The organism is Pedobacter alluvionis, from assembly GCF_003664035.1.
Taxonomy (GTDB): Bacteria; Bacteroidota; Bacteroidia; order Sphingobacteriales; family Sphingobacteriaceae; genus Pedobacter; species Pedobacter alluvionis.
Map to the genome: position 1 here is coordinate 346,029 of NZ_RCCK01000010.1, position 115,343 is coordinate 461,371.

General features: G+C 38.6%; 100 protein-coding genes and 1 tRNA gene (2 of these 101 cut by a window edge). 38 read left to right on the plus strand and 63 right to left on the minus strand.

The features are described 5' to 3' along the window. The 3 genes from BCL90_RS01530 to BCL90_RS01540 all read left to right on the plus strand — a co-directional run. Positions 1 to 219, plus strand: the final stretch of a protein-coding gene (locus BCL90_RS01530) for a glycoside hydrolase domain-containing protein (RefSeq protein WP_121282199.1). 1,866 nt of this gene lie to the left of the window's left edge; only the last 219 of its 2,085 coding nucleotides appear in the window; its start codon lies off the left edge, out of view; it ends in the stop codon at positions 217 to 219. Positions 220 to 290: 71 nt separating this feature from the next. Next, the gene (locus BCL90_RS01535; RefSeq protein ID WP_113947856.1) at positions 291 to 482 is read left to right on the plus strand and encodes a hypothetical protein; all 192 of its coding nucleotides are present in this window, start codon (positions 291 to 293) and stop codon (positions 480 to 482) included. A gap of 141 nt (positions 483 to 623) precedes the next feature. Beyond that, positions 624 to 1,082 (plus strand): NUDIX domain-containing protein, encoded by a 459-nt coding sequence (locus BCL90_RS01540; protein WP_121282200.1) that lies wholly within the window; start codon positions 624 to 626, stop codon positions 1,080 to 1,082. Here the strand turns inward: BCL90_RS01540 and BCL90_RS01545 are convergent. Further along, positions 1,071 to 2,174 (minus strand): DNA alkylation repair protein, encoded by a 1,104-nt coding sequence (locus tag BCL90_RS01545; RefSeq protein ID WP_121282201.1) that lies wholly within the window; start codon positions 2,172 to 2,174, stop codon positions 1,071 to 1,073. The genes BCL90_RS01540 and BCL90_RS01545 overlap by 12 nt on opposite strands. A gap of 171 nt (positions 2,175 to 2,345) precedes the next feature. Here BCL90_RS01545 and BCL90_RS01550 point away from each other — a divergent pair, with 171 nt between their 5' ends. The 4 genes from BCL90_RS01550 (at position 2,346) to BCL90_RS01565 (ending at position 8,571) form a co-directional block, all read left to right on the plus strand. Continuing rightward, positions 2,346 to 3,200, plus strand: coding sequence for an NAD(P)-dependent oxidoreductase (locus BCL90_RS01550; RefSeq protein ID WP_121282202.1), 855 nt, complete (start codon positions 2,346 to 2,348; stop codon positions 3,198 to 3,200). 620 nt (positions 3,201 to 3,820) lie between these two features. Beyond that, positions 3,821 to 4,210, plus strand: a complete 390-nt coding sequence (locus tag BCL90_RS01555) for a BlaI/MecI/CopY family transcriptional regulator (protein ID WP_121282203.1) — start codon at positions 3,821 to 3,823, stop codon at positions 4,208 to 4,210. Positions 4,211 to 4,242: 32 nt separating this feature from the next. Further along, positions 4,243 to 6,093: a M56 family metallopeptidase gene (locus BCL90_RS01560; RefSeq protein ID WP_121282204.1), complete on the plus strand. Its 1,851-nt coding sequence runs from the start codon at positions 4,243 to 4,245 to the stop codon at positions 6,091 to 6,093. A gap of 30 nt (positions 6,094 to 6,123) precedes the next feature. Continuing rightward, positions 6,124 to 8,571 (plus strand): outer membrane beta-barrel protein, encoded by a 2,448-nt coding sequence (locus BCL90_RS01565; RefSeq protein WP_121282205.1) that lies wholly within the window; start codon positions 6,124 to 6,126, stop codon positions 8,569 to 8,571. Between the two features lie 600 nt (positions 8,572 to 9,171). On the opposite strand, the gene BCL90_RS01575 is transcribed toward BCL90_RS01565, so the two are convergent. From BCL90_RS01575 to BCL90_RS01590, 4 genes are all read right to left on the minus strand, one after another. Beyond that, positions 9,172 to 10,461 (minus strand): gluconate:H+ symporter, encoded by a 1,290-nt coding sequence (locus BCL90_RS01575; protein ID WP_121282207.1) that lies wholly within the window; start codon positions 10,459 to 10,461, stop codon positions 9,172 to 9,174. 135 nt (positions 10,462 to 10,596) lie between these two features. Beyond that, entirely contained in the window at positions 10,597 to 10,779 is a 183-nt protein-coding gene (locus tag BCL90_RS01580; RefSeq protein WP_121282208.1) for a hypothetical protein, read from the minus strand. Between the two features lie 320 nt (positions 10,780 to 11,099). Then, positions 11,100 to 13,634, minus strand: coding sequence for an ABC transporter permease (locus tag BCL90_RS01585; protein WP_121282209.1), 2,535 nt, complete (start codon positions 13,632 to 13,634; stop codon positions 11,100 to 11,102). After that, a complete protein-coding gene (locus BCL90_RS01590; RefSeq protein WP_121283415.1) occupies positions 13,627 to 14,316 on the minus strand; it encodes an ABC transporter ATP-binding protein in 690 nt (229 codons plus the stop codon). The genes BCL90_RS01585 and BCL90_RS01590 overlap by 8 nt, the downstream gene beginning before the upstream one ends. A 118-nt stretch (positions 14,317 to 14,434) precedes the next feature. Here BCL90_RS01590 and BCL90_RS01595 point away from each other — a divergent pair, with 118 nt between their 5' ends. Further along, complete coding sequence (locus BCL90_RS01595; RefSeq protein ID WP_121282210.1) at positions 14,435 to 15,118, plus strand: arylesterase; 684 nt, start codon at positions 14,435 to 14,437, stop codon at positions 15,116 to 15,118. A gap of 152 nt (positions 15,119 to 15,270) precedes the next feature. Here the strand turns inward: BCL90_RS01595 and BCL90_RS01600 are convergent, their stop codons facing one another. The 4 genes from BCL90_RS01600 to BCL90_RS01620 all read right to left on the minus strand — a co-directional run bounded on the left by BCL90_RS01600 (position 15,271) and on the right by BCL90_RS01620 (position 18,063). Continuing rightward, positions 15,271 to 15,600 carry a DUF4870 domain-containing protein gene (locus BCL90_RS01600; protein ID WP_121282211.1) on the minus strand — a complete coding sequence of 110 codons (330 nt, stop codon included), beginning with the start codon at positions 15,598 to 15,600 and terminating at the stop codon, positions 15,271 to 15,273. Positions 15,601 to 16,342: 742 nt separating this feature from the next. Further along, positions 16,343 to 16,867: a hypothetical protein gene (locus tag BCL90_RS01610; protein WP_121282213.1), complete on the minus strand. Its 525-nt coding sequence runs from the start codon at positions 16,865 to 16,867 to the stop codon at positions 16,343 to 16,345. Positions 16,868 to 16,932: 65 nt separating this feature from the next. Beyond that, positions 16,933 to 17,592, minus strand: coding sequence for a suppressor of fused domain protein (locus BCL90_RS01615; RefSeq protein ID WP_244095029.1), 660 nt, complete (start codon positions 17,590 to 17,592; stop codon positions 16,933 to 16,935). Between the two features lie 138 nt (positions 17,593 to 17,730). Continuing rightward, positions 17,731 to 18,063, minus strand: a complete 333-nt coding sequence (locus tag BCL90_RS01620) for a DUF4870 domain-containing protein (protein ID WP_121283416.1) — start codon at positions 18,061 to 18,063, stop codon at positions 17,731 to 17,733. 210 nt (positions 18,064 to 18,273) lie between these two features. On the opposite strand from BCL90_RS01620, the gene BCL90_RS01625 reads away from it, so the two are divergent. From BCL90_RS01625 to BCL90_RS01635, 3 genes are all read left to right on the plus strand, one after another. Continuing rightward, complete coding sequence (locus tag BCL90_RS01625) at positions 18,274 to 20,124, plus strand: LuxR C-terminal-related transcriptional regulator (RefSeq protein ID WP_121283417.1); 1,851 nt, start codon at positions 18,274 to 18,276, stop codon at positions 20,122 to 20,124. Between the two features lie 265 nt (positions 20,125 to 20,389). Beyond that, on the plus strand, positions 20,390 to 22,747 hold the full coding sequence (locus tag BCL90_RS01630) for a TonB-dependent receptor (RefSeq protein ID WP_208529828.1): 2,358 nt from the start codon (positions 20,390 to 20,392) through the stop codon (positions 22,745 to 22,747). 41 nt (positions 22,748 to 22,788) lie between these two features. Then, positions 22,789 to 24,018 (plus strand): PepSY-associated TM helix domain-containing protein, encoded by a 1,230-nt coding sequence (locus BCL90_RS01635; protein WP_121282216.1) that lies wholly within the window; start codon positions 22,789 to 22,791, stop codon positions 24,016 to 24,018. A 259-nt stretch (positions 24,019 to 24,277) separates the two neighbouring features. Here BCL90_RS01635 and BCL90_RS01640 read toward each other — a convergent pair whose 3' ends face one another. Then, positions 24,278 to 24,817 carry an AAA family ATPase gene (locus BCL90_RS01640; RefSeq protein WP_121282217.1) on the minus strand — a complete coding sequence of 180 codons (540 nt, stop codon included), beginning with the start codon at positions 24,815 to 24,817 and terminating at the stop codon, positions 24,278 to 24,280. A 363-nt stretch (positions 24,818 to 25,180) separates the two neighbouring features. Then, positions 25,181 to 25,657, minus strand: a complete 477-nt coding sequence (locus BCL90_RS01645; RefSeq protein ID WP_121282218.1) for a hypothetical protein — start codon at positions 25,655 to 25,657, stop codon at positions 25,181 to 25,183. A gap of 568 nt (positions 25,658 to 26,225) precedes the next feature. Here BCL90_RS01645 and BCL90_RS01650 point away from each other — a divergent pair. From BCL90_RS01650 to BCL90_RS01660, 3 genes are read left to right on the plus strand one after another with little or no spacing between them, the layout of a single operon-like run. Continuing rightward, positions 26,226 to 27,101 carry a universal stress protein gene (locus BCL90_RS01650; protein WP_121282219.1) on the plus strand — a complete coding sequence of 292 codons (876 nt, stop codon included), beginning with the start codon at positions 26,226 to 26,228 and terminating at the stop codon, positions 27,099 to 27,101. 57 nt (positions 27,102 to 27,158) lie between these two features. Continuing rightward, on the plus strand, positions 27,159 to 28,196 hold the full coding sequence (adhP, locus tag BCL90_RS01655; RefSeq protein ID WP_121282220.1) for an alcohol dehydrogenase AdhP: 1,038 nt from the start codon (positions 27,159 to 27,161) through the stop codon (positions 28,194 to 28,196). Between the two features lie 30 nt (positions 28,197 to 28,226). After that, positions 28,227 to 28,682 (plus strand): pyridoxamine 5'-phosphate oxidase family protein, encoded by a 456-nt coding sequence (locus tag BCL90_RS01660; RefSeq protein WP_121282221.1) that lies wholly within the window; start codon positions 28,227 to 28,229, stop codon positions 28,680 to 28,682. Positions 28,683 to 28,758: 76 nt separating this feature from the next. Here BCL90_RS01660 and BCL90_RS01665 read toward each other — a convergent pair whose 3' ends face one another. The 6 genes from BCL90_RS01665 to BCL90_RS01685 form a co-directional block, all read right to left on the minus strand. Continuing rightward, a complete protein-coding gene (locus tag BCL90_RS01665) occupies positions 28,759 to 29,067 on the minus strand; it encodes a hypothetical protein (protein WP_121282222.1) in 309 nt (102 codons plus the stop codon). Next, positions 29,051 to 29,200, minus strand: coding sequence for a hypothetical protein (locus BCL90_RS25540; protein ID WP_166792150.1), 150 nt, complete (start codon positions 29,198 to 29,200; stop codon positions 29,051 to 29,053). The genes BCL90_RS01665 and BCL90_RS25540 overlap by 17 nt, the downstream gene beginning before the upstream one ends. Then, a complete protein-coding gene (mgtA, locus tag BCL90_RS01670) occupies positions 29,191 to 31,896 on the minus strand; it encodes a magnesium-translocating P-type ATPase (protein ID WP_121282223.1) in 2,706 nt (901 codons plus the stop codon). Before mgtA ends, BCL90_RS25540 begins: the two co-directional genes overlap by 10 nt. Positions 31,897 to 31,930: 34 nt before the next feature. Further along, a complete protein-coding gene (locus tag BCL90_RS01675; protein WP_121282224.1) occupies positions 31,931 to 32,632 on the minus strand; it encodes an MgtC/SapB family protein in 702 nt (233 codons plus the stop codon). Between the two features lie 263 nt (positions 32,633 to 32,895). Next, positions 32,896 to 34,263 carry a sensor histidine kinase gene (locus BCL90_RS01680; RefSeq protein ID WP_121282225.1) on the minus strand — a complete coding sequence of 456 codons (1,368 nt, stop codon included), beginning with the start codon at positions 34,261 to 34,263 and terminating at the stop codon, positions 32,896 to 32,898. A gap of 26 nt (positions 34,264 to 34,289) precedes the next feature. Next, positions 34,290 to 34,973, minus strand: a complete 684-nt coding sequence (locus tag BCL90_RS01685; protein WP_121282226.1) for a response regulator transcription factor — start codon at positions 34,971 to 34,973, stop codon at positions 34,290 to 34,292. Positions 34,974 to 35,478: 505 nt separating this feature from the next. Between BCL90_RS01685 and BCL90_RS01690 the strand changes: the two genes are divergently transcribed. The 11 genes from BCL90_RS01690 (at position 35,479) to BCL90_RS01740 (ending at position 48,145) form a co-directional block, all read left to right on the plus strand. Further along, positions 35,479 to 36,090, plus strand: a complete 612-nt coding sequence (locus tag BCL90_RS01690; protein WP_121282227.1) for a DUF3575 domain-containing protein — start codon at positions 35,479 to 35,481, stop codon at positions 36,088 to 36,090. A gap of 175 nt (positions 36,091 to 36,265) precedes the next feature. Beyond that, entirely contained in the window at positions 36,266 to 37,591 is a 1,326-nt protein-coding gene (locus BCL90_RS01695) for an Mfa1 family fimbria major subunit (RefSeq protein ID WP_166792151.1), read from the plus strand. 127 nt (positions 37,592 to 37,718) lie between these two features. Beyond that, a complete protein-coding gene (locus tag BCL90_RS01700; RefSeq protein WP_121282229.1) occupies positions 37,719 to 38,609 on the plus strand; it encodes a FimB/Mfa2 family fimbrial subunit in 891 nt (296 codons plus the stop codon). A 163-nt stretch (positions 38,610 to 38,772) separates the two neighbouring features. Beyond that, complete coding sequence (locus tag BCL90_RS01705) at positions 38,773 to 40,584, plus strand: FimB/Mfa2 family fimbrial subunit (RefSeq protein ID WP_166792153.1); 1,812 nt, start codon at positions 38,773 to 38,775, stop codon at positions 40,582 to 40,584. 113 nt (positions 40,585 to 40,697) lie between these two features. Continuing rightward, positions 40,698 to 42,167 carry a FimB/Mfa2 family fimbrial subunit gene (locus BCL90_RS01710; protein WP_121282231.1) on the plus strand — a complete coding sequence of 490 codons (1,470 nt, stop codon included), beginning with the start codon at positions 40,698 to 40,700 and terminating at the stop codon, positions 42,165 to 42,167. A 34-nt stretch (positions 42,168 to 42,201) separates the two neighbouring features. Beyond that, positions 42,202 to 43,329 (plus strand): clostripain-related cysteine peptidase, encoded by a 1,128-nt coding sequence (locus BCL90_RS01715; RefSeq protein WP_244095030.1) that lies wholly within the window; start codon positions 42,202 to 42,204, stop codon positions 43,327 to 43,329. Between the two features lie 73 nt (positions 43,330 to 43,402). Further along, positions 43,403 to 44,311 (plus strand): DUF5106 domain-containing protein, encoded by a 909-nt coding sequence (locus tag BCL90_RS01720; protein ID WP_121282233.1) that lies wholly within the window; start codon positions 43,403 to 43,405, stop codon positions 44,309 to 44,311. Positions 44,312 to 44,350: 39 nt separating this feature from the next. Continuing rightward, positions 44,351 to 45,259 carry a class A beta-lactamase, subclass A2 gene (bla, locus tag BCL90_RS01725; protein ID WP_121282234.1) on the plus strand — a complete coding sequence of 303 codons (909 nt, stop codon included), beginning with the start codon at positions 44,351 to 44,353 and terminating at the stop codon, positions 45,257 to 45,259. Between the two features lie 120 nt (positions 45,260 to 45,379). Then, positions 45,380 to 46,360, plus strand: a complete 981-nt coding sequence (locus BCL90_RS01730) for a helix-turn-helix domain-containing protein (RefSeq protein ID WP_121282235.1) — start codon at positions 45,380 to 45,382, stop codon at positions 46,358 to 46,360. A gap of 3 nt (positions 46,361 to 46,363) precedes the next feature. Further along, positions 46,364 to 47,326 carry a helix-turn-helix transcriptional regulator gene (locus tag BCL90_RS01735; protein WP_121282236.1) on the plus strand — a complete coding sequence of 321 codons (963 nt, stop codon included), beginning with the start codon at positions 46,364 to 46,366 and terminating at the stop codon, positions 47,324 to 47,326. 441 nt (positions 47,327 to 47,767) lie between these two features. Further along, a complete protein-coding gene (locus BCL90_RS01740; RefSeq protein WP_244095031.1) occupies positions 47,768 to 48,145 on the plus strand; it encodes a hypothetical protein in 378 nt (125 codons plus the stop codon). A gap of 324 nt (positions 48,146 to 48,469) precedes the next feature. Here BCL90_RS01740 and BCL90_RS01745 read toward each other — a convergent pair whose 3' ends face one another. From BCL90_RS01745 to BCL90_RS01775, 7 genes are all read right to left on the minus strand, one after another. Beyond that, positions 48,470 to 48,886 (minus strand): hypothetical protein, encoded by a 417-nt coding sequence (locus BCL90_RS01745; RefSeq protein WP_121282237.1) that lies wholly within the window; start codon positions 48,884 to 48,886, stop codon positions 48,470 to 48,472. 10 nt (positions 48,887 to 48,896) lie between these two features. Beyond that, positions 48,897 to 49,613 carry a glycohydrolase toxin TNT-related protein gene (locus BCL90_RS01750; RefSeq protein WP_121282238.1) on the minus strand — a complete coding sequence of 239 codons (717 nt, stop codon included), beginning with the start codon at positions 49,611 to 49,613 and terminating at the stop codon, positions 48,897 to 48,899. Positions 49,614 to 49,973: 360 nt separating this feature from the next. After that, positions 49,974 to 50,756 (minus strand): hypothetical protein, encoded by a 783-nt coding sequence (locus BCL90_RS01755; protein WP_121282239.1) that lies wholly within the window; start codon positions 50,754 to 50,756, stop codon positions 49,974 to 49,976. Between the two features lie 324 nt (positions 50,757 to 51,080). Continuing rightward, positions 51,081 to 51,167 (minus strand) — tRNA-Ser (locus BCL90_RS01760). Between the two features lie 172 nt (positions 51,168 to 51,339). After that, a complete protein-coding gene (locus BCL90_RS01765) occupies positions 51,340 to 51,780 on the minus strand; it encodes a DoxX family protein (protein ID WP_244095032.1) in 441 nt (146 codons plus the stop codon). Between the two features lie 568 nt (positions 51,781 to 52,348). Further along, positions 52,349 to 53,173 carry a response regulator transcription factor gene (locus BCL90_RS01770; RefSeq protein ID WP_121282241.1) on the minus strand — a complete coding sequence of 275 codons (825 nt, stop codon included), beginning with the start codon at positions 53,171 to 53,173 and terminating at the stop codon, positions 52,349 to 52,351. Further along, positions 53,158 to 56,331 carry a ligand-binding sensor domain-containing protein gene (locus BCL90_RS01775; RefSeq protein ID WP_121282242.1) on the minus strand — a complete coding sequence of 1,058 codons (3,174 nt, stop codon included), beginning with the start codon at positions 56,329 to 56,331 and terminating at the stop codon, positions 53,158 to 53,160. Before BCL90_RS01775 ends, BCL90_RS01770 begins: the two co-directional genes overlap by 16 nt. A gap of 1,587 nt (positions 56,332 to 57,918) precedes the next feature. Between BCL90_RS01775 and BCL90_RS01780 the strand changes: the two genes are divergently transcribed. From BCL90_RS01780 to BCL90_RS01815, 8 genes are all read left to right on the plus strand, one after another. Next, positions 57,919 to 61,122 (plus strand): SusC/RagA family TonB-linked outer membrane protein, encoded by a 3,204-nt coding sequence (locus BCL90_RS01780; protein WP_244095033.1) that lies wholly within the window; start codon positions 57,919 to 57,921, stop codon positions 61,120 to 61,122. 19 nt (positions 61,123 to 61,141) lie between these two features. Continuing rightward, entirely contained in the window at positions 61,142 to 63,046 is a 1,905-nt protein-coding gene (locus BCL90_RS01785; RefSeq protein WP_121283419.1) for a RagB/SusD family nutrient uptake outer membrane protein, read from the plus strand. A gap of 12 nt (positions 63,047 to 63,058) precedes the next feature. Next, positions 63,059 to 63,760: a DUF3823 domain-containing protein gene (locus tag BCL90_RS01790; protein WP_121282243.1), complete on the plus strand. Its 702-nt coding sequence runs from the start codon at positions 63,059 to 63,061 to the stop codon at positions 63,758 to 63,760. Between the two features lie 156 nt (positions 63,761 to 63,916). Continuing rightward, positions 63,917 to 64,882, plus strand: coding sequence for a glycoside hydrolase family 43 protein (locus tag BCL90_RS01795; protein ID WP_121282244.1), 966 nt, complete (start codon positions 63,917 to 63,919; stop codon positions 64,880 to 64,882). A gap of 118 nt (positions 64,883 to 65,000) precedes the next feature. After that, positions 65,001 to 66,038 carry a glycoside hydrolase family 43 protein gene (locus tag BCL90_RS01800; protein WP_121283420.1) on the plus strand — a complete coding sequence of 346 codons (1,038 nt, stop codon included), beginning with the start codon at positions 65,001 to 65,003 and terminating at the stop codon, positions 66,036 to 66,038. Positions 66,039 to 66,054: 16 nt separating this feature from the next. Continuing rightward, positions 66,055 to 67,134: a glycoside hydrolase 5 family protein gene (locus BCL90_RS01805; RefSeq protein WP_121282245.1), complete on the plus strand. Its 1,080-nt coding sequence runs from the start codon at positions 66,055 to 66,057 to the stop codon at positions 67,132 to 67,134. Positions 67,135 to 67,424: 290 nt separating this feature from the next. Next, positions 67,425 to 69,278 (plus strand): glycoside hydrolase family 2 protein, encoded by a 1,854-nt coding sequence (locus BCL90_RS01810; RefSeq protein WP_121282246.1) that lies wholly within the window; start codon positions 67,425 to 67,427, stop codon positions 69,276 to 69,278. A gap of 79 nt (positions 69,279 to 69,357) precedes the next feature. After that, complete coding sequence (locus tag BCL90_RS01815) at positions 69,358 to 70,878, plus strand: glycoside hydrolase family 43 protein (RefSeq protein WP_166792154.1); 1,521 nt, start codon at positions 69,358 to 69,360, stop codon at positions 70,876 to 70,878. Between the two features lie 124 nt (positions 70,879 to 71,002). On the opposite strand, the gene BCL90_RS01820 is transcribed toward BCL90_RS01815, so the two are convergent. The 4 genes from BCL90_RS01820 to BCL90_RS01835 form a co-directional block, all read right to left on the minus strand. Then, positions 71,003 to 71,998: a hypothetical protein gene (locus tag BCL90_RS01820; protein WP_121282248.1), complete on the minus strand. Its 996-nt coding sequence runs from the start codon at positions 71,996 to 71,998 to the stop codon at positions 71,003 to 71,005. Between the two features lie 39 nt (positions 71,999 to 72,037). Further along, on the minus strand, positions 72,038 to 72,481 hold the full coding sequence (locus BCL90_RS01825) for a GNAT family N-acetyltransferase (protein ID WP_121282249.1): 444 nt from the start codon (positions 72,479 to 72,481) through the stop codon (positions 72,038 to 72,040). A 224-nt stretch (positions 72,482 to 72,705) separates the two neighbouring features. Beyond that, entirely contained in the window at positions 72,706 to 73,521 is an 816-nt protein-coding gene (locus tag BCL90_RS01830; RefSeq protein WP_121282250.1) for an MOSC domain-containing protein, read from the minus strand. 318 nt (positions 73,522 to 73,839) lie between these two features. Continuing rightward, positions 73,840 to 76,200 carry a mechanosensitive ion channel family protein gene (locus BCL90_RS01835; RefSeq protein WP_121282251.1) on the minus strand — a complete coding sequence of 787 codons (2,361 nt, stop codon included), beginning with the start codon at positions 76,198 to 76,200 and terminating at the stop codon, positions 73,840 to 73,842. A 242-nt stretch (positions 76,201 to 76,442) separates the two neighbouring features. Between BCL90_RS01835 and BCL90_RS01840 the strand changes: the two genes are divergently transcribed. Continuing rightward, complete coding sequence (locus BCL90_RS01840; RefSeq protein ID WP_121282252.1) at positions 76,443 to 77,036, plus strand: hypothetical protein; 594 nt, start codon at positions 76,443 to 76,445, stop codon at positions 77,034 to 77,036. A 477-nt stretch (positions 77,037 to 77,513) separates the two neighbouring features. On the opposite strand, the gene BCL90_RS01845 is transcribed toward BCL90_RS01840, so the two are convergent. Next, a complete protein-coding gene (locus BCL90_RS01845; RefSeq protein WP_121282253.1) occupies positions 77,514 to 78,023 on the minus strand; it encodes a PRC-barrel domain-containing protein in 510 nt (169 codons plus the stop codon). 283 nt (positions 78,024 to 78,306) lie between these two features. On the opposite strand from BCL90_RS01845, the gene BCL90_RS01850 reads away from it, so the two are divergent. After that, the gene (locus BCL90_RS01850; protein ID WP_121282254.1) at positions 78,307 to 78,597 is read left to right on the plus strand and encodes a hypothetical protein; all 291 of its coding nucleotides are present in this window, start codon (positions 78,307 to 78,309) and stop codon (positions 78,595 to 78,597) included. 63 nt (positions 78,598 to 78,660) lie between these two features. Beyond that, positions 78,661 to 78,888, plus strand: coding sequence for a hypothetical protein (locus BCL90_RS01855; protein WP_121282255.1), 228 nt, complete (start codon positions 78,661 to 78,663; stop codon positions 78,886 to 78,888). 67 nt (positions 78,889 to 78,955) lie between these two features. Here the strand turns inward: BCL90_RS01855 and BCL90_RS01860 are convergent, their stop codons facing one another. Together BCL90_RS01860 and BCL90_RS01865 are read right to left on the minus strand one after the other, a co-directional pair. After that, positions 78,956 to 79,555 carry a GIN domain-containing protein gene (locus BCL90_RS01860; protein ID WP_121282256.1) on the minus strand — a complete coding sequence of 200 codons (600 nt, stop codon included), beginning with the start codon at positions 79,553 to 79,555 and terminating at the stop codon, positions 78,956 to 78,958. Between the two features lie 553 nt (positions 79,556 to 80,108). Continuing rightward, positions 80,109 to 80,858, minus strand: coding sequence for a hypothetical protein (locus tag BCL90_RS01865; protein WP_121282257.1), 750 nt, complete (start codon positions 80,856 to 80,858; stop codon positions 80,109 to 80,111). Positions 80,859 to 81,229: 371 nt separating this feature from the next. Between BCL90_RS01865 and BCL90_RS01870 the strand changes: the two genes are divergently transcribed. Continuing rightward, positions 81,230 to 82,501, plus strand: a complete 1,272-nt coding sequence (locus BCL90_RS01870) for an MFS transporter (protein WP_121282258.1) — start codon at positions 81,230 to 81,232, stop codon at positions 82,499 to 82,501. 143 nt (positions 82,502 to 82,644) lie between these two features. Here the strand turns inward: BCL90_RS01870 and pepE are convergent, their stop codons facing one another. Then, the gene (pepE, locus tag BCL90_RS01875; RefSeq protein WP_121282259.1) at positions 82,645 to 83,340 is read right to left on the minus strand and encodes a dipeptidase PepE; all 696 of its coding nucleotides are present in this window, start codon (positions 83,338 to 83,340) and stop codon (positions 82,645 to 82,647) included. A 432-nt stretch (positions 83,341 to 83,772) separates the two neighbouring features. Between pepE and BCL90_RS01880 the strand changes: the two genes are divergently transcribed. After that, a complete protein-coding gene (locus tag BCL90_RS01880; RefSeq protein WP_121282260.1) occupies positions 83,773 to 84,852 on the plus strand; it encodes a sensor histidine kinase in 1,080 nt (359 codons plus the stop codon). Between the two features lie 131 nt (positions 84,853 to 84,983). Here the strand turns inward: BCL90_RS01880 and BCL90_RS01885 are convergent, their stop codons facing one another. The 31 genes from BCL90_RS01885 to BCL90_RS02040 form a co-directional block, all read right to left on the minus strand. Continuing rightward, positions 84,984 to 85,544 carry a WcaF family extracellular polysaccharide biosynthesis acetyltransferase gene (locus BCL90_RS01885; protein ID WP_121282261.1) on the minus strand — a complete coding sequence of 187 codons (561 nt, stop codon included), beginning with the start codon at positions 85,542 to 85,544 and terminating at the stop codon, positions 84,984 to 84,986. A 12-nt stretch (positions 85,545 to 85,556) separates the two neighbouring features. Then, positions 85,557 to 86,135 carry an exosortase Y gene (gene xrtY, locus BCL90_RS01890; RefSeq protein WP_121282262.1) on the minus strand — a complete coding sequence of 193 codons (579 nt, stop codon included), beginning with the start codon at positions 86,133 to 86,135 and terminating at the stop codon, positions 85,557 to 85,559. 7 nt (positions 86,136 to 86,142) lie between these two features. Beyond that, on the minus strand, positions 86,143 to 87,006 hold the full coding sequence (locus BCL90_RS01895) for a glycosyltransferase family 2 protein (protein WP_121282263.1): 864 nt from the start codon (positions 87,004 to 87,006) through the stop codon (positions 86,143 to 86,145). A gap of 7 nt (positions 87,007 to 87,013) precedes the next feature. Then, positions 87,014 to 88,234: an XrtY-associated glycosyltransferase XYAG1 gene (locus BCL90_RS01900; RefSeq protein ID WP_121282264.1), complete on the minus strand. Its 1,221-nt coding sequence runs from the start codon at positions 88,232 to 88,234 to the stop codon at positions 87,014 to 87,016. Positions 88,235 to 88,247: 13 nt separating this feature from the next. After that, on the minus strand, positions 88,248 to 89,657 hold the full coding sequence (locus BCL90_RS01905; protein WP_394341702.1) for an exosortase Y-associated Wzy-like protein: 1,410 nt from the start codon (positions 89,655 to 89,657) through the stop codon (positions 88,248 to 88,250). A 121-nt stretch (positions 89,658 to 89,778) separates the two neighbouring features. Beyond that, the gene (locus tag BCL90_RS01910; RefSeq protein ID WP_244095034.1) at positions 89,779 to 91,095 is read right to left on the minus strand and encodes a glycosyltransferase; all 1,317 of its coding nucleotides are present in this window, start codon (positions 91,093 to 91,095) and stop codon (positions 89,779 to 89,781) included. Continuing rightward, a complete protein-coding gene (locus BCL90_RS01915; RefSeq protein ID WP_134380520.1) occupies positions 91,085 to 92,251 on the minus strand; it encodes a glycosyltransferase family protein in 1,167 nt (388 codons plus the stop codon). The genes BCL90_RS01910 and BCL90_RS01915 overlap by 11 nt, the downstream gene beginning before the upstream one ends. 255 nt (positions 92,252 to 92,506) lie before the next feature. After that, positions 92,507 to 93,520, minus strand: coding sequence for a glycosyltransferase family 4 protein (locus BCL90_RS01925; protein WP_121282268.1), 1,014 nt, complete (start codon positions 93,518 to 93,520; stop codon positions 92,507 to 92,509). After that, positions 93,517 to 94,497: a glycosyltransferase family protein gene (locus BCL90_RS01930; protein ID WP_121282269.1), complete on the minus strand. Its 981-nt coding sequence runs from the start codon at positions 94,495 to 94,497 to the stop codon at positions 93,517 to 93,519. Before BCL90_RS01930 ends, BCL90_RS01925 begins: the two co-directional genes overlap by 4 nt. A gap of 59 nt (positions 94,498 to 94,556) precedes the next feature. After that, a complete protein-coding gene (locus BCL90_RS01935) occupies positions 94,557 to 95,720 on the minus strand; it encodes a glycosyltransferase family protein (RefSeq protein WP_121282270.1) in 1,164 nt (387 codons plus the stop codon). Continuing rightward, complete coding sequence (locus BCL90_RS01940; protein WP_121282271.1) at positions 95,717 to 96,664, minus strand: hypothetical protein; 948 nt, start codon at positions 96,662 to 96,664, stop codon at positions 95,717 to 95,719. The genes BCL90_RS01935 and BCL90_RS01940 overlap by 4 nt, the downstream gene beginning before the upstream one ends. Beyond that, positions 96,661 to 97,653 carry a glycosyltransferase family 2 protein gene (locus BCL90_RS01945; RefSeq protein WP_121282272.1) on the minus strand — a complete coding sequence of 331 codons (993 nt, stop codon included), beginning with the start codon at positions 97,651 to 97,653 and terminating at the stop codon, positions 96,661 to 96,663. The genes BCL90_RS01940 and BCL90_RS01945 overlap by 4 nt, the downstream gene beginning before the upstream one ends. After that, the gene (locus BCL90_RS01950; RefSeq protein ID WP_121282273.1) at positions 97,650 to 98,585 is read right to left on the minus strand and encodes a glycosyltransferase family 2 protein; all 936 of its coding nucleotides are present in this window, start codon (positions 98,583 to 98,585) and stop codon (positions 97,650 to 97,652) included. The genes BCL90_RS01945 and BCL90_RS01950 overlap by 4 nt, the downstream gene beginning before the upstream one ends. 36 nt (positions 98,586 to 98,621) lie before the next feature. After that, complete coding sequence (locus tag BCL90_RS01955; RefSeq protein ID WP_121282274.1) at positions 98,622 to 99,962, minus strand: glycosyltransferase family 4 protein; 1,341 nt, start codon at positions 99,960 to 99,962, stop codon at positions 98,622 to 98,624. Next, complete coding sequence (locus BCL90_RS01960; RefSeq protein ID WP_121282275.1) at positions 99,947 to 100,942, minus strand: class I SAM-dependent methyltransferase; 996 nt, start codon at positions 100,940 to 100,942, stop codon at positions 99,947 to 99,949. The genes BCL90_RS01955 and BCL90_RS01960 overlap by 16 nt, the downstream gene beginning before the upstream one ends. Before the next feature lie 38 nt (positions 100,943 to 100,980). Further along, complete coding sequence (locus BCL90_RS01965; protein ID WP_121282276.1) at positions 100,981 to 102,120, minus strand: glycosyltransferase; 1,140 nt, start codon at positions 102,118 to 102,120, stop codon at positions 100,981 to 100,983. Between the two features lie 3 nt (positions 102,121 to 102,123). Beyond that, on the minus strand, positions 102,124 to 103,326 hold the full coding sequence (locus BCL90_RS01970; protein WP_121282277.1) for a glycosyltransferase: 1,203 nt from the start codon (positions 103,324 to 103,326) through the stop codon (positions 102,124 to 102,126). Further along, positions 103,310 to 104,428 (minus strand): DegT/DnrJ/EryC1/StrS family aminotransferase, encoded by a 1,119-nt coding sequence (locus BCL90_RS01975; RefSeq protein WP_121282278.1) that lies wholly within the window; start codon positions 104,426 to 104,428, stop codon positions 103,310 to 103,312. The genes BCL90_RS01970 and BCL90_RS01975 overlap by 17 nt, the downstream gene beginning before the upstream one ends. Continuing rightward, entirely contained in the window at positions 104,425 to 105,183 is a 759-nt protein-coding gene (locus BCL90_RS01980) for a class I SAM-dependent DNA methyltransferase (RefSeq protein WP_121282279.1), read from the minus strand. Before BCL90_RS01980 ends, BCL90_RS01975 begins: the two co-directional genes overlap by 4 nt. Beyond that, entirely contained in the window at positions 105,183 to 105,602 is a 420-nt protein-coding gene (locus BCL90_RS01985; protein ID WP_121282280.1) for a cupin domain-containing protein, read from the minus strand. Before BCL90_RS01985 ends, BCL90_RS01980 begins: the two co-directional genes overlap by 1 nt. A gap of 2 nt (positions 105,603 to 105,604) precedes the next feature. Continuing rightward, a complete protein-coding gene (locus tag BCL90_RS01990) occupies positions 105,605 to 106,561 on the minus strand; it encodes a hypothetical protein (RefSeq protein ID WP_134380526.1) in 957 nt (318 codons plus the stop codon). Then, the gene (locus tag BCL90_RS01995) at positions 106,562 to 107,533 is read right to left on the minus strand and encodes a glycosyltransferase family 2 protein (protein WP_121282282.1); all 972 of its coding nucleotides are present in this window, start codon (positions 107,531 to 107,533) and stop codon (positions 106,562 to 106,564) included. A gap of 28 nt (positions 107,534 to 107,561) precedes the next feature. Further along, a complete protein-coding gene (locus tag BCL90_RS02000; RefSeq protein WP_121282283.1) occupies positions 107,562 to 108,410 on the minus strand; it encodes an alpha-1,2-fucosyltransferase in 849 nt (282 codons plus the stop codon). Then, positions 108,403 to 109,194, minus strand: a complete 792-nt coding sequence (locus tag BCL90_RS02005; protein WP_208529829.1) for a DUF268 domain-containing protein — start codon at positions 109,192 to 109,194, stop codon at positions 108,403 to 108,405. The genes BCL90_RS02000 and BCL90_RS02005 overlap by 8 nt, the downstream gene beginning before the upstream one ends. A gap of 30 nt (positions 109,195 to 109,224) precedes the next feature. Continuing rightward, positions 109,225 to 109,911: a class I SAM-dependent methyltransferase gene (locus tag BCL90_RS02010; protein ID WP_121282284.1), complete on the minus strand. Its 687-nt coding sequence runs from the start codon at positions 109,909 to 109,911 to the stop codon at positions 109,225 to 109,227. 1 nt (position 109,912) lies between these two features. Next, positions 109,913 to 111,184 (minus strand): ABC transporter ATP-binding protein, encoded by a 1,272-nt coding sequence (locus BCL90_RS25980; RefSeq protein ID WP_121282285.1) that lies wholly within the window; start codon positions 111,182 to 111,184, stop codon positions 109,913 to 109,915. A gap of 52 nt (positions 111,185 to 111,236) precedes the next feature. Beyond that, positions 111,237 to 112,109 carry an ABC transporter permease gene (locus BCL90_RS02020; protein ID WP_166792155.1) on the minus strand — a complete coding sequence of 291 codons (873 nt, stop codon included), beginning with the start codon at positions 112,107 to 112,109 and terminating at the stop codon, positions 111,237 to 111,239. 6 nt (positions 112,110 to 112,115) lie between these two features. Beyond that, positions 112,116 to 113,273: a glycosyltransferase family 4 protein gene (locus BCL90_RS02025; RefSeq protein ID WP_166792156.1), complete on the minus strand. Its 1,158-nt coding sequence runs from the start codon at positions 113,271 to 113,273 to the stop codon at positions 112,116 to 112,118. After that, a complete protein-coding gene (locus BCL90_RS25545) occupies positions 113,263 to 113,424 on the minus strand; it encodes a hypothetical protein (RefSeq protein ID WP_166792157.1) in 162 nt (53 codons plus the stop codon). The genes BCL90_RS02025 and BCL90_RS25545 overlap by 11 nt, the downstream gene beginning before the upstream one ends. Before the next feature lie 186 nt (positions 113,425 to 113,610). Beyond that, positions 113,611 to 114,114, minus strand: a complete 504-nt coding sequence (locus BCL90_RS02035; protein ID WP_121282288.1) for a UpxY family transcription antiterminator — start codon at positions 114,112 to 114,114, stop codon at positions 113,611 to 113,613. A 108-nt stretch (positions 114,115 to 114,222) separates the two neighbouring features. After that, on the minus strand, positions 114,223 to 115,343 hold the final stretch of the coding sequence (locus tag BCL90_RS02040; RefSeq protein ID WP_121282289.1) for a GumC family protein. 1,294 nt of this gene lie beyond the right edge of the window; only the last 1,121 of its 2,415 coding nucleotides appear in the window; the start codon falls outside the window, past its right edge — the gene reads right to left on this strand; its stop codon occupies positions 114,223 to 114,225.

Consider the following 115,343-nt stretch of genomic DNA (forward strand, 5'->3'; position numbering starts at 1 on the left):
TATAACCTGCCAAAAGGGAAAACTTTTACCATCGAAACTGAAAATTTTAGCTTGAAAAACAAATATATTAAGGCTGTTTTTCTTAACGGAAAGCCTTTTAAAAAGAACTTTATCACCCAGGAAGATATTAATTCAGGAGGGGTGTTGAAAATCGTTGCTTCGGCTGTTCCGGTTAAAATTTCGGATACCGAAAACTGGATTTCGGATCTTGAAAAATAATTTAAAAAATTAACACAAAACGACAAACTAATTCTGCATATTTCTGTTGTTAATAGTATAAATTCAAGATCATGGCACCTTTAAAATTAAGCGAAGAACAAAATGCAACACTAGGCAACAAAAGCACCTTAGAACAAGTTAATGAACAGCCTTTAGAACTTCATCCCGAAGCGTATAAAGTAAAAGGCCCATCACCTGACAAGATGAAGACGGTATCGTCATCATTAAGGAACTATGCTCACGGTTTGTACGGATTGTTGTAAAAAACGCCTCCCAAAAATCTCATCATACCAGATTATATAAAGCAGCCAGGATTTAATAAACCTGGCTGCTTTTTTATTGATTTGAAAGAAGTCAAGTTTTTAAAACTTGACTTCTTTGGATACAATTCCTACCTTACCCTTATGAAACAAAGCGCCGGAATATTGCTCTTCAGAAGAAAAGATCAACAGGTAGAATTTTTCCTGGTTCACCCTGGCGGACCGTTCTTTGCGAAAAAAGATCTTGGCTTTTGGACAGTGCCCAAAGGAGAATTAAATGAAGATGAAGAAGCTTTAACGGCTGCCATCCGTGAGTTTAAAGAGGAAACAGGCCAAAATTTAGCCGGCGACTTCATCGAACTAATGCCTATTGTACAAAAGGGAGGTAAAAAAGTATTGTGCTGGGCAGTAGAGGGAGAACTTGATCCCTCAACAATTGTCAGCAATACCTTCGAAATAGAATGGCCGCCAAGATCGGGTAAAAGGCAAAGTTTTGCCGAAATAGATAAAGCCCAGTGGTTTGCCTATTCCGATGCGGTTAAATACGTTAATGAAAAGCAAATTGCTTTACTTGATGAATTAAAATCCAAACTAAGCCGTTAATTCAAAATGTGAAATTTCCTTTTCGGCACCGTTAATGATCATCGAAATCTGGTGGTCGCCCAGATGAAATTTACGTGTGGTAATCAGCACAAATTTTTGTTTTCTGATGATATTTATTGTTGCACCAGCAGGGTAAACTCTCTCCGAAATTTTATACACTTTTTTGGTGTTGTGCCCATTTTGTTTTTTGTAGTAAATAGCGTATTCCAGTCTCACTTTTTGCTCAGTTGGATTCTCATTCAGAACAGAAAACGAAAATTCCAGGCTTTCGCCAATTTTGATCTGAGGCGTTAAGATTTTGAAATCTTTTAATAAAATTCCTGCATCATCTAAACCATAATGTTTAAGGATATCGGCATGGCCTTGTTTAAGTAATGTACGGCTGCCATGTTTAATAATGGCATCTGTTTCGACACTCAAACCCGACCAGTTTTTCGCAATGTTTAAAACAACCTGGGGATGATCTTTTGCAATATCATTTAAGCTATTGGCAACACTCCGTCTTACATATTCTGATGGATCTGTTTTAAGATTTTCTAGTATAGGTAAAATGGATGTAGGGTCTTTTTTCAGAAAGGGGATTCCCATAGCCCAGGGTAATCGCGGACGGCTGCCTTCGCTGGCTAATCTTCTCACTTTATGGCTTTCGTGCAGCGACCATTGCTGCATCCTTAAGATCATCTGATTTTCGTACTTTAATATAAAAGGACGCACCGCAAATTCGCAGCTTACAAACTGGGTTACAAATTCGAGGGCCTCCACAGAGACTTCGAAATCATCAATGCCATAGGTTTCGATATAATCAGGTAAAAACATATACGCCAGGCCATCCTCTCCGATTCCCTGGATCCTTAATTGTGTAATTGTTTTTTTGATCAGCCCGATACTTTGTGGATAATCTTCGGGTAAAAAACCATGCAAAACCTTCGAGGTATGTTTCATCCGCTCTTTAAGTTCCTTTGATTCAAATTCAGGAATAAAAATCACTTTGATAAATTTTCCCTTATCAAATTTTGGAATGCTAAACGCTAAGGCATTGCTTAAACGATCATAAAAAGTAGGAGAGTATAAATCTTTCAGTAGGCTGGCCATATTTGCGAATTGCTTTTATGCTATCAAATTTTATTTGCGACTAATTTACTAATTTTGTTAGTATTTTAATGCTCCGAACTCGAAATAAATCATTTGCAGTAGTATTTTTACCAACTGCTAAATAATTTCAGCTTTTTCTTTACCACATTTGTTTATCATAAAAACAACGATATGAACACAACAAAAATAGGTTGGATTGGCTTGGGCAATATGGGGATCCCAATGGCGGAACAATTGATAAAAGCTGATTATGCAGTTACCGTTTATAACAGAAGTAAGGATAAAGAAACTGCTTTGAAAGAAATCGGCGCATCAATTGCCGAAACACCTAAAAATCTGGTTAGCCAAACAGAGGTAGTTATATTAATGGTATCTGATGATGCTGCAATTAAACAGATTTTTAACGGACCGGAAGGCCTTTTTAGCGCAGAAATTTCAGGTAAAATCGTGATCAATATGAGTACTGTTTCTCCTGCTATTTCAAAAGAAATGGACACGCTGTGTAAAGAAAAAGGAGCACAATATTTAGATGCACCGGTTTCAGGAAGTGTAAAACAAGCAGAAACAGGACAATTGGTGATTATGGTGGGTGGAGATGAGACTGCTTTCGGACAGGTAAAACCCATACTCGAAAAAATGGGTAAAATGGCAGTACGCCTGGGCGATACAGGTGCAGGTAATGTGGCTAAACTGGCCATTAATTCACTATTGGCTTTGTATACCCAGGGTTTGGCTGAAACCGTAGTATTTGCCAATCAGCAAGGAATTGAAACTGAAGACCTGCTTAATCTGCTCAATAATGGCGCTATAGCCAACATCTTCACCAAAATTAAAGGTGATGCCATTATAGCCGATAATTATAAGCCTACTTTTGCCCTTAAACATATTGTAAAAGATTTAAACCTGGCCAAAGCAATCGGACTTGATTCACCTTTGGCCAAAACCGCATTAAATACTTTTGAGGCAGCAACCGCCAAATATGGAGAGGAAGATTTGATTGCCGTAATTAAGCAGGTTAAAGAGTAGAAAAGGTTTATAAATTTTGTCATCCTGAGCCTGTCGAAGGACAATTTTTTTGTTTTTGGAGTTGCTACATTTTTCGACAATTAAAGGTCTTCGACAGGCTCAGACTGACAACACTTCTGCTTAACTTAATGATATTATTCTATTGGTTGGTGTCACACCGACAGAAATAGATAGGTTATATGTAGTAAAAACTATTTACTCGTTATTAGCATTAGGAAATGAATGGTCTATTGTTTTTGGAGGATTTCAGCCCCGCTTTCGCTTATAGTCCTCGCTGCGCTCCGGGCTATCCGCTCCAATCGGGTTTAGAAACCAGGGTTTGTGCACCCTACAACCCAACAGTTGAAATGCTGCTGTGGACACCTAGCCCCGGTTGCAGCGTTACCCTGCAGCAACGAGGAACGAGGCAGCGAAGCGTAAAAGCGTAAAACGGGAAGAAACTTGATTTTTTGTACCGGTCTTGCGCTCAAAATAATAATATATTTCTTTTTAGAAAGAAAAACCTTACTATCTCTTTAATTTATTTTTATTTAAAGTGCTTTAAATGAGTTTTTAATAAAAAAAATAAAAATAAAAAACCTAATATTTGTATCGTACGAAAAATATCGTACCTTTAAAATATGAAAAGTAATCAAACTGAAAATAATCTGCCTGAACCTACCAAAGCTGAATTAGAAATTCTTCAGGTGTTATGGGAGTTTGGCCCATCTACAGTTCGGTTTGTAAACGATAAATTGAACGAGCAACGGGAGGTAAATTATACCTCAACCCTAAAACAGATGCAGATCTTAACCGAAAAGGGGATATTAAAACGTGATGAAAGCCAAATGAAACACATTTATATTCCTGTTGAGGCTGAAGAAAAAACAAAAGTGCAGTTGTTGGATCGTTTCGTAAATACATTGTACAAAGGTTCTGCGTCGCAGTTGATGATGCAGCTTTTGGGGAATGAGAAAACATCAAAAAAGGAAATCGAAGAGATTAAGCGGCTATTGGATAGCATGGAATAATTAATAGTTACAGATTCTAAAGAACCACAAAGATGGAATTTAAGTTAATTAACCTTTTACCTGAAAACTGGCTGCATGCCCTTGGTGCAACATTATTCCACTCGTTATGGCTAGGTGTAATATTGGCTTTGCTGGCCGGTTTAGTTATGTTTACTACCCGAAAGGCAAGTGCTTCAACACGCTATAACTTACTCACTATTTGTTTGATGTTTTTCGTTGTGGCAATTTTTTTCAGTTTTTACAAGGAACTGCAAAAGCCTGCAGGTACTACGGTTATAATTAATCTGTCCAATGGAACTGTTAATACGCCTATAATCGCAAACGTTCAGCTCGACATGTATTCGAGCCTCAACAAAATTCTTTTTTTATGGAATGCTTATGCTTATCAGATTGTATTGATATGGTTTTTAATTATATGTGCGAAAAGCATTCAGTTAATGGTGGGTTTAAATGGTGTATGCCATTTACGCAAACATAAAACCTATGCTGCTGGTAAAAAATGGGATGAAAAATTAGCTGTACTGGCCGAAAAACTGGGTTTAAGTCAACCTGTTAAAATCATGCAATCGGGTATTGCGCAAGCGCCAATGGTGGTAGGACACTTCAAGCCTTTAATTCTAATTCCATTAGGTTTACTTAACGGCTTATCAAACGCCGAGGTTGAGGCGATTCTTTCTCACGAACTGGCCCATATTAAACGTAAAGATTACCTGGTAAACATATTACAAAGTTTTATTGAAATCGTTTTCTTCTTTAACCCGGCGGTACTCTGGGTATCACAATTAATAAAAACAGAACGCGAACATTGCTGTGATGATTTGGCCATTGCCTGTGTAAGCGATCGCAAAAATTACGTTCAGGCCCTCATATTCTGTCAGGAGTTTAAGCAGCGTGCACCTGCTTACGCCATGGCGATAACGGGCAAGAAAGGTAGCCTGCTACATCGTGCAAGCAGGATGTTATTCAACACTAATTCAACTTTAAACAAAATGGAAAAAACAATATTAACCATCGCCCTGGTATCGGTAGTGGTTTGCAGTGCCGCCTTTAAAAGCGTTGGCCATGCAAAAACAGTTACCAGAAAAGAAATATCCACTTCAATACAGGTTTTACAGGATACAACGAAAAAATCTAAACCTGTTGAAGGGAAATCTGCCGATCAATTGGAAAAGGAGATCAATGCAAAATTGGACAGTCAACTGAAAAAGCTGAATGAAAAGCAACAACAAACGAAAGAAGATATAAAGGCAATACAAGCAGATGAAAAAGCCAGATTAGATGATGAAAAGGCAAGGCTGGACGATGTAAAACAGGCCAGGGAAGACGCTAAGCAAGCTGTTATTGATGCTAAGCAAGCCGAACTGGACCGTAAGCAGGCTATTGCCGATGCTAAACAAGCTGCTGAAGATGCAAAAGAATACAGGAAATGGGCAAAAGAATATAAATCGAAAGGTTATGGAATAATACAAACGGCACCTCGTCCACCAAAGGCGCCAAAAGCACCGAAAGCTGCAGTTGCTGTGCCGGCAGTTCCTGCTGTACCTGCTACACCTGCAAGCGCTCCAACTCCTCCGACGCCGCCAACTCCACCTGTTTATAGCGAAAACGGCAGTACCAGAACCAGTTCACAGCGTACCGTTACCTCAAAAACCGTAACCAATGGTGACGGACATGATTATACCAACGATATCAATCGGGAATTGATGAAAGACGGCATTATTACCAGTACCAGTAAGTTGTCGTACAAACTCAATAAAGATGAATTGATGGTAAACGGTGTAAAACAAAATACCGACGTTCAGAAAAAATACAGAAAGAGGTTTTTGAAAAATGATAACCATTCGCTGATGTATAACTTCCTGATCGAAAATAACAAAAACTAATTTTCTAAAAGCGCTAATCCAATTCACATCATGAAATTTACTCTCATGGCTTTGTTAGCCGTATGGATGAATATTGCCCTAACTTTTGCTCAAGCCCAAACCCCTCCATCCAGAATTTACGGCCGTGTATTGGATGCCGAAGGAAAAAATATAGAGTTTGCTACCGTCGCCGTGCTTAAAGATTCAGTATTGTTAAAAACTACCTTTACCGAAAAAGACGGGGGGTTTAGTTTCGATAAGTTGGCTTACGGAAAATACCTTATTAAAATATCGGTGGTTGGATCGCCCATATACCAAACTGATACATTGGTGCTGGCTGCCAGCCAGGAGATTATTGCATTGCCAGATATTAAGATCAAAGCTGGAGTAACTAATTTAAAGGAGGTGAATATTTCGGGACAAAAAGCTTTTGTAGAGCGGAAAATAGATCGTACTGTTGTTAATGTTGATGCTTTGATTTCAAATGCAGGCACAACTGCGCTGGATGTACTGAGCAAATCGCCTGGTGTAAATGTGGATCAGAACGGAACAATTTCGTTAAAAGGTAAAAACGGGGTAGCCATCTTTATTGATGATAAACCAACTTATTTATCAGGTGCCGATCTGGAGAGTTATTTGCGTTCTTTGCCTTCTTCTTCGCTTGATCAGATTGAACTGATGACTAATCCACCTGCCAAGTACGATGCGGCCGGGAACGGCGGCGTAATTAACATCAAAACCAAAAAAAACAAAACCGCCGGGTTTAACGGAGGCATTAATCTGAGTTTAAATCAAGGCGAGCTAACGCGGTCGAACAATAGTTTCAACTTTAATTACCGTAAGGATAAAATCAATGTTTTTGGAAATTTAAGTTATAACCTCAACAACAGTTTTACCGATCTCGACCTGAACCGGAAATATAAAAATGAGGATGGTAGTGCCAAATCCTACTTTAATCAGAATTCTTATTTCCGCAGGAATGGCAATACTTTTAATTTGAAAACCGGACTTGATTATTATGCAACAGACCGCACAACATGGGGGATAGTACTTACCGGCATGAACAGGATTTCGAAGCAGGTGAACAATAATACCAGTAATCTATCAAATGCATCAATGCAGTTGGATTCGGTAATCAGGGCTGAAAATATCGATCAGATTAAGTATCAAAATGCAGGTGTAAATTTAAATTACAGGCATAAATTTAAACAGGCAGGACGAGAATTAACCTTTGATGCGGACTATCTGCTCTACAAAAATAAAACCGATCAAACGTATTACAACTTCAGTTACCTGCCTGGTGGAGCCTTAAAATACCAGGATATTTTAACCGGTAATCTGCCTGCAAATATTGATATTTATACGGCTAAAATGGATTATTCGCATCCACTTAAAAATAAATGGAAACTGGATGCAGGTGCTAAAACCGCCTACACCAAAACCGATAACATTGCCGATTACTTTAATACGGCAAACGGAAAAACCAGTGCCGATTACGAAAAGAGCAATCACTTTTTGTATGAGGAGAATATCAATGCGGTTTACCTGAACATGAGCAGGGAAGGGAAGCGTTTTTCGCTCCAGGCCGGCTTAAGGTATGAAAACACGGTTTCTAACGGGCATCAATTAGGCAATCTGATCAAACCCGATTCGAGTTTTAAAAGAACCTATAACAGTTTATTTCCAACGGTTTATTTTTCTTATAAACTGGATACTGCCGGAAATAATGAGTTGGGCTTAAATTATGGACGAAGGATCGATCGTCCGTATTACCAGGATCTGAACCCATTTTTCTCTCCATTGGATAAATTTACTTATTATGTTGGAAATCCATTCCTAAAGCCATCATTTACACAAAGTTTAGAGCTTTCGCACACCTATAAAAATAAAATTACCACCACTTTAGGTTACGGCTGGGTGAGGGATGAGGTGAACGAGACCATAGAGATTGTAGATGGTACCTATTACAGCAGGCCAGCTAATGTGGGCAAAACCACGATAGCCAATATTTCGGTAAATGCAGAGATCGACCTTACTAAATGGGTTAAACTGAATGCCTATGTGGAGTATGCAAAAATAGTTTCGAAAACAGATTTTTATACCGGCTTTCTGGTTACCAATGGAAGTTATTTAAAGACAAGTCCAAATTTACAGTTCAAAATCACTCCAACATGGAATGCTGAGGTCAATATGCGTTATCAAAGTAAACTATCTAACGTACAGTTTTTTTTGGGCGAAGTACATGAGTTTGGTGCAGCGGTACAGAAAAAACTTTCATCAAAAAGCACGTTGAAATTAACCGCTAACGATATTTTCAGAACCCGTGTTTATAATGGTATAATCAATAACCTGGCAAATACAGAAGCAAACTGGGTTAACCGTCAGGATTCGAGATCGGTTGTGGTGAGTTATAGTTACCGTTTTGGTAAGACTTTTTCTACACCTGCTAAGCATGAGTCTTCTGGTGCGGATGCAGAAAAGAACAGGGTGAAGAATTAGTAAACGTGGTTCTTGTCTACAAGAACAATAGTGAGTAGAAAGCAGTTGGTTTAGTTTAGTCGTCATCCCAATCCGATAGCTAGCTATCGGATGGAGTGCAGCGTTATGGATCTGCTGCGATTTGTACCAGTTTCATATTGTTTTGACCACCTAAGCCACCTGAGGGCAGCTAAGTTTATTTCGGAAAATAAGACAAATCTAGGGCAATCAATTTCCGTGTTTTCGAGTCTCCGTGGCAAAAAAAGAATGGTTCGTGGGGATACGAAACATGGCTGCAGAGGATTGTAAAACCAATTTTTCATTGGTGTTTTTTGGAAAGCAATGTCTGTGGTGCTTAGGTTCCGCTAGTCCCGCCCTTTGCTTAATTCCGTAAAGGACAGAATAACGCTGTCGGTCGGGTTTATTTCACCCTGGACAGTAGTACTGTTCAAGCCATTTAAACCCGATCTGAGCGAGATGCCGATTTCTTCAATCGGCAGAAGCGGGAGCGGGACTGTTTTTGCCAAAGAACTTCTGTAATTGCTTTTCAAAAAGATTAAAATATTAGCTTGCATCGGTCAATAGCGGGTACAGGCTTCTCTAAATACCAGATCCAATTTTCTAAACAAACTGATTCAATACCAATACTCCAACAAGACCTAAAACAGAAACCAAACTTTCCATCATGGTCCAGGTGCTAAAAGTTTCTTTCAGGCTAAGGTTAAAGTACTCTTTAAACATCCAGAAACCTGTATCGTTTACGTGAGAAAACATTAAACTTCCGGCGCCGACTGATAATACCATTAATTCTGGCGATGCTCCCGGGCCAATTAGCGGGAGTACCATGCCCGAAGCAGTTAGTGCAGCCACTGTGGCCGAACCTAAAGTTACCCTGAGTGATGCGGTAATTAACCATGCGAGTAATAATGGCGATAAATTTAGGCTGCCGGTGAGTTGTTTCACCGTTTCGCCCATACCACTATCGATCAAAATCTGTTTAAAGGCACCGCCGGCTGCAATAATAAGGATTATCATGGCAATGCTTTTAACCCCTTCGGCACAAGATTCCATTGCTTTTGTAATGGAAGTTTTTTGAAGTGCCAGTGCAATAATAACCGAAATTAATAGAGCCGCGGTTGGATCGGCTAAAAATATAAAAAGTGGTTTACCGATATAATCTATCTTAATGCTGCTCCCAATGGTTCCGGCGATGATTAAAAATACCGGCAGCAATGCAGTAATAAAACTCCTTGAAGCAGATGGAAGGTTTTCTTCTTCACTAATTTTGAAGTTCTGGGTAGTTACCAATTGATTTTTTTTCAGAATCAATCGTGGAAAATAGATTCCGGCAATAACCGCAATGGGTACACTTAAAGTTAAGCCGTAAATTAGCGTTTTGCCAATATCGGCATGGAAAATACCTGCCAATGCAACAGGTCCCGGATGAGGAGGTAAAAAACCATGTGTTACCGAAAGGGCAGTAGCCATTGGGATGCCGATGTATAATTTTGATAGCCCTGTTGCGGCTGAAATGGCAAAAACCAAAGGGATTAACACCACGAAACCAGCATTGTAAAATAAAGGAATTCCCACCAATAAGCCGGTTAACAGCACCGCCCATTGAATGTTCTTTTTTCCGAAGGCTCCGATCAGTATGAAAACGATTTTTTTTGCCGATCCGCTGTCTTCAATCAGTTTACCCATCATCGCGCCGAGCGCCAAAACCATTACCATACTGCCTAGTGTGCTGCCTATACCATTGCTAATAGAGCTCATTACTTTTGTAGCAGGCATCCCCAATAAAAGACCAGTTATAATTGCCACCGCAATCAGGGCAATCATTGGGTTAATCTTTTTTAAGATCAGCACGAAAAGCAGCAGAATGCCGAAGAGTAGTATAAGTAATGACATTTGGTTAGGGCTTAGGTAATGTAATTAAATGTAGCTTTTACCACGGATAAACACTGATTTTATATTATCTATGTCTTCCTTTTTATCTCCCGAAATCGGGACAGGTCGTGGTTAATTTTTCATTTTTTAAGGTTTTTACTTTTTAACAGTAATTGTCCGTCCGGTAACGAGATGAAACTCGTAAACCCGGTACAGGCCATCGTCACTAATTTCTATATTTTCTACCAGGCCTGTTTTGCTAAAGGTATCGGTTACCATATCGCCGATTTTTACATCCTGGAGGATATCGTTAGGGGTATCGTTGTTTAATCTGATCATAAAGGTAAAAGTATCGATTATTAGTAAAACTTGTAGAATTGTTTCATTCGTTGTTGAACTCGTGCAGCTTGAAAGACAATGGGAATGACGGTATCCCGAGACTATTACCTGCTTGAGACGTCCCTGTTTTTACTTTTATTAATAAATCATTCTTCAGTTCCAACAAGCGCAGAGACAATCATCAAAGAGAAGCTGGTAGTGATGCGAAGCAGTATTCGTGAGGACACGAATCATGGAATCAGAACAATTACAGCTCTGTTTTCTCTGTGCCTTTCTCTGCCTTCTCTGTGGTTAACGCTTCGCACCAAACGCTGCCCATCCTAACTTTCAGTCCTTAAAATCTTCAACGGTGGTTGGTTCAGGATACTTCTTGTACTTAACACACCGGTAATTACCACAAGCAATACAATTGAGCCAAACAACAATAAGGTTGGTACAAACGGAGGCACGAAGGCGGCATCGAAAGTGAATTTGGCCAATGCCCAGCTTCCGCTTATGGCTAAAATCAATCCGGCGCCTGCTGCAAAGGCACCTAAAAAGAAATATTCAATCGCGTTTATGGCTAAAATCTGCTTTCTGCTCGCACCCATAGTTCGCAACAAAATACTTTCTTTTATCCGCTGGTTTTTACTGGTTAATACCGAAGATATTAAAACAATCCAGCCGGTTACCATACTAAAACCAGCCATAAACTGGATCACAAATCCGATTTTACTTAAAAGTTCATCCAGGAGTTTCAATACCAGATCTAAATCGATAACGGATACATTTGGGAATTTTTGTACTACTTCGCCCTGGAAACGAGCTGAAACTTCGCCCGATGGCACTCTGGTCATTAATACATGAAACTGTGGTGCTTCTTCTAATACTCCAGCCGGAAAAACGACTCTGAAATTGGTCTGCATCCGGCTCCAGTTTACTTCCCTTAAACTTCCAACAACAGTCGGGATCATCATGCCCTGAACATTAAAAAGGATCTTATCATTCAAACCAACGTTAATGGACTGGGCATAACGCTGATCCAGTGAAATATAAACCGTTTCATTGGGCTTTATTTTTCCGGTCCATTTACCAGATGTAATTTTCTCTGCTGCGGTTAAAGTATCCTGATAAGTAGCCCTGATTTCGTTGCGGTAAGCCCTTCTGTTATTGGTATCGGCACTGGCTTTCTTTCCATTAATTTCTTCAATCCGCATGGTAATTACGGGTACCTGGTTCATTAATGGTAGCTTGAAAGCTTTGGTTAAACTGTCTAATCCTTCTTTTTGGGTATTCTGGATATCGAACATTACCATGTTGGGCTGGTTAGCACCTGATGAAAGCGTAACGCGACTCATCAATATCCCCTGAACAAAAAATAGCGTACATATAAAAGCTGTTGATAAGCCGATGGAAACCGTAAGCATTAAAGTCTGGTTGTTTGGACGGTAAAGATTTGCAAATCCCTGTCGCCACAAATAGCTCGATGAGTTGGGCAAGAGTTTACGTACCAGGAACATCAATAATTTAGACAGTACAATGAGCAGTACAAAAGCAATGGCAATACTCAAGGTAAAGGCCAGTGTTTGTACCCAGGTTTTCATCTGCAAATGGGTAAAGCCGGTAATAAAGGCGGCCATAAGCAGGTACACCAACCAGGTGAGCGGATCTTTTCTGCCCCCTGCTTTTTCAAAAGATATCCTGATGGCGTTTAACGGTGAAATTTTCCGGACCGATAGGAGTGAAGGGAGCGCGAAAAGGATCGAAATAATCAGTCCTAATAAAATTCCCTGACCAACGGCTGGCCACGAAACCTGCATGGTAATTTCTATCGGCAGAAAATCTTTCAGCACCAATGGAAGCAAAAACTGTATGCCCGTACCTAATATTGCTCCTAAAACAGCAGCAGTTAAGCCAATAAAAAAGACCTGGATAAGGTAGATTAAAAAAGCATGACGTGATTTTAATCCTAAACACCTCAGCGTAGCAATCGCACCGAGTTTTTCCTGAATATACACATGAATCGCGCTACCTACACCAACACACCCTAGCAGTAAAGCGATAAAACCTGATAAAGCCAGAAAACGGTTTACATCTTTAAACGATCTTCCGGTCTGTTCTTTTCTCGATTCAACCGTATCGGCGTCAAATCCTTCTTTCTCTAATCTGCTGTCCTGCGTTTTTACCCATTCATCTATTTTCGACGGATCATTATACCTGAAATAGAATTTATTATTGATCCTACTTCCGGTTTTAATCAGATTTGTTTTATCGAGCGTTTGTAGTGGAATATAGACCGTAGGGGCGATACTTGCACCAATGCCGGTTTGGCCTGGAGCTTTGGTTAAAGTACCCAAAATGTTAAAATTGAGATCGCCTATTTTTACCGAATCACCAACTTTTGCATTAAACTGTAGCATCAGGGTTTGATCTACCAAGGCATTCCTTCCAGTTTGAAAATGTTTTGCTGCGCCTAGCGGAATGGTTTCTATTGTGCCATAATAAGGGTAATTCCCTTCAAGAGCTTTCATCTGTACCAAACGGCTGCCTCCACCTTTCTGAAAGTAAATCATCGAGGCAAAGGTTTTCTCCTGCGAGCGTTCATCGCCAAGGGTGTCGAGCATTTTTTGCATCGCTTTGCTTACACCTTTCCGGCTATCCAAAACCAGGTCTGCTCCGGTAAGTTCTTTTGCCTGAGCATTGATATCTTTTTGCAGGTTATCTTTAAAAGAATAAACGGCAACAAGGGCCGCGATGCCCAAAACAATAGATGAAATAAATAAAAATAAACGTACACGGTTTTTCCTGCTATCGCGCCAGGCCATTTTAAACAGCCACGAAAACTGAACAGACTGTTTCGGGAGGGTATTAGACATAAGTAGGGTTTTCGTCTGAAATAATTATGCCACCTTTAATTTTAATGCTTCTTGCCGTTCTGGCAGCTAGTTCAAGATCATGTGTTACGATGACCAATGTGGTTCCCGCATCTTTGTTTAAATCAAAAAGCAATTTGATTACTTTTTCGCTGGTTTCTGCATCAAGGTTTCCGGTAGGTTCATCTGCAAAAAGAATAGCAGGTTGATTCGAAAAGGCCCTTGCCAGCGAAACCCGTTGTTGCTCACCACCCGATAATTGTACCGGATAATGGTGTGAACGGTCGGCAAGGCCAACCTTGTCCAACAGCTCTAGTGCGTATGTGCGAATGTTTTTTGCTCCCCTTAATTCTAAAGGGACCATTACATTTTCGAGTGCAGTTAAAGTCGGTAGTAGTTGAAAATTCTGAAAAATGAAACCCACATATTGATTTCTAACCGCTGCCCTTTCATCTTCGTTCAGTTTCTCCAGGGCAATGCCATTCAGTTCGACTGTTCCGCTACTGGCCCGGTCCAAACCTGCACATAAACCAAGCAGGGTTGTTTTACCACTTCCCGAGGGACCTGTTATGGCCACAGTTGAGCCTGCAGCTATCGCAAAATTAATGTTATCCAAAACGGTGAGCTCCCGTCCGGCACTTTGATAAATTTTACTTACATTTCGGATGTTCAATATGCTTTCCAATAGCTGAATTTTTAGGGTTTGCGTATAGATTTTGGCCAAACATAACCAGGCATTGCCTGTTAAGGTAATGGTTAAATAATAATTAGATATAGATTAATTAGATATGTTACGAATAGATATGTTACGAAAACGATTAATGGGATTATTTGTTTTGAGTCTTGTACTGCTAAGCTGCGGAAATAAGGAAAGTAAAAGCAATAACGATAAAACTTTAGATTCGGCTGACCAAAAAACGGCAGTTGCAGCTACTAAGCAGAAGAATATCCTCTTTTTCGGTACCAGTTTAACAGCCGGTTATGGACTCGACCCAACGGAAGCTTACCCGGCACTGATTCAAAATAGGATTGATTCTCTGCAATTGCCTTATAAAGTAATTAATGGTGGATTAAGTGGAGAAACTTCTGCTGGCGGAAAAGGTCGTATTGATTGGCTACTTAAACAACGTGTGGATATTTTTGTGCTTGAACTCGGAGCGAATGATGGTTTACGTGGCTTACCTGTATCGCAGACGGTTAAAAACCTCCAGGCGATTATTGATCGTGTAAAAGCTAAATACCCGGATGCTAAAATGGTGTTGGCCGGTATGCAGGTTCCGCCAAATATGGGCGCAAAATATGCTTCAGATTTTAAAAATATGTTTCCAGATCTGGCGAAGAAAAACCAGATGGCCCTGATCCCTTTTTTATTGGATAAGGTAGGTGGTGTTCCGGAATTAAATCAGGCCGATGGTATACACCCAACTGCCGATGGAGATAAGATTTTGGCGGAAAATGTTTGGGTGGTGTTGAAAGGTTTGTTGTAAGCTTTCTCAGTTTTTAACCACAAAGATCACGGAGAAAAAGCACAGAGGGCGCTGAGCGGACTAAATTGATCAGGAACGAGTTGCATGCGGTGATGGTAAAAACCATCACCATTAGCATGACATTTTTAAAATTGAGGCGTATAAACTTCCTGTTAATATTTACCAACGAATGAAGACTTGTCCTCAAACCATTTACCAATAAGAGGAACAGGTTTTAGCGCACCATTAGCGGCATTGATAATCCCCATAATCCAAAGAATTACAAATGCATAACCCACAAAACCTAAAAAGGATAAAGCAGGTACTATACTGGCAATGATGGTAAAGGCTATATTGAAAATAATGCTGACAATAGCAATGCCTAGTGACTGTCTCAAGTGGTATTTAAGCAAAGTGTCGGCTTTATCTTTTCCAATAAAATAAGCTACTAACCAACCGATAATGGTAATGTAAGAAACGATTGAAAGGGTTTTGTTGTCCATGATTTCTGTTTTTTTTAGGTTGAAAATTATTTAGGTCAAATTTGGTGTTAATTACCACTACCTAAAAGAATCTGCCACCTACAGAGCGTCTACAGTATTTTTAAAAAACGTCTACAATACATCTACATCTGTTTTAAGTTGCTGTTTATCATGTATTTGTGTGTTTAGGTCGTTTCCGCTATTTGTCTACAATTTTATCCAGGTGCCAATCTTTATGTCATTTTTACAAGATGGAACATCAGGTTTTTTAAAAAAAAATATTATTCTTAATCGGCGTTGACATAAGTTTCTTTATCTCCTGTCTCAAACATTATGAAACAACACAGCAATGATCATTTAAGTGAGAAAGACAAACTTGCCCTGCTTATGCAATTGGTAGAAAGATATAGGTTTAATGCAACTGTGCAGCCGCAATTGTAAAGGCGCAATAACGCGAAAGCTTAGTAATAACCCCAAAAAGCTACCGAAGCGAAAAAAGCGTATGCTGGTTAATTGCCCAAAACATATACTTTATTTTTTGTTAATAATGAATCAAAAGGCACAACAAAACTCACCTTGACCGATTTAAACTTTGTGCTTACCTCCATAAAATGGACATCAAAAAAAATGCCCGGCGCATGCATATCGAAGCTTAATGCGTGCGTATAAGCCGCTACCGGATATAGCAAAAGTTGAGGGTTTGGTAAAGATGAAGACCTGAAGCTGTTATTGCAGGATATGGGGTAACATGCGCCTTGGAGCATTAATCCAAATTGTTGACTGAATTAAACTGTTTTTGTATTTCGGCGAATTGCTTTTCTTTTTTATTGATCACTGTACGCATTTCCAATTTGTGCTTTAATAATTGCCCCTGCTTTGCTATCACACTATCCCGCAACTGCTCTGTATTGGCTTTCTGGCTTTGTTGCTGTACTACAATTTCATGGCGATCAAAAACTTCCAGCTGTTTAACAGCTTCATAATAACTGATTGCTGCGCTTTTTAAAGCATTGCCATATTTGATATCATTTGTTTCTGCAGCATTTATCTTATTGATAATCTGATTAAAGGCTCTTTCTTCTTCGTTAACCACCTGAAGGGCACATTTAAAATCGCCATCAATTACACATTTTAGTTTCTTTTCGTTAAGGCCGTTTTTACCCACCATCATGTTAAATACAGCCCTATCAGCATGTTTAAGTACTGTATTTAGATGTGCTGCTTTTTTTGACTGACAAGAGATTAAACTTAAAATCAGCAGCGCTAAAAGGATATTTTTTTTTATCATGACAGTTTAAATGATTTGGTCTTCAAAATGTTTAGCTATTATTTACCTATCCTAAATTTTGAATGTTATTTCTGGTTCAGGTCGGTAATTAACAGGGGATTATCCTTTTTCAGTTTTTTGATCAGTTCTTCAACAGCCCCGATAGTGGGATTTTTTTTCAGTTCTTCTACCTCAGCATCGGTAATGCCCACCAATTGGAGAAAACTGAGTTCGCCATGAGGGGTGTCAATTTTTCCCAGTTCAGGATCCAATGCAAAAACAAAACCTGTTATTTGGGTATCAGTATTTAACCTTATTGGCCCATTGGCCGGGATGAAGTGGTTCTCCTCAAACCATTTGCCGCTCGAAAAAACATACCTGGCTAAATTATTCATCACCTGTATAGCCCAGACGGGATCATTTTCATCATCTTTAAATGGCGCTAACCTAAACGTAAATTCAAAACCCCACTTGCTAAACTCACCGCCAGCCTTTTCTTCATTATAATACAATTCGCTCATGCCGTAGCTGATGATGTGATGATGAAAGCTTTGGTGGTTGCTATCATAAATACTGGCACCATCTATCGGGTCGGTTCCGCCAGCCACATAATGGATGCCACACAAAGGCGGGTAATGGCGTGCTTCTGAAGTGCCATAAATTTTTTCCAGTTGATCATCTATTGCCTGCCATCCAGGTGTATCATCGGTTGTAAACTGTTGTCTGTATTCTTCAGTGGTCATCATAAGGTTGATTAAATTTAAAATGCTTTCAAAGATTTTGCCGTTTTACTTTAATATGGGTCTACCATAGTTAATTCCGCACAGCGATAGCAAAAAAACTAGTGCCTGACTGTTCACTTTTGTTTTAAAAGATGTTTAAGTTCAGGAAATGAAGTTGAATTTCCCTTCAAATACTTTTCCAATTAAAGGAACTGGCTTCTCTAAACTATTATTGGCGGTTACGATACCCAATAACATCAAAATAAAAGGAAGCAATAAAATAAGGTAAAAGATAAAACCCAGAGAAGGAATTATGGCCAGAATTACACTGCTTAGGACACTCAATAGGATGGAGGTAATAATAATCCCAAGCGACTGACCCAAATGATAATTAGCCAAAGAACTTTTTTCAGACGACTTTTTAAATTCCAGGTAAGAAATGATCCATCCGATGACTGTAATGTAGGCAACTATTGCAATTGTTTTCTGTTTCATAGGTTTAAATTTTAATGAATTGAACAATACAAAAATACCAGTGCCTATGTGCTCCATCAAGAAAAGGAAACCTACACTGCGACTACCAATTTTTGAAATAGTGTCTACAAGGAGACTACAAAAAACCTTTAAAACAGTTTAATTTCAATTATTTATTGTAATTCTGTTCCTGTAAAATGTTTCTTTTTATTTTTGATTATGCAGCTACCAATGAAAAAAATATCGAGTATCCTACTTTGTCTTTTATTTTTTTTTAAAAGTGCCGAAGCACAAAAGATCTATATCGATTCCTTAAATCATTTGTTGGCACAGAACAGCATTTCGAAAGAGGAAAAGGCAAATCTGCTCTGCAAACTGGCCAAGGCAAATTTTGAAAAAAACCTTCAGCTTTCTTTTCAGCAAGCCAATGAGGCCCTTAAGGTTGGAGAAGGGTTAAAGGACGGGAAGAGTAAAGCCATGGCCTACGCAACACTGGTTCATTTGTACGTGTGGAAAAAGGACTTGAAAAGTGCCTATGCAAGTTTAGACAGTGCCATGTACTATGCACATAAAACAAAAGACCGCGTTACATTGGGTTTTGTATGGTTCAGAAGTGGTTGGTTAGACCTGGTGAACGATGATAATGATAAATCAGCGGCAAAGTTGCTTAAGGCACTTGATTTTTTAAAGGGTCAGCATGCAGATGACTACGAAAGTACCATATATCATTATCTGGCCAGTTTTTATGGCTATGGCAATGATCCATCAAAACAGCAGAAATACGCCCGTTTATGTTATTTAAGTGCAATAAAAAGTAAACAGATTGACCTGTTAAATAATGCCTATCTTACTATCGGACAAACTTATTTTGACCGTTTTAAGCTTAATACGCTAAAACGTAATCTGCTCGACTCTGCATTGTTTACCTATAAAAAGTCACTTCAGCTTTCAAAAAAGCAGGAGGGCCGTATGCTTATTTACAGCAATACTGCTGCGGCAGCTTTAAATACCGCCAATGTTTATTTTCAATACTTTCCGCCTTCATATCGCGATAGTGCCGAAAAATATGTCGATATCGCAATGGGTATTGCTACAAAAACAAATTTATTGGAGGTTTTACTAAACTGCTATGGATTAAGAAGCGAATATGCGCTACGCGACGGAAATTATGATGAAGCAGAAAATCTATTGCTCACCGGATTGGGTAAAATTTCTGGCAGTATAATAAAAATGCCTTTAACTCAGGCACGGATATACCAGGGGCTTGCAACTATTGCCGAAAAAAAGGGTAACCAGCAGACTGCCTTAAACTATTTGAAGCAATATTTTAATTATTATAAAAAGGCTTTTGATGAAGAAAAAATTAACAGCACCATTAGAATAGAAGCTCAATATCAATCTGAAAAAAAAGCGCAGGAGATAGCCTATTTACACCAACAGACCAAGTATACAAAAAAACTGAATGCTTATTACATCATTTCAGGTTTGACGGGGATTGCCGCTTTGCTTTTACTGCTCATCTCTTATAATTATAAACTCAAGGCATCGATTAGAAAACAAGAGCTGATCGACCAGGGAAAAAAGGCCGCAGAATTAAAGGCACAGCTAAAAGAGGCGGAAGCTATGCAACTTCAAACGGAGCAGGTTTTACTTAAAGAGCGTCAGGAGCGATTGGAGAAAGAAGTATTGGCCAGTAATTTACAAATTGAAGAAAAAAATGAACTACTGGAGCTCATACCAGAAAAGGTAAATATTGGAAGCCATCTTTCGCTTGATGAGCAGATTAAACGGATTGTGAATCAGCAGAAAAGGATGGATAAAGAATTTGAGGAATATAAGACAGATTTTTTTGATACTAATCCTGTTTTTTTTGAACGCCTGCAAGAGAAAGCAAACCAGACACTTACGCGGCTTGATTTAAAATATTGTTCTTATATGCTAATGGGTTTAACCAATAAAGAGGTTTCCATCCGTTTAGGTATCGAACCGAAAAGTGTGCGCATGAGCCGTTACCGGATTAAACAAAAGCTGGGTTTGGGAAAAGAAGAGGATTTGAATCTGTTTCTGCAGCAGTTAGGGTAAATGCTCTTCCAATAGGCTCAGAATAACATCTTTTGCGATTTATCCCTTAGGGGATGCGTCAGTTAGTATCATTGCTTTTCTATTGGTACCGGACACCGATATCAGTTTACCTTTATCTGTATCAGGATAAAATTAATCTAAAATGGAAACAGGCCAGAAGTAAAATTTTTCTTTCGTTATACTCACGGATTTATTTATTTTTATTTAGTATGATTATAAATAAATAATTTAGATTTGCGCAATTATCAAATAAACCAATTTTTTTATGCTTAAAAATCTACAAAAGTGCCGTTTCGAGAGATTCTATTTCAGAAACAGAGGACTACTGTTTCTATTATTGCCCGTATTTTTATTATTATCATTTACTGCAGGCGCGCAGACTGCTATGCTAAGTGGTACCGTAAAAACGGCAGATGGGAAACCGGCAGATTTCATAACAGTATCCATTCCGGAATTAACTAAGAGTACAATGACCAATGAAAGGGGTGAGTTTTCATTCAGCCGTTTACCATTGGGAAGTTATAAAGTGGTTGCCAAAGCGCTAACTTCTTTGGCGCTGGAGCAGCAGGTGAATCTGGTTGCAGGCAACAGAAATAAGGTAAGTTTTATACTTTCTGAAACTTCAAAGCAATTGGAAGAGGTACATATCCTGTCGAGCAAAAGCAAGAAACTGGCCAGTAAGAAAACCGATTACGTAGCCAGGATGCCACTGGAAAATCTTGAAAATCCGCAGGTATATAGTGTGGTTAGCAAGGAACTTTTAAAAGAACAGCTTACCGTTGATATTAAAAGTGCCGTTCAGAATACTCCGGGCGCGGTGGCCTATAACTTTCCTGCGGGGGGCGTGGGCATTGCCTTTAGGGGTTTCATCAGCGGTGTTAATGCCAGAAATGGCATGGAGACATCTGCTACCCGCTCGTCACTTGATATTTCCAATGTGGAAAGGATCGAGGTACTGAAAGGACCTTCGGGCACTTTATTTGGTTCTTCTGTTTCTTCATTTGGCGGTGTGGTAAACCTGGTAACCAAGAAACCTTTTGATAGTGCTGGTGTGGAAATCTCTTACACAGGCGGAAGTTACAACCTGAACCGTCTTACTGCTGATGTGAATACCCCGCTTAACAAAGACAAATCTGTACTGTTCAGGATCAATGTGGCGGTAAACAAAGAAGCCAGCTTCCTGAGCTACGGTTTCAATAATACCTATGCCATTGCACCTACGCTGACCTATAAGGTATCTGACAAGCTTAGCTTTAACCTGGATGCAGAACTTTTTAATGCAAACAATACACGCCGTACCTACAACACTTATACCGCCAGTTCAGGGATAAAGACTCCTGGAGAGGTTTTATTGGATTACAAGACCTCTATGTTCCATGATGACAATAGTGGTAAAACTTCTGCTTCAAAAATCTTTGCACAGGCAGTATATGAAATTTCAGATAATTGGAAATCGACAACCTTATTCTCTTTTGTAGTTGAAGACGTTGATTATAGCTACCAGTCTTATGCAAACTGGACCTCACCAAGCCAGGTAACCAGACAGGTGGGTTTATGGGGGCCGATTTCGAATAACTATACCAATATCCAGCAGAATATAAACGGTCAGTTTTCAACCGGTGGAATAAAACATAAATTCCTGGGCGGTTTAAACTATAGATTCTATGACGGTAGTCGCCGTGCAGGAGGAAATGTACTTACCCTTGATAACATAGATGTAACCAAAACCTTTGCTCCGATAAGAAGAAAGGCAGTTGATGCAGGACTTATATATTATACCTCTGCCATAGCAGACCAGGAGACCTGGAGTGCCTATGCCTCTGATGTGGTTAACTTCACTGATAGGCTTTCGGCAATGTTAAGCCTGCGTTTGGACAGGTTCGAACGCAGAAAAGTGGCCGCTACAGAAGGATTTAAGCAAACGGCTTTATCTCCTAAATTGGGCTTGGTTTACCAGGTGGTTAAAAATAAGGTATCGCTATTTGGTAACTACATGAATGGCTTCCAGAATCTTGCCCCTGTAACACAACCCGATGGAAGTACATTAGTTCTCGATCCGGTTTATGCCGTTCAATATGAAGGCGGTATAAAAGCAGAGCTTTTCAATAAAAAATTAAGTGCTACAGCCAGCTATTATAATATTGCGATCGATAATGCGACCCGTGTAGAAGCCAATTTTACGTTCCAGGACGGAAAACAGAAAAGTAAAGGTATCGATCTTGAACTGATTGGGAATCCAGTTGCGGGCTTGAGTATTGTTGCAGGTTATGCGTACAATGATAACCGCATCGTAAAATCAAGCAATCCAGCCATAGAGGGTAACAAAGCAGTTTCTTCGCCAGAAAATGTGGCGAACTTTTGGGTAACCTATACCTTACAGAACAAGTTAAAGGGGCTGGGGCTGGGTTTCGGCGCCAATTATGTGGATGATAATTTCTTCACTACCGATAATACTTTCTACATGCCATCTTATACGGTTTATGATGCCACCTTATTTTATGAGCAGCCTAAGTGGAGGCTTGGTTTAAAGCTGAACAACATTAGCAATAGAAAATATTGGGACCTTGGCGGAAACTCGCAGGCACCAAGAAACGCAATGGCCAGCTTGTCATTTAAATTTTAAGTAACCAGGGAGAGGCGCTGAGCCTCTCCCGTTTTTATAATATGCTTACAGATAAACCGAAAAGCCCATCTAAACCGAGAAAATCTACGTTCCGGCGCGTCGTCGAATGGTTGCACCTTTGGCTTGGACTTAGCTCTGGAGTCATTGTCTTTGTGGTCTGTCTGACTGGTGGAATCTGGGTATGGCGCCATGAAGTCTGGCATTTTACCGAAAAGTATCAGCGTGTACCTGTTCAGGAAAAACCTTTTCTGGCTCCTTCGGTGCTGATTGCCAAATCAGGTAACTATCTCCGGGCAAAAGACCATACTGAAATTACTCTACAGGGTATCACCTATGGCCGGGCTGGTCGATCGGTGATGTGTTCCTATGGATTACCCGATGAAAAATCTGCTGAGATTTATCTCAATCCCTACACAGCCGAAATTATTAAAGACAAACGGGCATCTGCCGCATCAGAAAACTTCTTTATTTTCATCAGGGCCGGACACCGTTTTTTCTGGCTTCCCCGAAACATAGGAAGTCCACTCGTAGGTGCTGCCTGCATCGTGTTCCTGGTTATTCTCATTACCGGTCTGATCTGGTGGTATCCCAAAAAATGGACTAACAAAACCAGGGAAAAAAGTTTCAGAATAAAATGGGATGCCAAATGGAAGCGGCTGAACATTGACTTGCATAATGTGCTTGGATTTTATAGCTTCATCTTTGTGATCCTGCTTACTGTTACAGGGATTGTATTTACTTTTGAGTGGTTTGAAAAAGCGATTTACAGCGGGCTGACATGGAAAGAAAAAACGGCGTACGAAAAGCCGCCACTTTCGGATACCACCATTACCCAGATCAAGTATCAGCAGCCTGTAGATTTACTGTGGAGCAGGATGAATACCGTATACGATCGTCAGAAAATAGGTACCCTCTGGATCAGTGTACCAGAAAAAGCAGAGGAACCTTACCGTGTATCGGTCAATTTTGGAGACGGAACGATCCTGTATAATTCCCGCATTCATTATTATGATGGAAAAACATTGAAAAAACTGCATTGGAAGAGTGATAGGGCTGTTGATTATGAGAAACTCTCAGTAGGAGAGAAAATATTTCGTATGAATTTTGATATCCACACCGGTCAGATCCTGGGATTGCCAACCAAAATCCTGGCCTTCATTGCCTGTATTATTGGTGCGAGCCTGCCTGTTACCGGGGTAATTATCTGGTACAACCGCAAATGGGGAAAAAAGAAGAAAAAGAAATCGGGTTTAGAACAATCCATGGAGTAGCTGGCCAGGTAGCAACGGGGGGAGTTAGCATTAAGTTTACAAAGCTTGGCGCTATCCTGCTAAACATACTCCTTACTTCCGTAAGGAACGGAATATAGGTTTTTCATCAATTGAGTTTGCAGACATAACATTCGAAACTATTTATACCCGTTTTCCTTACAGAGTAAGAGATTGCTGCTGATGTTGAGAAATGTTCTGAAAGCTCTTTCATCGACCCGAAAATGGAACCTCGGGATAACAAATATTGATTGTAGGATTTTTAACCGCGATCAACAACTTCTAAAATACGTTTTAACCGTTCTGCTACCGTTGTATCACCCGCAATTTCTATTACAGGGCAGTTCAGGCTTCCCAGCCAATTTTCGTGGATCCCTATATTTCTGCCTGTAAAAGAACGGTCGTCGTATTTTGATGCCCAATCTATAAATTCCAGAAATAATTTGTGCCGTTGCGCATCGTCATAAATCTGATTTCCATAACGTTCTATTTCCCTTTGCACCAGGCGTTTCATCCTGATTTCTTTTGGCAGGTAAAGGAAAACCGCAAGGTCGAACATTTGTTTCCATTCCTCGCCCCAGCTTACCAGCGAGCCGCCAACAATATAGTTTTCCGATTTTCTTAATTCGTCTTTAAGCAACTGGCTCCGTAATTGGGCTTCTCTCTTTACGGTATACGGAACAGCAGATTTTTCCCAGAAAAAACTATCCGTATCAAAGTAGGGGATATTTAACCGGGCAGATAACGTTTCGCCCAAAGTGGTAGAGCCTGCACAGGATGCACCAAGAATATGGATTTTCATGGAATAAAGATATTGCAAATTGTTTTAACGGTTTGTTAAAACTTGTAATGTGGTGAGGTTAAAGGCATCTTCTTTTGGATAACTTCTCATTAAAAAGGTACATTTAATGGATTGTGGGTCATCAAGAGCACTTGTTCGCGACCCGCTTATGAGTATAAGTTTATCATCACTGCTTTCCATAATTCTCAACGTGTTAATATGCGATCCTGCTTCGATTTTAACAATAAGCCTATTGGTAGACGTTGGGCCTACTATCAAATTAAGGAACAGCCACTTTCACTGAAATACACAATAAATCACCAAAAGCAGGAAACAAACATTTTTAGTGACATTCCCAATAATTATACTCCGCCAGAGTGTTATTTATTTAAGAGTGCTATAAATCCTGTTCTGAAATGGATTTATCTTTTTATCTGAATAATAAGTTGCAGAGACAACGTGGCCAAGTATGGCATGCAATTCAAGTAAAATAGAGTTTTTCATTTTCGGATTAAAATAGATTACATAATAAAATTCCGGTGGCTGTTCAGGATCCAGATAAATCCCCTTTAAGCTAAATCCCAAAATCTTTTTATCAAGTTTTTGTAGCTCTTTGGAGCTAAAATTGGTTTCCTTTAAGTACTTGGTTGGAGCCTCATTTCTATTGTATGAAACAAGGATGTCACCAGACTTTAACCATTCCAAGGTGAAATCGCCAGCCGGCATTTTATGCATAGGCTGCCAACGGGCTCTATTGTCCTTAGTTTCCAAACTCATAGAGAGATATGGTGCCGAGACCTGTCCATATGTTCCCTGCCAAATCACAAAAAGAACGAATGTTGATAAGATATGCTTTATCATTTTAATTGGATTGAAGACCTGTACATGTGGCTGTACCGTTTAAACGGGTTCTTGGATCACCAGGATTTGAACTCTGCTCATAATCTGATTTTAACATCAGGTCATCTTTGTTAATCTCCTTCTTACAAGATGTAATGATTGAGAATTTTAAAAACATTGAGCTTAGAATTTAAAATAGATTTTTTCATTTAATTGATTTTATAATACGTTATGTACTCTGGTAGAATACTTTGATAGCACTACTTATTATGACAAGTTTGTCAACCCAATGTTGTATGTCGGCTACAAATAAATATTTAACAACTGGGGTTCCCAGTCTAGCGCAACTCTTGGTACTTAGCCGGAACAAGGCCTGACTTGTGCTTTCGTTAACTCATTAATTGTTCAAATTAAAAAATCTAAAACACCTGGAACCCTTTTGATCAGGCAAAGGAAATGACAACCCAATTATATCTTTGGAATTACTGTTCTTCTCAGTATTTGCTTGTAAATCATTTAAATAGCTGATACTGCTCATATTTTTAACATGGTTTTTTTACAAACTTTATGCTAATAAACAGAGCGCAATATGAAAAAGATCCTGGTACCTGTTGATTTCTCTCCGGCAGCAGAGAACGCAGCTAATTATGCAACTGATCTGGCCTACAACATTGGGGCGAGGATAGAACTATTCAATGTTTTTCAGGTTCCTGTGGTCTCTCCCGTTGCAGCATCGATGGTATGGCCTTATCAAGAGTACAGCCAGATGGAAGATGACGCTAAAAAAGCATTGGAGAAATTGCTTCATAAGGTCGAAAAGAAATATGAAGCTGCCTATCAAGATTATAGCCTTAAACCAGAAGTGTATGCGAGATCTGTTCGTGGAGAAGTGGATGATGAGGTTTATAAATATTTTACCGAATGTAAAATGAACCTTGTTGTAATGGGATTAAACAGTGCAAGCAAGTTCTCCAAAATTTTAATCGGCAGTAATGCCAGAAAAATGATTGAGCGCGAAATACCGCTTTTATTGATCCCCACAGGCTACCAGTTCAGGAAGCCTAAAAAAATTGCTTTCGCCACCGATTTTAGCCACAGTGACATTCCTGTTTTATGTGCGCTTGCCGAATTTGCAAAACCTTTTAATGCCGATATACTCATTATGCATACAGGTAATTCAACATCAGATCCGGCAGTTTACAAAGAAACAATGGAAGGTTTTTTGAATCGGGTTGCCGACAGAGTCAACTATAGAAATATCTACCACAGGCATGTAAACAGTAAGCGGGTTAAGGATGGCCTGGACTGGATAGTAGAAAATGGTCAGATCGATATGCTAGCGATGGTACACCGGAAACACGGCTTTTTTTATCGCTTGTTTAATGGTAGCTACACGCTGAACATGTCTGATCATATTCAGATCCCGCTTCTGGTTTTACCGCCTGAACATCGCATTCCGATGTAAAGCCGGACGATCATAGTATAAAACTTAATTGTACAAATCTATTCCTAAACCAAAAACATGTATCCTAAAACAATGAAAGCCGCTGTTATCCATCAATATGGAGAACCTCTGGCCATAGAAGAACTTAAGGTAAGACCGCTCAACCAATACGAGATTCTGGTGAAAGTAATTTCATGTGGTGTATGCCATACCGACCTGCACGCCTGTAATGGAGACTGGCCGGTAAAATCAAAAATGCCATTGGTACCTGGTCATGAAGCCATCGGTTTGGTAGCCGCTATGGGGCATGATGTTAAAAGTGTTAAAGAAGGCGATGTAGTTGGCGTTCCATGGTTGTATAGTGCCTGTGGCTGTTGCGAATTTTGTTTAACAGGTTGGGAAACATTATGCTATGAGCAGCAAAATGGCGGTTATAGTGTTGATGGCGGTTTCGCAGAATATGTAATTGCCGATTCCAGGTATGTTGCCCATTTTCCTTCACATGTAAATTTTGCAGAAATGGCACCGATTATTTGTGCCGGGGTTACTGTTTACAAAGGTTTAAAAGAAACCGAAGTAAAAACAGGCGAATGGGTTGCTATATCGGGCATTGGCGGACTAGGCCATCTGGGGGTTCAATATGCAAAAGCCATGGGTTTTCAGGTTGCTGCAATTGATGTTTCAAACGATAAATTGGAAATGGCCAGAAAATTGGGTGCCGACATTGTAGTTAATGCGCTCGAACAGGATCCCGGGGAATTTCTTAAAAAACAAACAGGGGGAATGCATGGCGTATTGGTAACTGCTGTATCGCCTATCGCTTTTAGTCAGGGGCTTTCCGCATTGCGCAGAAAAGGTACTTTATCGCTAAATGGATTACCTCCAGGTAGTTTCGACCTTCCCATATTCGATACTGTGTTGAACAGGATTACCATCAGGGGTTCTATTGTGGGTACGAGAAAAGATATGCAGGAGGCCATCGAATTTGCCGTAGATGGCAAGGTGAAGGCGCAGATTAAGTCTGCAAAACTGGAAGACATTAATGAAGTATTTGAACAGATGAAAATGGGGGAAATTGAGGGAAGGGTTGTTTTAGATATTTCGGGAACAGCTTAGTAATAAATATTCAACATTAATTTTTGAAAAATGTTAGGAAAATTAGAAGAAGAGGAAGTTGAAAAGCTCCTTAAAGAGCAATATATAGGTCGTTTAGGCTGCCACGCCCATGGGGTGAGTTACATTGTGCCCATTAATTATGTGTACCGCAGCGGTACAGTTTATGCCCATTCTGCTCCCGGACAAAAAATCAGGATGATGAGAAGCAACCCACAGGTTTGCTTCCAGATTGACCAGATCCGTGACACCTTTAACTGGAAAAGTGTAGTGTGCTGGGGCAAATTTGAAGAAATCACCGATACTTCAGAAAAACAAAACGTTTTGCAGGGCATTATCCACCGGATGATGCCCTTAACCAATACACCATCTGAGCAGCCATCGCATGGCACAGGCAAAACAGATGCGCATGATGAAGAAATTATCGTGTTCAAAATTGTACTGCACCTGAAAACGGGCAGATTTGAGGTTAATGATAGGAGTAATTGATCCGTTTAAAACAATATGCTCAGTATTTGAATTAGGACAGGATGTTTAAATGAATAAAACCTGAAATCGCATGATTTCAGGCTTTAGTTTTTTCAGGCGGAGAGAGTGGGAATTGAACCCAACCTTTAAATCTCGCTCTATATTGGGTAGGGATGGCTTTTACTGTTCTCGCTGTTGCGATTTGTACATGATAGGCTTCGGTATCTACCGTGATTTCCTTTAGCTTTGCCCTTAAAGGATCATGATCTGGAATGATAATGAAATCTCCATGTTGCATTGAGCTTGTAGTTTCTTCCGGTGCAGCCTGTTGTTTACAGGAACTGGCTATCGCCATAAGGATAATCAAAGCCGGAATGAAAAGGTTATAGTTACTTTTTATTTTCATATTGATCTGTTTGCTTTATTGAATGTTTATTGCTGTTGTGGAAATGATATTCCAGCCAGTCTGCCAGGGCAACCATTAGGATGAGGTATATAATGGCCATCATCCAAAGTTTATTGGAGCGGGTTAAAGCCATTGGTTAAATTTTTTGATATACAGGGTTTTAATGAATTGTGTGAGCACGCAGTACGCAGCCAATATGCCGATTAACCATGGGAAATAGGTAATTGGTAATGGTTCCATTTTTAGTGAAGCCGCAAATGGAGAAAAAGGAATAAAGATTCCGATAACCATAATGAGCGAGGTAAGCGCCACCACAGGCGTAGTTGCCCAGCTTTGTATAAAAGGGATCTTCCGTGTACGGATCATGTGTACAATCAGGGTCTGAGATAATAAACCTTCTATGAACCAGCCACTTTGAAACAGCTGTTGGTGCTGGGGGCTGTTGGCTTTAAACACGAAGAACATCACGGCAAACATGGCATAATCAAAGATGGAGCTGATTGGGCCGATGTACAGCATAAACCTCCTGATTCCTGAAGCATCCCATTTCTTAGGTTCTTTGATAAAATCATCATCCATTTTGTCCCAGGGAATCGAGATCTGTGATACATCATACAATAAGTTCTGGATCAGGATCTGCACCGGAAGCATAGGTAAGAAAGGCAGAAATGCACTTGCACCCAACATGCTGAACATATTGCCAAAATTGCTGCTGGCCGTCATTTTGATGTACTTAATAATGTTTCCGAAAGTTCTCCGTCCGTAGATTACTCCTTTACGTAAAACCATCAGGTCCTTTTCGAGCAGGATGATATCGGCACTTTCTTTTGCAATATCAACTGCTGTATCCACGCTGATACCCACATCGGCATCCCTTAAGGCTACAGCATCATTGATTCCATCGCCCATAAAACCCACGGTATGGCCTTTTGCCTGCAGTATTTTAACTACTCTTGATTTTTGGATGGGACTGAGTTTTGCCAGAATGGAAACATCAGCAATTTGTTCCTGTAGCTCCTGATCGCTCATTTTTTCCATTTCGGTACCCAGTAATATCCTGTTGTAAGGAATACCTACATCCCTACAGATTTTTTTGGTTACAATTTCATTGTCGCCTGTAAGTACCTTAATATTAACGCCCAGGTTCTGCAGGGCCTCAATCGCAGTTTTTGCAGAAGGTTTTGCAGGGTCAAGAAATCCGATAAAACCGGTCAGGATCATCTGATCTTCGTCTATTACAGAATAGTTCAAAGCCCTATCGTCAAACTCACGGATAGCAACCAGTAAAACCCTTAAGCCTTCTGCGTTTAATTTTTTTGAGGTGTTCAGAATCATCTGCCTTGTGTTTTCATCCATAGGCATTACTTTATCCGATTCGATATGCAATTGCTTATCATCGCCCGGGTTAAAAGTATGGCTGCATAGATCGAGCATTTCTTCAACCGCACCTTTGCAGATGAGCAGGTGCCTGCCATTGCGCTGTTTTAAAACCACCGACATTCTGCGTCTTTGGAAATCAAAAGGGATTTCATCAACTTTTAAAAAGCTTTCTTCAACTTTCAGGTAATCATGAAGTTCTACATGCTCCAGTACAGCAACATCAAGCAGGTTTTTTAAGCCCGTTTGGTGAAAACTATTCAGGTAGGCCCATTTTAAAACCTCTTCATCATCATCACCAAAAATATTCAGGTGCCGTTCCAGTACAATTTTATCCATGGTCAGTGTTCCGGTTTTGTCTGTGCAGAGCACATCCATTGCACCAATATTCTGTATGGCATTAAGGCGTTTAATAATCACTTTATGCTTGCTCATATTCACTGCGCCTTTTGCCAGGTTAGCAGTCACAATCATGGGCAGCATCTCTGGCGTTAAGCCTACAGCCACCGCAATGGCAAAAAGTAAAGCATCCCACCAGTTTCCTTTTACCAGCCCATTAATCAAGAAGATAAGGGGCACCATCACCACCATAAAGCTGATGAGCAGGTAGCTTACCTTGTTTACCCCTTTATCGAAACTGGTTTCGGCCCGTTTACCTACAATTTCTTTGCTTAATGAGCCGAAATAAGTTTGGTTTCCGGTATTTACCACTATGGCGGTAGCGAAGCCACTCACTACATTGGTACCCATAAAACAGATATTATCAAGCTCAAACAGCGGTTTTTTTTCCGCATTTCGTATAACCAGATTTCTTTTTTCAACAGGTAGGGCTTCTCCGGTAAGCATAGACTGGCTAACAAAAAGATCTTTTGATTGTATAATCCGGCAATCGGCGGGGATCATATCCCCTGCAGAAAGTATGATGATATCGCCTGGTACCAACTTTTTGATGTCCACTTCTTTTTTGCCTACAAGTTTTCTTAAAACAGTAGCGGTAGTTTTAACCATACTTTTAAGCTGCTCGGCAGCACGGTTGCTCCGGTACTCCTGAGAAAAGCGCAACAGGGAGCTGGCCAGTACCATAATACCCACCATGGTAACGGTTTTGTAGTCTTCCATTCCCGTAGGGGCCAGCCAAACATCGAGGATGAAAGATATGATGGCAATGATGAGCAGTATACCTATAAAAGGATTTATAAAAGCCTGTAAAAGCTGTTTAACCCATGTAGGCGCTTTCTCATGGTGTACCTCATTTAAGCCAAAGTGGTTTAACCTTTCCTTTGATTGAATGGCCGAAAGCCCCTCCTCGCTACTTTCGAGAATGGCAAAATAAAAGTTATGGTCTGCTCTTGAAATATTTTGTAGTTTGGTACCCGCCGCTTCCTGGTTGTTATTTAACCATGTTTTTCTGTGCTCGGGAAGGATTCTTTTGATTTCTTTTGCAACTGTCATCTGTGTTGTTTATTAAGGATGGTAATTCAATTGTTTATAAGTCATTTTCGTCGCCGGCCTTGTTCCAGCTGACCTCAGAAACCTGCTGTTCTATGGTTAAGCGGCCCGCGATTTTTTCCATCGACGCATCTTCATTGTTATTGGCAAATATTTCGGCCGTAATAATGGCGGTTACCGGGTTTTCACCATCGGTGCTTTTTAACGATCTGAGTAAAAGCTTACTGTCGTTGCCGGTAAACTGTAGCAGCAAAACGCGGACATGGTTTTCTACATCCTGTCTGCATTTAATAATAAGTACATAAGGCACTGGGACATGCGTGTTTTTTAAAGGCAGGCGGCTTAGTTTTACGCCAACAGGGCGCATAAATACATGGGTGAGAATAACGAAAGTGGTAAAAATGCCAGCTTCAGGAAGAAGTCCTATTCCACAGGATGCGCCAACGGCTGCAGAGCACCATAAAGTTGCTGCAGTATTTAACCCACGCACGTTAAGTCCATCTTTCATGATGACTCCCGCACCAAGAAAGCCAATGCCACTAACTACGTAAGAGATTACCCTACCGGCAGCGTCTCCACCTTCCTTTACGCCTAAGGAAACAAACATGCAGGCACCAAAGCAAACGAGCATATTGGTCCTTAATCCAGCCATCCTTTGGCGCCATTGGCGTTCTGTGCCGATAGCGGCACCCAACATAAAAGCTATTGTTATTCTGAGGGTGAATTCAAAAAGTGTCATAAATTTCTTTTCTATGCCCCAAACCGGGCATAAAAGAAATTTATGCCTGAGGGGCGGTTAAACCATTAATTGTTGTTGTTTTGAAATAGGGGCCTGCGTCCATTATTGTTCTTTTTTATTGTGCTGCAAAAGTAGAAAATGCCTTCTAAAGAGGCTGTTAGAAGAGAAACAGAAATTTATTAGAAATTCATTAGAAAAGATCGGGCAGTTAGCTTATCCGAGGCGGAAAACCAATAAGGATCAATACAAATAATGCAGGATTACTAAAGATGTGGGATATCAATCCTGAACGTGCTGCCCTTGTTTACAATTGAATTGAGCTGTATAGTTCCCTGATGCATAGAAATGATTTTTTGGCTGAGCGATAGCCCTATTCCATTTCCTGAGCTAAAGTCTTTGTTTTTACCCCTGTAAAAAGCGGTAAAAATGTTTGGTATATCTTCAGGAGGGATTCCTATTCCGGTATCTTTAAAACTTAAACTGATTCGTGTAGCATTAAAATCAATTTCTATGGTGCACAAGTGATTTGGAGAAAACTTGCAGGCATTTTCCATCACGTTAATAAACGCCACTTTCAATAAATACTCGTTCCCGTTAATTAAGATATCATCATCATCCTCAATTTCGCGGGCAAACTGAACATCAACTTTATAATTTTCACTGATTTTAAGTACGGTTTCCCTGGCTTCCATTAAGAGTTCGTCTGCACGGAATTTTTTCTTGCTTACGGTGTTCCGATCATAACTGGCTTTTGCAAGATCGAGCAGGCCATTTGAGAGCTTTGCCAAACTTTGAGCATCATTTAGTGAAAGTTTGATGATTTCTTTATACTCATCCGTATTGCGTTCTCTAATCAGCGCCAGTTGTAGTTCGCCTATAATTGTTGATAATGGTGTGCGGAGTTCGTGGGAGATATTGCTGACAAAACTTTTCTGACTATCGAAAGATTGCTCCAGACGATCGAGCATACCGTTAAAGGTATGTGCCAGTTCGCCAATCTCATCTTTTTGGTTTTTTACCTGAACGCGGTTATACAGATTGGTCGCCGTAATTTGAGCTACCTTATCTACAATTTCGGTTACAGGTTTTAATGCCCTGCTAACAAAGTAATAGCCAGCGGCAATAGTTAAACTGATGATGATGATAAAAGAAACAATTAAAGCATATTTAAGCGCTTGCAAACGGTTTAAGCCATACTGGTCGCTAGCAGCTGCTGTGATTACATAGGTTTTTTGATGGTGCTCATAGAGCAGGCCTACCACCTGTAACGAACCCTGATCGAAGGTAATTTCTTTTTCCTGCACAATCTGATCGATCATTTTTCGTGTTTCCTTAACCTTGTCTATCTGTACCGCATCATGGTAAAGGAGGTGAAACGAGGTGTCGTATATTGCTACCTCTTCTTCAAAAAGCGAATTGGGCGTAGTTTTATAAATGAGCTGTAATACTGCTGCAGGTACTTTTGCATCAAAAAGCAGGTTAGCTTTTGTAATTGCTTCTCTTTTTAGCTGTTTATAATACTGGTCTTTTCTGGTCTTTGCAGAGTAGATATAAATAAATATCGCAAAGGCGAGGAGCAGCGAGGCAAAAAGCGTGAGAAATAACAACAAAAGTTTTACCCTTATTTTCATATTTGAGTTTTAATGGTAACAATGTTTTATCCTTCTTTAAATATGAAGCCCATACCCGGCTTGGTATGGATCAGTTTAACACTATGGTTTTTATCTATTTTCTTTCTGAGGTAATTGATATAAACATCGATAAAATTTGTGCCCGAATCAAAAGTGTCCCAAACTTTTTCAGCTATTTCCGTTCTGGACAGTACCCTTTCTGAGTTTCCCATCATATACTCTAATAAGCGGAATTCTTTAGGTGTAAGGTTAACGGGCTCATTGTTCCTTTGTACCATTTTGGTTTCCAAATTCATTTCAAGATCGGCAAAGCGGAGGATAAAACCCTGGCTAAAAGTATTGTTTAAAGCCTGGTTCCGATTAATCAAAGCCCTGATCCGTGCATGAAGCTCTCTGAAATCAAATGGTTTTACCAGGTAATCGTTTGCACCGGCATCAAAGCCTTCAATCTTATCATCGGTGGTACCCAATGCGGTAAGCATAATAATAGGGATATTGGGAAGGCTAAGCCGGATCTCTTTACACAGGTCTATCCCGTTTATTTTTGGCAGGATCAAATCCATAAGGATCAGATCGAATGATTTTGATAAGGCCAGTTTCTTTCCCATTTCTCCATCATAAGCAAGGGTAACCTGGAAACCAAGTTCGGTCAGCCCCTTATCGATCAGCTCAGCTACCCTTTGTTCATCTTCTATTACCAGAATCTGCATATCGAAAATTTATAAGTGCAAACTTCAATATTATTTGCCTATAATTTATGTTTTTGTGTTTTAAAAATTTTGGAAAAGGGTTTTAATGGTTACAGGAGAAACATTGTTGAACAGCCGTTGAATTTGGATAGGATGCGAACGAAAGCTATTTCAAATTAATAAAACCAGAAAATGAACCCATAAATTTTACAATAGGTTTTAATTAGAGGATACTTCTGCATAGTATCATTAATGTATAATGGCTCCGTTGTAGACCTGTTTGTACATCTAAAGCTTTACCGATAAGTAAAGAATAGGGTATAGCAAATCATGTTATTTTGCCGCTGCCTGGGAGATATTTTAGTGAAAAACGTCTAAGCAGGCAAGAAACATATCTCCTTTTTTGTCTTAATCTGATAGTTTAATGGCTGAACATAGCCTCACTTAAAAGGCATAAAACCGAATTTTGCGGCGTGAAAAGGTTAAGCCATTTTAAATGATCCCGGATTAATTAAATAAATAAGTCATGAAAAAAAAGCTACTATCTATATGTTTCTTTATACTATTAATTTGCTGTGGCAGGGGGCTGGCGCAGGAACAGGAAAATACTTTCTTTAAAGAACATCATCTTGTTATAAAGACCAATCTGCCAGCCATTGCATTAAGAAATATCAATATCGCAGGTGAAATAAGCTTAAGCCCGGATAACACCGCACACCCGCTTACCCTGTATATACCGGTGTCCTATAATCCCTTTAACTATGGTGGAGATGCCAAGCTAAAACACATCGCTGTGCAACCCGAACTAAGGCTATGGAAGGGAGAAGCTTTCAGTAAATTCTTTGTAGGCCTGCATGCGCATTATGCTTACTATAATGTAGGAGGTATCTCGGGGATTAACAGGCAACTGAAAGAAAACCGCTACCAGGGAAATCTTTTCGGAATGGGGGTATCGGGAGGTTATACGCACATGATCAATGATAGGTTTGGTGTCGAATCAGTTTTAGGTTTAGGCTATGCATTTATGGATTATGACGTTTATGATTGCCAGCACTGTGGCGCTAAAACAGGAGAAGAAAGCAAAGTTTACTTTGGTCCCACAAAATTTTCAATCTCATTAGTATACAAGATTAGGTAATAACCCAAAAATTAGTGAAAACAACGGTTGAATGATGCTTAAAAAGTGTTGTAAGGCCTTTCTATACAATAGATAATAGGAATAATTAAACACAATTAAAATGAAACCATCATGGGCAAACCTTATAAACATGCGCATGATAGCTTCATCAGTAATAAAAATAAATGATATAACGATGAAAAAGTTTATTAAAAATTATGCCTTTGTGGCATTCGCTGCCTTATCAATAGCAGCCTGTAAAAAAGATCAAAAAAACGGAGTTAATTTTAGCGGAAGTAATGGAAAAGATGCCAGGCTTCAGCTCATGGTAGCAGCGCCAAAATCTGTATCTACTTATGCCGTGGCAGATGACAATGCAACTGATGCGGAGATGAAAATCAATACCATAGATGTATTTGTGTATGATGATGGGGCACCTTTCACGCTTACCTCTTATGTCCATATCGATGGAAGTGATGTTTATGAAGCCGATGGAAAAACGATCAAAGCGCAATCTCTTGATGTGAAAATCGGTGCCAAACAGGTTTTTGCGGGTGTAAACCTTCCTCAGGAAATTGTAAACAAATTAATGTCAAACTACGCCAACATGAATACCGCTATCAACGTAGATATGCCTGCTTTGGTAAACGGCGATGGTTCTGTTGCCATGTTTAACGAAAGTATCAACCGTATCACCATTTCTGAAGACGGTGTCAACAAAATAACAGTACCTGTTAGCCGTTTAGTTGCTAAAACCAGTGTAAAATCTGGACAATCTTTAATGCTTTCTAATATAGCAGGTGGTAATTTGTCTGAACTTAATTATACTATAGGTCAGGCAAATACCAAGCAAATTGTAGCTCCTTTAGTTAACTTTAGAGATGCTAACTGGTTGGCTGCAGCGCATAATGCTTCTGATTTAAAATTGGTAGACGTTGCCACTTTCCAACCGGTAAATGCTGCCTCGGCTACTGTCGGTAGCCAAAATGTGGTATATGTGCCAGAGAATACCTCTAAAGAACATCAACACAATCAGGTAACCTATGTTAGTGTAAGGGCCAAGTTTACGCCGTCTGTACTAACCGGTACCAACCCGCTTGCAGCCGATGGAACATTCTACGCCGTATTTACCAATTTTGGGGTGTACTACTTTGGTGCATTAGAAGAGGCACAGGAATATGCTACAGCAAACGGAGGTGCAGCACCAATTACTTACAATAACGGCCATTGCTACTACCGTTTATATTTAAATCCAGAAGGAAACGTAATGGGTGAAGGCAAATATGACTTACTGAGAAACGTATATTATAATGCAACTGTTACCAAAATTAACGGTTTAGGAACTCCGGGCGAAAACCAGATCAATGGCGACAACGGCACGCCTGCTAATCCCGGAAAACCATTAATATCACCAGACCCGATATCACCTACAGATCCAATCGCACCATCTAAAAAAGTAAGCATAGAGGCTACCATTACCATTGTACCATGGGCTATGCACGTTGCAGATTACGAAATTTAAAATTTGTCTGAAGCTTTTTAAAGATGAATAAGCAGATTTCTGAATTGCAGAAATCTGCTTATTCCCATAACAAAAACGGCTCTTTTAAACAGCTTTATTTAGAAAATGCAATTATACCATTTTGAATATGAGAAGGATATTTATAATTATACTGGTGCTCATGGTGTCAGCCCAAGCTTGTATAAAAGAGAATCTGGAGGATTGTGAATTTAAGATAGCTGTTTATTTTACCCAACCAGATAGCTGTAATAATCGGCCGGTTTATACAAAGAGTGGTCAGCTCACTGTTTTTGCGTTTAACCAGTCGGGTATTTTATCGGGACGTTTTTCTAATGCCGGAGTTTCTTTCGGGTTGGATGAGCAAATTACATTAAACCTGAAACAGGGGGTTTATACCCTTGTAGCAGTAGCGGGATTAAGTGACGAGCATTTTGCAAACCAAAGCCTTATAAATGGGCAGACCCGTCTTAGCGAATTTTATATCCCCTCCTATGTAATGAAAGATGGTAATAAAGAAACAGAAAATGGAGCGTTTTTTATTGGAATACTGCAACAGGTTAAAATAACACAAAACAATGCATATTCAATAGCAATGAAATTAGTGGGCAAACCGCTCAATTTAACTTTAAATGGTGGTCTGGTTAACCATAGTTACCAGGCAAGAATAAGTTATAATGCCATTGGGTATAGCTTAACAAATAATTTAACCTACAATTTTGCTACAGATCATTTTACAATGGCAAAGCTTTATACCAATGCCATAAAACAGGATGTTTATCATGCAAATACGGGTGTTCTTTGGCCTGTCGGAAATCAGGCATCCAGGTTAATAATACGCGATTTAATTAATGATGTCGACATTTTTAATGCTGATATCAAAGCGCTACTGGCCAAATTTAGCCAGGTCGATTTTAACTGTGAACCTGTAATTGATATACAGATTAATTATTCCCTTTCCCATAATATTGAAATTGTTATAAATGGCTGGAAAGTGCAATACTCAGAAATGGAGCTATAGTTTAATCATAAAAATGGGTACTAATGAAACCATCATGAGCATACCTATTGGCAAACAGTAGTGAATATGCCCATGATAGCTTCATTGCCGCTAAAAAACAACCTGCGAAGCAAGCATGAGTTCCGTTAAAAAAGATAAAATAATAACGAATAATTATATGCTGATGAAAAAGTATCTATATGCATTTATGCTGATGTGTAGTATGGCAATTGTAAGTTGTCGTAAAGAAACAGCACAATTCGAAAGTATGCCAGATGGGGCAATAAATCAAAGGGTGAAACTCATGTTGAACCTGCCCAAATCTGTGCAGCCCAAAACCTATGCCATTACCGAAAATGATGAAAACAGGATAGCATCCATAGATTTGTTTGCTTTTAAAATAGTGGATGGCAAAGAACTTTTTTCATATTATACAAAAGGAATCATACTGGCAGCAGACGGCATGTTGGGAGAGGCCGCTTTTTATGCAGATCTTGTAAAAACTACAGACGATTACCGTTTTGTAATCCTTTGTAATGCCAGGGAGGAAGTACAAAAAGCAGCGGGTTCATTTATTGAGGGTAAACCTAAAGACGATATATTGTATAGCCTGGTTAAGTTAAGCTGTGAAAAATGGACAGCAGCAACTTCTGCCAATTTCACGCCTTTCCCGATGTGGGGAGAAGGTGGGGTTGTAAAAGGAGTAAATGCGCAAACCAGTAGCATGACTTTTAGTGTATTGCGCAGTTTGGCAGCCATAGATGTAGTTTTAGCACAAGATGCAAGCAATGATTTCCGGATAACTTCGATGAGTATCTTTAACGCTAACAACAGCGGTCAGATTGTGCCTTTTTCAACCAATTACGATGTAAATCATCAATCTGTAACAGAGGTAAGTTTACCAGCTTCTGTTCAGTTTTTACCGGTTCAGGATTATCACCTTGACCAGCCTTCCACCGAACTAAAAAATGAAATTTATCTTTTTGAGAGCAAAGCGGCCTCAGATGTCTTTACATCTGAGGCAACAGGGCTGGTAATTGGCGGAAAATACAAGGGCAGTACCCAGATTACCTATTACAGGGTAGATATGGTTGATGGCAGTGGTAAGCCCATCGCATTGTTGCGCAATCACCATTATACTGTAAATATAATTAAGGTAAGTGGTGCAGGTATTGCAGATAAGGAGTTGGCATGGCGTAACAGGCCCGTAAACATAACGGTAGGCATTACCCAATGGAGTGAAGCCAATTTGCCCGATGTGAATATCCCCGAAGTTTATGAGTTAAAGGTTGGGCAGGAAATTTTTCAGGATAATGGTGGAAGAAAACGGATAAACCTTGATCTTAATACCACTTATTCAGGCGGGTGGACCGTTACTTCAAGTACAAATTGGATAATTCCAGCCGCTGGTAGCGGCCCGGCCGGCCAGGCGCAAAACTTTTCTTTTAATGTAGCCAGTAATAAATCAGGCGCATCTAGAACAGGTACACTCACTTTCAAATCCGGAATGTTAAGTAAAACCATCAAGGTTACCCAGGCTGTACCAAACTTTGCAGATAATTTGCCAGGTCTTGATATCTATGTTGCCAAAACCGATCTTCCCGGTACACCTAACTGGTACCTCGCAGCGAATGTAAAGGATGGGTCGACATCTACATTAGATGCCTTGAAAATCCAGTTAAACCCTGCCCGTACAGGCAGCTGTGCCCAGGTATATGGTGAAGGCTGGCGTTTGCCCAACTATGATGAATTAACCCGCCTTATTCCGTACCAATACAATCAGCGTAGTGCTGTTGAAAAAGCTCTTCGTGAGGCTGGGGCAACTCTTTTTGACAGACAGTATTTTTATTGGACAGGTACAAATTATATCAATAATTCCTCTGGCGCCTGGGCCCATATAATTAACGCTAATCCTGGTGGGGGTACATTAAGCTCTACAACTTTAAAAACTTCTGTGAAATACAGGGCTAGGTGTGTGAAAAGTATCCCGTTGTAATCACAAAAACTTAACGCAAAATGCGATGAAACCATCATAAGTACACCGCTTACAAACAGCAATAAATATGCTTATGATAGCTTCATAACCAATAAAAGACAAATTATAGTCCAATGAAAATATTCAGCTATAACTTAACGGAAAAATGCCCATATAGCCTCTTAAAAATAGGGTATGTAGTGGTTGCTATCGTATGGTGCATAAGTATGCTATCCTGCCGGAAACAAGAGATTCTGCCCGCACAGGTACGGAACGAAAACACAAGAGCTGTAGATTTTAATGTGCAGTTGCCTGGCCATACAGAAGCAGTTAGTACCTACGCCATTACCGAAAACGAAGAGAATGCAATACATACAGTAAACGTATTGGCATTTAAAGTAACGAATAAAGGTTTGGAAAATGAAAGTGAAACCTTTGCTTACAGCGTAACAGGAACCAGTATTTCAACACCTGATGCTGCAAATAGCGCCGGTAAAAGTTTTAAGGCGGGTCTTAAAATAGATAACGACAATAATTACCGCTTTGTAGTGCTGGCCAATGTAAGTGAGCAACTTAACGGAATAACGATAAATGAAGGGGAGCGTAAAGAAGCAGTGATGGCAAAATTGGCTTTCTCTAAAATGGGTCAATGGAATGCCACTTCCGTAACAAATTATGATGCTTTCCCGATGTGGGGCGAAACGGAACCTGCTGTTATTACTGCAAATACAACTGCATTAAACAGCATTGCAATGGTAAGAAGTCTGGCCCGTATAGATGTAGTTCTTAAAGAAACTGCCGTGTCAAACTTTCGGCTCAGTTCAGTAAGTTTGGTTAATAGCTATGCTGAAGGGTTAATTGCACCTTTGAGCAATAACTTTAATGGAAATACGGTAACATCAGAAAGCATGCCATCGGCAGCACAGCGAAACGTTAGCCCGGTTACCTATCAGGTACTTTCTCCAGGCAAAAGCCTGCAACAGGAAATCTATGCTTTTGAAAGTCCTAAAAGTTCATTACAGCCAAACCAAACCACCGGTACAGAATTAATAATTGGTGGTAGGTATAAGGGAAGTGCTGTGGATACCTATTATCGGATTGCTTTTATGGATGGGTCAGGCAACGCCATACCCTTATTACGTAATTATAAGTATTCCGTTAATATTACTGCCGTAGGCGGAGCTGGTTATGCTAGTATCTCCAATGCACAGAATAACATTCCCATAAATATGGAGGTAGAACTGAAGCAATTAGATGATGGTGGCTTAAATGTAATCAGCACAGATGGCCAGTACCTATTGGCTTTAAGCACAGATCAGGCTGAGGTGGGTGCGGCAAGCGGGCAGGTTATCCCTATCAGAATTTCTTCACTAGGTGCTCCATGGTATGCGTACCGGGACCCTAAAGATGCAGGCTGGATAAGTGTTGCTACAGAAATGGATCCTGCAAGCGGTAAATGGAGTTTGCTGATCTATATCAACAGCAGTAACCTAGGTGTTTCCAGACCCAGAACGGGGAAAATCACCGTTAGGCTTGGCGATGCAAATACAACAATTGGCAGGATCAGTAAAACAATTACCATAACCCAGCGCAATACAAATTAGGCTGTAATTGATTGGAATCTTATTTTAAATGGACATGAAAACAAAAAACTATTTATTATGTGGCTTGCTGATGATGTTTATATCCTGTAAAAAGGATGCTAACATGGTATCTCCTGTTATAAATACTTCTCCTGAAAGTAACCGTACGGTGTTGGTTTACATGGGTGGTAACAATAATCTGAGCAACGAAACTTACGACAAAATAGAGGCACTTAAAACATCTTACACTTTGGGCATGGGCAAGTTGTTGATTTTCCAGGCTGCAAAAGGCATAAGTCCGAAGCTAATGGAAATTAGGGCTGGCAATAACGGGCATGCAGAAATCAAAATGCTGAAGACATATAATAACAGAAATGCAGCCAGCTGCGGTGTATTTAAAGATGTATTGCAGGATCTTGTAAAAGAAGCGCCCGCAGATTCGTATGGACTGGTGCTCTTTTCGCATGCGTCGGGTTGGTTGCCCGAGCGTACGCTGATTATGCCCCGCACTATTTTACAGGATAGCAATAAAGATATGGAACTGCCAGATTTTGCAGCAGCCATACCCGACCATTTTTTTGATTTCATGGTTTTTGAAAGCTGTTTTATGGCAGGGATAGAGGTAGCCTATGAACTTAAAGATAAAACAGATTATATTGTGGCCTCCTCTGCCGAGATACTTTCTCCGGGTTTTATAGAAATCTACCCGAAGGCGCTGCCTTGCCTTTATAAGCCAACCGCAGATTTGATATCTTTCGCCCAGCTATATTTTAATCATTACAACCAAAACGAAGGTGATTTGCGTGCGGCTACCATTGCTGTTATAAATACCAGAACATTACCCGCGCTTGGGGCATGGGTAAGGCATCATGCAGATGATACTTTTCAGGCACACGATTTAAAGGAGGTACAGCATTTCGACAGGTACCAGACGCATCGCCTGTTTTTCGATTTCGAAGATTATTACCGTCGCTTATCTCCTCCCGAAAGCCATAACGAATTAGCCATCCTGCTACAAAATACAATAGTATACAAAGCCGCAACTCCCCGGTTTCTATTGGGTTATAGTGGTTTTGTAATACACGAATTCAGCGGTTTAACCAGCTACATTCCCCAGGAAGATTTCGGATACCTGAATACAGCGTATAAGAAATTGAAGTGGACGGTAGCGGTAACTCGTTAAAGATTATTTTATGAAGCTGTCATGATTTATAAATCATGACAGCTTCATAGCCATTGAAGAAAAAAATAAACAAATGAAAAATCTGATATTAATAGGCTTGTTTATAACTTGTTTACTTACCTCCTGCAATGTCTCCACCTCAAAACAGGCAGGCCACCAGGATAAGCCAGGTGTAACCGGTAATTTCGAGGAAACCATTAACAATACCATACAGCACTATTGGGACAACCTCAATGTGATTGATACGGCAACACTTTTTAGAAAAGAGGTGGGCGAGCAACAACTGGTTGATTATCTGTATTTGCTAAATAAAACATCGGCAGGTTCAGCTCATGATGGTTTAATCACTTTGTTGGATAAAATGTTAACCAATCAGGCCTTATTCGATCATTTTATCGGTCTTATCGAAAAATATCTTGATCATCCTGATTCTCCGCTAAGGAACGAAGAGCAGTATATTTCCGTGTTAGAGTACTGTATTAAAGATGAAAGGTTAGATGCCAGATATAAGATAAGGCCACAATACCAGTTGAGCATGTTATATAAAAATAGGTTGGGGCATGCCGCAGAAGATTTTAACTACATCACACCTTCTGCCAATAAAGGTAGTTTGTCTAAAATAGATGCTCCGCTCACATTGCTGCTTTTTTATGATCCCGATTGTGAAAACTGTAGGGAAACCATCAGCCAGCTATCCAATAGTAAAATGCTGAAAGCGATGCAGCGTAAAAAAGAATTGCAGGTATTGGCTATTTACACAGCAGACAATCTTGGGCTTTGGAAGGACTATGCCTCTTCAATACCTGCCGAATGGATAAATGGCAGCGATAAGCAGCAAATACACAAACAAAAAAAATACGATTTACGGGCGTTTCCAACATTTTATCTGCTGGATAAAGATAAAAAAGTGTTACTGAAAGATGCCTATATGGATGTAGTTATGGATACCCTGGGTACGATTGCAAATAAAAAAATTGGTTAATCAGCGATCAAGATCAATGTAAAATATATATTTATAGATATGAAATGTTTTAAAGTTCCGAATCAGGTTTGGCTTGTATTATGCTTATTGCTCAACTCAATTAACAGCCTCTCACAACAACGTAAACAGGATTTAAAAAAGGCAATCGAAACCATCGCCGGTAAACACGCCGCTAAAATAGGTTTTGCGGTAGCTGATCTCCAGAATGGGGATACCATTGGGTTTAATGGAATAGCCCATTATCCAATGCAAAGTGTATATAAATTTCATCTGGCCTTAGCTGTGCTAAAACAGGTTGATGAAGGTAAGTTGACGCTTGATCAGCAGATTCTTGTAAAAGCCAAAGATCTTTTACCCAATACCTGGAGCCCCCTTAGGGATAAATATCCTCAGGGTAACGTGTATATTCCGCTTGCCGAAATATTGGGATATACAGTATCACAAAGCGATAATAACGGTTGCGACATCTTGTTCAGGTTAGTTGGCGGGCCAGCAAAGGTAAACCAGTTTATCCACGGCATTGGCCTAAAAGATGTAGCCATTGTAGCCACAGAAGAGGAGATGCATTTGGATGAAAAAGTTCAGTTTAAGAACTGGAGTACATCTTTTTCGGCTGTACAATTGCTGAAGATGTTTTACGACAAGAAAATACTTTCTAAATCTTCTGGTGATTTTCTCTGGGATATTATGGTGAAAACTGTTTCAGGGCCAAACAAGATCAAAGGTTTACTCCCTAAAGGGACCATAGTGGCACATAAAACGGGTAGTTCTGGTATAAACTCAGCAGGAATTACAACTGCAAGCAATGATATTGGTATTGTTGCTTTACCAAATGGGAAACATTTTGCCATTGCTGTTTTTGTATCAATGACAAAGGAAGAGGAAAAAGTAACGGATCAGATCATTGCCGAGTGCAGTAAAGCCACCTGGGATTATTTTTCGAAATGACATACTTGTTTCTGGTATTGGCTATAAAACAGCCAAATCTTTAAATGCTTTTTTACTATGCTGCGCTCACCCACCGGTTCTCAGGTTTCTGATCCTCAGATTTTTATTTAAATTAGTCTTATGAGAGAAGTCATACAGCATCACGGTGTAGATTTATCATGGACAGAGGACTTATCGGTTCAGCTCAATGGTTACGTTGACGGAAACTTCATCTGCATTCCCGAAGAGTTACAATCAGGAACCTGTTATGCTATAAAAGTAAATGAATATATTTCCGTATATGTTACAGACGTTACCTATAACACCTCTATGGTTTTTCGCTACAGAAATAAAAGTAGTGATTTTGTAACTCTGCACTATGATTTTACAGAAGGTAATGCCGTAATTATTCTAAACGAAGAGCTAAAATCAGTTGGTCGCTGGGCGTATAACGAGGCTTTTGTAGACAGTTGTATGGATGTCGATTATGAAATTAAAAAAGGCAGCAAAGTTTATAGCATCACCATTTTTATTTTAAAGGAAGAAATTAAACGTCAGCTTTCATTTATTCCACAGTTCGACCAAATACTGGGTGCTTTATTTGATCCCGAGCAAAATACATTTATCCGCTTTAGTAGGGGAAGTAATCGGTCCTGGTGGATTGCTGATGAATTACGCAAAGCCAATCAGCAAGATCCCCTGTATGAAACACTCCTTAAAGGCATTGTTTATTCCTTACTTAGTGAGTATATGGATGGAATACTAACTCAGGAAATTTTGATTGAAAAGGTATCAAAAGAAGATCTGGTTGGAATTATCGAATCTCAGTCTTTTTTAATTGCAGCGCTGAGAAGACCATTTCCGGGAATAAAAGAACTATCTGCCCGTGCCTGTATGTCAGAAACAAAATATAAGACTTTATTCAAAAAAATTACGGGTAACACCGCAAACTCCTTTTTTTTAGAAAATAAATTATTTCATGCCCGTGAGATGCTCGAAACCGGTTTACACACCATAAGTGAGGTGGCCGATCATTTTAACTTTACTACGGCTTCGCATTTTACGGATCAATTTAAAAACTTGTATAATGTACCTCCTAAAGATTACCTGAATCATTTTTAACCAATGAAAGAGGGAACTTTACATATCAAACACAGGTTTGAATTAACGGCCGAATGGCAGCAGGAAATCGTAGATGGCTTGGGAAATAAGTTAATCGACGATAAATACATGATTCATGATGGCCGTGCAGCTACCGGCTTTTCTTTATTTTTAGAGGTAATGCCTGGCCTGTCGGTATTGCTGATGGATGTAGTTTATCATATTGATGTGGCCTTTACAAGGATGGCCAGTCGCGAACCTCTTTACCTGATGTATTTTGATTTGAATGAAGGATTTAGCACACGCATTGTAGAAGGTGATGGACAAAAAGTGCGCTACAGCTCAAATATTGGCATGGGATTTATAGATTCTGATACACAAAGTACGCTAATCCCTTCGCCGGGGGAAAGGTATTACAGCCTTCGTATTTTTGCGAGTAAACAGCTCATCAACTCCATTGTGGGGGAGGTTACGCTCTTTTTTAATACCCATGTGGATAGTGCCAGCCGGTTAATTCTTAATGAGCTGAAAGACCGTCCTTTCAATACACCTTCTTATGAATTGCTGTTAAAAGGCGTTGCACTCAGGGTATTGACCAATACGTTAAATAGGGTGAGGGAACTGGAAAACTCAGATCATAAAATGTCGAATACCGATGTTAAAGGGGTTATGGAGACAGTAAAGTATTTAACTAGTGATTTGTTGATGGATTTTCCGGGTTTAGAAACTTTGGCCGAGATAGCGGGCATGTCTATTTCCAAGTATAAAATTCTTTTTTCCAAAATGATGAACAATAGTCCTCAAAGATTTTTCACAAAAGAGAAACTATCACTGGCAAATAACTTGTTGCAAAAAGGCACTTTTGCTTCAATAAAAGACGTAGCCCTTGAACTTGGCTACGGCAAGCCTGGACATTTTGCTTCTGTTTACAAAAAAAACTTTGGATATCTTCCAAGCGATGTTTTTGTGAAAAAAGTAAGTGTTTAGATCATTCTAAATATTTGGTGGTTAACCAAGCTGGTGGAAAGCGAGGGATTGAGCCAAGCCTAAAATTCTACTTAAAATGGCTTGAAAATGCCCCCTGCCAGTCCGAGCGGATTGCAATTAGATAAAATCTGCTGGTGCGAGTTTTTAACTCGTACCGATATAGAAAAGCCATAGTTCTAAAATTTAGAAAGTCGCAATCTTAAACTTTCATAATTTTCGAAGCATAATAATTATAGATTATCTAAATTGCTGTAAATTAGATAAACAGAACAAAATGAGCAGAAAATATAAGTTTTATAACAAAGAGGGGCTATATTTTGTCAGCTTTGCAACTGTGTATTAGATTGATGTTTTTGTTAGGTTACAATATTTTAACATTTTGATAGAGAGTTTAGATTATTGTAGAAAAATAAAGGCATGGAAGTTTATTGCTGGTGCATAATGCCTAGTCATGTACATTTAATATTTAGAGCAAAAAATAATAATCCAGGCGATGTACTACGCGACTTTAAAGTACATACATCCAAGAAACTTCAGAAGGAGATTAGTGAAAATATACAAGAAAGCAGAAAAGAGTGGCTGCTTTGGATGTTTAAACGAGCAGGAGACAAAACCAGTAATGTAACAAATGGCCAGTTTTGGCAACAGCATAACAAGCCTATTGAGCTGTGGTCAAATGAAGTAATTGATCAAAAAGTCGATTATATTCACAACAATCCAGTTGAGGCAGGCTTTGTAACAGAAGATTACCATTGGAAGTATAGTAGTGCAATAGATTTTTCTGGAGAAAAGGGTTTGTTAGAAATTGATATGGTTTAAGTTAATTTGGATACGAGCTACAAGCTCGCACCAGCTCGGGAATCACTCACCAGAACTATGCAAATTCATGCATGTCTTGAGTATGCCGGAAACGAAAAAAGCCCGAAATATCTCTATTTCAGGCTTTTGTTTCTTCAGCGGGGATGAGGGGATGCCTCTGCAACATCTGTAAGGAATTTTGGCTATTATTAAGGGAATTTACAAGAAGTAATTTGTCTCGTAATTTAAGCCTTAAAACCGCTTAAAATAAGTTGCTTGATCAATTTACGCAGAAAAATTGACCACTTTGCCGAAAAACAAATAGCAATTTTGAGATATCCAAGCTTAAATTTCGTTATATTTCCATAAGCCGGAAATGGTAAGCAAAGTTAGTCCAGGTTGTTTTTCACCATAGCTAAAAACACAAATATATTTTGAATGACAAGACGGACAATCTGTTCCAAAGTACAATGTTGGTAAATCATTTACTGTCAATTCTCCAAAGTGAAGTAAATTTATGGAGGTTTCGGAGACAATTTTATTCTTTAATAATTCATTTTTAGCTAAAACCTTTTCATTATTGTGCAATTGAAAAATCGGGAATCCTGATTCGTAAGGTGTTATTTTAACGATATTTTCATGGCCACAGTTACAACATTTGAATTTTACTGCTGCTGAGTTACCGATCTCTGCATTACTGAATGTGTTTTTGGCAACAGAAACCTGTTTTTCAATGAATATTTTTTTTGAAATGGAATACATCTAAATAATTTTATTGTGCAATAACTACGCCCACAGCTCCCGGGTATTTTCCACTCGGGTTTTTCTTAATTGTTACTTTAATATACCCTTCCTGGGCCAATTTATTCCAGGTTTTTTGGTAGCCAGTCGCTGGATCGATCGGGATTTTCCACATGGTCTGCTTACCATTGCCCACCTGATTAAACCAGGGAATAATATCTGCTGTTTGGCCTTTGAAAGTTAATGAATTATTTAAAACTTCGATTTCATAATAAAAATCATAAGTATTTTCCGGTTGATTCAAGGCTCTTTGCCCGAAGGTATACACAGATCCATTGATGATTGGACTTGTAAAACTTCCTCCCAAGGTCGGAGCCCCTGTTCCGCTGTAGGTTCCAATCGCACCACTGTATCTATCGTATTTTTGTCCCATCGTGATTGGTGTATCATCTACTGTATTGTAACCTCCGTTTGCAGGTGGCCATTTTCCGTTTAAATTGTTGTTTATAAATAGCGTTTCCAGTTCGCCCCACTTTTGTTTCTTGTATAAATCGTAAACCTGATCCCTCATCGTCTGGCTTACAATGTTTGAAGGATCATAGGTCGCAGCCAGTTGGTTTGCGTTTTTGTAAAATTCAGTAGGTGCCGTAATTGGTGGTTCATCTAAAAGACCATCCTTATCGGAGCGGCAAGCCACAGAGAATAATGCGATGTTTAAAAGTAGTAGGTACTTTAATAAATTTTTCATAGCTGTTAATTTAGTTTAGTAAAATGATGATTTTTGAAAATAGATGGGTAATGAGAGTAAAATAATACATTATATGTATTGCTAATCTAATATTTTTTAATTATAAAAGCTACAATTGAATAAGAATATTCGCTACATATTGCCCTCCTTACTAGTGCAAATATTAGTGGGGAGGCAGCTGGGTGGAGGACTTGTGCATTCACTATATTTAACTAGCTGAGATTTTTTATAGAAATTAATATATTGATTTAATGAATGCCCAAGTCGGGCTTTTGCTCAGGCCGTGGGCGCTAAGACTTGTGCTAGATGGAGGGAGCATTAACTTTAAGGCAATTAGATTAGAATTGCAAATAGGATGCATTAATCTTCGTCAACCTCATCATTTAATATATTGTACAAGTTCTTAGGTAGAATAATAGAAGATGGAATAGGCACCAACTTAAAAGTCCCGTCCATGTATTGAATTTTAATCGCCTTTAGTTTTGCGGTTTGCACCAAATCTGAGAACCAAACATAAGAAAACTCATAAGAGCCTGTTTCTTTTTCTTTTATTGGGCCGACTGCTTTCATAGTCCTAATTGTCTGTCCTTTTGATGAAACTACATCACCAACAGCATTATAGCCGACAAAAGAAAACCAAATATATTTTATTGTTTTCTTTGCTGGATTATACACTTCTATTTTTGCACTCGTTCCGCTTGTGTATTCACTTTCATCGTAGTAACTCCAGTTCAGAACTGCCAGTCCTTTTGTTTTTGTATTGTCTAAAAATGCAAATGCTTTCTTTAAATCATTTCTATAGATTACATCCGCAGCATAACTTGCTTTAGATTTTATGCTATCTAATTCACTAGCATCCCACGTGTCAAATGCTTTTTGATCCTCCTTGTTTATTTTTAGAAAGTCGGGGTTTATGTATAGTTTTCTGTTTTTATAATATACTTCAAAAACATCTCCATATTTATACTTAATGAACGAGCTTACAATCACTAAAGTTTCATCATCTAGGTTGACATCATGATTACCATCAATCACACTTTTAACTGGAACATTACCATCCACAACCCCAAATATCAGATACTTTACTTGCCCAAAGGCTAACAACGGCAATAGTACGATTAGTGTTAAAAGTGTTCTTTTCATAATGAGTTTCAATTTAGTTCTATCTAATGTATGGAATAGGAATGTAAAACAAGTGATTATTTTGTATGCTGCGGTACGGGAAACCTAAAGGAATGCATAAACAGAATGGTGAGGCTTTAGGGTGCTAAAAAAATGGTGTAAGCAATCCAGTTCATACCATTTATAATTTTATCCTCATAGCAACAAAAGGAATAATCAAAGATAAGATTATTTTAAACGATAAACCACTCCAAAAGTACCCCCCCTTTGATACCCCTATCGAAATATAGAGCAATAAAAAAGCCTCTAACGTTATGCTAAAGGCTTAATTTGCTTATTGCATTGCGGAGAGTGGGGGATTCGAACCCGCGGACCCTTTAACAAGTCAACAGTTTTCAAGACTGCCGCAATCGACCACTCTGCCAACTCTCCGCCGCAAAAGTACAAACTTGAAGCAAATCTGCAAATAATTTCTACTTAAATAATTTAATTAATATTTTAAGCCTTGCTAATCATTTAGTTAGTGGGTATAAAAAAAGCAAAAAGCATCAATATACAGCTTTTTTAAGCCGTTTATGTTGGGGTTTTGTGTTTGTATTTTGAATTATGCAGCCTGTTTTGGCAAGATTTTTTCGTGTTCGACCGATAAAATTCCATTTCCTTCGATGGCAAAACAGATTAATCCAACCAGTACTGAAACCGAAAACCAAAATTCTGAGTAGGGTTTAAAAATGCCTCCCGAAATATTGATAAAGAATACGGCCCCGATCAGTATCGGTAAATTAATGAGACAAAACGTACGCGTATAGGTACCCAGGGTAATGGCTAAACCACCAATTAGGTGTAATACGATAATGAAATGTGCCAGTAAGCTGATGCTTATTGCTGTACCTAAAAATGCACCGCGCATGAGGTTGCTAAATGCCGGCATATTGATGTAAAAATCAATGCCCTTCCAGATTAAAACAAGGCCTAATAAGATTCTAAAATAATCTAACCATTTTGGGTGGTGATGATCGCCCCAGTTCTCGATTTTCTTAAGCATTTTCATAACTTATATATTTTGGTTAATACAATTTAAGGATAATAAAAGATAATAACAATGGCTGGCTAATTATTTGATTTTGAGATGGAAAATAGAAGGAATTGAGGTGTGAAAAGAAAGATCGTCATTGGGAGTAACCATCAGTTCAGTGGCCTGAAAAAAATAGGAATGAGGTCCTATATGCGCTTTCTAATTTATTAGGTTTAAGATTTTGCATCCTGTAAAACTCATTGAGCTAAGATGTCTAAAGTGGTCGTAAAAATTAAAGACTACGCTGTTTAATTAACCACCTTAGACACCTAAGAACATCTGATTCATTAAATAATCCTTTAGGCTTTCACACCATATAAGAACACGTAAGCTTATATGGTCCTTAAATGTCTTATATGGTCAAAAAAAATAACACTGAATATCAGTTTTTACATAAACGTCATTATAAGGTACGAAGCAATCTTACAACGATCGCTGCTAGCGTGTGCATTAAGATTGCTTCCCCGAAAATCGGGGCAGGCTGTCGGCTGAAAAAGCCTTCTCCATTAAGATGCTTCGCGATTTATACCCTTTAAAATTACCCTTTTTTCTTTCCTGCAATACTGCTGTTCAAATAATCAGTGGGCGACATTCCAAACTGTTTGGCAAAATTCCGTCCGAAATGCGATTGCGAGCTATACCCCACCATTTCTGAAATTTCGTAAATTTTCAATAGTCCTTCGTTTAAAAGTTCAGCAGCTTTTTTTAATCTTGCTAAATTAATCAGTTCATTCGGACTCAGGTTAGAAATAGATTTGATTTTCCGGTATAGGGTTGGCCGGCTCATGTTCATCTTCTCTGCCAGGTGTTCTACATCCAGATCCTGATCGCTGATGTTTTTGTTAATGATATCCTGTAATTTTTCCAAAAACAACTCATCTGCCTTAGAATGGGCAATGCTTTTCAGGTGGAGGAGGGGAGAATTGGAGAAATATTCTTTGATCTTATTTCTGTTTTTAAGCAGACTGGAAATCTGCACCTGCAAAAACTCGGGCGAAAAGGGCTTTTCTACATAGGCGTCGGCACCCAGCTCTAAACCTTCAATTTTAGATTGTAATGAATTTTTGGCAGTAAGCAGTATCACCGGAATATGGCTGAATTCCAGGGTCGATTTTACTTTTGTACAAAATTCAAAACCATCCATTTCGGGCATCATTACGTCACTAATAATGAGTTGAACAATTTCACGTTGTAATATTGCTAACGCTTCTATGCCGTTTCTGGCCTGTAAAACATGGTATTTTTCATCCAGGTCATCCGAAATGAAATCAAGGATATCTTCATTATCATCGATCAATAATACCACGTTTTTCTCTATTTCCTGTTGATCTTTCATCGTGAGCGTACCTACAATTTCTTCCATTTTCCGTTCAGGTTAAATTCAATAAGTTGATGGATGGGCAGTTCTAATACAAATATATTAAAATGGTGGTCATTAATATCCAGGTACAACTCGCCGCTATGCAACTGTGCGAGCGATTTGGAAATGGAAAGACCTATGCCCGTTCCAGTGGTGATTTGCGTTTCTTTAGCCCTGAAAAAAGGCTCAAAAATCTTCTCCTTGATTTCTGCAGGTATTTTATTGCCGTCGCTTTTAACGGAAACTTTAAATTTATCCTGTTCTGCTGATTTCGATAAACTGATTTCAGCTGTCGTTTTTCCATATTTAATGGCATTGTCAACAAGGTTGCTGATAATTTTGTAAAAAGCTTCCACATCGATATAGGCATGGAATGCTTTTTCGGGCAACTTGATGGTATAACTGATATTCCGTTGCTCGGCTGCGGGCTGAAACTGGATAAAAATATCCTTTAATATCTCGCTGATATCAGCTTTTACAAAGTTTAATGAAAATTCGCTGGTTTCGGTTTTTCTGAAATCCAACAATTGGTTGGTTAATTTGAGCAACCTATCGGTGTTTCGACCCATGATCCGTAAATTCTTTTCTATTGCGGGTACAGCATCAGCCTGTTTAATCAGTTTCTCCATCGGTCCGATAATCAAAGTAAGCGGTGTCCTGATTTCGTGTGCCACATTGGTAAAAAATTCGATCTTCGCCTGATAAACTTCTTTTTGTTTTTCATGCTCAAAAACTTCCATGCGCCTGCTGTTTTTGAGTGCAATTTTTCGATGGTACCTGCGCACCAGGAAGAAAGTGATTCCGCTTATAGCCATCAAATAAAGTAGATATGCCAGTGGGCTGAGGTAAAAAGGAGGACGTATTTTGATCAGAAGTTTAACATTTTTGGTGCTCCAGTTGCTGCTTCCTTCAACCAAAGCTTTTACTTCAAAAATGTAATTGCCAGGGGCAAGTTTGGTAAAGTAAACCTTCCGGTTGGTTTTTAAATATTCCCAGTTTTTATAAAGCCCCGTCATTTTATAAGCATACTCTGTCATTTCAGGCGATAAATAACTTAAGGCAGCAAAATCGATACTAAATGATGATTGGTTATGGTTAAGTTCGATGGTATCGGCATAAACAATCGATTTATTAGCGACAGAATCTTTCCCATGTAAACCGATTTCCAGACTGTTGACCTGAAACCCCGTTATAAATACCGGCGGCTCATAATTTGTTGCCTTTAAACTGGCCGGATTAAAACTTACCAGCCCTTTTACGCTCCCAAAATAGGTTCGGCCATCTTCATCCTGATAGGCAGAACTGTAGTTAAACTGATCAGTAAGTAATCCGTTGGCTTTAGAATAGGTCTTACTCAACCCCGTAACGGGATCAAAATGGATAAGGCCGCGTGTACTACTGATCCAGAAATTATTCACCGCATCTTCTTCGATACGGAACAGGTAATTACTGGGAAAGCCATTTTTTATTCCGTAACGTTTAAATTGATGTGTTTTCTGATCAAACCTGCAAAGTCCACCACCATCCGTAGTTACCCAAATATGCTGTTTGCTATCTTCAAAAATACTGTTTACGCTGTTATGGCTTAAACTTTTTGCATCTGTTGCAATATTTCGATAGTTCACATGGCCCGGTCTGGATAAGTTAAACTTAAATATACCGTCGTTAAAGCTGCCTGCCCAGACATTACCCTTACTATCTTCCATAACCGAATCGTAAAAAATAAAAGGGAGGCCAGCAATCGGGTCGAAATCATCTCTTTTGCGATTATAAAGATAAATCCCGTTAATGGTTCCAACTAAAATTTCACCCGACCGCGTTTTACAAAAAGTAACAATAAAATTGGTACGTAACGCATTTCCAACACCTGCCTGGTAATGTTTAATTACCTTTTCTGTTTTCAGGTCTAAAACATCTAAACCATGTTCAAAAGTGCCAATCCAGAGTTTGTCGCCGTCAACCAATAACCCATGGATATTGGAATAGGCAATACTTCCGGGTTTTCCGTCGGGTAAAAAGTGTTTAAATACGCCTGTTTTTACGTCGAGTTTGTTCAGTCCCGCATCCTCCGTACCAATCCATAAATTCCCATTCCGATCTTTTGTAATTTCCCTCACATCGCTTCCACTGATGGAATTTGTGCCTTTTTGCGGAAAGTATTTGGTAAACAGCGAAGTCTGGCTCGAATAATAGTTCACTCCCCCGAAGTAGGTGCCGGTCCAAACCCCGCCTTCACGGTCGACACAAATGCTATAAACAGCATTATCACTTAAAGAATAATCGTTATTATATTGTTTTTTGAGGTGTATAATTGCCCCACTTTCATCATTATAAATGTAAATGCCCGATTCTGTAGCAATCCAAAATTCATGCGGGCCTGTTTTTTTGATATCCCGAACAAAAATTGGCGTTTGGTCGTCGTTTAGTCTGAGTATATTTTTTGATGTTAAGGTAACAGGGTTGAAAAGTTTAACACCTTGATTGGTCGTGCCAACCAATAAATTTCCATTTTCAGTCTCTGCAATTCTGGATACCCAGCCATATTCGGTTTTGGCATTTTTTCCATTAATATTAAACTGCTGAAAATTATTCGTTTTAGGGTTGTATTTCTCTAACGTCCCCTTTCCGGTACTGATCCATACACTTCCATCCTTTAAAATCGTTACCAGGGAGGCATCGAACGGTGCATTAAGGCCAAAAGCCTGTAGTTTCCTGGTGTGCTTTTGATATAAATATATTTTGAATGAAGATAGAATCCACAAATTTCCACGCAGATCGCTCGCCAGGTCTGTAATCCGCATCCCTTTAGTCTCTTTAATAAGGGCGAAGGTTTCTTTTGTTGGATTGTATTGATACACGCCGTTGTTTGTACCAACCCAAAGTGTTTGTTCGTGATCATGGTGAAGTGCTGATATCAGATCATTGCCTAAACTGCCAGCTTTTTCGGTATCATTTCGGTAGGTTTTAAAAGAATAACCGTCAAACCGGTTCAAACCATCTTTAGTGCCAAACCACATAAAGCCGTTCCCATCCTGCACACTACAAAAGGCCGTATTATTAGAAAGTCCGTTCTCTACCTGGTAATGCCTGAAATAGTAAGGCTGCGCCCAAAGCAGGTTGGCCGAAAATAACAGGTATAAAAGGATGATGAGTTTTTTCAAGATTTATTGGTCAGTAGCTTCAAATATATTAAAGAAATGTTTTGCTTTCAGGTTAATTTGAGTTTGAGAGGATACGTAGAAAAATTGAGACAGATTCTATTTTTATTTGGGAAAGCCTTAAAGATAGGAACTCAGTTTTTATAGAAATGAAACTGCGAACTGCCAACTGCGAATTGTAAACTGATTTGGGCGTTCCCTAAGCTGCGCAAAGGTCGGGCTTTGCAGGGCTGCGCTTCGCTCCGGTGCCGATGAAGGATCGGTACTGGACCCTTACAATCCCTAACGCAAACCCACGGCTTTATAGACCTCGCAGGTTTTTAAACAGCGCAGTCCTCAATGAGGCCATTAAAAATAAATACAACGCTGAATTAAACCTGCGAGGTCTGATCTAAATTAGGGCTACAGGCCTGTGTTAAATAAACTTGATAGAACGAAAAGCCCGGATCTCAATTTTTCATCCTACCGTGTGGACATATCTTTTTTGAGAATAGTTTAGGCATTTTGCTAACTGATTTTAATAAGGCACAGGTTTTAGCGAAGGACGCAGTCAATCCCAAGTGGCAGAAGGATCAAAAAAACATGTGCAATACAGAACAAACGGCACTACCAAACCTGAAACGCAGTGGTTTTGTGTTCATAAACGATAATTAAAAGCTATAAAGGAATTTGAACACAAAACAAAGTGCCGCTGTTTTTTTGATGAGCATGGGGCAGTGTGAAGCCACCTTGTTGGATTGACAAAGCGCTTTGGGTACTTTGGCGCTCCAAAGTACCATGCCACTGCGGCATAGAGCAGTAGAAGAATGTTATGAATTATATCAAAATGATAGGAGTGTTCATCGGTAGAGAACTTGAAGAGATAGCAGGGCTTCCCTAACCGAAACGTGCCAGCCCCATCATTTCCAAAAAACAATGACCACTTCAGCAACATATCGGTAACGCGACAACTGTCAATTGCCAATTAATCTGGGCGTTCCCTAAGCTGCGCAAAGGTCGGGCTTTTCAGGGCTGCGCTGCGCTCCGGTACCGATGAAGGATCGGCACTAAACCCTTACAATCCCTAACGCAAACCCACGGCTTTATAGACCTCGCAGGTTTTTAAACGGCGCAGTCCTCTATGAGGCCATTAAAAATAAATACAATGCTGAATTAAACCTGCGAGGTCTGATCTAAATTAGGACTACAGGCCTGTGTTAAATAAACCTGATAGAACGGAAAGCCCGGAGCGAAGTATGAGTGAGGAATGAAGAGATAGCAGGGCTCCCCAAACCGAAACGTGCCAGCCCCATCATTTCAAAAAAACTGTTGCTATAAAGATCCTGAGCTGAACTCAGGATGACGCATTGAGCGGCATTCTCCATGTGTTCCGTGCCTCCGTGGCAAAATCGTCCTAATCAAATATCTGTAGTTAAGTCTCATTTTCAGTTAACTCCATGACAAAAGTCATTCAACACAAATCGAGACAAAATGGAGAAATATTGATACAAATACGTATCCTGAGCTAATGCTAAAAACTGAATCTTTGAAAAGAATTAAATCGAACTAAAACCATTTACTTCTAGTATTTAACCAAATTCCTAACCAAATATGAAAAGAAGTTTACTCTACTATGGCGGCTTTGTACGCATGGATTGGTACTTGCTTCAAAAGATGTTTTTGAAACGCAAAATCCTATCTGCTATTTTTACCTCAATTACCTTAGTCTTGCTTTCATTTCAGCTTAGTGCACAGGAACAAAGCACCGTGACCGGTACTGTTACTGACGAGAAGGGTGAAACAGTTGTGGGTGCCAGCATTAAAATTAAAGGTACCAGCACAGGGGCAACAACTGATGCTGACGGAAAATTTAAAATCCAGGTGGCAGATAAAAATGCAACCCTGATTTTTATTTATGTAGGTTATGTCAACCAGGAAATTGCGCTGGCAGGTCGTTCGCAGGTTAACGTTAAACTTAAACCCTCCAACAACGATCTTTCAGAAGTAGTGGTCGTGGGGTATAACACACAGAAAAAAGAAGCCATTACCGGGGCCATCTCCTCCATTAGCAGTAAAGACCTCGAAAAAGTACATGGCGGTTCAACCGTGAGTACAGGCCTTGCTGGTAAACTGCCCGGCGTTTCATTCAGGATGCCTGATGGTAGACCGGGATCGAGTGCCAACATCCAGATCCGTAACATGGGTAATCCATTATATGTAATTGATGGTATTCAACAGGATGCAGGGCAGTTTAATAATATCTCGCCCAACGATATCGAAACTATCAGTGTGCTAAAAGATGCTTCGGCCGCTATTTATGGTAGCAGGGCCGCTAACGGGGTAATTTTGGTGACGACTAAAAGAGGTAAAAACAGTACGCGTAATACCTTTAGTGTTGATGCTTATACCGGATGGCAGAATTGGGTACGTTTCCCTGAAACTACCGATGCTTACCAATGGATGTTGGGAAAGGCTACCGCAGAATTAAACCAGAACGGCAAAACAGATATTACCCCGGCAGAACTTGAAAAATGGAAAGCCGGAACAGAATATGGCTATCAGAGCCAGAACTGGAGAGATATCATCATTGCGCCAAATGCACCGCAATCTTCGATTAATTTAAGTGCTTCTGGTGGCAGCGACAAAGTGAATTATTACTTTTCGGGTACACACCTTGATCAGAAAGGGGTATATGGAACGGAACGTGAATTCGATTTCAACCGGACCAACATCCAGAGTAATATAGAAGCTAAAATAACTGACCGTTTTAAAGTAGGGATGTTGATCAACGGCCGTATAGAAAGCCGCGATCAGCCAGGCGTACCGGGTGGTGACGATTATTTTGCTGCACGTTTTGCGCTTTTGAGAAACAGGCCGACTGAACAGGCTTATGCCAATGGTAATCCGAATTACCCGAATGATATCGGGCACAATACGGAACAGTTTGCCGTACAGAGCAAAGCCTTAACCGGTTACTGGAAATCAGACTGGAGGGTTTTACAGACCAATTTATCAGCAAGTTACGATACGCCTATAAAAGGTTTAGAGATAAAAGGTTTATACTCTTATTACATTGCCGATAACGTGATCAATGGCCATGAGTATACTTACAATGTCTATACTTATCATCCTGAAACTGGTGTTTACGAAGAAAAAGTTGGAAGTTCTAACCCTTACCGGGAACGTAGAAACGAAAAGATATACACCAATACCTATCAGTTACAGGCCAACTACAACCGTACTTTTGGTAAACACACTGTTGGTGGCGTTTTGGTAGCGGAGCGTTTAGACCGTTTTAGAACCTATACTTTCCAGCATGCCGTACCACAGACCAATATTCTGCCTGTTTTGCAGTTCGCTGATATGGACGGACAGGATTTCGCTGATATTCAGGAAGAAGAAGCCCGTATTGGTTACGTAGCCAGGGTAAACTATAATTATGACAATAAATATTACCTGGAACTTTCTGGCCGTAGAGATGCCTCATGGAAATTTGCACCCGACAGGCGTGTAGGTTATTTCCCTTCAGCATCCATTGGTTGGAGAATTACCCAGGAGAAATTTATGAAATCGCTTTTAGGCGAAAGTACTGTCTTGAACGATTTGAAACTTCGTGCATCTTATGGTGTGCTGGGAGATGACGATCTCGGTATTGACCCTTTCGCTTACATTCCGGGCTATAGATACAACCAGGGAAGTGTGATCTTAGATGGTAAGAATATTACCACTTCAAGGGATAAAGGTCCGATTATCAATAACCTAAGCTGGCTGAAAAGCAAAATGACAGATATCGGTTTAGATTTTTCATTGTTTAACAGTAAGCTAAGCGGAACGGCAGATTATTTCTATAGAAAACGTACCGGTTTAAAGCAGGTTAAAAATGATGTTGTGGTGCCTATTGAATTGGGATACCCGCTGGCAGCAGAAAACCTGGAAAGTGATGCGCAGTTCGGAGCAGAATTCGCGTTAAATTACAGGGATAAGATCGGAGAATTTAACTACAATGTTGGTGGAAATATTTCCATTAGCCGAAGAAAATTTTTAGATCAGTATAAACCGCGTTACGGCAACTCGTGGGACAATTACAGAAATAGCTATAACCAGCGTTATACCGATATTTTCTGGGGATACGAGGTAACTGGGCAATTCCAGAATATTGATGAGATCAATAATTATAAAGTAAACATTGATGGACAGGGAAACCGCTCTTTATTGCCGGGCGATTTAATTTATAAAGATCAGAACGGCGACGGTGTGATTAATGACCTGGATCAAAGACCGATTGGATATACCACACAAGGTCAGCCGAACATCGGCTTCGGTTTCACCATAGGCGGTTCTTACAAAAACTTTGATTTTTCAGCAGATTTTTCAGGCGGAGCCTTGTACTCATGGAACCAGAACTGGGAACAGCGATGGGCATTCCAGAATACAGGTGCTTTATTGCAGAGTTTTGCTGACGACAGCTGGCACCGTACCAATCCATACGACCTGAACAGCGCATGGATTCCTGGGAAATATCCTGCATTACGATTTAATGATGGCGGACACAGCAATTACAACAAAAACTCTACTTTTTGGCTGCACAATGTAAGGTATCTGCGTGCCCGTACGCTTGAGGTCGGTTATACCATACCCAAAAAATGGGCCGAAAAAATCAAGATCCAGAATGCCAGGGTTTATGTTAACGGATATAACCTCTTTTCTATCGATAACCTGAAAGATTATGGTGTAGACCCTGAAATTGCAGATGATAACGGATTACAGTACCCACAGAACAAGTTTTTTAATATCGGTATTAAATTAACGCTGTAACATGAAAAAGACTAATCAGATGAAAAAAATTATATATGCATTTGCTGCCATCGCCTTTTTGAGTTTTGCGCAGTCGTGTAAAAAAGATTCAGAATTTTTAGATAAACAACCTACCAGTACCCTGCCGATTGATGCGGTATGGAAAGATCCAAACCTGGTGCTTACCGTTGTTGGCGATCTTTACGACCGCTATCCAGATTACCAGACGATCGAGGCATGGTGGACTTTTGCCGTTTTTGACGAAGGTTTTGCCTCCGCCAGCGGTGATTATTTCCGTCACCAGAATTTAGAGTATGGTTATGATGCCTGGAGATACTGGGACATGGGTGTTTACGGTTATATCCGTGACCTGAATATGTTTATTAAACGCGGGCAGGAATCTACCGCTTTAAAAGCAGAAGACCGCGACCGTTTCCTTGCCGAAGCGCGTTTTATCAGGGCGGGGGTATATTTCGAAATGGTAAAAGCAATGGGCGGTGTGCCGTTGATCACAACCGTTTTAGATTATAATTATAGCGGCGACCCAAGTTACCTACAGTTTCCAAGGGCAAAAGAAACCGAAATTTATGATTTCGTGATTTCAGAACTGGAAGCCGTAAAAACCATACTGCCTGATAATCCGACTGTACAGAGCAGGGCTACAAAAGCTGCGGCATTAGCCATGGAATCAAGAGCAGCATTATATGCGGGTTCAATCGCCAAATACAGCAACTCGCAGTTGAGCTTGCCAGGTGGAGAAGTGGGTATATCATCGGGTCTGGCCAATGCTTATTTTACCAAATCCTTAGCTGCCGCAAAAGAGATTATCGATGGCGGCAAATATTCGCTTTACAAAAAGAACCCTAATTTATCTGAAAATTTCGCCGCGCTTTTTACTGATAAAGGCAGTAATCCGGAAGTGATTTTTGCGAAAGATTTTAAATTGAAAACCAATAAGGTTCATGGTTTTACGATCGATAACCAGCCACGTTCTTCTGCAGAGGAAGCGCAGGGTGGACGTTTAAATCCATCGTTAAACCTTGTTCAGTCTTTCGAAAAACTGGATAATACTTATGCATCCATGGCCTCGGTTGATGGAAGTGGTAACCCGGTTTATTACAGCGGTATCACCGATATTTTTGCGGGTCGTGATGCACGCTTGGCAGGAACGGTAATTCTTCCGGGAACGCAGTTTAAAGGCAAAACCGTTGATATCTGGGCTGGCTACCAATTGGCCGATGGTTCTATCGTAACAGGCGATAACTTCGGACAGAACAAAACGAATGTTCTTCCGGGAAATGCAGGTTCTGTACAAGTGGTTGGTGCTGATGGTCCTGTAGATGGACTCGAATTCAGCGCACAGTCAGGCTTTTATGTTCGCAAATATTTAGATCCAGCAACAGGTTCAGGACAGATCGGTACCCGCAGTGATGTTTGGTGGATCCGTTACCGTTATGCCGAGGTATTGTTAAATGCAGCCGAAGCAGCTTTTGAACTGGGCGATCCCACTACAGCAGCTAACTATATTAAACAAGTAAGAGATCGTGCAGGATTAACTGTTGCTTTAACCCCGGCAGAGATCACTTTCGACCGTATTGTACACGAGCGTAAAGTAGAATTAGCCTTCGAAGGACATGAACTTTGGGATATGAAACGCTGGAGACTGGCTGATAAAGTTTGGAACGGCAATAACATGTCTGCAGCCGATTTTATCAATGCAAACAATATTGGTAGCGCAACACGCACCAGTACGCAGGTATTTGGCTTGTGGCCATACAAATATTATAACCCTGGCAACGCAAACCATTTGAAATATATTTTTAAAGTGATTAAACCAAGCCGTGTAACCGCTGCACACCGTTTCCGTATCGGAAATTACTACTCTTCAATCGGGCAGGATGTACTTAACGGAAACCCTAAAATTGTAAGAAACCCTAACCAATAAGCAGATATAGATATGAAAATTAGATTTTATTTCATGATAGGGGCACTTATTGCCGTTCTTTTTGCTTCATGTAAAAAAGATAACTACGAAGCACCTGAAGCCGATTTTACCGGGCGGATCGTTTATAAAGGAGAACCCATCAGTGTTCAATACGGTCAGGTTAATTTCGAACTCTGGCAGTCAGGTTTTGGGAATTATTCCGCGCTGAATGTTAATGTGAGCCAGGATGGAACCTATTCTGCCAAATTATTCAACGGAGATTATAAATTGGTTTTTTCTCCAAACCAGGGGCCTTTTTTATGGAAAAAGAATGCTGCCGGAAGACAGGATAGCATTGCGGTAAACATTAATGGCAGTAAAACCATGGATATCGAAGTAATGCCTTACTACATGATCCGCGGAGCCACACTTACCGCTGCAGCAGGTAAAATAAATGCTTTTTGCAAACTTGAAAAAATCATCACCAATGCCGATGGCAAGGATATTGAAAATGTATCACTGTACATTAACAAAACACAATTTGTAGATGGTAGCAATAACATTGCTACCCAGCAGATCAGTGGTGCAGCCATTTCCGATCTCAACAACCTGAACATGAGTGTAACGATCCCAGGCATTACACCTACTCAAAATTATGTTTTTGCCAGGATAGGTGTTAAAATTGCCGGTGTTGACGATCTGATTTTTACACCAGTAAGTAAAATAGGTTTTTAATTTTTTTAAATTTTCGTCATTCCCGCGCAGGCGGGAATCTTAATGAACATGTAGCCAATCTAATCATTAGGCATTAAGATTTTCAATCAGGTTGGGAATGACGATCAATTGAAGTATGTTAATAATCAGTATCTTACCTTTAGCAGATCGTATTCAATGAAATATATTTTCGCCTTTTTTTTATGCTTCTTCATATTTTCTATCGGTAAAAACGTGTTTGCAAAACCGCTAAATGATACCCTTTATCTTGCCGATCCGACCATTTTTTTAGATAAAGGCCGTTATTATTTATATGGTACCAGTAGCGATCAGGGTTTTTTGGTTTATGTTTCAAAAAACCTTAAAACCTGGAGCAAAAAGTCAGAAAATAATGGATTTGCTTTAAAAAAAGGTGACGCTTTTGGGAGCAAAGGTTTTTGGGCTCCACAGGTATTTAAAAGGGGAAATACTTATTATATGGCCTACACCGCCGATGAGCAGATTGCCATTGCCCAGAGCAAAAGTCCTTTAGGCCCATTTAAACAGGAAACATTAAAAGCCATTTCTGGAACAGGGAAACAGATCGATCCATTTGTATTCACCGATGCAGATGGGAAGAATTACCTCTACCTTGTCAAACTTGACAATGGCAACCGGATTTATGTATCCGAACTGAAGGCTGATTTTTCAAATGTAATTCCAAACACTGCAAAGGAGTGTTTATCGGGAACCGAATTCTGGGAAAATACCTCAAAAACCGATTGGCCGGTAACCGAAGGCCCAACGGTTTTGAAAAGGAAGAATCTTTATTACCTTTTTTATTCTGCAAACGATTTTCGAAATCCCGATTATGCTGTGGGTTATGCCACTTCAAGCTCACCCACGGGGCCATGGAAGAAATATGTAGCAAACCCGATTATTAACAGAAAGTTGTTGAAATTCAATGGAACCGGTCATGGTGATTTTTTCACCGATAAAAACGGGGATTTGCAGTATGTATTCCACACCCATCATAACAATCAAAAAGTATCGCCAAGGGCTACAGCTATTATAAAGGCTGCTTTTGTGAAAGATAAAAACGGTACTGATCAGATGCAGGTCGACCCTAAAAGTTTTCGCTTTTTAATGCAGGGCGCAAATTGATTGCTTTTGTAGAAATTTTGAAACAAAAAAAAGGCTGGTTTCAGAAAAGAAATCACTTTTTTTAAAGATTGAAAAAATGCAGCAGCATGAGAAAAATAGCAGGTGTAAAGCTTTAAAAATGAATAGATTGAAACTAAAATTACTTTTCGCACTGTGCTTATTGGTGATGGGAGGGTTAAATGCACAAACATTTACCAATCCCCTGTTGCCATCCGGTGCCGATCCTTATAGTTATTATAAAGATGGTTATTACTATTATACCCATACTACTGGTAACCGTGTAGACCTTTGGAAAACCAAAACCCTTGATGGCCTTAAAAATGCCGAGCGGAAAACCATTTGGAAAGCACCAACCGGAACGATGTACAGTAAAGAAATATGGGCACCTGAGGTAATGTTTTTAAGGGGGAAATGGTATGCCTATTTTGCTGCTGATGATGGCAAAAATGAAAACCACCGCATGTATGTTTTAGAAAATGCTTCGGCCGATCCGATGAAAGGGGAGTGGGTATTTAAAGGCAAAATTGCCGATCCAACTGATAAATGGGCCATTGATGGTGATGTAATTGATTTTAAAGGTCAGTTATACATGATCTGGTCAGGGTGGGAAGGCGATGAAAACGGCAAACAGGAAATTTTCATTGCCAGGCTTAAAAATCCCTGGACAGTGGATGGAAACCGCGTAAAAATTTCTACTCCAAAATTCGACTGGGAAAAAAACGGCGACTTAGGCGGAGGAGAACATGTTGATGTAAATGAGGGGCCACAGTTTCTGGTGCACGGCAGCAAAATATTCATTATTTATTCGGCTAGTGGCTGCTGGACAGATTTTTATGCCTTGGGCATGCTTTCGGCTTCAGCAAAAAGCAACCTGCTCGATCCAAAATCCTGGACGAAAGCCGATCAACCTGTTTTTCAACAGTCACCGAAGGATGGCGTTTATGCGCCAGGTCACAATTCGTTTTTTAAATCTCCAGATGGGAAAGAAGATTGGATTCTTTACCATGCAAATGATAAACCAGGACAGGGCTGCGGAGGTTTCCGTTCTCCAAGGGCACAAAAATTTACCTGGAATGCAGATGGTACACCAAATTTTGGAACTCCGGTAAAAGCGGGATTGAGCTTACCATCACCATCAAACCGAAATAAAAAATAATCAGATAAATACCGATATGAATTTAAAAAAGTATGCGCTACTTACTATCCTGAGCCTATGCATTGGAACCGGCTTTGCGCAAAAAACAAAGAAAAATCCCGAACCTGCAAAAGTATGGTCGGTAGAGAAAGCCAATGCCTGGTATAGCGAGCACAAATGGCTAACCGGCGCAAATTACATTCCATCCAATGCCATCAACCAGTTGGAAATGTGGCAGGCAGACACTTTTTTCCCTGATCTGATCGACAAAGAGCTGGGCTGGGCAGAAGGTATCGGCTTTAATACGCTCCGTGTGTTTTTATACAGTAAAGCCTGGAGCCAGGATCCGACAGGTTTTAAAAAACGCGTGGACCAGTTTTTAACCATTACTCAAAAACACGGCATCAAGCCCATGTTTGTGTTCTTTGATGATTGCTGGAACAAAACTTCTGCCATTGGCAAACAACCTGAACCCAAAACAGGTATCCACAATTCGGGCTGGTTACAGGATCCAGGTGACCCTGCATTTAAAGAAGAAGCCAACTTCCCGGAACTGGAAAAATATGTAAAAGATGTGCTTAGCCATTTTGCACACGATAAAAGGATTTTACTTTGGGATCTATACAACGAACCCGGAAACAGCGGAAAATTGGAAGCAACTATTCCTTTGTTAAACAAAACCATCAGCTGGGCACGCGCAGTCAATCCCGATCAACCGATTTCAATTGGCTTATGGAGCTGGGGTTTCGAAAAACTGAATACCATACAGCTCGCCAACTCGGATATCGTAACTTATCATAATTATGAGGCGCCAGAGTGGCACCAGCGTACCATCGACCTGCTAAAGGCAAGCGGCAGACCATTGATCTGCACCGAATACATGGCACGATCACGCAACAGCCGTTTTTCCAATATCCTCCCGATGCTTAAAAACGAGAATGTTGGCGCTATAAACTGGGGCTTCGCTGCAGGTAAAACCAATACCAAATATGCCTGGGATACCCCACTTGCCGATGGATCTGAGCCGATCGAATGGTTTCACGAAATTTTTCAGCCCGATGGCACACCATACCGCCAGGATGAAGTTAACCTGATCAAAAAACTCAATAACAAATAAATTATTATCAGTCTGAGCGTAGTCGAAGACACTTAGTTGAAAAAAAGTCCTTTAACAGGCTACCATTGGCAAACTCCAATAAAACAGTCGTCATTCCCGCGTAGGCGGGAATCTTAATGCAATAGGCTTTAAGATTCCCAATCGGGTTGGGAATGACGACTCCTCGCAGCCTATCAATTCAAAAAAAAGTGATTTATATTGACTTTATGAAACAAATAAGCCCTGAGGATGAAACTATGCTCTACTTAAATTAACAACATTCCCTAACTTAAACACTCAAATTTAAACCAATGAATAAAAAAGTATCTATTTTCTTATCGCTGCTGGGGCTCTCACTTTCCCTATCTGCACAGCAGCAAGACAAATCGTGGTCGATGGTGAAAGGGAAGATCTCTTCGCCATGGGCACAGGAAGTTAACCCTAAGAATGTGTTGCCAGAATATCCTCGCCCTCAGCTTGAGCGTACTGGTAACTGGAAAAACCTTAATGGTCTTTGGGATTATGCCATTTCCGGAAAATCGCAGCGTCCGGTCATTAACCAGGGTAAAATTTTAGTTCCTTTTGCTGTAGAATCTGCGCTTTCTGGTGTGGGTAAAACGGTTGGTAAAGATAGTTTATTATGGTATAAAACCGTATTTACAGTGCCTTCGAACATGAAAGGAAAAGAAGTTCTGCTTCATTTCGGTGCTGTTGACTGGAGATCGACCGTTAGCATCAACGGCAAAGAAGTAGGGAAACATGAAGGCGGTTTTGATCCTTTTAGTTTTAACATTACCCCATTTTTAAATAAAAGCGGTAACCAGACCTTAACTGTAGAAGTTTGGGATCCGACAGATGAAGGACCTCAACCAAGGGGTAAACAGGTTAAAAGACCTGAAGGCATCTGGTACACTCCGGTAACCGGTATCTGGCAAACGGTATGGATCGAAGCGGTAAACAAATCACATATCGATCACATTAAAGTAACCCCTGATATTGATCAGCAATCATTGGCTGTTACGCCAGTTTTAAAGGGAGCTGCTTCAGGCGATCAGGTAAAAGTTTCGGCCTGGGATGGCACGACAAAAGTTGCTGAACAAACCGGTGATGGTAGCGGTACAATTACTTTAAAAATTGCCAATCCAAAGTTATGGAGTCCTAAAAGCCCTTTTTTATACGATTTAAAAGTAGAGTTGCTCGGCAAAAACGAGAAGGTTGATGAAGTGAAAAGTTATTTCGCCATGCGTAAAAGCTCAATTGGCAAAGACCAGAACGGTATACAGCGTATGTTATTGAACAACGAATTTGTTTTTCAGTACGGTCCGTTAGATCAGGGCTGGTGGCCAGATGGGCTTTACACCGCGCCAACTGATGCAGCCTTGAAATTCGATGTAGATAAAACCAAAGAAATGGGTTTCAATATGATCAGGAAACACATTAAGGTAGAACCAGCCCGTTGGTATTACTATTGCGATAAAGCGGGAATGCTGGTTTGGCAGGATATGCCGAGTGGCGATCTGGGTAATGGCTGGGAAAACCGTCCGGGTATTTTAGATCATGGCTCGGATAAAAACAGAACTGCGGAATCGGAAGGATATTACAAAAAAGAATGGAACGCCATTATTGATGCACTTTACAATGTACCTTCGATTGTAGTGTGGACACCTTTTAATGAAGCTTGGGGGCAGTTTAAAACCGTAGAAATTGCCAAATGGACTAAAGAGAAAGATCCATCAAGGTTGGTGAATACGGCAAGTGGAGGTAACTTTCATCCGGTAGGTGACATTATCGATCTGCACAATTACCCACATCCAGCTATGCCAAGTCCTGACTATTTTGGCAAAGATTATGCCCTTGTATTGGGTGAGTTTGGCGGCCTTGGTCTCCCTGTCGACGGGCATGTGTGGCAACAGAAAAATAACTGGGGTTATCAAAGTTTCAAAAACAAAACTGACCTGTTTAACAAATACGCAGAGTTTGCCAAACGTTTAGAAGAATTAATTCCTTTAGGGCTTTCTGCCGGAGTGTATACCCAAACTACTGATGTTGAAGTAGAAACAAACGGATTAATGACCTACGATAGAAAAGACATTAAATTTTCAGAAGCACAGATGAAGGCTTTGCACGATAAATTATACCAGATTAACGTACCGGTGCAGAAATAAATTAATAGAGATAAGTCGTCATTGCTAGAAGGCTTTATGCCGCGCAATGGCGATTAATTAAAAATTCAAATACATGGTAATGATGAGAAAAAAAATAAACTTTTCCTGCTATGCTGCCTTGGCGGTAATCGCTAAACTTCTTCTGATCACGAACCTGTTATCGGCACAAAGCGTTATAGAACCCGTAATTGCAGGAGATTTTGCTGATCCATCTATTATTCGGGCGAATAACCAGTATTATGCTGTGGGTACCTCTTCGGAGTGGGCACCTCATTACCCTATTTATACCTCGAAAGACCTGTTAAACTGGAAACAGACAGGTTATGTTTTTGAGAAGGCCCCAGCATGGACATCGGGTTCGTTTTGGGCACCGGAATACGATTATCATGATAAAACCTATTTTATTTATTATACCGCGAGAAGGAAAAAAAACAACGTTTCATGCATTGGTGTGGCCACTTCAAAATATCCCGATCGGGGCTTTATTGATCAGGGTATTATTATAGACTATGGAAAGGAAGCAATCGATGCATTTGTTTACCTTGACGGCAATACGCGTTACATTACCTTTAAAGCTTATGGCTTGGATAAACGACCAATTGAGATTTTAGCTTTTAAACTCTCTAAAAATGGACTTAAAGTAGAAGGAGAGCCATTTTCTTTGCTTAAAGATGATCAAAAGATTGGTTTGGAAGGGCAGAGTATCCTGAAAAAAGAGGGTTATTATTATCTTTTTTATTCTGCCGGGAACTGCTGTGGCGCGCAATGCGATTATAATGTAAGGGTAGCCAGATCAAAATCTTTTGCCGGACCTTACGAGCTTTATGCTGCCAATCCCCTGTTAATGGAAAATGAATATTGGAAATGTTCAGGGCACGGTACCTTTGTAAAAGCTGCAGATGGAAAAGATTATTACCTCTACCATGCCTACAATAAAAAGACCAATGTTTTTTCAGGCAGGCAGGGAATGTTAGCCCAAATGAACTGGCCAGCGAAAAATGCATGGCCGGTTTTAAAAGAACAATCAGGTCCAAGCCTTAACCGGGATTTGAAACTGAACTTCACTAGTCCCCAAATTGATAAAAATTGGCAATGGGATTTTAGAAACTCGACGCCAGGAATTTTGCAAAAGAACGGGCAGCTTCATTTATCCGGGATTATTAATAAAGATAACCTAAGCGGGATAGCATTAACGGTTAGACCTATATCAACAACTTTTGAAGCGATTACGACAGTAACAAATACCAATAATGCACTAAAAGGTTTAGTGTATTATGGCGATGCAGGCTCGGCTATAGGCATTGGCATAGCTGGAAATGAAATAGAATTTTGGAAGGTAGAAAATAAAACCAGAACAGTGCTTGCAAAGGTGAAAATACCAACAACAGTTCCGGTTGAGTTTAAAATGAAAACCGCAGATGATTTAAGCTTGCTTGTATTTTTCAGGAAACCTAATGAAGAATGGCAAAATGTTCCGGTAAAGGAAAAAATTACGGTTAACTTTTTACCACAGTGGGATAGAAGCCCACGTATTGGTCTTCATTTTAATGGAAGTGTTAGTCAAGACGCTGATTTTTCCACTTTTGAATTAAAGTATTGATTTCTGTGCCGTCAGATGTTACCATCTGACGAATTTGAATTTCTGTTTATGATGCAGTGAGATACCACTAAGAAATCCGATGAAAAACTGAACTCACATTTGCATGACAAAAAAACGAAGGTTATTATGCCCTTGCCAGTCTAAACTCATTGTAACACATTATAATATTAAACCCGAGGAAAATGATGGTCTCCGAACTCACTTTCAATCTATTGATGTCAACTCCTAAAATAGAAGAAATAAACAGCGTAGAGAAAACCAGTATTGCACTCAAAAATATGCTGATAAAAGCCGAATGCAGCAACATCGTAATCCTGAATAGGTTTGCCTGAAAGAAATATTCGGCGTTGCGGATCATCTGTACCAGATTAACGATAATGAAAAAGCCGATAAGCACTACATAAATGTTCATATAGGGCGTGGCATTATCCCATGCCAACAGATCAAAATATCCTTTCGAAGCGAAATAAATAATAATTCCGAGGCAAATCAGGCCTTTAAAAGCCATCCAGAATTTTTTGCCAGAAAGCAGCAGGTATAATTTGGGGTATTTAACGCCGTCGACATAGTGGGCGATTCCCAATAATTTAGCAGATGGAGGTATAAAAGGATTAAACATGCCTAACAGTATAAGCATAATGGTACTCATAAACTGAAAAATGGCATCACTGATTAGCCGCTCCATTTTTTCCTGATTAAGTAAGGTATCGTTTGAATAGGTAAATATCGATAACGAGATAAGTATAATAACCACAAGATGAAATATTACACCAGCATAATTGCTTAAAACGGGTTTGTTTATTTGCTGTCCTTCGGTAGTCTGCGATTTGTTACCTAATGAGAATTTAGCAGATAGTGCTTTAAGCGCATTGGCAGTGCCCCTTGCCATCAGCGCAATGGCAAGAACAAAAATTCCGATACCAATAATAAAGGAGGCGATACCTGCGGCTTCAAAGCTGTATAATCCAAGTAGAAAAATAAGCGTTCCGATGCTAAGCGCCATATGTTTATACTTGATTTTGGTTAAACCATGCATGTTGAGCAGAATGGTGTAAAACAGTCCAAATGCTGCACCTATTGCGACGGCCATTAATAGTTTGGCTATGATATTTCCAAGCATAGTTTAGATAAAAAGTTGTTTGCTAACGATATCAAATTTTTACTTCTGTAAGGCCATAGAAAGTACAGGAAAAGGTTTTCCTGCTCCATCCCGCTCACTCCGTTCGTAGGTTACAAAACCAAGTTTTTCATAAAAACCTACTGCTTGTTCATTCTGCTCGTTTACATCTACCGTATTGACATCATGTTCATCTTTTGCAAAATCAATCAACGTTTTACCGAGCCCTTTTCCTCTGGCATCGGGATGGATAAAGAGCATCTGGATCGATTTTTTGTTGATGCCTATAAAACCCATTACCTCTTCTTCATACTTAACAGCGTATAATCGTACCTGATCAAAATATTCAGTTAAAATCAGAGAGCGGTAGGTCATAATATCATTCTCAGAAAGAAAATGGTGTGTTGCTCTTACCGAACTTTCCCACACTGCAATCAGTTTTTCATAATCTTTTCTACCTGCAGCTACGATTATTGCTTCTTTCATTCAATGAATATTAAATTATTTTTTTCCTGTATTTAAGGTGCAAAGTATTCGTTAAACGTTAAATGCGGTGAAAAGTTTGCGCACTAACATATAGCATTTTGCATCATGAATGAGCATAGGTGATCTCAGGTGGTCAGAAAATATTGAATAATTAAAGTCTTAAAATTTTTTACCATTAGGAAATTAAGGTAGTTAAGAATTTTTATCGCGATATCCATTCCATCTTACGCCTTCCATGTAATCACCTTCAATTCGTCACCCACGTTGATTAGCCCAGCTTTTTTGTGCAGTAAATTCTGTCCGAATATGATTTTTTTACCAACTGTACGGTAACCGGCCAATGTCCTCAATGGTTCCTGTCCTTTTTCACCTGTTTGCTGATCGATGGTAATAAGCACACATCGCGCGCATGGTTTTACTGCCGAAAATAAAACCTGACCGATTTGAAAATCCTTAAAACTGTCCTCAATGTGAGGCTTACCACCTGTAAAAACAAAATTTGGACGGAAACGGTTCATAAGAATGGGCTCATCGAGTTTTTCATTGAGTCCATCAAGAGAAGATTGACCGATAATCAGACAAGGATAACCATCGGCAAAACTTACTACTTCATTGTTCGATGCATATCTTGGGTCTACCATCCTTTTTTCCGCCATCGGCATTTTTACCAGCCTCACCTTAAATTTCAGGAAGTTAGAAAACCAATGGCTTACCGTTTTATTTACTTCGAGTGCAGTGGCGGTATCGCTCCAGATGACAACTGAAATTTGTTCCCCGGTATCTTCATCCAAAGAAAAGGATATGTTTTGCTCAGGCAATTTTTTATGAGAAATGCTTAATTTACCATTTGCAATACTTACCTGTAGTAGCGCCAGTTCAAAATGCTTCCGTTGGGTAATAAAGATACCTTCTTCGTCAATAAGCATCCATCGCCTGTCGTATTGTAAGCCGCTTTCTTCAAGTGTTGCTGACTGAAGACTAATGCCTCCCAGCGATTTGATGGGATAAATATTGATTTCAGAAAGGAGAAGTTTGTTCATGTTTTAAAGATAAATCACTTTTTTGATTTTATCTGATTTCTCATTTTTTAACAAAAGAAAAAGTCATGTTGTCGAGATGTCTTAATGTGTTTTTTATTTCTTCAATATTTGGATAAGATCTAATATTTTGAACAAGAAAGCACAATATGTTCAATTTTTTAAATAAAATGGACATATTTTGTCTTTAGTTTTAAATTAGCTCGCTTATAATTCTTGCAGTCTATATTTCATTCTGAATGAATTTACGGACTAGAAAACAACGATATCAAAGATTAATGAACTTGTAAGATTTAAAAAGCGTATTAAATGCCGGAATGACTATAAAATTTCGATATCCTTCTGCTCAAATACCTCAAATATCTGCTCATTTACCATGCTTCGGGTTAAGTCGGCTTTAGAAATATCTTTACACCAAAAATAGATGTTGATATTGCTCGTGAGTTTACTTACCGGACTGATCATAATAATAGGCTCTTTGCTGATAAAAACATTGTTGTTCTCTACAATAATTTCTCTGATCAGGCTTACCACTTCAGTAGAATTAAAGGGTTTTGCAATTGATAAAGAAATATCTACCCGCATCTGGTTATTACTGAGTGTCCAGTTGATGATGTTGTTAGATAAAATAGAGCCGTTAGGTATAATAATTTCAGCGCCCTCATCACTAAGCAGGGTACTGGCGCGCACGCCGATTTCCTTTACCCGTCCTTTTTTATTGCTCAGTTCTACAATGTCTCCTATTCGGATGGTTTTATCAAAAATAAGGATAATCCCCGATACAAAATTGCTTACAATATTCTGTAAGCCCAACCCAATTCCCACGCCCAACGCACCCAGAATAACTGTGATTTTATCGATTGGTAGCCCGGAAGCTGCAACCGCGATTAAAAAGCCACCAATTAATAACACCAAACGGGTTACCAGTAATTTCGAACGCTCTCCTTTGTTATCCTCAAAATTATCATCGCCAGTATCGCCAAAGAAATAGGCAATGTATTTTTGCAAAAAGTTGGCAATCCAGATAATACCCAAAAACAATACAATACCCCCAAAGGTAAAAGAGAAACTGCCTATAACTCTTTTTTCAGTCAGGATTTCCATTACCGATTCGTAGAGGCTGTTGAATATATTCAGGTTGGTGGTAAATATTACAAACCAGATAATAGTGGCACCAATACCTGTAAGCCTTTTAAGTCCTGCAATTACAGGCAGCCAGTCAAAATACTCCGGAAATCCCTTACGAATCCTGCTGCTTTTCATCTGCAGCAAAAAGGCTTCTACCAATACTTTCGCCAGGATGGTTAACGATATGGCATTCAAAAGTGAGCTAACCCCGGTTGAATAAAAAACCTGCGTGAGGGTAAAACGGCCAAATAAATTACAAAATGTGGCAATGATGGCAAAGCCAACATATATAAATCCTGTGACGAGGATCATTCTATATCTTTTGGTTTTTTCATCAAGTATTTTCCATACTATAACACCGTAGGCAACTGAACTGATCGTTAAGAACAGCAGGAGCCAGCGCTGGTATCTTGGCGGCATACCCAAAAGACGTAAGAACACCGGAGCAAGAAGAAGTATCACAAATATGCACCAATAGTAAAATAACTTTGGGTTTAACTTTTTGCGAAAATATACAGTAAGCAAAATCGCGAGAATAATTTCTACTGCTTCTATGTATAGTGCAGGCGCCCTCAAATCGAAAATAGGCGCTAGTGCAAAGAGCATGATGAAAGTGATTAAATAGGGCTGCGGACTAATCAGCGAAAAACTATCAAGCGTTTCTAAATGGCCACGCTTTTTTACGCTTCTAAAATTGAAGAATACCCAAAAGAAAAATATGGTACAGGTGAAAAATAACAAGATTCTGCTGCTTCTTGTATATACGAAATAATACCGCGATATTTCCTGCTCTCCTTTAATGAACTTACTGAAGCCCATGCTTTTATTGGCCGGCCTGTTTACCGACTCCCATAAATAACGGCGCTCTTTACCAAAAGCTTTAATGCTCACCGCATCGAGTTGGCTATCGGTAAGATACATTAACTCTTTAATATTGATGAGATTGGATGAAGTTCTGGCCTGTAGGTTGTTGATTGATAAGGTAGTCGTTTTCAGCAAGCTATCCATCACTAAACGTTTCTTCTTTAGTTCTGCAAATTCACTTTTAAACATAACCTGCACCGCAGGTACTGTAAACACTTTAATCAGTACAGTATCTTTACGCAGGTTAAGAATTTCGGTTTTTAATGCCCGTAATTCCTTTTCATATTCATCAAGGTCTGCTAAACAATCTTTGTTATTGCTTTGTAGTTCAGCTAATAAGGTTTGATCCATCTGCAGGTTTTGCAGATTTGGGTACCTGTCGCGCTGTGTCAAGCGGTTTTTTAGCAGTGCTAACGCGGTTTCATCCTGGATTAAATGTGCTTCTATAGGTTTGAGTTTCTTAAATGAACCAACCGTTACCGGCACTTTATTAACCGTTTCAAATACTTTTTCCAGGTGTGTAAGGTAATCGCCTTTGGTCAGCGTAGCAGAATCTGAAAGAATAGATACATCCTGCCCCTTATCTGGTAACCTGTCTTTTTGTGCAAATGCATTACCCGTTATAAGAAAGGTAAAAAGCAGGAGTATCAGAATTCGGAACAGTATCGAGAAATTATTTATTGTTATCATTGGATTACAGCAGTATTTGGAAATATCCTTTATTAAGGATATATATCGCCAAAAATAAGGATTAGAATTGATTTTATGTCCGGTGGTTTTGGCTATTTCATTTACACTGAAACATTAAAAATGTCAGAGCATTAATGACAGAGAGAATTTTATGAAAATAATACTGGAGTTTAATAAAAATTAAATAATTTCAATTAGCATTTGCTATTTACAAGTTTAAAAGTATATAAAGGAGACCTATCGTGAATAAATTTTTAATAAAATACAGTTTTGTTTTATTTCTATCCAGCTTTTCCATTACGGTAACTGCACAGGCCACGCGGCGGATTGTGAAAGATTTTGATTTCGACCTGAAAAAAGATACGATTTCCATCAATAGCGATATGCGCACGTTGGAGTGCAGCTTGTCTACACAGCACTATAAGAAAATAATAAGCAAAACCATCAGGCACCTTAATTTTGGCAATATGCTGGTGGCTACCAAAAAAGGTTTTGAGTTTTGGAACGATTACGGGCGATCGGGCTTTATAAACGTGTTCGAGTACAATAAGACAGATAAAAAAATGCAGTTGGTAGGGATGAAAAGAACAGACTACGAGTTAAGTGGTACCTACCCGGGCAAAAACGGAGGTAAATCGAGTGTAGATCTGTTGACAAACAAATACAGTGCACAATTTAATGTAGTGCGCAACAACAAGATTGTTAAATTGCCCCTGATTACAGGCATGATGGTGTTCCCGAAAACGTATCTGCAAACCTTTAGCGATGATATTAATTTTAGCTATGAAGAGAAGTGTGTAGCCATTTACAACAGTTACCAGCTAAAAAATAAATAAAAGCTGCAGGGAATTTACAATAAACAATAGATGAAGAAACAGACTAAAATTATCCTCGGGATTTTAGCGTGCATGATGATGATGGCTGGAGCGTATTGTGCATGATTATCGCGAAGGGCAAGTATTTAATTAATTCCCAATGCGCTGAATTTAAAAAAGCAAGTATCAAAAAAGATCCGGTAAACGTTTACCGAAATTCCAGGGGTAAATTAGTGGAGAGATCTTTAGCATAGTTCAAAGATCTCTCCACTACGCGTTGCTCCGGTCGAGATGACGACTTTTCCTTAGAACCTGTTATTGATACCTTGTCGAAGGGCCTTTAAATACTTTTAAGTTATTTCCACTACTTCTCCCGATTCGTCGGGAAACTCAATATGCCAGGATTTAAGTTGAAATCATATTTATGATACACCTCTTTTTTCTAATGTAACTATAATTAGCGACGCCTATGCACCACATACAAAAGTGATGCATTAATTAAATTAAGGGATCAGATTCCTGATTGCGGGGATTTTGTTCCGGAAAACTATTCTTATCGAAATGATGGTGACGATAAAAGTTTGCACGGTCAATCTCTACAATTTCATCCTCTATCCGCAATGCCGCCGGACTGCCGATCACGTTGCGGATTTGGTTCTCCAACTCAGGCGTAACTTCACCAATAATATATCTCGGCATTGCCCTGAACTGATCATGGTGAATATCGGGTAAAATAACTTCTTTTTTACCTTCACCTAAATTTATGAGGCCGATGGGGATCAGCACAGCTTTTTCCTCCAAATCTTCGCCCATATCAGCAAGCTCCACAATAACGTACCGTATTGCATTTTGCTCGGGATCGAATAGGAGGTCGCGCACCTTTCCAACCGGATCGCCAGCTTCATTTCTTACCGGCCAACCTTTAATGTCGGCCTCGCCATCTGTTAATTGATAAATACTTTTTGAGAGCTCTTCTAAATTGCTGTATACAATAGTTCCTGAATTCATAATTGCTTTTTTTAAAGGGGCTAATTAATACCATGCCCATTTTTACAACAAGTTTTTCAGAAGATGGTTTGTATGTTAATGCACCGGTTTACAAAAAATGGAGTGCTTAAACGAATATCGTAAAGTGAGTAATTGCTTGTAAATACTTGTAAATTAGTGTTTTGTGCTGTTGTTGAATTATTTGGAATACAACAAGATATTAATCAAAATAATTTTTATCAGATGGCTACCATACTGTTTTACAGTAATTGTTGTATAATAGTTAAAATAGAATCAGAAATTAATGAAGAATATAACTGAATTTAAAAATTCATTAGAAAAAGATAGGCCAGAAAGCAACATGTCGGTTCAGCTGCGGGCACTCTGGTACGATGCTAAGGGGGATTGGCATACGGCCCATAACCAGGTGGACCATTTAGGCGATGTTGCCTCAGCCCGCATCCACGCCTACCTGCACCGCAAAGAAGGCGACATCTGGAATGCCGATTATTGGTATACTAAAGCCGGAGAGAAAAGCCCCCAATTATCATTAGATCAGGAATGGGAAGAATTGGTACAGCGGATTTTATCGTGACAGGCGTAAACCACCTATCATCTAGCTCATATAAAAGTAAATGACAGTGAGTAAATTGGGGAAATGATGCTGGAAACGGTATTCATCTCCACAATCTCCAATCCTTTTTATTTGGCAGGCATTTTAAATGAAGGTGGAAGCGAAGTTTCATCCGCTGCCCAGCGTTTATTCGGACTTTTAACCATTACCAGCTCCAATTTGCCCCTCGCATTAAACTATTTAGCCTGCTTGCGTCTTACTCCGGTAAAATGTAATGCTTTTGCCAAAGATTATGCTGCAGCTTATGATTAAGCGCCGTATAAACAAAAAAAGAGCGATGAATAGATTCCATCGCTCTTAGACTGTTAAATTTTAACTATTATTTTGCTAATGAAGCAGTTTGTGTTGTTTCGTTTACTGGCGAACTCATTTGCGTTTTTATTGCGGCAAATCTGTCCAGATTCAATTTTGGTGTGCTTCCCATTACCAGGATATGTTCTGCTGTAGCTCCACTTAATTTTAAATCTGCACGACCTTCAATTACGGTATATAAACTTTCTGTATTTGAATTAATCTCGGCAACAGCATCTCCTTTTAAGAATAACTGAAGGTATTTCGAATCCAGTTTACCTGAAGTTTTTACCACTGCATTTTCAGAAGCCTGTACCCTGTAAATATTTTTTACATAAACGGTAATCTTAGCTGTATTACCATCTGCCGAAGTGATTTTTAGTGCATGCCCATCCTGGATCACTTTTACTTTCCCAGTGTTATCGTCATTATAACTTACACTTTCTTTTTGTCCTTGTACCAATGTAATTTCCACATTTCCATTTACAATAACCTGGCTGATGTTTTTAGGGGCCGACATTTTGATTGGCTGTTTCTCGTCTGCCATTACATTTGTGGAGAAAATAGCAGAACTTAAAACGATAGCTGCTAATACTGATTTTGTTAGGGTTTTGATAGAGGTTTTCATAATGCTGTTGTTTATATTTTTAATTAATATTTTGTGATTGTTTTGTAGATAAGACACCACTATCGGCAAAACGTTGCAGCAGAAAATCCTCAATTATACCAACCCAGCTTAATTCTCGACGAACAGGTTTAAAAATCAGGCGAAAAAGTGTTCGTTTTCTGAATGAATTCTACAATTGCTTGATTTTGCGGGCAGGTACTAATTTAAAATTCCAGAAATTAACCAATTACTAAATAGATATAGAATTGTCCTCCTGAGAGATAATTTATGGTATAAATCAATATGAATGACAGGTGATTTTAATGAACTGTAGGATGCGAGAAGGCTTTTTCAGCCGACGAAGCAATCTTACAACGATCGCTATTAGCGTGCGCATTAAGATTGCTTCGTTCCTCGCAATGACGGCTTTTCTATTGGAGTCTGTCAATGGTAGCTTGTCGAAGGGCCTGTTTAAGGTGTTGCAAGGCGTTCGATACATTCGTCAAGCTCAGTACAGGCTGAGCTCAACGTGACAAATTCGATTGAATTACAAATAAGATACAATCTCCTATAACTAGAATTTAATCGATAGTTTTTCGGAAATAAGCGCATTGTTTTTATAGTACTCAAAAAACCAACTTCCATTCTTTTTTAAAACTATGCCATTTGCGTTCCCGTTGTTCGAAATGTAACAATCCTCCATGGAGGTTTTTAGTAAGGTCATTACAATTTTAGGTGTTGCATCGATCAGTTGGTAGCCATTGCTTATAGGTTGTGCATATAACATCGCTCCTTGTTGTTCTGTTTTTGTAGCCATCGGCTGTTCAGCAGGTATAGGTGCAGTTTTGGTCTCTGTATTTGTATTAGCTGGGACTACACTGGTCGCCACAGTAGGGTTACCCGCTACATACTTTAAATCGTTAAAAGAGGTAAAAGCATCTTTCAAGGCAAAATTATAAGAAGTTTCATACTCTTTCTCTCTGCTTTTTCCCTCCTTGCTCTTAATGACTACAGCGCCCTTACAATCTTTAAGTAAAAGGGTAAGATTGGTAACAAACATGCTGTTTTTTTCCTGCAGTTCTACTACCAGGGCCTTGCATCTATCTGTCGCAATTTCTTCCGGTATTTCGGCATTATCAAAATAGACCGTAAAGCCTTTTTCCTCAAAAAAAGCCTTAGTCAGGGTATTTAAGCCGTATTGGTTAACCTGCTTGAGAAAACTGAATTTCTCGGGGACAATAATGTATTTGTAATTTACGGCATTAGACTGTGCCTGTACTGAAAAAGAGATTGCTAAAAGGATAATAAAAAGATATCTTTTCATAACGAGTTAATGGAGTTTGGATAAGATCCAGCCTCAATTTATAGAATGAAACGGAGAAAATCAAATTTATCTTTCCATAATACAATCCGTATTAATGAATCGGTTATTCGATCAGATCTTAATGGTAAAACAACAAAGTTTATCATCATCCATTGCATTAATCGATTCAATTGTTTATTATTATGGCGATTAATGATCATAACACTGCACTTGTCGCGTGTAATACAACCAAATATTCCAGAAAAATGGAGGAGCGCCAACTCATTGAATTAAAAGGCTGGTTTAAATTTCAGCGTATTTGCAACCAACGTTGGTAAAAAACCTCTTTCTTACTGCAAAATTAAAACCAAATATAACCTAAATCTGAGCACATGCTTAACATTCAAACCACAAAACTATTCTGGGCAAGTTGTCTAGCATTACTAGTCACCTCCCTTTCCTTCGGTATCCGTGCTGGCATAATGAACCAGCTTGGGATCGATTTTCAATTAAGTACCTCACAGTTAGGTACCATTACGGCTGCTGCCTTTTGGGGCTTTCCACTGGCCATTGTGGTTGGAGGATTTGTAGTCGATATGATCGGTATGAAACGTTTGCTGGTCATGGCCTTTATCTTTCACCTTGCCGGCATCATCCTTACCGTTTTTGCGCAGGGCTATTGGAGCTTGTTTTTATCTACCCTGCTGATTGGCATTGCCAACGGTACTGTAGAGGCCGCCTGTAATCCATTGGTTGCCGCTTTATACCCGGAGAATAAAACAACCAAATTAAATCATTTTCACTTATGGTTTCCCGGAGGTATTGTAATTGGAACACTGCTGGTTACCCTGTTTGTTCACCTTGGACTGGGCTGGAAGGTGCAGGTGGCCATGATGATTATTCCTACTTTAATTTATGGATATCTGTTTTCAAAGTTAGATTTCCCCGTTACCGAAAGGGTATCATCTGGTTATTCCAGTTCAGATATGTACAAAGCAGTACTTTCCCCATTATTTATTTTTATGTTCATCTGTATGTTCGGTACCGCTATTACCGAGTTGTTTACAGGGCAATGGATAGGCTTACTGCTGAAAAACGTAACAGATAATGCCATTTTATTGCTTACCCTTACAACCGGGATCATGGTAATTGGCCGGGGTTTTGCCGAACCTGTAGTGCACCGTCTTGCTCCTCAGGGTGTACTGCTTTTATCTGCAGTATTTGCTGCAGCCGGACTTTACATGCTGAGCACTTTTACGGGAAATTCAGTTTTCTTCGCTGCAATTGTTTTCGGTATAGGCGTTTGTTATTTCTGGCCAACGATGATCGGTTTCGTCGCTGAAAATGTTCCTAAATCGGGAGCACTGGGCTTAAACCTAATGGGGGGCGCGGGAATGTTTGCTGTTTCTATTTATACCATGTTTATGGGTAGTTTTTACGATAGCCTGATTGTTAAACATTTACCAACTGGTGCTTCGTTTGATGCATATTTAAAAGCTCCCGAAAATTCTGCATTTGCGCAGGCGCTTGCCAATGCCAAAAATCTGGCGGGTCCTGAAATTCTGCGCGCTACATTGATCATTCCAATAATATTAATTGTGGCTTTTGGCGGATTGGTAATCTACCTGCGTTCACGAAAAAAGGCCAGCGTTGTAGCATCATAATTGATGGATGATGATGTTATAGACTATCCGTCTGATATATGAGAAGAATAATAGCTACAAGTTTATGATGTTAAATTGATCATAACTTGTAGCTATTTGAGTTTTTATTTTTTCTGCCGCTGTATCGTTCTTCAATAAATTAATTATAACAAGGAACTACCTGGCGGGCACTCATACGGAGCTTTGCCTGCTTCAAAAATTCTTGTGTTTTCACTGCCTTCAGTAGTTGTTTTATTATTTAATATCCTGATCCAATTGCCTTCACGCAAGCCTATTACTTTAGTATCGTTCTGGGTTAGAAATTCCATAATCCTCGTTTCCCTTGTTTCTCCGTTATGTTTTAACTCCGGATTTGGGTCAAGATAATGAGGGTTAAGGTTAAAAGGAGCCAAACCCATACATTCAAAAGAGGCAGGGTACACGATAGGCATATCATTGGTGGTTTTCATATTCAAGCCACCAATATTGCTTCCGGCACTACAGCCCAGATAAGGTTTGCCCAGTTTAATGTTTTCACAAAGATGCTTCATCAATCCAAGCTCATGGAGTGTTTTTACCAGAAGAAAGGTATTTCCTCCACCAGTAAAAAATCCTTTGGCTGCATCAATAGCGCGAATGGGGTCATTAAATTCATGCAGACCTTTAACGCTGATATTTAGCTGGGAGAAAAATTCGCGGACTTTGCCCGTATACGCTTCATGTGAAATGCCTCCAGGTCTTGCAAAAGGAATAAATACAATTTCATCTATTCCAGCAAACAGCTTAATAATTTCATCTTTTAGGTATTCGAGGTAATTGCCGCCAAATAGGGTAGAAGTAGAAGCGAGGATGACATTCATTTTGTTGTGCTTTATAGGCAATAATAATGTTTTTCTATTAAAATAATTGTCCTTTGATCCAATAACCACCAATAGTTCTTTGTGTCGTGTTTAATACGTTACTTACTTTGATTGTACAAAAAGAAAAATTAGCTTTTGTTTAATTAAACAATTTAAATTTTTCTCTTTACTTTCCAGCATGAAAGATCCCCGCAGGAAGAAATCCTGTTTTTATGAAAATGGCATTGAATATCCTTTAGAAGGAAAGGGAATCTAGAAGCAGTAAACCACAAAAAAGAAAAAGGGCTGCTATGGATGATGAATTCAGAAGCAATCTAATTGCAGGCTAAATGTTACAAGCGATTCCCCGGTATATAATATAGTCGTGCAGATATATTTGTATTTATTATATATCTTACAGTGCCGATCAGACTCAACCTGTAGGCTAAATGCATGCAAAACAAAACCGAGCGAATCAGTGCACTTGTCGAACTCAACGAAGAACTGGAAAACTATTTCAGAAATACGATTATTCCCCAGCTGTTTGTCGATGCACATCTGATACTGAGAAAATTCACGCCTCCGGCCATGCGCCAGTTCAGTTTAAAGTATACTGATGTAGGAAGGCCTATTGAAGATATCAGTGAAAATTTTCGTTTTCCAACTATTATCGATAACATAAAGCATGTTATTGATTGCGGGGAAGTGCTGGAAAAGGAAATCCAGACAACAGACCTGCGTTGGTATCAGATGAACATTCTGCCTTATATTGTCCAGCGCGATAAGAAGACCAATGGCGTGATTATCACTTTTGTGGAAATTACCATGCGGATACGCGATTTAAAGGAACAGGAAAAACTGATTGCTGAACATGAGCTGCTTCTGGACACTATTTCGCATGATATAAAAACGCCGCTCACCAGTCTGGGCCTTACGATCGACATGCTGAGGAAACTGCCAGAAAAAGGTATGGAACGTTTTCCGGTTCTTTTGGAAAAGGTGGAAAATAGCCTGACCAAAATGCAACAAATCATTTACGAGCTAACCGATTCCCGTGAGCAGGAGCATCGTTATAAGGCAGTGGAAGAACTGCTCGATTTTGAACATATTCTGGAGGATGTTAGGCTCACACTTGCCCCGCAGATAATTGAATCGTCTGGAAGGATAAAAACTGATATCGGTTTTTCCGAAATCTTATATATCCGTCGTAAACTGCGTAGCATAATCTATAACCTGGTCAATAATGCCATAAAATACCGTTCAAAGGAAAGAAAACCGGAAATACTTATTAAAACCCATCGTGAAGGGGATTTTATGGTAATTGCCGTAGAAGATAACGGAATGGGAATTGCTCAACATAACCTAAGCGATATCTTCGGAAAATACCAACGGGTCTCGCAATCTGGTGAGGGCTCAGGTATTGGGCTGTACCTTGTTAAGGAAATTATAACGGCTTCGGGTGGAAAGATTACTGTAAATAGTAATTTGGGAGAGGGGTCTGTATTTACCGTTTACCTGAAAATCAAGAATTAATCTTTTGTAAATCAACGCTGTTTTTACAATGTAAAGAACCTTAAAGAATTGATATTTGTCATTATTTTTTTGCCTTGCGAAAGTAAAGACAAAGGCCACTCACGGTGGCCTTTAATAGGTAATTATAAAAATTAAATCTTATCTTCTATTATACGTTCTTTGATCTTAACAGCCGGGTTACCCTGGTAAATGGTGTAGGGCATCAGGTTTTTAGTCGCTATACTTCCCATCGTCAGTACTGAGTGGCTATACAGAGTTACCCCGGGGCAAACCTGGGCCGATGCACCGATCCATACGCCGTCTTCAACTACTATGGGAGCAGTTATCAGATCAAAACTGGTCGCTTTGTAATTATGATTACCCGTAATCAGAATTGCTTGTTGAGATATACAGCAGTTTTTACCTATTTTAACCTGATCAAGGTTATCGATATAACAATCGGCTAGCCAACTATAATCGCCCAGCTCCAGCTTCCAGGGATATTTAATATGGATACCTGGTTTTATACGTACTTCTTTACCGATTTTGGCACCAAATAATCTTAAAAAAGAAACAAGTACTGAGCTGAATGGCATCATACGGCTCTTAAAAATGATAATATCTGTAAAATACCACAAAAACTGTTTGATTACGGAAGCACCAATTTTAAAATTTCCGGTATCGAAATTCTTATGTAACTGCGTTTTTAACAAAATTTACTAATATTATTGAGCATTGACCGGTTTATTACATCTTTTAATCCAGAGATATAATATGGTAAAAATGGATATATATATAAGGATATTGAATGCTTCATGATGATAATTAAAATTATGGCGCTGTGATTTAAAAAATCCAAGTAATACACCCAGGCCTGCAATGCGAAGCACATTTAATACGTATATGGTGATTAATCCGATCACCAGCATTTTAAAAGTTGATTTCCATGGTGCAGGAAATGCCAGTACAAAAGCAGCTAAAAAGCTCATTACGCCTAAACCCAGGCACGAATAGTTAACCCGCAGATATGGCCCCGATATAACCATTACATCCATTTCGTTATAGATGACATAAAAGCCAAAAGCTTTAATAAGCCATACTGCAGGTACGATCAAGGCCGACTTTAAACCCTGTATATAATTTAGATGATCGGAGATAAAAGGGTTATAAAACCTGGAACCTGGCATCATCACACTGTTCATAAACAGGTTGCCCTGACTAAAAATGATGTATAACATAAACAGGGCAATCACAAATTTGACGGCCTTTTTACTTGCTTCTTTTTTTGCTTCTGCTGGAGTCATATCGGTATTATAAATTTAATGGCCTGTCTTTTAGAATTACTTTAATTTTTTTATCTACCAGTCTTCTAAACCAGAAGCCTTGAAGATAATGAAATTTAATTCCAGTAGAGCCTTCCAATATACCAAGTTTAAAAAAAATCCGGTAGCCAAAGTAAAGATAGGGACGCAATCCGAGTGGAAGTTTCCACCATAATTGTTTTAACCATGCCCGTTTTTCATCAGGGCTACCCAGTAAGTTGGGCTTTAAACTTTGCATACGTAGCTTTAACATCCTTTCAACCTCTTCTTGCGCCACCAGATCACTATAGCGTTCATGTTTGGCTTTCCAAAAAGCAATATCATTTTCTTTTAGATTTTCTTCCAATATCCAGCCTTTTTTCCAGATTTTGGTTTTACCCGGCACAATAAACCGGTGATCCATGTTCTCGTTCAGATCAGAAAAACCTATCCCTGTCCTAAACATTTTTAAAAGGTAAAACGGATAGAAAGTACCAAATCTGATCCAGCTTCCCTGAAAGAAGTTTTTGCGGTTAAAGTAAATACCATTGATATCAGAATGGTCTTCATCTTTAAAGTTGATTAGCATTTCAAATAGCTCCGGTGTAACGGTTTGATCAGCATCGAGGCCAATTGTCCAGGGTGTTTCCACCTTAAAATTTTTTAAGGCGAAATCCCATTGCCTGGGATGGTTTATAAAAGGATTTTGTTTTACCTCAGCACCATAGTCTTGAGCGATTTTCTGGGTTTCATCCGTACTTCCGCTATCCAGAATAAATACCCTGGCGTTGAGTTTTTTGATGGATTTCAATAACCTGGGTAGATGAATCTGCTCATTAAAGGTTAGAATAATGAAACTAAAATTTCGGTTCATGTAAGCGTTAAAGTGCTGATGGCTGGGCTAAAATTTTCTGGTAATAATCCATGTATTGTTCAACCAAAGTATTATCGTTAAAATCGTCATTGATCAGTAAGCGTGCAATTTCTCTGATTTTTTTTCTTTTTTCAACATCCTGATAGGCCTGAATTATCCCGGTTTTGATCTCTTCGATATCTAGCCCCGTAATCCATCCCAGGTTTTTATCTGCAACATAATCAGCCAGACCAACAAATTTACTGATCAATACAGCGGTGCCTACACCTAAACTTTCAACAATTACGTTAGCAAAATTTTCGTTGTAAGAGGTGAGCGCAGTTAAATCATGCTCTGCCATTAAATTAAACTTGTTCTCATTACTTACCAGTCCAAGCCAGATAATCCGATCGCTAATTTTCAGGTTTTCAGCTTTTTCTTTTAAACTTTGCGTATAATCATCATTCCCGTTACCGCCAATGGTTAACTGCCATGGGAAATTAATTAGGGATAAAGCCTCAAACAATAATTCGAGACCTTTCTTTTCTTCGATGCGTGAAAGAAAAATGATTTTAAAAAGGTTTTTTTGATTTTTATTGTCTGATATTTCGTTTTGAATAGTTAACTCTTTTGAGGGTAACTTAACCAGGTTGGAAATTATCCTGATGCTTTTTGGCTTTACAATTGCTGATACGTCTCTTTTTTCCTGATTGCTCGTAGCATGGATATGGCAATATTTTAATAACTGATTGCCCATTAATTTATGAATGCATCGCTTAAAAAATGAATTCCGGTTACCAAACGTATAGGTGGTAAGCATTCCCCTGGGAGACAAAACCACAGGTATTTTATACCATTTGGCAACTAAACAACTCAAAACCGAAACTAAATTCCACCAGGAATGGATGTGGATAATGAGTTTGGAGTTTTGACTTTGGAGGATTTCTTTCCTCAATTTCATTAACAGTGGAGGAGAAAAGTGACTGTGATCTTTTGTCCAGCGTTTAAAATAGCTTACTGCTACGTTATCAATTAAAATAGGTGTATCAGTGTCTAGCTGTAGTTCTTCAGTTCCATTGGCAGTTGTAGTTAATACCTTTAGGTCATTTATAGCAGTCTTATCTTTCCCATCCGCTATCTGCCTGTCGCTAAAGGTCGTTAACGCCTCACATAACTTCGCTACACTTTGTATAGGTCCACCGTATACATAAGCGGGTTTATAGGAGGCTGTAATATGGATAATTTTCATTTGTTAAAATTAGTCAAAATTTGGGATTTAATACTTTTATCGTTCTGAGTAGATAAAATAGGAACCACATAATTACATAGCCCCAAAAAATATTATTGAACATGAATTCGAAGTTATTTCCCCGCCAAAGTCCCTGAAAAATACTGTTAAACATAATTACGCAACCTAATTCGTAACCGCCAAATATCTCCTCAGCTTTATCTGACAGGTGTTGTACCAGCATTCCGTATAACAACATAAAAAAGAAAACTCCAGAGATACCAAAGCTTAAATAAGCATCAACAACAGGCCGGGTTTTAGCAGAAACTGTCGACGTTTGATGTGCCACCCCCGCATCGTAAACCCGCTGCATCGAAACGGTTTCCATGTTGGGTTTATCTGACCAAAAAATTCTGGGGATGAGTCCTTCCAAAGAATTTTCTACTATTTCCCAATCATAATAAGGATGATGGCTGGGAACATAATCGACAAATTGTGTGAACATTTCTATTTCGCTTAACCTTCTGGTAAGAAAGCCCCAGTTCGTCTCCTCAATTTTTTCTTTATTTTTAGTACTCAGATTTTCGAAAGCCTCACTCTGTGCTTCTTCTGCGCTAACCTCACCACTCCAGCTTTGCCGAACGGTATTGTTATAGGTAGGCAAGAAGTAAAGCAATACATAAGCCACAGGAATAGCCAAATAGAGGATTAACTTCTTGTAATAGGGAAAGAATACACAAGCAATTACAATAATATTGATAATAATTGGTTCCTTATAGCCAGATAATGAGGCGTGTAAAAAGTTAAGAAAGAAAATTGTGGCGCCTATACCCAGGTATTTAATGTTTTTGATTTTGAAACCTTTAACAAATAAAACTGCTGCACAAGAGATTCCGACCAAAGTAAGTGGTAAAGCGATCTGGCTAAGACCTGAAAAACTTTGTGCTAATGAACCAATTCCAAAAACAATAATGCCGAGCCAGATTAAAAAATCATCATCTTCAAAGGTTTTTATACTTTTAGCCCTGATATGCTGCTTTTGGACTAAAAGCATGCCCGTAACCAATGCCGCATGAGCCAATAAACAAATTCGCTGGCAACTGGCAATGATTGCTGTTTGTTCATTTTCTTTAAATTGTGCGCCATAATTAATCTCCGTTAAATACCTGTAACCCAAATGATCCATAAAATAAAATATAGATGTAGTACACATAAAACCTGCAAATACGAGCTGCGTGAGGAATAAGGGGCGCATAATTTGCTTGTGGATAGGCAAATCCTGCTTAATAATGGCTACCGGAGATAATATGGTGGTATAGAAGATAAAAAGTGAACCAAACCAGGCCATAAAATAAGATATGATTGGACTATTGATTAATGAATATGAAACCAAAACAGGAAGGTACAATGTTAGAATAAGTTTCGTAGGGTTGCTATTTTGCATCATTATTATCAAATAGTGTCTGGAATTGTTTCACCTGTTTTTCGAAAGTCCAATTTTGAATAATATATTGGGATTGGTTTAAAACCAGAGCGTAATATCGTAATATTTGGACGGGGTAGGTTTAATGATGACTAGTTTTATCAAGCTCGTTATTCGATAGTATGCTGTTAAAAAGGTCAATTTGTTTTTTTGTCAGATAATCTGACCTATATTTCTCAAATTCTTGCCAATTGGTTAATGGCGTAACCTTCAGTTTTACATTATTAAAATACAATTTAAACACAACAAACGCCTGATCTATATCACTCTCCAAAGTGGTTAAAAAGCCAGCATTACATTCTTCAATTATTTTAGCAGCGCTGCTTTTAGGGTGTAGAATCGCCAATAAGTTTTTTTTTGCCAAAATGTAAGGGTAAAGCTTAGAAGCCGTATAAGCGGGATCATTTGATCCGGCAACAATTAAACCATCAGCACGGAGTAAGTGATTTATACTTTGATAAAAACCAATTCGATCTGTATATTCAGAAACATAGTTTGCAAGACCTAACCGGTTTGCAATTGGCATAAGTGTTGGAATACCACTTCCATTTGGTGCATAACTGGTTCCAATAAAATGAAAATGGACGTTTTTAAATGCATCAACATTCTGATCTATTCCTTTTTTAAAAATTTTTAATAATAAACTTACTGATTGTTGCATATCAAAGCCGCCGCGGCCAACATAAACCAGATTAATTTTTCCATTATCAGTATTGTAAACAGACTCAGATAAACATGAATTTTGCTCTGCAATGTCAAAATCTGGTTCATGTGCGCCAAATGTTATAATGCTGCAGGGTTTGTGCACTAAATTAGGGTATCTGGTTTTTAATGTATTAATGTATGCTTCAGATACACCGATTAAGCCATCTACATTTCGCATGGCTATAGGTTCTAAATATTTATTTAACCGATAAGAGAACCAATGTTTTTTTGGATGTTGAGACTTTGGCTTATCCTGATAGTACTCAGAATGCCAGGGGTCTTGAATATCAATAACATAAGGAATTCCGAACTTTTTCTTCCAGAATGCGCCTAAAATGCACACGGGAAACTGAGTTGTTGAAAAGTAGATTAAATCAAAATGGTTGCTCTTTAAAAGTTTGTTGACTTTCCTTCTATAAAAATATAATGACCTTAAAGCAATGCTTCCTAATCCAAATTTGCTGGTCCATTTTTTTGAAAAGGCCTTTACTTTATGCACTTTTATTTCTTTTGGAACAGAAGTCAAGAGCAGAGGATCGTTGATCATATCATTATAGGTTTCTTCAACCACAACCACTTCTGGTTCCCAGCCATACTTCTGAAAATATGGCAAGCTCATTCTTATGCGTTGCATGTCTGCAGCATTAGAAGGAGGGAAGTAAGGAGAAATAATTAAAAGCTTTTTATTTGCCAATTGTATCTGCAATATTTTTAAGGAATTTTTTTTCTTCGTGTTCCCAGTTTAATTTACTCTGGGCATATTTTAAAGCTTTTGCCTGGTGCTCTTTCAGTAATTCTGGATTTGATAGATAATTCTGAATAATACTGGTTAGCTGACAAACCTCAGACTTATTATAAATGAAGCCCATTTCGGAATAGCTTTTAAGAATTTTTTTTTGTGCAGAAGTATCAGATGCAATTATAGCCTGGCCCGCTTGTATATAAGTAAATATTTTGTTTGTTAAGCAGATATCCCGATTTAACGGGAAGCCTGTTTCTGTAGCCAGACCTATATCAAATTGAGAAGCAAATTTTATGATTTCTGTTGAAGGAATGGGGGAATAGTAATAGATATTTTCATGTCGGAAAGAACTTTGTTCTGCAAGTTTCCTGAAATACTCCCTGATTGATGCCGTACTATAGCCAAGTAAGTGCAATTCTACATTTTCCTGATAGGCTAAAGAATTTATTACTCCTTCTAACCCTCTGTTTTTTCCAATATTTTGAGAGAACCAAAATAATTTGAGTCTTTCTTTCGTCTTTTTTAAGATTTCTCTTTCAGATGGAAAAACGTTCAGAATCGTTTTTGGATTGATTGTTGGATATAGTTTTTTATAAGCTTCACTAATTAAAGGACTGGAAGTAGTTAAGTAATCTATCTTTGGCAGATATTTGTCCTCTATGATTTTTTTAAGCTTAAAATCTCTTGAATTGTAATCGTTGGTAACTTCCTGCCTGTGGAAATCCTCTGCATCAAATCCACATTTAACATGATGAGTTTTGGCGGCTAAAACAGCTGCCGGTAATGCACCTAAATTATGTGCTATATATAAATCTGCTTTCAAGCTTTTAGCTTTACGTATAAGGTTTTGGCTGCCTCTTGCAATACCATGTTCAGCTACGTTAAAACGATGACCAAATTTAGAGACCAATATATTGGCAAGTTTATGTCTTGCTCTGCTTAGCAAATATATCCATTTGTTATTTTCTGGATTGCCGCCAACCTGAATTGACTTCCATTTTTTTTCTGCCAGCAATTGTTTATCTAAATCAGTCCCCCAACTGTTCCAATATAGATATACAACCGTAACATCGTACCCTGCTTCAAACAAGCTGTCTGCTTCTTTCACCAAACGCGGATTTAGTGAAGGCTGACCAGATGTAACAAGTACTATTTTTCCCTTTAGGCCCACCTCGTTGATGATCTCAGGTTAAAATCTTTCTTTAAAAAGAGAAAGTCGGATTGAAATAATGCACGATCATAGGGACGCCTCATCAAAGAACAAATGTCATAAACCACGAAACTGTTTTTTTCCATAAATGCAATCACTTCAGAAGCTAAAGGTGCCCCTTTATAAATATTGAGGAATGATACTTCTAACATTTTATAGATTGAGATAGTGTTTAGCAATGATTGAGACATCGAATTTGCTAAAGGCAAATGCCCTGCAGGCAGCCCGGTCAATTGTTATAATTTTTTGAAGGGCCTGGATCATAGCTTCTTTGTTTTCGACAATAAATCCATTTTTGCCTTCGGTAATTACCTCTGGCACTGAACCTCTTTTAAATCCAATTACAGGCGTGCCGCAAGCCATGGCCTCGACCATCACCATGCCAAAAGGTTCATCCCATTCTATTGGGAATAGCAAAGCTTTAGCCTGGCTCAAATAATGACTTTTCTGCCTGTCGTCTAGCGGACCAAGATAAATAATCTGCTTACCATCAAATTCTGGTTCGATCTGCTCTTTAAAGTACCTCAAATTGTCGGCGGTATCAGGAATGTTCCCGCCAATTAAAAGCCTGTTTCCTGTTTCAAGTGCGACTTCTATTGCGGTATGCAAGCCTTTTATCTGGTCCATTCTGCCCAAAAACATTAATGGGGCATCGGGCTTCACCTGATCGGCCGGATCATACTTTGAAAAATCGATAGCATTATAAACAGTTTCCCAACGGCCCGATACGTTACCCGTTGAAACGCAGTAGTCGCTGCATGCGGTAAAAATTAGGTTCCTATGTGGACAGGCGGTAACGGCTTTTATTCCTTTCTGTGCCACCGGTCTTCCATAGATCATTACCTTTTTTACATGGCTGTTGAGTACCGGGATAAGATAGGCTAAACGGCCAAAATTATGGATCAGGTCGAAATCTCTTTTTTTTATTAATAAAAACTTCCAGACCAATAATAGCTCTTTTGCTTTTTGCCATTTTGACCTTTTCAGGTTGTTTTTTCCGAAAGGATACACCTGTCCGGAGATATGAGATTCAGGGCCTGACAATAAGCTCACCTCATGACCTAAACGGGTATATTCTTCTGCAAACATATAAACCAAACGTTCATGGCCACCATATTGGGGTGGTGGAATAGGGATGCCTGGATCCATGATTAATAAAATCTTCATCCGTAAGCTTCGTTTAAAATCGCTAGTATTCTTTCAGCGCTTTTTTCCAATGATAGGTTTTTCAATATGTAATCTCTAGGTTCATATTTTCCCTTTATTGAGGATTCTATAAATTTTGGTAGTTTAGTATTGAATTCTTCTAAGTCCTTAAATTTTTCTCCACAAGTTTCATCAAAATAAGGAACAGAGCTAGCTGGTACAGGTTCTTTTTCTCCCCAGGTAAAACGATTGGTATCTAACCAAAATCCTTGATCCCAGGCAAATATAGGAACATCCATAGCCATCGCTTCCTGATATGCAAGTCCCTGGCTTTCATGCTCGCAAAGGAAGATCATCCCAATACTGCTCTTTAATATTTTTTTGTATTCCTTAATGGTGTAAGATCCATAAATTATCAATTTATAATTTACTTGATGGTTGTCAAGAATATTAAGAATTGGATTTAAAATTTCGGTTGTATTCCTTTCCTTATTCCATAAAAATTTAACATAAACTAAAATGTCTTTTCTGGCAGATGTTTTTTTGGCTTCCCAATAATAAGTATCAATGCCAACCGGCCATATTGTACAGGTATTTTCTCCATACCATTTATTATATATTCTTGCTGTCCAGGTAGAATGCTGCAGATATGTGGCTATTGGGTAATCCTCAAATAAAGTTGGCCACTCATTTGGATGAGTCATTAAACCTATTCCAGCTATAATCTTGTTTTTTTTATGGTAACCTTTTAATACATTTTTTCCTATTCCAAGTACGACAATTTTATCTCCATCTTTAATTTTGTCAAAGGGCAGGTTTTTAACGAATGATATTTTTTTTGCTTGAAGTGCCTTACAAAGATTTATGAAAACCCGCTCTAAACTGCTGATGTTTTTTTTTCTGAAAAAATGAACTAACGATCGCAGATAACGGTCTCCCCAAAACCATCGGTCTTTTAGATCTTGTTTTTTAAAGTATATGATGAGCCTACCTTTCAATTTAACGTGATTTATTTTCTGAAATTTCAGTAATTACTCTACTAAATGGTTAAGCCAGATCATTTGGTGTGGAATTGATTTGATCTGAAATAAGTGTTTATTTTTGCTATTGAATTTGGTATGGATAAGGTATGCAAAGCCTTCTCCTGGCCGTTTACTCTCATCATTTTTCTCTTTTTAGTGTCCTGCTCTAGTTCTTTAATTTTTTCGTAAAGTTCTGTATGATTTGAAAATACTTCGATGTCTTTTCCGATTTCATAAATTTGATCTAAGCCTGGTGCTAATTCGGTTAAATAACATGCACCATACATGGGGGCTTCAATATCTCTTAACCGCGAGTAAGTATTTGGGGTATTGATTGGATAATCAAAGCTTTGGTAACGATTTATGCCAAGGGTGATCAGGCTTTCCCGCGTTATTTTAATGTAGTCGTTAAAATCTGGCTTTGCTTTTAGCTTGTTTTTCACTGCACTCGAGGATACCTGACTAATTTTGCCATCTTTAATTTTATTTAAGTAGGGCTTAATCCCGAATCTGGAAATAAAATCAATTTGATTTTTTGCTTTTTTCCAGATAGGGTTATATAGTGCTTTAGCATTGTCATTCTGCTCCAGCCAGCTTGTACCACGTATATTCAAATCAAGATTTGGATATGCCTTTAATAGTTTTTCGAAAAATAAATGTCTTTGAACATCTTTTGAGCCTATAAATGAAATTTCTTTTTTTTCTATAACAGGTTGCCCACGGTATTGATAATCGACCCACATTGGCATTGGGAGATTGATATAGGGGTACCCTGCATTTTGATAAAGCGTTGTTGCCATGTATTCAGGTACCCAATTTAAATCAAATATCGCATACTCTTTTGGTGCCTGTTTAAACATTCTGATGTTATCGCAAAAGAAGTTAACACAAGGAATACCCATTTTTTTTATTTCGGAAATTGCCTGTATGTCTATTTGTTCGGGATATAAATAGCTTAAAAATAAGTCGGGTTTATTTTGTTTAATAAATTTTACAGTTTTTTCCCAGGTAAAACTCTTCCACTCATCCAGCTGATTCTTTGATTGTGGTACTAAACCTCTTGCCCAATCTACTTCCTTACACTCTGTCCAGTTACATTTTGCCTCTTCAATGCCATTTTTGATGTAATGTTCCCAAAAGCTATAAGCAGCTATAGGATGTTGGGTAGTAGATTGTAAAAACGAAAGAAATATTTTCATTGGACTCTTTTATTGCTATGAACCTTTGAAGGTCCAAGAAGGAAATGATAAACAGGCCTAAATACAAATTTGAATATCGAGGTTGCCCTTTCTTTAAAGTAATACCTAAATATAATGTCAATCTCAGCTAAAGTGCTGTTCCTGCCTGCAATTTTTAATCGTGCTTCTTCCATCAAATAATTTGCACTTTCGCTATAACTATCATTAAAATGCACTATTGCGGGTTCACACACTATCGTCGATTGATCAGCCTGATTTACTCTTTTCAGTTTAGTTTTTCCTTTTAAAACATTGGTTTTAGAGGTATTGTAGAACATTCTATCAGCTTTTATAGTTTCATTATCTGCAATAGGGTGTTGATTATATAAAGCCATTGATAGTGCAAATAGAGGCTCTTCGTTCTCCTTTCCTCTAAGCCGAATAAAACCCAGTTCATCATATCTCTCCTTTAGCTCTAATGCTTTTGCAAAAACCGATTTGCTAATGTGATTGTTCTTAAAGTAGTAAACAGATCCTACAAAAACCGGCATGGCAATAACGTTGAATTTATTAATCATCTCCTTTATGTCGCAAAAAAAATCACCAGACGTTTGTTCCTCGCCAATCGCTGTAAAATCATAGGCAGACATGGTATCAAAAATAGAATCTAAAGGTTTATAGATCAGACAATCACAATCTATAAAAAGATTTTCCTCAGCAACAATATGGTCAATTAATAAAAATTTTGAAGTAAATGATTTTTGAGATTCTTCCAATGCCAGTAATTTGACAATAACCTTTGGGTTGTTACTGAACTCTTCAAAATATGTAGTATTATCCGTTAGTACTAGCAACTTGATTGCCGATTCTCCATTCCAGATAAGGAAAGATTTTATTAGGTTTTTTGCTAGCTGAAGATAATAAATTCTTCCAACCGCAATTGTTACTACTGCTTTCTTTATCATCTTATTCTATTCGCCAGGTTTTGATAGCTATATTGTATTAAACGGATGGATTTCCATCCTAAAACAGAAGCCAGCTTGCTTAATACCTTTCTGCCAAAATCTAATTTATAGGTTAAGGGAGTTATCAATGGCAATTCATGTATTGCTTTTTTTGAAATATCTTTAAATTGGGGGTAGCTTCTGACGGCCACATCATATAGAAGGCGGTAAATCGCAAAACGGGCTGCTAATGAATCCTCTTTTGATAAAAGTTCTTTTTTTTTAGATAAGATTGACGCCAAAAGACTTGATAGATCTTTATAGGTCTTTTGACTAGACAAGTTTCCTTCTTTCTTATATTTTCGATAGTAATTGAAGACGTCGCTTACTTTTACAATTTTGGTTGAATTCAAAATAATTCTTGCAAAGAATTCGCCATCGTCATCTAAGCTTAGCTCTTCGTTCCATAGTCCTGATTTTCTGATCAGCGGCATAGGTATCAGCCATGCATTCGGTTGGATCATCGATCCTTTTCCATCAAATCCTCCCCAAAGTTTGATTAGAAATTTAACTGGCTCATCACTTGTTTTCAGAAATTCCTCTTCGTAGAGAGAAGGTGTAAATAAAGCATGTGCCTGGTGTTCATCGAAATGAACGGTACTGCAGACAGCCAAAGTATTAGTATGGTTTGCAATGGCTAACACCTGTTTTTCTATTTTATCTGTTGAAAGAATGTCGTCTGCATCTAAAAATTGTACAAAATCGCCATTTGCTTCTAATATCCCCTTGTTTCTAGTGGCTGCAGCACCTTTGTTGGCTTGCTGAAAAACCTTTATCACCTGGTTATCGAATGATTTTATGATGTCGAGCGTTTCATCTGTCGAGCCATCATCAATTACAATAACTTCTTTGTTAGCCCAGCTTTGACTAACTGCCGATTGTATAGTTTCTGCAATATGTTTTGCTGCATTATAAGCAGGAATAATAATCGAAACCAATGGTTTTTTCATCTTCTCAACCTTGGTTTTAATAACCTAATCATTTTTTCCCTGATCCAAAAGGCGGCAAAAGGACTAAATTTGCTAACTACATTAAACAGAATATTGTTGTTTGCACTTATAGAATTTAAGCTTAATTTTTTTGCAAACAATAAGGAAGCCTTTGTTTTCTCCCAATTATTTATTGAAGCAAGATTGGTCGCAATCTCTCCAAATCTTACGGCAATCTCATGATTATAAATTGAAGGCGCATTCAAAGCTGTTTTTTCCATTACATAAAACTGTGCAAGAAAACATTTTTCCTTATTGCTTTGAGACATTGAATTATGTATTCTGTAATTAATAATACTTATTTCATCTTCACTGGAAAAGCGGAGGTGATGAAGGGCGAGAGAGATATGCAACGCGGAATCTTCATTGTACAATACCTTTGGATCTAGATCATAACCGCCTGCATTTAAAAATGCCGTTTTATTATAGAGACCACAAAAAGGATTGATCTGTTCTGCAATTGCATATTTAATTGGATCGGTTTCGAGCTTATGTTTATCGAATTGTCTTAAACTGATGAATTCATTGGTGATATGGTCCCGATATTCATAATTGAAAAGAACCACTTCCGGACATTCTTCCTTAGCCATCCATTTGTGGGCCAGGCTTGTAAAATTTGGAAGTAATTCATCGTCTGCATCGTGAAAATGGATCCACTCAGATTTTACCATTTCTGCAAGCCTATTTTTTCCGAAAGAGCAGCCGCGGTTCACATCACCGTCGATAACAACTGCACCATATTTTAGGGCTACCTCATGGGTATTGTCTGAACTATAGTCATTATATACCAAAATTTCATCAAACTTTATATATTGGTTTTGGGCCGATGTTAACAATCTTGGTAAACACCAGGCCGCATTGTAGGCAGGTATGCAAAGCGCTAAAGATTTCATTAATACAAAGGGTTGTAAACTAAGTTTTTCATCCGTCTATCCTCCCAAAATTTTATTCTTCAATCTTTTGGTAATATATTTTAAAAGCTTATTCAATGGCTGTTGGTTTAGAACGATATCAATGCCGTATTTTTTATCTGATGGAAGATACAATGCCTGGTTAAATACATTGGGAGCAATCACTTCAAATTTTTGAATAACCTGAACCATTAAGTTAATGTTGTCATTAATAATATTGGTATGCATCAGGCTTTTAACCGTTTTTAATGCTTCGCTTGTCATCTTTTCATACGTACTTTGATCCATGTTGTTAACTGCTTCTATACATGAGGCAAGCGCAATATGATCATTGGAAGCATATTTAAAGCCATTTATTCCGTTTTTAATGAGTGATGAAACACCTGCGCCATCTGAACAAATTACCGGCGTGCCAACGCTCATGTATTCTAAGCAGGTGAAATTGTACATGTCCCATCTGGATGGAATAATGGCAAATTTTGCTGTTTTTTGAATATCTTCCAATTGATGGTGAGAAACTTGCCCCTGAGGTACTATTGTTCTGTTCCACACTTCAGGGAATTTTTCAAGAAGTTGATCTGATTTGGATAAACCCTCTTTAAACATGGTGTTGCGTCCATACCATTTGATTAACAATGGTTTAGTTATTATTTTAACTGCCTGGCATAAAATATCTGGTCCCTTCCATTCCTGGATTCGGCTGCATACGATAGCAAAATTCTCCTTTTGAATAAATTTAGCTGGTGTAGCGTTTGTTTTAAATAACGGTGAGATAAGATTAATCTGTTTATGAGGAAAAATGTCTTGCCAAAATGTATAATTAGACCAACTATGAGTAACTAACGCATCTGATTTTTCCAGTAAGGAAAGTTCTGTTTGTCTACACTGGTCTCCAAATAAAATTTCCTGAAGTTCCCGTTCATGTAATTCAATTTGACCCGAACTTCCATGTAAACGGGTTACAACGGGGATATTGTGGTGAATTAGCCAGGGAATGAAGCCGAGTCCAAAATCGGTACATTCTACCAGATCAAACCCTTCACCTGCGTTAACTTGTTCCCACATGGCCCACGCAGAGGCAATTGCTTTCTTATATTGCGGTATGAAATCGAATTTTTTAAACCTGTCGAGGTACTTATGGAAAAGGTCTGGTTTGAGGTATTCGACTTCTATATCATGATGCAGAATGCTATCTAATGATTGAGTATAAGCACTACCTACCACAACTTTTATTTTTGCAACATGAGATCTCATAAAATCGATATGTTGCAGATAATATGTCGAAATTCCTCCTCCTGAATGAGGGTAATATTCAGGCAGGATATAGAGAATATTTAAGTTTTTTATTTCCTTATCCACATGCTGTTAAAATTTCTGCCGAATTTATCATCGGTTAAAGTCAAGTTATTTTCCTCAGCCTTGTACTCTTCTGGCAGATCAGATTTTAGTGTGCCAAAAAAACAATAGGTATTAAAATATGCCAGCGAAAGTTCCTTTACCGATTCCTCCAAATTTTTTAAAGAAATGCCATTGTTGGCAGAATAGGGTAGCCCTTCGACATGGATATCTGTAATACTCCATATTTCTGCCGGAGTAAGATGGGTATTGATAACATTTAAGTGTATCAGTTCTTGATTTACCTCCGCAATATAGGTTTCTAGTTTAATATTTCCTTTCAGTATGCGTATAATTTTCCCAATAATCTTTTGTTTAAGTGTCCTGTTTTGAAAATTAGCCCTCGTAGTTTGAATAAGGCGTGCTGTTCTGTTTTGGTATGTTTCGGAGTCGATTGCTTCTGCAAGAGGATCATGCAGGCTTATAAATACGCCATTTGCATTTAACCTGTTTTCTATGTCTGAGATGAATTGTGGAATATCTGGAATATGATGCAAAACGGAAGAAGTAATAATGAGATCGAATTTTTCGTCTACATCTTCAATATATCCACATCTCGAATTTATAGGTATATTCCATTTCAATGAGCGTTTTTTCGCTCTCTCTAACATAGCATGTGAGGGATCTAAAAGAAACATGGATGCTATTTTTCTGCCAACTAATGAATCTATTAAAAGCTGAGCGGCCAAACCTGTTCCGCAACCCAGGTCCAAAACTTTAATTTTTTGTATTTTTTGCTCGTTTAGCCAGGCAGAAAGATGATTAATAATGCGGTCAACCTGTTCGGGAAGATTAATCCACATTTCAGCATGGATCTTATCATAATATTTTGCTTCAATATTATGGAAGGTAAGGTTAACCTTTTCATGAAAATCTTTTATCGAATCCAGATTGGACTTTTGCTCAAAAAGCGGGGTTAAAGATTTGAAAACATCGGTAGTCATTTTAGTTGTGTATTGGCTTTAATTACTGCTCAATGGGCTCAGTTATTTTCTATTAATAATTTTAGCCTGTTATGGATCTTTACCGGGTTAAAATCCATTTCAGCAAAATATCGACATTGTTTAACACATGCTGATCTGAAATCCGGATTTTTGAGTTTATTTATGATACTTACCAAATCTGTTTTTGTTTCATTATCAACATAGCTTAACCAGGAATTTTTAACGGCCCATTTGCCTATTGCTGAAGATTGGGGTGCTATTATAAGTACTGGTATACCTAAGTGACAGAATTCGACAAATCTACTTGGAAAGCTGTACCTCGATCTGATTTCTTCATTTGTATCTGAAGAATAAAAAACAATGATTACATCCGCTTCTTCAACCATGAAGTTGAACAGATCATAGAGCTCTTCAAATTTTTCGTAGAAAGAAATTTTGCCCGCATTCTGTAAAGAATCTTTGTAATCCTGATTAAAAGATCCTATCAGAATGATGTTTGTATGGGTTTCTTCGACGGCTTCATTAATTTTTTCGACTGTTTTTTCAAAAAAATGGGGTAATAGCATGCCTGAAATGGCAAAATTGAATTTTTCGGATTTTATTCTTTTACTATGAGCTATAAAGGCACCATCAGGTATTGGGTAAACAACTGATACATTTTTCCCACCATGAAGAGAGAGCACCTCTTCCATCTGTTCTGAAACCACAAAAAAATGCCTGCAATTTTCAATTATTCTGGTGATTTGTTTTCTGGTGAGAATGTTCTCTTTAAAATATCGGTTGAAAATATTATCATCGTGAAAAAAGAGATAAAATGGAATATTAGCTTGTTTTGCAATGAAATAGACGAGGTAACTTACATAATCTTCTAATAACCCGATTAAAATATCGCCTTTAGTAAAATGAAGTGCTTTGGCCAGCGATCTTGCTTGTAACCGTGTTCTCATGCTGGTTAAAAACGGAGTCCCTTTTCTTAAGGGCGGGTGCCAGAATTTTTTTTCAAGGTTAATTTGCCTGAAGCTGGTGTTTCCCTTATTAACCGGGCTACAATTAATAAAGGTAACCTGGTAACCCTCCTGTTCAAATCGTTTTAAATGTCGGTATAGTACAATACTTCCGCCCGCTGCGTTATTTGCCGGGTAAAGTGAACTTGAAATAAAAAAAATCCTTTTTTCCAAAAATTATGAAATTTCGTCTACGGCACCCCAGGTTCTTTTTATATGTTTTACCTTCAGAAAAAGAGAATTTAGGGCAGCAATTGTTACTGTTTCGTTATAGGAGATTTCGACAGCCTTTTTTTGATCTCCAATTGACTCTTCGTAGAGGCTTTTCATTTGAACAAAAATTTCGTTCGGATTTAAGGGATCAAAATATCGGGCTGCTTCGCCCAGTTGTTCAACATGTCCGTCTAATCGGCTACAAATCACTTTACAGCCCAGGTGGTAGGCTTCAACTAGTGGCATATTGGTTGGCCCGAGGAAAGTTGGCATTACCAGTGAAATCGCATTTTTGTATAACCATTTCAGTTGCGGCAGGCTGACCACACCGAGTTGGATAACATTTTTTTCGAGGCCTAAGCTTTGGATGACACTAGTAATGTAATCAATATTATTTTGATTTGCTCCTGTAAATACAAGTTTTACCTTTGGAAAATAAAATATAAACTGTTGGAAGGCAATTAGCAGATTGTAATGGTTTTTATGTGGCCAATACCTGGCAGGGTAAATGAAAAACTCGTCATTTGCTAAGATATCTACCTGCTTGGTCGCAATCTGATCTTTTACAATCAGGCCTGGAATCATCGGTATCACGTGAATTCTGTCGGGATTAACAGCACAATACCGGATCAGTTCTTTTTTGCCCGCCTCAGATTCTGCACAAATAATTAGTGCTTTATTGATATCCCGGTTTAGATTTTCGATTCTGCTCTCCAGCTTTCCGTGCATACTTACTTCAGGGAAAGCAAACATAGAAATATGGCCAAGATCCCAGTGGGTTGATATGTGCGGAAAATTATCAATCTCAATTCCCGGGTTGATGTAGTAAATTACTTCAATTCCAGCATGCTTTAAATTGTTAATTAACTTATTATTGTATTTTTTTTTGATTCTATTGCTAAATTTAATTCCGAAAAATGGTAGCCGGATACATAAGGAGTTGAGTAGTTTTGGCCATCTGGTTCTGTAAATAGGGATGAGCGACAATGCATTTGACCCGGATTTAAAGATTTGATCAATATTGTATCCAACGTGAACAATTTCAGTGCCTGAAAACGAGGTTTTGTTTAGGATTTCTTGTAATGCTTCCGTATATGCAAACGCACCACCATTTGCATAGCTTCCGCCATGGTAATGCCAGATACCTATTTTAAACAATTTTTTCATGAATGCAGGTTGTTATTGCTGTGAGCTCCTCAATGGTTAAACCTAATCCGCTGGGTAGATAAAAACCATTTCTGGCCAGTTTCTCAGCCACCGGATATTTTTCATTCTTAAATAAGCCCATTTTTTTAAATACAGGTTGTTCATGCATGCACCAGAAAAATGGCCTGGTGCCAATTTTATGTTTTGTTAAGTAATCAACCAAATCTTCTTTTTCACTTTCAGTTGGTGCTACTATTCCGAAAACCCAATAAATATTTTCTGCGCATGATGTACTGGTAAGTGGTAGCTGGTATCCTTTCTGTTTCAAATAAGAAAGAGCGCTATGATAGTTTAACCCCATATTGCGCTTGATACTGATAAAATCTTCCAGTTGTTCCAATTGTGCTAAGCCAAGCGCAGCCTGCATATTGGTCATCCGATAATTCCAACCCAATTCATTATGTACGAATCTTGGTCCATTGGGTTCAAAGCAAAGATTACGCAATTTTTTGCATCTGGCGGCAAGATGGTCGTCATCAGTTAGCAACATACCGCCTTCACCAGTCGTAATATGTTTATTGGGGTAAAAGCTAAAAATACTGATATCGCCAAAACTACCACACATTTTACTGTTATAGGTTTGTCCGTGCATTTCGGCTGCATCTTCAATTATTTTAAGTTTATATTTTTTTGCTAAGGCTAGTACGGGATCCATATCAACAGGAAGGCCATAAACATGCACCACTAAAATTGCCTTAGTTCGAGCAGTAATCTTGGCTTCGATTTGTGTTACATCCATATTCCAAGTGAGTGGATCACTATCAACCAGAACTGGAATTGCTCCTGCTGTAACCACAGATTGAGCTGGCGAAATAATTGTAAAAGTGGGCATAATAACCTCATCTCCGACACCAATACCCAAAGCCTTTACGGCGATATCTAATGCTGCCGAACCATTGCTTACTGCAATTCCATATTTACGATTGTTGTAGGTGCTGAAATTCTCTTCAAATGCGCCAACGAATGGACCTTCACTGCTTATCCACCCAGTACTGATACATTCTGAAAGGTACTTTAACTCATTTCCTTTTAATAATGGAGTATTTACCGGAATTGGTTTCATGAATTAATTTTTTTAAGGACGTAGGCAACCCCCCAGGTCAAATTTGAGGGTACATTCTTTGTTAAGAATTCTTCACTTTTTAAAATTTCAAAACCTGTACTGTACGCTAATAGGTCGATTTCATTTTTGCAAAAATGTCGCATTGGATGAATTTCCTGAAAAGAATATTGTGTCTGATCTTTTAATGAACTTACTTCTATATCGTAGTTTACTTCAACAATATTTTCTTCACTAAAGATAGATGGTGTTGCTCTTCGGATAATTTGAATCTGATCATTGCTTAATTTTTTAATCCGCTCTTCTGGTACCTGGGATACAACTGCTGGTGTATGCCAAACATCGAAAATAAACAGTCCGCCTTCACAGAGTGACTCATGAACAAGTTGAAAAGTTTTGATCAAACTTGAATTGTCAGTTAGATAGCTAATTACATGAAAAAGCGATAGTGCAATTTCAAACTTCTGATCGACTTTAAAATTAGTGATGTTAGCTTTTTGGAACCTCAGTCTGGTATTTTCATTTTGTCTTGCAAGGTTAAGCATATCTTCACTAAGTTCGATTCCCAATACTGAAAACCCCTTTTCTGCAAAGACTGATGCATGTTTTCCTGTGCCACATCCTAATTCAATAATATTTTGGGCATTCGGGAAGTATTCTTGAATGAGCTCAATTATATAAGCTGCTTCCGCAGGATAATCTTTATCGTAATACAGTAGGTTATAATACTGACTGTAAAGTTTAAAGTTTTCGTTCATTATTTAATGTTTTTAAGAATGGGGTCGAAATGCACTTTGTCTTCGTCGCCGCAGTACGGACCTTGTTTAATTTCTATGAGTTCTGAAGACTCTAACATTTCGAAGCCGTGGCCACCTGCAGCAAGTAAAATTACATCTCCTGTTTCCACCGTCCTGCTCTCGGCATAAACCTGGTCATCATTGTAAAAATCTACACGTACTTTACCTGCTTTAACGTATAGCACTTCCTGTGTAAGGGTTACTTTTCGTTCTACAAGCTTGTGCACATGCGGCGGTATAATATAACCTTTAGGCCGGTTCATATACCCCAACTGTTGCGAATAATCTTCTGGGGTGAAGAAAGTTATCCCTTCTTTATGAAAGTTTGACCTTATGATTAGTGCGAGTAACAGTCCATTTATGGTAATGCTTTCTATCATAGTTAAGCTTGATTAAAAATAAATTTACTTCTTTCAGTACTTAATGAATTGATCTTTTTTTTGAAGATTTTTGAGATCAGTTTTCGCGCAATTCTATTAAGCAGATTAACAACTTTTATGTTTGTCCATTTACGTATCGGACCAATTTTGCAAGTGATCATTAACTTACGGTAAAAGGAAATGTTAGACTTATTTATAGATATGTTTTTTGACCCGGCCCCGTAATGAATAAAATTTGCCTTGTATTTATTGGGGAGGTGGTAAAATTTTTTGCCTGGTATTGTTCTTAATTCATTTTGAAAATAGGCGGCGGAATCAAATGCGTGTACCTCTCCATCACGGATTTCCTCGTAATAAAAGTGAGATCTTTTGGATAGTTCAAATGCTTCTTTCTTATAAATACAAAACCAGGTATGGTTTCGTTCGTACAAATGCATGTTTCTATCAGAATAACTATCAAAACAATATGCAGTTTCATTGTAACAGGTACTGGCGAATAAACAATCAGGATTTTGTAAAGCGAGCAGCAGATGAAAGTAAAATTCTGCGTCTAATACTTCAAAATCTGCATCAACAGTTGCAATATAATCTGTGTTAAATTTGGGAAGTTCTGAGGTCCAGAGTTCATCATAATTTTCGTTAATGTCATCTCTCACTCTATCAATTCCTTCGGGAGAAGTAATCGTTTCACCAGCAACAAAGTTTTTATTCCTTATTTTTTCGTTATTGTCAAAGATCTGAACATAAGGATATGCCGCCCATTTTGCTGCATATTCATTAAGATTTTCTGGGGTGAGGGCATTCAAATAAATGAATAATTTAAAATGTTGTTTTTCAGAATGATTAAGCCTGTCGTATATTTTTTTAAAACTTTTAACACCATAATCTCCAAACATGCAGTCCCGATTGGTTACCAACATAAAAAACGTAATGGACTTTCGCGTTATGCTATCTTTCATTTAGTTGGTTTGTTCAATCCAGTTATCTCTCAATACAAGATCTCTCATATGATGTCTGGTCATCAACTTGATGTCGTAAGCAATGCGGTTGCTGTGATAAAAAGCCTGGGCCATTGTAATTCTCCAATTATCTTTGGCTCTTATGAAGTGCCAAGGTGTAGCTAAGGATTTATATAAAACAGCAATAAAATTATTAAGAATGTTGGTGAACAGTTTTGAATTATTCAACCCATTGGCAGCCCTATAAATTGTAAAACTGTCGCAATTAGCCTGGTTTGCAAACCTTTTATTTAAATAACTTTGCGTCATCCTGCTTTTTGGAATAATATGGTTAATGACGGATAAACCATTGTAGGCCTGCAGATAACCCAGATTAAGAAGTTTTAGGGATAGACCCGTTTCTCCATCTCCTATCCATTTGCCTTTGGTATTTTCTGGATTAAAGCCCCCGGCCTTTATTATTGCCTCTTTTAAAATTGCTTCATGACAGCTAAAAATATTAATCATCTGATCGGAAATGATTAAAGGAGTTTCATCTAGATTGAGGCTTAAGTGAGCATTTAAGCAATATTTTACTACCCAATCTGGAGGATGAATATCCCATTTTGGCAGTACCCGACCACTTACTACTGCAATTTTATTATTCAGTTCGAAAGTTTGGACCAGGTTCGTTAACAAATCAGGTTCCGCAATCATATCATCATCTGTATAATATAATACCTCACCTTTTGCGTATTTTATTGCCGAATTGCGTGCATAATGAACACCTTGCCTCGGTTCCTCGAAATATTTTATTATTGGGTATTTTTCAGACAATTCTTTTACTACCGCTAATGTATTGTCTGTTGAGTTATTATCAATTACAATAATTTCGAGCATATTAGGATAGTTTTGTGTTACAAAGCTTTCCAGGGTTAATTTTATGAAAAAATCTCTGTTATAGGTCGGAATAATAACGGAAACGGTTTTCATTTTTTTATTTGTGTGAACGTGCAAACCATTAGACCGGGATAAGATTCCAGTTATCTAATAAAATATTGCATGGAGATTCTATTTTTCCATTATCTGGAAACCATTTGTTGGGCGCATACACAGGTGCATTTTTAACATTTAAATAAGCCCCCCACCAACTAAAAGTACTATTGGAAATGATACAAATGTCTGCCTGCATTAAAAACTGAAAATCGATAATTTCCGTTGATCGGGAAATATATTTTTTGTTCAGGTATCCAAATTCGGACGCTAAAAAATCTGTATCGTCGCTAATTAATATGTAATAATTGTTTTCGCTCTCAATGGCCGAAATTGCATTGTGATAATATTCTGCTGGTAATTGTATGTCATAGTGGAAATAGTCCGATCGTCTAACGTGCATAACCACATATTTGTATCCCTGGGGCAGATCGTTAAATATATTTCTAAAATCTGTCTGATATTTTTCTTTAATAACAAATTTGGCTTTTATTTCTTCTTTACAGTCAGCGAAATAATACTCCGATTGGAAAAAGCCAGTAAATAATTTCTGATCTTTCAGTTTTAAGCTCTCCAGCTGCGGCTCCAACTGATCTGATATATATACTTCTTCATAATTTAGGATTTTTTTTAACAACGCATAAAATTTTTGTTTGAGATAAACTGAAAAAAAATCATCAAACCCTTTTAAAGAAAATATCGTTTGATCTAAGTAATAGAAGATATCTTTTGTTTGTGCAAAATATTTGGGAATAAATAAAGATTGCAGCCTCCTGTCAAAATAAAACCTCGAATTTAGTTTTTTAGCGGTAGCATAAGCAAACGCATACTGGAATAACTGATTTCCCAATCTACCTTGTAATTCAACACTAATCATTTAAACGTTTTTTAAACCAAAAACAGCCACAGCCCCAGCTTTGCTCATCTGCTTGTTTTTTGCTGGCGTTTCTAATCATACCAATATTTTCAAACTTATCAGGGATCAGAGAAAACTCAATAAGTTCGAGTTTTGAAAAGTAAGAGATAATCTGATCATATGCGTAAATGCGATGTGCGTTAAATGCTATTTTAGCTTTGCCAATCGGAGTAACTATAAGTAAATCTCCATTAACAGCCAATACCCTAACCAATTCGTTAATTGCCTTGAGGTCGCCATCATAATCAATTTCGTCTCCATATCTTCCCAGTCCAATATGCTCAAGTGTATGCATGCATGATAAAGAGTCGATCGTATTACTTCTGAATGGCAATTGTGTTAAATCGGCATGTTTGGTTTCTAGCCCCTCCAGTTTAATTTCCGCAGGCCTGTAATCATAAAATTCTACGGGTATAAATGCAGATACTATGGTGCTAAAGTGTAAGATTGAAGAAATATCGACATGTTTTTTGGGTTGGGTTTTTGCTAAAATTCTGGCTGCCCATGCAGGATGATAAGTATAGTGAGGTTCAATTTCTGTGATAGATGTTCGATCATCTAATAATGGGTAATGATCGTAAGTTTGATCGAATCTGAGATTGGTATTTCCTTCACTCAATCGGAAATTAGCTAAGTCTGCATTGAAAGTTTCAACTTTTTTTCTAAACAGTTTTCTTAGAGTGAAATAACCATACAGCTTTCCTACTGCAGTATAACGAAGTTTATTTTTAATTTTTCTTAACAATTTTCTTTGATGATTTTTTAAGGAAATAGTTTACTTTTTTCGAGTCACTATTCTTGATATTTTATGGCTGATTTTTCTGACAATTTGTTTTCTGATTGAAGGCATTGGCACTACATCAACTTTTAAATCTTCTGTTGCCAGGTTTTGAAGCAGAATACTAAATTCGTGCTGGTAGGATTTTGGAACGGCCAGTATAATATCGTTAAATACATAAATTTGACGTTCGGGTGTAAGTGCTTGCATGATTTCAGCAAGATCAGGATAATCTGTTAACGAATGCGGATGATTAGGTGGGGATAAAAACAAACGAGCATCATCAATCATGATAAACAATTTGTCGAACAGGTGTTTAAATCTGTTAATGATTTCCAACTCAACCAATAAGGGGCATTGATCTTTTTCTCCAAAAGAATGGTCACCGCACCAATGTGCATCGAGCCATAAAATGGCGTTATTTACTTTTGGAAGGAGATCTGGAAGTATACTTTTTGTATCGCCAAATAAAAGATTTACATTTTCCCTTGATTTTAGTCTTTCTTTAGTATAGTTATACCAATGTTCAGAAAATTCAATTGAATATACATTTTTGAAAACATCAGCCGACCATTCAGTAGTACCACCTTGGTAGGTACCGGTTTCTATAAAGTTGGTAATTTGATATTTTTCTTTTATAAATTCAACAAGCCTTTTATCAGGCCCCATTGTTATTAATCCCATTTCATTTTTCTAATTTCCAGTTAAATTTTTTTGCGAGAATCCCTGGTCTCTTTTCCGTCCAAAAGTTTGAAAAATCAAAACCGCCATTAATTTCAAAATATATTCTATCATTGTTATTATCAGGGTCTATAATCCAAAACTGATTGAATATTGCAACACCTAGGGAAATGTAGTATTTTCCCTCATTCAACAAGTAAGGAGTAATGGAAGTTGTGAGTTTGATTTTGCCTTTTGGAAAGCTATTTTGAGTAATTGTGTCTGTGTGAAATGACCATAATAGATTATTGCCATCAGCATCATATAAGGAAAATCCTATTTGCAACGAGCTATTAGGTTCCAAAACTTCCCCCAAAATAGAAATTTCAACTTCTTCTTTCAGGCTATATGAAGTTTTTTTAGTATTTATCATCAAGGGTATGAAATATTGATTTTTGTATTTTTTGCCATCAATATTAAGGCTGTTTGACAATTCTCTATCATCTGTAGTCAGGTATTTATTAATAACTTCAGATATATTATCCGACTTGTAACTCACAAGACCATTTTTAAGTACTATTCCACTGTTGCAAAGTTGCTTTACCGCGCCCATATTATGGCTCACAAACAGCACAGTCCTTCCCTGGCCTTTGCTTACTTCTCCCATTTTGCCCAAACATTTCTTTTGAAACTCAGCATCGCCTACTGCTAATACTTCGTCAACAATTAAAATTTCGCTTTCTAAATGTGCTGCAACAGCAAAAGCCAGGCGAACATACATACCGGAGCTATACCTTTTTACCGGTGTATCTAAATAACGCTCTATCCCTGCAAAATCTACAATTTCATCCAGTTTGCGCTGTATTTCCTTTTTACGCATGCCCAAAATAGCACCATTTAAAAAGATGTTTTCACGGCCGCTGAGTTCCGGATGAAAACCTGTTCCAACTTCAAGTAAACTCGCTATCCGTCCTTTACCCGAAATTTTACCGGTAGTAGGGGCGGTTACTTTACTTAATATTTTAAGCAGCGTACTTTTTCCAGCGCCATTTCGGCCAATAATGCCAACGGCATCGCCTTGTTCAATTTCAAAATTAATATCCTTTAAACTCCACACTATATCACTCGCACTTTTCGTGTTTTGATCGTTGCTTTCACCGATACGTAGAAATGGATCTTCTTTGCCCCGAATACGGGCGTACCAACGCTCTAAATCCCGGCTAATCGTTCCGGTTCCGATCTGCCCTAACTGATAAGCTTTGCTTAAATTTTCAACTTTTATCGCAATGTCAGACATTTAAAATATGCTTAAAATTACGCTTTCCATTATTCATATTATACCTTCCCATCTAAACTGTATCAACGAAATTCCGTTCAACTTTGTTAAAAATGATTGTGCCAACAATCAGCAGGATTAATGTAACAATCATTGCGTAAGCTAAACTAAACCAGCTAAAACTCCCTTCCCCCAAAAAGCCATACCTAAAAGTTTCAATAATTGGGGTCATGGGATTATATTTAATGATCCAGGCATAGGTTGGATATTTTTTGATGGCTTCGGATAGGGGATAGATTACGGTGGTAGCATACATCAGTAACTGCACTCCAAACCCAATAAGGAAAGCCAGATCTCTATACTTTGTAGTCATCGCAGAAATGATCATGCCTGCCCCCAGACCTAATAAAGCCATTAATAATACAATAACCGGAAACAGAGAAATTGCCCAACTGATGTTGAAACTGGCGCCGGTGAAATAATAATAAGCCATTAAGATGAGGAACAGAAGCATCTGTACTCCAAACCGAACCAGGTTACTCACTACTATACTCAAAGGCATAATTAACCTGGGGAAGTAGACTTTGCCAAAAATACCTGCATTATCTCTGAAAACAGAAGATGTTTTGGTTAAACAATCTGCAAAATAGTTCCAGGCGGTAATACCTGCCATATAGAAAAGCGGTTTAGGTAATCCATCTGTTGATATACCGGCTAAATTACCAAATATAAAGGTGAAGATGATAGTGGTAAACAATGGTTGAATAAAAAACCAGAGCGGACCTAAAATGGTTTGTTTATAAAAAGAAACAAAATCCCTTCTTACTAATAATACCAACAAATCACGGTATGCCCAAACCTCATTCAGCTTTAGGTTGAGTAGAGAAGATTTGGCATCAATTGTCCATTTTTGTTCCTCCTTACCATAAATGTTGGGGCTATCCATTATTTTTTATTGTTGCTGATTTATATTGAATGCAGGACTGATTGTCCCATTTAAAAGCAAGTTTTTTATCGATTGAAGATAGGGTTCATATCCAAATGCCTCTATGCATTTTTTTTGAAGGTTTTTTTTCTCGTTGTCGGTTTGATTTTGACTTAATAAATTGCAGATACTGGTTAAAATGTCTTCCTGATTATCAGGATCAACCAAAATACCAAGCGTTCCGCCTTTAAGTGCATCTACACTGCCATCTTTATTGCCTGCAATAACCCTCAGGCCGCTGGCTAATGCTTCTATAAATACAATGCCGAAGCCTTCTTTTTTACTGGGCAGGATAAACATGTCAGACAGTAAAAAGTGTTCAGTAAGTTCGGTTTCATCAATAAAACCTACCATCCTGATATATTCTTGAAGCTGGTTCTTTGCAATTAAATCTTCTAAACGTTTCTTTTCCTCGGCATCCCATTTTCCACCCAGCAGGTAAACCAGGTTTGGGTATTTTTCCAATAATTGTGGAAATAGCTTAATGGTGAGGTCGTATCCTTTATACTTTTCTGAAGAGGATAACCTGGATAATGAGAACAGAATTAAGTTTTTATGATCTAAATGATACCGATCCAATAAACGCTGTGGTTTTTCGAACTCGGTAGGCAGGTGATAAAAAGGATCCAGACAATTGTTTAATACTGCAATGCGATCTTCAGGAATATGATGCATTTCCATAATTTTACCTGCGGTAAAATGACTGACACATATAATCTTATCCAATTGGTTTAATATTTTGAGTTTGGATTTGGGTAACTTTCTCCAAATTTCTACGCCATGCGCCAATAAATATATCTTTTTATGGGGATGTATTTTCCTGATGAAATAAACGATGTTGATTAAGTGGATATGGCTTAATAAAATCACATTGGCTTTTAATCCACTTACTAAAGATTGCATCACGAATCGCTCCCTGTTTCCGTTAAAACCATAGAACTGGTTTTTGCTTAGGTATCTTGAATCGCGGTCAGTATTTTTATCGTACATCGAATATACGGTAGACTGAATAATTTCCTCCTCGCTCAGGTCGTATAAAACACGTGATAAACTTCGGCATACTTTTTCAATACCGCCGGTTAAACTAAAAGTTCTAAGTGTTAAAAATAAAACTTTAACTGACATGGTAAGTTTGGTGTAAAGCCAGGGCGGAGTTAGCATAAATACCTTGATCATCAGATCCTTCATGCTGCATACTATCGCACATGGCCTTTACCTTTTGATTGACCTTTTTGAACGATTTTTTGCTATTGATGATTCCTGCTATTCGACACATTGGCTTTTATTTAAAAAACAGGTTATTTATTCTGCCCCGGATACAGCTTCGCCACCTCAGTCACATTTTATTTTCAAAAATGAACTGATTATTTGTTTTTTATATTGTACTGCGCTTAAAGCATCAGTCTTTTAATTTATTATTAAATAGTTCCCTCTCACATCTTCCACCTCCCATTGTCTTTCCTTAAAGTGGTTCAACAAAAGCTATCGATGTATTGATATTTATCGAATAGCCCATATTCTGTAAACGTAAAATAATACGTTGCTTATTATGTGCCGATACCAATTCGGCAATTACGCCCTTGAAAGGCCCTGCTTTAATCAATACCTTTTCACCTGGTTTAATATCATAATCAATGAGTTCCAAATCGGCATCTGTAGCGAGTAAAAGTTTAAGATCATGAATTTGCTGGTCAGGAATATGAGCGATTTGGTGAGAGAAATAAATAAATCTGGCAATACCATTGGTCATCAAAACTTCTGAATATTCTTTTGCCGAAATATACGTAAATAGATAAGATTTAATCAAGGGCTCTTCTACGATTTTTTTACGGTCGCTCCATTGTTTAACTGCCTTTTTAAGAGGTAAATAAGTTTGGATTCCTTTTCTGTTCAACTCTTCACACGCTTTTTTTTCTGCTCTCGAACGCGTATAAACCGGATACCACCTATAATTTTGATCTATCATTAGCTATATCATACATTGATTAAACTCTGTTTGCATTTTGTCAATTAACCAATTAGCGCGTAAGCCGATTATTCCTGCTATCATCTGTTATTTCCGCTATTACAAACATTAGCTTCCTTTCTTCCAAAATTCCCACCAGTTCTTCTCCTCATCATAATAGCCACTTTTTCCGTAGCCGGTATAGTTCGAATAATAGTACGTTCCGGTATTTCCATGAGCATAGTTAGTGGTATAAATGTTTCCATGTAACTTCTCGTCACCAAATGAATTCAGGATAATCGCAATATTGTTAAGTCCATACTCTTTTGATAAACGATCAGGAATAGTTGCAGCCCTGAATTTGGAAATACCTGAACGGATTATAAAGAGGTTGATGTCAGCTTTTCTAATGAGGGGTATTGAATCTGAAACCAGGCCTACAGGAGCAGTATCAATGATAATATACTCATAACTTTCCCTAAGCTTTTCGATCAATATTCCCATTGATTTGTGATGGAGTAATTCTGAAGGATTTGGAGGCACCGGACCAGAAGTAATATAGTCAATATTATGCTTATCATCTGTAAAGATAATATCAGTTAAAGCAACCTGTTTTGACAAGTAATTACTTAAGCCAATACGGTTGTCAGAGCCAAATGCATGATGGAGTTTGGATTTTCGCAAATCTGCTGCAATCAAAATCACCTTTTTGTCTATAATGGATAAGGTTCCTGCGAGATTTAAACTTACGAACGATTTTCCTTCTCCGGAAACTTCAGAAGTGATACAGATTACCTTGGTATCCTGGTCGCTCGCCATAAAACTCAGGTTAGTTCGCACGGATCTGACCGATTCGGCAAATATAGATTTTGGGCGCTCTATTGATAAAACACTTTCACCAGGGCTAATTTTTTTGGGATATTTTAAAATTACTCCAATAATTGGGGTTGTCGTCAATCCTTCAATTGTTTCAATATCGTACAAATAGGGATTTAATATTCTGACCAATAGAATTAAACCAATGCCCGAAAACAAACCCATAAATAAATAAGAAGAATAAATTTTCTTAGGCACTGGCGAAATCGGGAAAAAAGAAGGCTGTGCTACGCTGATAATTGTAGCGCCTGAAATTACGGCAGCTGAACTGATCTGCGCAGAGAGTTTTCGCTCAAACAACATTGAAAACATGCGCTGATTAATATCAAAATTGCTCTGCAATTTCGCAAAGTCATTTTGTTTAGCGGGGATAC

What these genes read in the sequence shown, in the direction of transcription:
- BCL90_RS01535 (WP_113947856.1), top strand. Translation starts at nt 291, where the DNA reads ATGGCACCTTTAAAATTAAGCGAAGAACAAAATGCAACACTAGGCAAC.
- BCL90_RS01540 (WP_121282200.1), top strand. Translation starts at nt 624, where the DNA reads ATGAAACAAAGCGCCGGAATATTGCTCTTCAGAAGAAAAGATCAACAG.
- BCL90_RS01545 (WP_121282201.1), bottom strand. Translation starts at nt 2,174, where the DNA reads ATGGCCAGCCTACTGAAAGATTTATACTCTCCTACTTTTTATGATCGT.
- BCL90_RS01550 (WP_121282202.1), top strand. Translation starts at nt 2,346, where the DNA reads ATGAACACAACAAAAATAGGTTGGATTGGCTTGGGCAATATGGGGATC.
- BCL90_RS01555 (WP_121282203.1), top strand. Translation starts at nt 3,821, where the DNA reads ATGAAAAGTAATCAAACTGAAAATAATCTGCCTGAACCTACCAAAGCT.
- BCL90_RS01560 (WP_121282204.1), top strand. Translation starts at nt 4,243, where the DNA reads ATGGAATTTAAGTTAATTAACCTTTTACCTGAAAACTGGCTGCATGCC.
- BCL90_RS01565 (WP_121282205.1), top strand. Translation starts at nt 6,124, where the DNA reads ATGAAATTTACTCTCATGGCTTTGTTAGCCGTATGGATGAATATTGCC.
- BCL90_RS01575 (WP_121282207.1), bottom strand. Translation starts at nt 10,461, where the DNA reads ATGTCATTACTTATACTACTCTTCGGCATTCTGCTGCTTTTCGTGCTG.
- BCL90_RS01580 (WP_121282208.1), bottom strand. Translation starts at nt 10,779, where the DNA reads ATGATCAGATTAAACAACGATACCCCTAACGATATCCTCCAGGATGTA.
- BCL90_RS01585 (WP_121282209.1), bottom strand. Translation starts at nt 13,634, where the DNA reads ATGTCTAATACCCTCCCGAAACAGTCTGTTCAGTTTTCGTGGCTGTTT.
- BCL90_RS01595 (WP_121282210.1), top strand. Translation starts at nt 14,435, where the DNA reads ATGTTACGAAAACGATTAATGGGATTATTTGTTTTGAGTCTTGTACTG.
- BCL90_RS01600 (WP_121282211.1), bottom strand. Translation starts at nt 15,600, where the DNA reads ATGGACAACAAAACCCTTTCAATCGTTTCTTACATTACCATTATCGGT.
- BCL90_RS01610 (WP_121282213.1), bottom strand. Translation starts at nt 16,867, where the DNA reads ATGATAAAAAAAAATATCCTTTTAGCGCTGCTGATTTTAAGTTTAATC.
- BCL90_RS01615 (WP_244095029.1), bottom strand. Translation starts at nt 17,592, where the DNA reads ATGATGACCACTGAAGAATACAGACAACAGTTTACAACCGATGATACA.
- BCL90_RS01620 (WP_121283416.1), bottom strand. Translation starts at nt 18,063, where the DNA reads ATGAAACAGAAAACAATTGCAATAGTTGCCTACATTACAGTCATCGGA.
- BCL90_RS01625 (WP_121283417.1), top strand. Translation starts at nt 18,274, where the DNA reads ATGAAAAAAATATCGAGTATCCTACTTTGTCTTTTATTTTTTTTTAAA.
- BCL90_RS01630 (WP_208529828.1), top strand. Translation starts at nt 20,390, where the DNA reads ATGCTTAAAAATCTACAAAAGTGCCGTTTCGAGAGATTCTATTTCAGA.
- BCL90_RS01635 (WP_121282216.1), top strand. Translation starts at nt 22,789, where the DNA reads ATGCTTACAGATAAACCGAAAAGCCCATCTAAACCGAGAAAATCTACG.
- BCL90_RS01640 (WP_121282217.1), bottom strand. Translation starts at nt 24,817, where the DNA reads ATGAAAATCCATATTCTTGGTGCATCCTGTGCAGGCTCTACCACTTTG.
- BCL90_RS01645 (WP_121282218.1), bottom strand. Translation starts at nt 25,657, where the DNA reads ATGATAAAGCATATCTTATCAACATTCGTTCTTTTTGTGATTTGGCAG.
- BCL90_RS01650 (WP_121282219.1), top strand. Translation starts at nt 26,226, where the DNA reads ATGAAAAAGATCCTGGTACCTGTTGATTTCTCTCCGGCAGCAGAGAAC.
- adhP (WP_121282220.1), top strand. Translation starts at nt 27,159, where the DNA reads ATGTATCCTAAAACAATGAAAGCCGCTGTTATCCATCAATATGGAGAA.
- BCL90_RS01660 (WP_121282221.1), top strand. Translation starts at nt 28,227, where the DNA reads ATGTTAGGAAAATTAGAAGAAGAGGAAGTTGAAAAGCTCCTTAAAGAG.
- BCL90_RS01665 (WP_121282222.1), bottom strand. Translation starts at nt 29,067, where the DNA reads ATGAAAATAAAAAGTAACTATAACCTTTTCATTCCGGCTTTGATTATC.
- BCL90_RS25540 (WP_166792150.1), bottom strand. Translation starts at nt 29,200, where the DNA reads ATGGCTTTAACCCGCTCCAATAAACTTTGGATGATGGCCATTATATAC.
- mgtA (WP_121282223.1), bottom strand. Translation starts at nt 31,896, where the DNA reads ATGACAGTTGCAAAAGAAATCAAAAGAATCCTTCCCGAGCACAGAAAA.
- BCL90_RS01675 (WP_121282224.1), bottom strand. Translation starts at nt 32,632, where the DNA reads ATGACACTTTTTGAATTCACCCTCAGAATAACAATAGCTTTTATGTTG.
- BCL90_RS01680 (WP_121282225.1), bottom strand. Translation starts at nt 34,263, where the DNA reads ATGAAAATAAGGGTAAAACTTTTGTTGTTATTTCTCACGCTTTTTGCC.
- BCL90_RS01685 (WP_121282226.1), bottom strand. Translation starts at nt 34,973, where the DNA reads ATGCAGATTCTGGTAATAGAAGATGAACAAAGGGTAGCTGAGCTGATC.
- BCL90_RS01690 (WP_121282227.1), top strand. Translation starts at nt 35,479, where the DNA reads ATGAAAAAAAAGCTACTATCTATATGTTTCTTTATACTATTAATTTGC.
- BCL90_RS01695 (WP_166792151.1), top strand. Translation starts at nt 36,266, where the DNA reads ATGAAAAAGTTTATTAAAAATTATGCCTTTGTGGCATTCGCTGCCTTA.
- BCL90_RS01700 (WP_121282229.1), top strand. Translation starts at nt 37,719, where the DNA reads ATGAGAAGGATATTTATAATTATACTGGTGCTCATGGTGTCAGCCCAA.
- BCL90_RS01705 (WP_166792153.1), top strand. Translation starts at nt 38,773, where the DNA reads ATGAAAAAGTATCTATATGCATTTATGCTGATGTGTAGTATGGCAATT.
- BCL90_RS01710 (WP_121282231.1), top strand. Translation starts at nt 40,698, where the DNA reads ATGAAAATATTCAGCTATAACTTAACGGAAAAATGCCCATATAGCCTC.
- BCL90_RS01715 (WP_244095030.1), top strand. Translation starts at nt 42,202, where the DNA reads ATGAAAACAAAAAACTATTTATTATGTGGCTTGCTGATGATGTTTATA.
- BCL90_RS01720 (WP_121282233.1), top strand. Translation starts at nt 43,403, where the DNA reads ATGAAAAATCTGATATTAATAGGCTTGTTTATAACTTGTTTACTTACC.
- bla (WP_121282234.1), top strand. Translation starts at nt 44,351, where the DNA reads ATGAAATGTTTTAAAGTTCCGAATCAGGTTTGGCTTGTATTATGCTTA.
- BCL90_RS01730 (WP_121282235.1), top strand. Translation starts at nt 45,380, where the DNA reads ATGAGAGAAGTCATACAGCATCACGGTGTAGATTTATCATGGACAGAG.
- BCL90_RS01735 (WP_121282236.1), top strand. Translation starts at nt 46,364, where the DNA reads ATGAAAGAGGGAACTTTACATATCAAACACAGGTTTGAATTAACGGCC.
- BCL90_RS01740 (WP_244095031.1), top strand. Translation starts at nt 47,768, where the DNA reads ATGCCTAGTCATGTACATTTAATATTTAGAGCAAAAAATAATAATCCA.
- BCL90_RS01745 (WP_121282237.1), bottom strand. Translation starts at nt 48,886, where the DNA reads ATGTATTCCATTTCAAAAAAAATATTCATTGAAAAACAGGTTTCTGTT.
- BCL90_RS01750 (WP_121282238.1), bottom strand. Translation starts at nt 49,613, where the DNA reads ATGAAAAATTTATTAAAGTACCTACTACTTTTAAACATCGCATTATTC.
- BCL90_RS01755 (WP_121282239.1), bottom strand. Translation starts at nt 50,756, where the DNA reads ATGAAAAGAACACTTTTAACACTAATCGTACTATTGCCGTTGTTAGCC.
- BCL90_RS01765 (WP_244095032.1), bottom strand. Translation starts at nt 51,780, where the DNA reads ATGCTTAAGAAAATCGAGAACTGGGGCGATCATCACCACCCAAAATGG.
- BCL90_RS01770 (WP_121282241.1), bottom strand. Translation starts at nt 53,173, where the DNA reads ATGGAAGAAATTGTAGGTACGCTCACGATGAAAGATCAACAGGAAATA.
- BCL90_RS01780 (WP_244095033.1), top strand. Translation starts at nt 57,919, where the DNA reads ATGAAAAGAAGTTTACTCTACTATGGCGGCTTTGTACGCATGGATTGG.
- BCL90_RS01785 (WP_121283419.1), top strand. Translation starts at nt 61,142, where the DNA reads ATGAAAAAAATTATATATGCATTTGCTGCCATCGCCTTTTTGAGTTTT.
- BCL90_RS01790 (WP_121282243.1), top strand. Translation starts at nt 63,059, where the DNA reads ATGAAAATTAGATTTTATTTCATGATAGGGGCACTTATTGCCGTTCTT.
- BCL90_RS01795 (WP_121282244.1), top strand. Translation starts at nt 63,917, where the DNA reads ATGAAATATATTTTCGCCTTTTTTTTATGCTTCTTCATATTTTCTATC.
- BCL90_RS01800 (WP_121283420.1), top strand. Translation starts at nt 65,001, where the DNA reads ATGAATAGATTGAAACTAAAATTACTTTTCGCACTGTGCTTATTGGTG.
- BCL90_RS01805 (WP_121282245.1), top strand. Translation starts at nt 66,055, where the DNA reads ATGAATTTAAAAAAGTATGCGCTACTTACTATCCTGAGCCTATGCATT.
- BCL90_RS01810 (WP_121282246.1), top strand. Translation starts at nt 67,425, where the DNA reads ATGAATAAAAAAGTATCTATTTTCTTATCGCTGCTGGGGCTCTCACTT.
- BCL90_RS01815 (WP_166792154.1), top strand. Translation starts at nt 69,358, where the DNA reads ATGATGAGAAAAAAAATAAACTTTTCCTGCTATGCTGCCTTGGCGGTA.
- BCL90_RS01820 (WP_121282248.1), bottom strand. Translation starts at nt 71,998, where the DNA reads ATGCTTGGAAATATCATAGCCAAACTATTAATGGCCGTCGCAATAGGT.
- BCL90_RS01825 (WP_121282249.1), bottom strand. Translation starts at nt 72,481, where the DNA reads ATGAAAGAAGCAATAATCGTAGCTGCAGGTAGAAAAGATTATGAAAAA.
- BCL90_RS01830 (WP_121282250.1), bottom strand. Translation starts at nt 73,521, where the DNA reads ATGAACAAACTTCTCCTTTCTGAAATCAATATTTATCCCATCAAATCG.
- BCL90_RS01835 (WP_121282251.1), bottom strand. Translation starts at nt 76,200, where the DNA reads ATGATAACAATAAATAATTTCTCGATACTGTTCCGAATTCTGATACTC.
- BCL90_RS01845 (WP_121282253.1), bottom strand. Translation starts at nt 78,023, where the DNA reads ATGAATTCAGGAACTATTGTATACAGCAATTTAGAAGAGCTCTCAAAA.
- BCL90_RS01850 (WP_121282254.1), top strand. Translation starts at nt 78,307, where the DNA reads ATGAAGAATATAACTGAATTTAAAAATTCATTAGAAAAAGATAGGCCA.
- BCL90_RS01855 (WP_121282255.1), top strand. Translation starts at nt 78,661, where the DNA reads ATGATGCTGGAAACGGTATTCATCTCCACAATCTCCAATCCTTTTTAT.
- BCL90_RS01860 (WP_121282256.1), bottom strand. Translation starts at nt 79,555, where the DNA reads ATGAAAACCTCTATCAAAACCCTAACAAAATCAGTATTAGCAGCTATC.
- BCL90_RS01865 (WP_121282257.1), bottom strand. Translation starts at nt 80,858, where the DNA reads ATGAAAAGATATCTTTTTATTATCCTTTTAGCAATCTCTTTTTCAGTA.
- BCL90_RS01870 (WP_121282258.1), top strand. Translation starts at nt 81,230, where the DNA reads ATGCTTAACATTCAAACCACAAAACTATTCTGGGCAAGTTGTCTAGCA.
- pepE (WP_121282259.1), bottom strand. Translation starts at nt 83,340, where the DNA reads ATGAATGTCATCCTCGCTTCTACTTCTACCCTATTTGGCGGCAATTAC.
- BCL90_RS01880 (WP_121282260.1), top strand. Translation starts at nt 83,773, where the DNA reads ATGCAAAACAAAACCGAGCGAATCAGTGCACTTGTCGAACTCAACGAA.
- xrtY (WP_121282262.1), bottom strand. Translation starts at nt 86,135, where the DNA reads ATGACTCCAGCAGAAGCAAAAAAAGAAGCAAGTAAAAAGGCCGTCAAA.
- BCL90_RS01895 (WP_121282263.1), bottom strand. Translation starts at nt 87,006, where the DNA reads ATGAACCGAAATTTTAGTTTCATTATTCTAACCTTTAATGAGCAGATT.
- BCL90_RS01900 (WP_121282264.1), bottom strand. Translation starts at nt 88,234, where the DNA reads ATGAAAATTATCCATATTACAGCCTCCTATAAACCCGCTTATGTATAC.
- BCL90_RS01905 (WP_394341702.1), bottom strand. Translation starts at nt 89,657, where the DNA reads ATGCAAAATAGCAACCCTACGAAACTTATTCTAACATTGTACCTTCCT.
- BCL90_RS01925 (WP_121282268.1), bottom strand. Translation starts at nt 93,520, where the DNA reads ATGAAGATTTTATTAATCATGGATCCAGGCATCCCTATTCCACCACCC.
- BCL90_RS01935 (WP_121282270.1), bottom strand. Translation starts at nt 95,720, where the DNA reads ATGAAAATATTTCTTTCGTTTTTACAATCTACTACCCAACATCCTATA.
- BCL90_RS01940 (WP_121282271.1), bottom strand. Translation starts at nt 96,664, where the DNA reads ATGATAAAGAAAGCAGTAGTAACAATTGCGGTTGGAAGAATTTATTAT.
- BCL90_RS01945 (WP_121282272.1), bottom strand. Translation starts at nt 97,653, where the DNA reads ATGAAAAAACCATTGGTTTCGATTATTATTCCTGCTTATAATGCAGCA.
- BCL90_RS01950 (WP_121282273.1), bottom strand. Translation starts at nt 98,585, where the DNA reads ATGAAATCTTTAGCGCTTTGCATACCTGCCTACAATGCGGCCTGGTGT.
- BCL90_RS01960 (WP_121282275.1), bottom strand. Translation starts at nt 100,942, where the DNA reads ATGACTACCGATGTTTTCAAATCTTTAACCCCGCTTTTTGAGCAAAAG.
- BCL90_RS01970 (WP_121282277.1), bottom strand. Translation starts at nt 103,326, where the DNA reads ATGAAAAAATTGTTTAAAATAGGTATCTGGCATTACCATGGCGGAAGC.
- BCL90_RS01975 (WP_121282278.1), bottom strand. Translation starts at nt 104,428, where the DNA reads ATGAAACCAATTCCGGTAAATACTCCATTATTAAAAGGAAATGAGTTA.
- BCL90_RS01980 (WP_121282279.1), bottom strand. Translation starts at nt 105,183, where the DNA reads ATGAACGAAAACTTTAAACTTTACAGTCAGTATTATAACCTACTGTAT.
- BCL90_RS01985 (WP_121282280.1), bottom strand. Translation starts at nt 105,602, where the DNA reads ATGATAGAAAGCATTACCATAAATGGACTGTTACTCGCACTAATCATA.
- BCL90_RS01990 (WP_134380526.1), bottom strand. Translation starts at nt 106,561, where the DNA reads ATGAAAGATAGCATAACGCGAAAGTCCATTACGTTTTTTATGTTGGTA.
- BCL90_RS01995 (WP_121282282.1), bottom strand. Translation starts at nt 107,533, where the DNA reads ATGAAAACCGTTTCCGTTATTATTCCGACCTATAACAGAGATTTTTTC.
- BCL90_RS02000 (WP_121282283.1), bottom strand. Translation starts at nt 108,410, where the DNA reads ATGATTAGTGTTGAATTACAAGGTAGATTGGGAAATCAGTTATTCCAG.
- BCL90_RS02010 (WP_121282284.1), bottom strand. Translation starts at nt 109,911, where the DNA reads ATGGGATTAATAACAATGGGGCCTGATAAAAGGCTTGTTGAATTTATA.
- BCL90_RS25980 (WP_121282285.1), bottom strand. Translation starts at nt 111,184, where the DNA reads ATGTCTGACATTGCGATAAAAGTTGAAAATTTAAGCAAAGCTTATCAG.
- BCL90_RS02020 (WP_166792155.1), bottom strand. Translation starts at nt 112,109, where the DNA reads ATGGATAGCCCCAACATTTATGGTAAGGAGGAACAAAAATGGACAATT.
- BCL90_RS02025 (WP_166792156.1), bottom strand. Translation starts at nt 113,273, where the DNA reads ATGTCAGTTAAAGTTTTATTTTTAACACTTAGAACTTTTAGTTTAACC.
- BCL90_RS25545 (WP_166792157.1), bottom strand. Translation starts at nt 113,424, where the DNA reads ATGTGTCGAATAGCAGGAATCATCAATAGCAAAAAATCGTTCAAAAAG.
- BCL90_RS02035 (WP_121282288.1), bottom strand. Translation starts at nt 114,114, where the DNA reads ATGATAGATCAAAATTATAGGTGGTATCCGGTTTATACGCGTTCGAGA.